Annotated in this window: 109 protein-coding genes and 1 tRNA gene (2 of these 110 cut by a window edge); 75 read left to right on the forward strand and 35 right to left on the reverse strand. The window is 59.1% G+C overall.

What is annotated here, in order from left to right; all coding sequences use genetic code 11:
- The 10 genes from murB to AC2FJ6_RS07070 form a co-directional block, all read left to right on the forward strand.
- On the forward strand, positions 1-901 hold the 3' portion of the coding sequence (murB, locus tag AC2FJ6_RS07025; protein WP_496668709.1) for a UDP-N-acetylmuramate dehydrogenase. Its footprint begins 26 nt before the window's first position; 901 of the gene's 927 nt are visible here — the last part of the coding sequence; the start codon falls outside the window, past its left edge; it ends in the stop codon at positions 899-901.
- A 102-nt stretch (positions 902-1,003) separates the two neighbouring features.
- The gene (locus AC2FJ6_RS07030) at positions 1,004-1,927 is read left to right on the forward strand and encodes a D-alanine--D-alanine ligase (protein WP_170769218.1); all 924 of its coding nucleotides are present in this window, start codon (positions 1,004-1,006) and stop codon (positions 1,925-1,927) included.
- Positions 1,915-2,916 (forward strand): cell division protein FtsQ/DivIB, encoded by a 1,002-nt coding sequence (locus AC2FJ6_RS07035; RefSeq protein ID WP_170769219.1) that lies wholly within the window; start codon positions 1,915-1,917, stop codon positions 2,914-2,916. The genes AC2FJ6_RS07030 and AC2FJ6_RS07035 overlap by 13 nt, the downstream gene beginning before the upstream one ends.
- Positions 2,917-2,924: 8 nt before the next feature.
- Positions 2,925-4,259 carry a cell division protein FtsA gene (gene ftsA / locus AC2FJ6_RS07040; RefSeq protein WP_170769828.1) on the forward strand — a complete coding sequence of 445 codons (1,335 nt, stop codon included), beginning with the start codon at positions 2,925-2,927 and terminating at the stop codon, positions 4,257-4,259.
- Positions 4,246-4,659, forward strand: a complete 414-nt coding sequence (locus AC2FJ6_RS07045; protein WP_331252066.1) for a hypothetical protein — start codon at positions 4,246-4,248, stop codon at positions 4,657-4,659. The genes ftsA and AC2FJ6_RS07045 overlap by 14 nt, the downstream gene beginning before the upstream one ends.
- A gap of 350 nt (positions 4,660-5,009) precedes the next feature.
- Positions 5,010-6,608 carry a cell division protein FtsZ gene (gene ftsZ, locus AC2FJ6_RS07050; RefSeq protein WP_170769221.1) on the forward strand — a complete coding sequence of 533 codons (1,599 nt, stop codon included), beginning with the start codon at positions 5,010-5,012 and terminating at the stop codon, positions 6,606-6,608.
- A 213-nt stretch (positions 6,609-6,821) separates the two neighbouring features.
- The gene (gene lpxC / locus AC2FJ6_RS07055; protein WP_170769222.1) at positions 6,822-7,742 is read left to right on the forward strand and encodes a UDP-3-O-acyl-N-acetylglucosamine deacetylase; all 921 of its coding nucleotides are present in this window, start codon (positions 6,822-6,824) and stop codon (positions 7,740-7,742) included.
- A 127-nt stretch (positions 7,743-7,869) separates the two neighbouring features.
- On the forward strand, positions 7,870-8,712 hold the full coding sequence (locus AC2FJ6_RS07060) for an outer membrane protein assembly factor BamD (RefSeq protein WP_170769223.1): 843 nt from the start codon (positions 7,870-7,872) through the stop codon (positions 8,710-8,712).
- 35 nt (positions 8,713-8,747) lie between these two features.
- On the forward strand, positions 8,748-10,397 hold the full coding sequence (recN, locus tag AC2FJ6_RS07065) for a DNA repair protein RecN (RefSeq protein WP_496668711.1): 1,650 nt from the start codon (positions 8,748-8,750) through the stop codon (positions 10,395-10,397).
- An 81-nt stretch (positions 10,398-10,478) separates the two neighbouring features.
- Positions 10,479-12,164, forward strand: a complete 1,686-nt coding sequence (locus tag AC2FJ6_RS07070; RefSeq protein WP_170769225.1) for a chloride channel protein — start codon at positions 10,479-10,481, stop codon at positions 12,162-12,164.
- Here the strand turns inward: AC2FJ6_RS07070 and AC2FJ6_RS07075 are convergent.
- A complete protein-coding gene (locus AC2FJ6_RS07075; protein WP_170769226.1) occupies positions 12,161-13,528 on the reverse strand; it encodes a DUF3179 domain-containing protein in 1,368 nt (455 codons plus the stop codon). The genes AC2FJ6_RS07070 and AC2FJ6_RS07075 overlap by 4 nt on opposite strands.
- A gap of 501 nt (positions 13,529-14,029) precedes the next feature.
- Here AC2FJ6_RS07075 and AC2FJ6_RS07080 point away from each other — a divergent pair.
- On the forward strand, positions 14,030-15,355 hold the full coding sequence (locus AC2FJ6_RS07080; protein WP_170769227.1) for a hypothetical protein: 1,326 nt from the start codon (positions 14,030-14,032) through the stop codon (positions 15,353-15,355).
- A 10-nt stretch (positions 15,356-15,365) separates the two neighbouring features.
- Here the strand turns inward: AC2FJ6_RS07080 and AC2FJ6_RS07085 are convergent, their stop codons facing one another.
- The 4 genes from AC2FJ6_RS07085 to cobS form a co-directional block, all read right to left on the reverse strand.
- Positions 15,366-15,707, reverse strand: a complete 342-nt coding sequence (locus tag AC2FJ6_RS07085) for a DUF427 domain-containing protein (RefSeq protein ID WP_170769228.1) — start codon at positions 15,705-15,707, stop codon at positions 15,366-15,368.
- Positions 15,708-15,772: 65 nt separating this feature from the next.
- Complete coding sequence (locus AC2FJ6_RS07090) at positions 15,773-17,554, reverse strand: aminopeptidase P family protein (protein ID WP_170769229.1); 1,782 nt, start codon at positions 17,552-17,554, stop codon at positions 15,773-15,775.
- Positions 17,555-17,618: 64 nt separating this feature from the next.
- A complete protein-coding gene (gene cobT / locus AC2FJ6_RS07095) occupies positions 17,619-19,496 on the reverse strand; it encodes a cobaltochelatase subunit CobT (protein WP_170769230.1) in 1,878 nt (625 codons plus the stop codon).
- Positions 19,497-19,616: 120 nt separating this feature from the next.
- Positions 19,617-20,600 carry a cobaltochelatase subunit CobS gene (gene cobS / locus AC2FJ6_RS07100; protein ID WP_170769231.1) on the reverse strand — a complete coding sequence of 328 codons (984 nt, stop codon included), beginning with the start codon at positions 20,598-20,600 and terminating at the stop codon, positions 19,617-19,619.
- Between the two features lie 478 nt (positions 20,601-21,078).
- On the opposite strand from cobS, the gene AC2FJ6_RS07105 reads away from it, so the two are divergent.
- On the forward strand, positions 21,079-21,849 hold the full coding sequence (locus AC2FJ6_RS07105) for a Hint domain-containing protein (RefSeq protein WP_170769232.1): 771 nt from the start codon (positions 21,079-21,081) through the stop codon (positions 21,847-21,849).
- A 5-nt stretch (positions 21,850-21,854) separates the two neighbouring features.
- On the opposite strand, the gene AC2FJ6_RS07110 is transcribed toward AC2FJ6_RS07105, so the two are convergent.
- Positions 21,855-22,481 (reverse strand): J domain-containing protein, encoded by a 627-nt coding sequence (locus AC2FJ6_RS07110; RefSeq protein WP_170769233.1) that lies wholly within the window; start codon positions 22,479-22,481, stop codon positions 21,855-21,857.
- A 108-nt stretch (positions 22,482-22,589) separates the two neighbouring features.
- On the opposite strand from AC2FJ6_RS07110, the gene AC2FJ6_RS07115 reads away from it, so the two are divergent.
- Both AC2FJ6_RS07115 and AC2FJ6_RS07120 read left to right on the forward strand, forming a co-directional pair.
- Positions 22,590-22,844: a BolA family protein gene (locus tag AC2FJ6_RS07115; RefSeq protein WP_170753030.1), complete on the forward strand. Its 255-nt coding sequence runs from the start codon at positions 22,590-22,592 to the stop codon at positions 22,842-22,844.
- Positions 22,845-22,875: 31 nt separating this feature from the next.
- On the forward strand, positions 22,876-23,100 hold the full coding sequence (locus AC2FJ6_RS07120) for a GDCCVxC domain-containing (seleno)protein (RefSeq protein ID WP_214646773.1): 225 nt from the start codon (positions 22,876-22,878) through the stop codon (positions 23,098-23,100).
- A gap of 7 nt (positions 23,101-23,107) precedes the next feature.
- Here the strand turns inward: AC2FJ6_RS07120 and AC2FJ6_RS07125 are convergent, their stop codons facing one another.
- From AC2FJ6_RS07125 to pepN, 5 genes are all read right to left on the reverse strand, one after another.
- Positions 23,108-23,518: a DUF4177 domain-containing protein gene (locus AC2FJ6_RS07125; RefSeq protein ID WP_170769234.1), complete on the reverse strand. Its 411-nt coding sequence runs from the start codon at positions 23,516-23,518 to the stop codon at positions 23,108-23,110.
- A 158-nt stretch (positions 23,519-23,676) separates the two neighbouring features.
- Entirely contained in the window at positions 23,677-25,188 is a 1,512-nt protein-coding gene (gene gatB / locus AC2FJ6_RS07130; protein WP_170769235.1) for an Asp-tRNA(Asn)/Glu-tRNA(Gln) amidotransferase subunit GatB, read from the reverse strand.
- A 71-nt stretch (positions 25,189-25,259) separates the two neighbouring features.
- Entirely contained in the window at positions 25,260-26,510 is a 1,251-nt protein-coding gene (locus tag AC2FJ6_RS07135; protein ID WP_496668713.1) for a hypothetical protein, read from the reverse strand.
- Between the two features lie 128 nt (positions 26,511-26,638).
- Positions 26,639-27,022: a hypothetical protein gene (locus AC2FJ6_RS07140; RefSeq protein ID WP_480503146.1), complete on the reverse strand. Its 384-nt coding sequence runs from the start codon at positions 27,020-27,022 to the stop codon at positions 26,639-26,641.
- 41 nt (positions 27,023-27,063) lie between these two features.
- Positions 27,064-29,616: an aminopeptidase N gene (gene pepN / locus AC2FJ6_RS07145; protein ID WP_496668715.1), complete on the reverse strand. Its 2,553-nt coding sequence runs from the start codon at positions 29,614-29,616 to the stop codon at positions 27,064-27,066.
- Between the two features lie 205 nt (positions 29,617-29,821).
- Here pepN and AC2FJ6_RS07150 point away from each other — a divergent pair, with 205 nt between their 5' ends.
- From AC2FJ6_RS07150 to AC2FJ6_RS07160, 3 genes are all read left to right on the forward strand, one after another.
- Positions 29,822-31,957, forward strand: coding sequence for a malate synthase G (locus tag AC2FJ6_RS07150; protein WP_170769238.1), 2,136 nt, complete (start codon positions 29,822-29,824; stop codon positions 31,955-31,957).
- Between the two features lie 82 nt (positions 31,958-32,039).
- Positions 32,040-32,465 carry a GlcG/HbpS family heme-binding protein gene (locus tag AC2FJ6_RS07155; protein WP_170410912.1) on the forward strand — a complete coding sequence of 142 codons (426 nt, stop codon included), beginning with the start codon at positions 32,040-32,042 and terminating at the stop codon, positions 32,463-32,465.
- A 199-nt stretch (positions 32,466-32,664) separates the two neighbouring features.
- Entirely contained in the window at positions 32,665-33,444 is a 780-nt protein-coding gene (locus AC2FJ6_RS07160; RefSeq protein WP_170769239.1) for a gamma-glutamyl-gamma-aminobutyrate hydrolase family protein, read from the forward strand.
- Between the two features lie 46 nt (positions 33,445-33,490).
- Here AC2FJ6_RS07160 and AC2FJ6_RS07165 read toward each other — a convergent pair whose 3' ends face one another.
- Together AC2FJ6_RS07165 and AC2FJ6_RS07170 are read right to left on the reverse strand one after the other, a co-directional pair.
- Positions 33,491-35,731, reverse strand: a complete 2,241-nt coding sequence (locus AC2FJ6_RS07165) for a xanthine dehydrogenase family protein molybdopterin-binding subunit (protein ID WP_170769240.1) — start codon at positions 35,729-35,731, stop codon at positions 33,491-33,493.
- Between the two features lie 3 nt (positions 35,732-35,734).
- On the reverse strand, positions 35,735-36,199 hold the full coding sequence (locus AC2FJ6_RS07170; RefSeq protein WP_170769241.1) for a (2Fe-2S)-binding protein: 465 nt from the start codon (positions 36,197-36,199) through the stop codon (positions 35,735-35,737).
- An 88-nt stretch (positions 36,200-36,287) separates the two neighbouring features.
- On the opposite strand from AC2FJ6_RS07170, the gene AC2FJ6_RS07175 reads away from it, so the two are divergent.
- The gene (locus AC2FJ6_RS07175; RefSeq protein WP_496668717.1) at positions 36,288-36,881 is read left to right on the forward strand and encodes a TetR/AcrR family transcriptional regulator; all 594 of its coding nucleotides are present in this window, start codon (positions 36,288-36,290) and stop codon (positions 36,879-36,881) included.
- On the opposite strand, the gene kynU is transcribed toward AC2FJ6_RS07175, so the two are convergent.
- Positions 36,874-38,067: a kynureninase gene (kynU, locus tag AC2FJ6_RS07180; protein ID WP_496668719.1), complete on the reverse strand. Its 1,194-nt coding sequence runs from the start codon at positions 38,065-38,067 to the stop codon at positions 36,874-36,876. The genes AC2FJ6_RS07175 and kynU overlap by 8 nt on opposite strands.
- 204 nt (positions 38,068-38,271) lie before the next feature.
- Between kynU and AC2FJ6_RS07185 the strand changes: the two genes are divergently transcribed.
- From AC2FJ6_RS07185 to AC2FJ6_RS07210, 6 genes are all read left to right on the forward strand, one after another.
- A complete protein-coding gene (locus AC2FJ6_RS07185; protein WP_170769244.1) occupies positions 38,272-38,721 on the forward strand; it encodes a methyltransferase family protein in 450 nt (149 codons plus the stop codon).
- Positions 38,722-38,853: 132 nt separating this feature from the next.
- Positions 38,854-40,425, forward strand: a complete 1,572-nt coding sequence (locus tag AC2FJ6_RS07190) for a Re/Si-specific NAD(P)(+) transhydrogenase subunit alpha (protein ID WP_170769245.1) — start codon at positions 38,854-38,856, stop codon at positions 40,423-40,425.
- Between the two features lie 13 nt (positions 40,426-40,438).
- Positions 40,439-41,890, forward strand: a complete 1,452-nt coding sequence (locus AC2FJ6_RS07195; protein ID WP_170769246.1) for an NAD(P)(+) transhydrogenase (Re/Si-specific) subunit beta — start codon at positions 40,439-40,441, stop codon at positions 41,888-41,890.
- Positions 41,891-42,173: 283 nt separating this feature from the next.
- Positions 42,174-43,451, forward strand: coding sequence for a DUF3422 family protein (locus tag AC2FJ6_RS07200; protein WP_170769247.1), 1,278 nt, complete (start codon positions 42,174-42,176; stop codon positions 43,449-43,451).
- A gap of 68 nt (positions 43,452-43,519) precedes the next feature.
- Positions 43,520-44,656 (forward strand): MFS transporter, encoded by a 1,137-nt coding sequence (locus AC2FJ6_RS07205; RefSeq protein ID WP_331252067.1) that lies wholly within the window; start codon positions 43,520-43,522, stop codon positions 44,654-44,656.
- 15 nt (positions 44,657-44,671) lie between these two features.
- The gene (locus AC2FJ6_RS07210; protein ID WP_170769248.1) at positions 44,672-45,835 is read left to right on the forward strand and encodes a M20 aminoacylase family protein; all 1,164 of its coding nucleotides are present in this window, start codon (positions 44,672-44,674) and stop codon (positions 45,833-45,835) included.
- A gap of 46 nt (positions 45,836-45,881) precedes the next feature.
- Here the strand turns inward: AC2FJ6_RS07210 and AC2FJ6_RS07215 are convergent, their stop codons facing one another.
- Together AC2FJ6_RS07215 and moaA are read right to left on the reverse strand one after the other, a co-directional pair.
- On the reverse strand, positions 45,882-47,204 hold the full coding sequence (locus tag AC2FJ6_RS07215) for a 3-deoxy-D-manno-octulosonic acid transferase (protein WP_170769249.1): 1,323 nt from the start codon (positions 47,202-47,204) through the stop codon (positions 45,882-45,884).
- Between the two features lies 1 nt (position 47,205).
- Complete coding sequence (gene moaA, locus AC2FJ6_RS07220) at positions 47,206-48,213, reverse strand: GTP 3',8-cyclase MoaA (protein WP_170769250.1); 1,008 nt, start codon at positions 48,211-48,213, stop codon at positions 47,206-47,208.
- A 90-nt stretch (positions 48,214-48,303) separates the two neighbouring features.
- Between moaA and AC2FJ6_RS07225 the strand changes: the two genes are divergently transcribed.
- Positions 48,304-48,726, forward strand: a complete 423-nt coding sequence (locus tag AC2FJ6_RS07225; RefSeq protein WP_170769251.1) for a hypothetical protein — start codon at positions 48,304-48,306, stop codon at positions 48,724-48,726.
- Here the strand turns inward: AC2FJ6_RS07225 and AC2FJ6_RS07230 are convergent.
- Genes AC2FJ6_RS07230 through glmU form a run of 3 tightly spaced genes read right to left on the reverse strand, consistent with a single transcriptional unit; the run spans position 48,714 to position 52,579 of the window.
- Positions 48,714-49,403 (reverse strand): DNA alkylation repair protein, encoded by a 690-nt coding sequence (locus AC2FJ6_RS07230; protein WP_170769830.1) that lies wholly within the window; start codon positions 49,401-49,403, stop codon positions 48,714-48,716. The two genes, AC2FJ6_RS07225 and AC2FJ6_RS07230, sit on opposite strands and share 13 nt — an antisense overlap.
- The gene (gene glmS / locus AC2FJ6_RS07235) at positions 49,403-51,223 is read right to left on the reverse strand and encodes a glutamine--fructose-6-phosphate transaminase (isomerizing) (protein ID WP_170769252.1); all 1,821 of its coding nucleotides are present in this window, start codon (positions 51,221-51,223) and stop codon (positions 49,403-49,405) included. The genes AC2FJ6_RS07230 and glmS overlap by 1 nt, the downstream gene beginning before the upstream one ends.
- 3 nt (positions 51,224-51,226) lie before the next feature.
- Positions 51,227-52,579, reverse strand: a complete 1,353-nt coding sequence (glmU, locus tag AC2FJ6_RS07240; RefSeq protein WP_170769253.1) for a bifunctional UDP-N-acetylglucosamine diphosphorylase/glucosamine-1-phosphate N-acetyltransferase GlmU — start codon at positions 52,577-52,579, stop codon at positions 51,227-51,229.
- Positions 52,580-52,713: 134 nt separating this feature from the next.
- Here glmU and AC2FJ6_RS07245 point away from each other — a divergent pair, with 134 nt between their 5' ends.
- Both AC2FJ6_RS07245 and AC2FJ6_RS07250 read left to right on the forward strand, forming a co-directional pair.
- Positions 52,714-53,385: an HAD-IA family hydrolase gene (locus AC2FJ6_RS07245; protein WP_170769254.1), complete on the forward strand. Its 672-nt coding sequence runs from the start codon at positions 52,714-52,716 to the stop codon at positions 53,383-53,385.
- Positions 53,386-53,424: 39 nt separating this feature from the next.
- On the forward strand, positions 53,425-54,615 hold the full coding sequence (locus AC2FJ6_RS07250) for a DegT/DnrJ/EryC1/StrS family aminotransferase (RefSeq protein WP_170788361.1): 1,191 nt from the start codon (positions 53,425-53,427) through the stop codon (positions 54,613-54,615).
- Positions 54,616-54,621: 6 nt separating this feature from the next.
- On the opposite strand, the gene AC2FJ6_RS07255 is transcribed toward AC2FJ6_RS07250, so the two are convergent.
- Entirely contained in the window at positions 54,622-55,689 is a 1,068-nt protein-coding gene (locus tag AC2FJ6_RS07255) for a Hint domain-containing protein (protein ID WP_496668721.1), read from the reverse strand.
- A gap of 207 nt (positions 55,690-55,896) precedes the next feature.
- Between AC2FJ6_RS07255 and AC2FJ6_RS07260 the strand changes: the two genes are divergently transcribed.
- Positions 55,897-57,060 carry an isovaleryl-CoA dehydrogenase gene (locus tag AC2FJ6_RS07260; RefSeq protein WP_486533291.1) on the forward strand — a complete coding sequence of 388 codons (1,164 nt, stop codon included), beginning with the start codon at positions 55,897-55,899 and terminating at the stop codon, positions 57,058-57,060.
- A gap of 44 nt (positions 57,061-57,104) precedes the next feature.
- Here AC2FJ6_RS07260 and AC2FJ6_RS07265 read toward each other — a convergent pair whose 3' ends face one another.
- Positions 57,105-57,710 carry an OmpW/AlkL family protein gene (locus tag AC2FJ6_RS07265; RefSeq protein ID WP_170769258.1) on the reverse strand — a complete coding sequence of 202 codons (606 nt, stop codon included), beginning with the start codon at positions 57,708-57,710 and terminating at the stop codon, positions 57,105-57,107.
- 136 nt (positions 57,711-57,846) lie between these two features.
- On the opposite strand from AC2FJ6_RS07265, the gene AC2FJ6_RS07270 reads away from it, so the two are divergent.
- From AC2FJ6_RS07270 to AC2FJ6_RS07435, 34 genes are all read left to right on the forward strand, one after another.
- Positions 57,847-59,373 carry an AMP-binding protein gene (locus tag AC2FJ6_RS07270; protein WP_496668723.1) on the forward strand — a complete coding sequence of 509 codons (1,527 nt, stop codon included), beginning with the start codon at positions 57,847-57,849 and terminating at the stop codon, positions 59,371-59,373.
- The gene (locus AC2FJ6_RS07275; RefSeq protein WP_170769260.1) at positions 59,370-59,876 is read left to right on the forward strand and encodes a hypothetical protein; all 507 of its coding nucleotides are present in this window, start codon (positions 59,370-59,372) and stop codon (positions 59,874-59,876) included. The genes AC2FJ6_RS07270 and AC2FJ6_RS07275 overlap by 4 nt, the downstream gene beginning before the upstream one ends.
- A gap of 14 nt (positions 59,877-59,890) precedes the next feature.
- The gene (locus tag AC2FJ6_RS07280) at positions 59,891-61,495 is read left to right on the forward strand and encodes a carboxyl transferase domain-containing protein (RefSeq protein WP_170769261.1); all 1,605 of its coding nucleotides are present in this window, start codon (positions 59,891-59,893) and stop codon (positions 61,493-61,495) included.
- A gap of 1 nt (position 61,496) precedes the next feature.
- Positions 61,497-61,919 (forward strand): ASCH domain-containing protein, encoded by a 423-nt coding sequence (locus AC2FJ6_RS07285; RefSeq protein WP_170769262.1) that lies wholly within the window; start codon positions 61,497-61,499, stop codon positions 61,917-61,919.
- A 3-nt stretch (positions 61,920-61,922) separates the two neighbouring features.
- Positions 61,923-63,851 carry an acetyl/propionyl/methylcrotonyl-CoA carboxylase subunit alpha gene (locus AC2FJ6_RS07290; protein WP_496668725.1) on the forward strand — a complete coding sequence of 643 codons (1,929 nt, stop codon included), beginning with the start codon at positions 61,923-61,925 and terminating at the stop codon, positions 63,849-63,851.
- 59 nt (positions 63,852-63,910) lie between these two features.
- Positions 63,911-64,765, forward strand: a complete 855-nt coding sequence (locus AC2FJ6_RS07295) for a hydroxymethylglutaryl-CoA lyase (protein ID WP_170769264.1) — start codon at positions 63,911-63,913, stop codon at positions 64,763-64,765.
- A 3-nt stretch (positions 64,766-64,768) separates the two neighbouring features.
- Positions 64,769-65,557 carry a crotonase/enoyl-CoA hydratase family protein gene (locus AC2FJ6_RS07300; protein WP_480875246.1) on the forward strand — a complete coding sequence of 263 codons (789 nt, stop codon included), beginning with the start codon at positions 64,769-64,771 and terminating at the stop codon, positions 65,555-65,557.
- 188 nt (positions 65,558-65,745) lie between these two features.
- Positions 65,746-66,111: an NADH-quinone oxidoreductase subunit A gene (locus AC2FJ6_RS07305; protein ID WP_050602775.1), complete on the forward strand. Its 366-nt coding sequence runs from the start codon at positions 65,746-65,748 to the stop codon at positions 66,109-66,111.
- A complete protein-coding gene (locus AC2FJ6_RS07310) occupies positions 66,102-66,635 on the forward strand; it encodes a NuoB/complex I 20 kDa subunit family protein (RefSeq protein WP_037307875.1) in 534 nt (177 codons plus the stop codon). The genes AC2FJ6_RS07305 and AC2FJ6_RS07310 overlap by 10 nt, the downstream gene beginning before the upstream one ends.
- Positions 66,632-66,958, forward strand: a complete 327-nt coding sequence (locus AC2FJ6_RS07315) for an antibiotic biosynthesis monooxygenase (RefSeq protein WP_496668727.1) — start codon at positions 66,632-66,634, stop codon at positions 66,956-66,958. The genes AC2FJ6_RS07310 and AC2FJ6_RS07315 overlap by 4 nt, the downstream gene beginning before the upstream one ends.
- Positions 66,951-67,550: an NADH-quinone oxidoreductase subunit C gene (locus AC2FJ6_RS07320; protein WP_170769267.1), complete on the forward strand. Its 600-nt coding sequence runs from the start codon at positions 66,951-66,953 to the stop codon at positions 67,548-67,550. The genes AC2FJ6_RS07315 and AC2FJ6_RS07320 overlap by 8 nt, the downstream gene beginning before the upstream one ends.
- 5 nt (positions 67,551-67,555) lie before the next feature.
- Positions 67,556-67,732: a hypothetical protein gene (locus AC2FJ6_RS07325; RefSeq protein ID WP_170769268.1), complete on the forward strand. Its 177-nt coding sequence runs from the start codon at positions 67,556-67,558 to the stop codon at positions 67,730-67,732.
- A 1-nt stretch (position 67,733) separates the two neighbouring features.
- Positions 67,734-67,856 carry a hypothetical protein gene (locus AC2FJ6_RS07330; protein WP_257599041.1) on the forward strand — a complete coding sequence of 41 codons (123 nt, stop codon included), beginning with the start codon at positions 67,734-67,736 and terminating at the stop codon, positions 67,854-67,856.
- Positions 67,856-69,079, forward strand: a complete 1,224-nt coding sequence (locus tag AC2FJ6_RS07335) for an NADH-quinone oxidoreductase subunit D (protein ID WP_170352614.1) — start codon at positions 67,856-67,858, stop codon at positions 69,077-69,079. Before AC2FJ6_RS07330 ends, AC2FJ6_RS07335 begins: the two co-directional genes overlap by 1 nt.
- Positions 69,079-70,185, forward strand: coding sequence for an NADH-quinone oxidoreductase subunit NuoE (gene nuoE / locus AC2FJ6_RS07340; protein WP_170769269.1), 1,107 nt, complete (start codon positions 69,079-69,081; stop codon positions 70,183-70,185). Before AC2FJ6_RS07335 ends, nuoE begins: the two co-directional genes overlap by 1 nt.
- A gap of 30 nt (positions 70,186-70,215) precedes the next feature.
- Entirely contained in the window at positions 70,216-70,434 is a 219-nt protein-coding gene (locus AC2FJ6_RS07345) for a DUF5337 domain-containing protein (protein WP_170769270.1), read from the forward strand.
- A gap of 12 nt (positions 70,435-70,446) precedes the next feature.
- On the forward strand, positions 70,447-71,745 hold the full coding sequence (gene nuoF, locus AC2FJ6_RS07350; protein WP_170769271.1) for an NADH-quinone oxidoreductase subunit NuoF: 1,299 nt from the start codon (positions 70,447-70,449) through the stop codon (positions 71,743-71,745).
- Positions 71,746-71,747: 2 nt separating this feature from the next.
- On the forward strand, positions 71,748-72,164 hold the full coding sequence (locus AC2FJ6_RS07355; protein ID WP_170769272.1) for an MAPEG family protein: 417 nt from the start codon (positions 71,748-71,750) through the stop codon (positions 72,162-72,164).
- Positions 72,164-72,547: a hypothetical protein gene (locus tag AC2FJ6_RS07360; RefSeq protein WP_170769273.1), complete on the forward strand. Its 384-nt coding sequence runs from the start codon at positions 72,164-72,166 to the stop codon at positions 72,545-72,547. The genes AC2FJ6_RS07355 and AC2FJ6_RS07360 overlap by 1 nt, the downstream gene beginning before the upstream one ends.
- A gap of 98 nt (positions 72,548-72,645) precedes the next feature.
- The gene (locus AC2FJ6_RS07365; RefSeq protein WP_170769274.1) at positions 72,646-73,050 is read left to right on the forward strand and encodes a DUF5333 domain-containing protein; all 405 of its coding nucleotides are present in this window, start codon (positions 72,646-72,648) and stop codon (positions 73,048-73,050) included.
- Between the two features lie 3 nt (positions 73,051-73,053).
- On the forward strand, positions 73,054-75,075 hold the full coding sequence (gene nuoG, locus AC2FJ6_RS07370; protein WP_170769275.1) for an NADH-quinone oxidoreductase subunit NuoG: 2,022 nt from the start codon (positions 73,054-73,056) through the stop codon (positions 75,073-75,075).
- The gene (locus tag AC2FJ6_RS07375) at positions 75,072-75,287 is read left to right on the forward strand and encodes a hypothetical protein (protein ID WP_170769276.1); all 216 of its coding nucleotides are present in this window, start codon (positions 75,072-75,074) and stop codon (positions 75,285-75,287) included. The genes nuoG and AC2FJ6_RS07375 overlap by 4 nt, the downstream gene beginning before the upstream one ends.
- Entirely contained in the window at positions 75,280-76,317 is a 1,038-nt protein-coding gene (gene nuoH, locus AC2FJ6_RS07380; protein WP_170769277.1) for an NADH-quinone oxidoreductase subunit NuoH, read from the forward strand. Before AC2FJ6_RS07375 ends, nuoH begins: the two co-directional genes overlap by 8 nt.
- A gap of 1 nt (position 76,318) precedes the next feature.
- On the forward strand, positions 76,319-76,813 hold the full coding sequence (gene nuoI / locus AC2FJ6_RS07385) for an NADH-quinone oxidoreductase subunit NuoI (RefSeq protein ID WP_170769278.1): 495 nt from the start codon (positions 76,319-76,321) through the stop codon (positions 76,811-76,813).
- Positions 76,810-77,220 (forward strand): carboxymuconolactone decarboxylase family protein, encoded by a 411-nt coding sequence (locus AC2FJ6_RS07390; RefSeq protein WP_170769279.1) that lies wholly within the window; start codon positions 76,810-76,812, stop codon positions 77,218-77,220. The genes nuoI and AC2FJ6_RS07390 overlap by 4 nt, the downstream gene beginning before the upstream one ends.
- Entirely contained in the window at positions 77,217-77,819 is a 603-nt protein-coding gene (locus AC2FJ6_RS07395; protein ID WP_170752153.1) for an NADH-quinone oxidoreductase subunit J, read from the forward strand. Before AC2FJ6_RS07390 ends, AC2FJ6_RS07395 begins: the two co-directional genes overlap by 4 nt.
- On the forward strand, positions 77,819-78,334 hold the full coding sequence (locus AC2FJ6_RS07400; protein ID WP_170769280.1) for a hypothetical protein: 516 nt from the start codon (positions 77,819-77,821) through the stop codon (positions 78,332-78,334). Before AC2FJ6_RS07395 ends, AC2FJ6_RS07400 begins: the two co-directional genes overlap by 1 nt.
- On the forward strand, positions 78,331-78,636 hold the full coding sequence (gene nuoK / locus AC2FJ6_RS07405; RefSeq protein ID WP_005984024.1) for an NADH-quinone oxidoreductase subunit NuoK: 306 nt from the start codon (positions 78,331-78,333) through the stop codon (positions 78,634-78,636). Before AC2FJ6_RS07400 ends, nuoK begins: the two co-directional genes overlap by 4 nt.
- 7 nt (positions 78,637-78,643) lie before the next feature.
- The gene (gene nuoL / locus AC2FJ6_RS07410) at positions 78,644-80,785 is read left to right on the forward strand and encodes an NADH-quinone oxidoreductase subunit L (protein WP_170769281.1); all 2,142 of its coding nucleotides are present in this window, start codon (positions 78,644-78,646) and stop codon (positions 80,783-80,785) included.
- Entirely contained in the window at positions 80,785-82,329 is a 1,545-nt protein-coding gene (locus tag AC2FJ6_RS07415; protein ID WP_170769282.1) for an NADH-quinone oxidoreductase subunit M, read from the forward strand. The genes nuoL and AC2FJ6_RS07415 overlap by 1 nt, the downstream gene beginning before the upstream one ends.
- 13 nt (positions 82,330-82,342) lie before the next feature.
- Positions 82,343-83,785 carry an NADH-quinone oxidoreductase subunit NuoN gene (gene nuoN, locus AC2FJ6_RS07420; RefSeq protein WP_170769283.1) on the forward strand — a complete coding sequence of 481 codons (1,443 nt, stop codon included), beginning with the start codon at positions 82,343-82,345 and terminating at the stop codon, positions 83,783-83,785.
- A gap of 54 nt (positions 83,786-83,839) precedes the next feature.
- Positions 83,840-84,589 (forward strand): biotin--[acetyl-CoA-carboxylase] ligase, encoded by a 750-nt coding sequence (locus AC2FJ6_RS07425; protein WP_496668729.1) that lies wholly within the window; start codon positions 83,840-83,842, stop codon positions 84,587-84,589.
- A gap of 11 nt (positions 84,590-84,600) precedes the next feature.
- On the forward strand, positions 84,601-85,380 hold the full coding sequence (locus AC2FJ6_RS07430) for a type III pantothenate kinase (RefSeq protein WP_170769285.1): 780 nt from the start codon (positions 84,601-84,603) through the stop codon (positions 85,378-85,380).
- On the forward strand, positions 85,377-87,044 hold the full coding sequence (locus AC2FJ6_RS07435) for a ribonuclease J (RefSeq protein ID WP_170769286.1): 1,668 nt from the start codon (positions 85,377-85,379) through the stop codon (positions 87,042-87,044). The genes AC2FJ6_RS07430 and AC2FJ6_RS07435 overlap by 4 nt, the downstream gene beginning before the upstream one ends.
- Positions 87,045-87,052: 8 nt before the next feature.
- On the opposite strand, the gene AC2FJ6_RS07440 is transcribed toward AC2FJ6_RS07435, so the two are convergent.
- Positions 87,053-87,754, reverse strand: a complete 702-nt coding sequence (locus AC2FJ6_RS07440) for an NUDIX hydrolase (protein WP_170769287.1) — start codon at positions 87,752-87,754, stop codon at positions 87,053-87,055.
- Between the two features lie 28 nt (positions 87,755-87,782).
- Positions 87,783-88,178 (reverse strand): DUF983 domain-containing protein, encoded by a 396-nt coding sequence (locus AC2FJ6_RS07445; RefSeq protein ID WP_170769288.1) that lies wholly within the window; start codon positions 88,176-88,178, stop codon positions 87,783-87,785.
- Positions 88,179-88,368: 190 nt separating this feature from the next.
- Here AC2FJ6_RS07445 and AC2FJ6_RS07450 point away from each other — a divergent pair, with 190 nt between their 5' ends.
- Genes AC2FJ6_RS07450 through AC2FJ6_RS07465 form a run of 4 tightly spaced genes read left to right on the forward strand, consistent with a single transcriptional unit; the run spans position 88,369 to position 90,267 of the window.
- A complete protein-coding gene (locus AC2FJ6_RS07450; protein ID WP_170769289.1) occupies positions 88,369-88,836 on the forward strand; it encodes an EF-hand domain-containing protein in 468 nt (155 codons plus the stop codon).
- A 6-nt stretch (positions 88,837-88,842) separates the two neighbouring features.
- Positions 88,843-89,457 carry an RNA polymerase sigma factor gene (locus tag AC2FJ6_RS07455; protein ID WP_170769290.1) on the forward strand — a complete coding sequence of 205 codons (615 nt, stop codon included), beginning with the start codon at positions 88,843-88,845 and terminating at the stop codon, positions 89,455-89,457.
- Positions 89,450-89,797: a hypothetical protein gene (locus tag AC2FJ6_RS07460; protein WP_170769291.1), complete on the forward strand. Its 348-nt coding sequence runs from the start codon at positions 89,450-89,452 to the stop codon at positions 89,795-89,797. The genes AC2FJ6_RS07455 and AC2FJ6_RS07460 overlap by 8 nt, the downstream gene beginning before the upstream one ends.
- A complete protein-coding gene (locus tag AC2FJ6_RS07465; RefSeq protein ID WP_170769292.1) occupies positions 89,794-90,267 on the forward strand; it encodes a periplasmic heavy metal sensor in 474 nt (157 codons plus the stop codon). Before AC2FJ6_RS07460 ends, AC2FJ6_RS07465 begins: the two co-directional genes overlap by 4 nt.
- Before the next feature lie 4 nt (positions 90,268-90,271).
- On the opposite strand, the gene AC2FJ6_RS07470 is transcribed toward AC2FJ6_RS07465, so the two are convergent.
- Positions 90,272-91,657, reverse strand: coding sequence for a diguanylate cyclase (locus tag AC2FJ6_RS07470; protein ID WP_170769293.1), 1,386 nt, complete (start codon positions 91,655-91,657; stop codon positions 90,272-90,274).
- A gap of 87 nt (positions 91,658-91,744) precedes the next feature.
- On the opposite strand from AC2FJ6_RS07470, the gene AC2FJ6_RS07475 reads away from it, so the two are divergent.
- From AC2FJ6_RS07475 to AC2FJ6_RS07495, 5 genes are all read left to right on the forward strand, one after another.
- The gene (locus AC2FJ6_RS07475) at positions 91,745-92,029 is read left to right on the forward strand and encodes a DUF3572 domain-containing protein (RefSeq protein ID WP_170769294.1); all 285 of its coding nucleotides are present in this window, start codon (positions 91,745-91,747) and stop codon (positions 92,027-92,029) included.
- An 18-nt stretch (positions 92,030-92,047) separates the two neighbouring features.
- Complete coding sequence (locus tag AC2FJ6_RS07480; RefSeq protein WP_170769295.1) at positions 92,048-92,740, forward strand: HAD family hydrolase; 693 nt, start codon at positions 92,048-92,050, stop codon at positions 92,738-92,740.
- Between the two features lie 123 nt (positions 92,741-92,863).
- Positions 92,864-94,423: a trimethylamine methyltransferase family protein gene (locus tag AC2FJ6_RS07485; protein WP_170769296.1), complete on the forward strand. Its 1,560-nt coding sequence runs from the start codon at positions 92,864-92,866 to the stop codon at positions 94,421-94,423.
- Between the two features lie 122 nt (positions 94,424-94,545).
- Complete coding sequence (locus AC2FJ6_RS07490) at positions 94,546-95,133, forward strand: heme NO-binding domain-containing protein (RefSeq protein WP_170769297.1); 588 nt, start codon at positions 94,546-94,548, stop codon at positions 95,131-95,133.
- Complete coding sequence (locus tag AC2FJ6_RS07495) at positions 95,130-96,131, forward strand: GGDEF domain-containing protein (protein WP_170769298.1); 1,002 nt, start codon at positions 95,130-95,132, stop codon at positions 96,129-96,131. Before AC2FJ6_RS07490 ends, AC2FJ6_RS07495 begins: the two co-directional genes overlap by 4 nt.
- 6 nt (positions 96,132-96,137) lie before the next feature.
- Here AC2FJ6_RS07495 and AC2FJ6_RS07500 read toward each other — a convergent pair whose 3' ends face one another.
- From AC2FJ6_RS07500 to AC2FJ6_RS07535, 8 genes are all read right to left on the reverse strand, one after another.
- Positions 96,138-96,836 carry a CbiX/SirB N-terminal domain-containing protein gene (locus AC2FJ6_RS07500; RefSeq protein ID WP_170769299.1) on the reverse strand — a complete coding sequence of 233 codons (699 nt, stop codon included), beginning with the start codon at positions 96,834-96,836 and terminating at the stop codon, positions 96,138-96,140.
- Between the two features lie 71 nt (positions 96,837-96,907).
- On the reverse strand, positions 96,908-97,840 hold the full coding sequence (locus tag AC2FJ6_RS07505) for an AEC family transporter (protein WP_496668731.1): 933 nt from the start codon (positions 97,838-97,840) through the stop codon (positions 96,908-96,910).
- A 42-nt stretch (positions 97,841-97,882) separates the two neighbouring features.
- The gene (locus tag AC2FJ6_RS07510; RefSeq protein WP_170769301.1) at positions 97,883-98,680 is read right to left on the reverse strand and encodes an MBL fold metallo-hydrolase; all 798 of its coding nucleotides are present in this window, start codon (positions 98,678-98,680) and stop codon (positions 97,883-97,885) included.
- The gene (locus AC2FJ6_RS07515; protein WP_170769302.1) at positions 98,677-99,483 is read right to left on the reverse strand and encodes a TatD family hydrolase; all 807 of its coding nucleotides are present in this window, start codon (positions 99,481-99,483) and stop codon (positions 98,677-98,679) included. The genes AC2FJ6_RS07510 and AC2FJ6_RS07515 overlap by 4 nt, the downstream gene beginning before the upstream one ends.
- Positions 99,480-100,601, reverse strand: coding sequence for a DNA polymerase III subunit delta' (locus tag AC2FJ6_RS07520; protein ID WP_170769303.1), 1,122 nt, complete (start codon positions 100,599-100,601; stop codon positions 99,480-99,482). Before AC2FJ6_RS07520 ends, AC2FJ6_RS07515 begins: the two co-directional genes overlap by 4 nt.
- Positions 100,602-100,611: 10 nt before the next feature.
- Entirely contained in the window at positions 100,612-101,220 is a 609-nt protein-coding gene (tmk, locus tag AC2FJ6_RS07525; RefSeq protein ID WP_170769304.1) for a dTMP kinase, read from the reverse strand.
- 12 nt (positions 101,221-101,232) lie between these two features.
- The gene (locus AC2FJ6_RS07530; protein ID WP_170769305.1) at positions 101,233-102,399 is read right to left on the reverse strand and encodes a D-alanyl-D-alanine carboxypeptidase family protein; all 1,167 of its coding nucleotides are present in this window, start codon (positions 102,397-102,399) and stop codon (positions 101,233-101,235) included.
- 20 nt (positions 102,400-102,419) lie between these two features.
- The gene (locus AC2FJ6_RS07535) at positions 102,420-103,592 is read right to left on the reverse strand and encodes an SPOR domain-containing protein (protein ID WP_170769306.1); all 1,173 of its coding nucleotides are present in this window, start codon (positions 103,590-103,592) and stop codon (positions 102,420-102,422) included.
- 204 nt (positions 103,593-103,796) lie between these two features.
- On the opposite strand from AC2FJ6_RS07535, the gene AC2FJ6_RS07540 reads away from it, so the two are divergent.
- Positions 103,797-103,886: transfer RNA gene (locus tag AC2FJ6_RS07540), tRNA-Ser, on the forward strand.
- Positions 103,887-103,982: 96 nt separating this feature from the next.
- Here AC2FJ6_RS07540 and AC2FJ6_RS07545 read toward each other — a convergent pair.
- A complete protein-coding gene (locus AC2FJ6_RS07545; RefSeq protein ID WP_170769307.1) occupies positions 103,983-104,924 on the reverse strand; it encodes a response regulator in 942 nt (313 codons plus the stop codon).
- Positions 104,925-105,483: 559 nt separating this feature from the next.
- Here AC2FJ6_RS07545 and AC2FJ6_RS07550 point away from each other — a divergent pair.
- Positions 105,484-106,233, forward strand: coding sequence for an acyl-homoserine-lactone synthase (locus tag AC2FJ6_RS07550; protein WP_170769308.1), 750 nt, complete (start codon positions 105,484-105,486; stop codon positions 106,231-106,233).
- Positions 106,234-106,442: 209 nt separating this feature from the next.
- Positions 106,443-107,576 carry a response regulator gene (locus AC2FJ6_RS07555; RefSeq protein WP_496668733.1) on the forward strand — a complete coding sequence of 378 codons (1,134 nt, stop codon included), beginning with the start codon at positions 106,443-106,445 and terminating at the stop codon, positions 107,574-107,576.
- 10 nt (positions 107,577-107,586) lie between these two features.
- Here the strand turns inward: AC2FJ6_RS07555 and AC2FJ6_RS07560 are convergent, their stop codons facing one another.
- Positions 107,587-108,945, reverse strand: a complete 1,359-nt coding sequence (locus AC2FJ6_RS07560; RefSeq protein ID WP_496668735.1) for a cytochrome P450 — start codon at positions 108,943-108,945, stop codon at positions 107,587-107,589.
- 271 nt (positions 108,946-109,216) lie between these two features.
- Here AC2FJ6_RS07560 and AC2FJ6_RS07565 point away from each other — a divergent pair, with 271 nt between their 5' ends.
- On the forward strand, positions 109,217-110,644 hold the full coding sequence (locus AC2FJ6_RS07565; RefSeq protein ID WP_170769311.1) for a sensor histidine kinase: 1,428 nt from the start codon (positions 109,217-109,219) through the stop codon (positions 110,642-110,644).
- Positions 110,645-110,680: 36 nt separating this feature from the next.
- Here the strand turns inward: AC2FJ6_RS07565 and AC2FJ6_RS07570 are convergent, their stop codons facing one another.
- On the reverse strand, positions 110,681-111,829 hold the end of the coding sequence (locus AC2FJ6_RS07570) for a cadherin repeat domain-containing protein (RefSeq protein WP_496668737.1). Its footprint extends 1,353 nt past the window's final position; 1,149 of the gene's 2,502 nt are visible here — the last part of the coding sequence; its start codon lies beyond the right edge, outside the window; it ends in the stop codon at positions 110,681-110,683.

Raw genomic sequence — 111,829 nt, forward strand, 5'->3', positions numbered from 1 at the left:
CAAGCTGACCCAGAACCGAGCGTTGAACGACCTGACATGGCTTCGTGTCGGCGGTCCAGCAGATTACTTGTTCCAACCTGCGGATATCGACGATCTGAAAGGGTTTCTGCGCGACCTGCCCGCAGATTTCGACGTGTTCCCCATGGGTGTTGGGTCAAACTTGATCGTCCGGGATGGCGGCTTGCGCGCCGTGGTGATCCGGCTAGGGCGCGGGTTCAACGGGATCGAGATCGCAGGTAACACCGTCACAGCTGGTGCCGCGGCGCTGGATGCGCATGTGGCGCGCAAAGCGGCAGATGCGGGGGTGGACCTCACGTTTTTGCGTACCATTCCGGGCTCGGTCGGTGGGGCGGTGCGGATGAACGCAGGCTGCTATGGCAGCTACACAGCGGACGTGTTGCGCAAGGCCACCATTGTCACGCGCCAGGGGGAGGTCGTGGACCTGACACCGAAGGACCTGAACTTCCGCTATCGGCAGTCGGATTTGCCCGATGGGGCGGTGCTGATTTCGGCCACGTTCGAGGGGCCCGCGGGTGATCCACAAGCGCTGCATGACCGGATGGCGGCGCAATTGCAAAAACGCGATGAGACCCAACCCACAAAAGACCGCAGCGCAGGTTCGACCTTCCGCAACCCGGCAGGGTTTTCCTCGACGGGCAGGGCGGATGACGTGCACGATCTGAAGGCGTGGAAAGTGATCGACGATGCCGGGATGCGCGGGGCCACCAAGGGTGGCGCGCAGATGAGCGAGAAGCACTCGAATTTCCTGATCAACACTGGCGGTGCCACTGCCGCTGACCTCGAAGGTCTGGGCGAAGAGGTGCGAAAAAAGGTTTACGAAACAAGCGGCATCACGCTAGAGTGGGAAATCATGCGGGTCGGAGATCCGTTGAAGGAATAAAGCCCCAACCGTCAGACCAAAACAGGCAAATTCAGGCGACGGATCAAAGGCATAAACGCAGTACGGACCACCGCATAAGGTCCGGGGACATTGAGGCGCTAAGTGGGTAAGTCGAGCAGGACACACCCCAAAGTGGCGGTATTGATGGGCGGCCCCTCGGCGGAACGCGAGGTGTCTCTCAGCAGCGGGCGCGAATGCGCAGCCGCCCTTAGGGGAGAAGGCTTTGAAGTGGTCGAACTGGACGCGGGTCCCGACCTTTCTGCGCGCCTGTCGGAAATCAAGCCAGATGTGGTTTTCAACGCGCTGCATGGGCGCTGGGGCGAAGACGGCTGTGTGCAGGGCTTGTTGGAATGGATGCGCCTTCCGTACACGCATTCCGGGGTGCTGGCCTCGGCCTTGGCGATGGACAAACAACGCAGCAAAGAGATCTACCAGACCGAAGGCTTGCCGATCGTTCCCAGCGTGATCCTACCCAAGCAACAGGTCGCGGCATCCCACGCGATGGAGCCGCCCTATGTGGCCAAACCGAACAACGAAGGTTCCAGCGTTGGGATCTATATTGTCTCGGAAGGTGCGAATTGCCCGCCTCGTCTGTCCGACGACATGCCAGATCATGTGATGGTCGAGAAATACATCGCAGGGCGCGAGTTGACTGTTACCGTGATGGGCGACCGCGCCTTGACCGTGACCGAGATCATGACCGATGGCGGCTGGTATGACTATGACGCCAAGTACAAGCCCGGCGGCTCGTGGCATGTGCTGCCTGCCGACATCCCGCAGGATATCTTTGACCGCTGCATGGACTATGCACTGAAGGCCCATAGTGCCTTGGGGTGTCGGGGTGTCAGCCGCACCGACTACCGCTGGGATGACAGTATGGGTGCGGACGGTCTGTTCCTGCTGGAAACCAACACCCAGCCGGGCATGACACCGACCTCGCTGGTGCCCGAACAGGCCGAGCATTGCGGCATGAGTTTCGGACAGCTTTGCGCCTGGATGGTGGAGGACGCCTCATGCGACCGCTAAGAGCCACCCGTGCCCCCGTCATTCGTCGGACCACGCAGCCGTCCGGCCCTGATGCTGATTTTGCATCGGGCGAACGGCACGATACGCAGCCCAAGCTGCGGCTGGGCGGGGTTAAGCTGTTTGGCCGTAAATCGCAGAGGTTCGATCCGGCGCCATCGCGGCTGAGCTACCGTATACAACGTTGGATGCTGACACCGAGTATTCGGCGCGGGTTGAAGTACGGCCTGCCTGTGTTTGCAGTCTGCGCGGCCACTACGCTCTATTTCAGTGCTGAAGATCGGCGTGAGGCCGTTGTGGCCTATGTCAACGACATCAAGACCTCGATCCAGCAGCGACCAGAATTCATGGTCAATCTTATGGCGATCGACGGGGCAGGCACCAACCTGTCCGAAGATATCCGTGAGGTCGTGCCGCTGGATTTTCCGATCAGTTCCTGGGACTTGGACGCCGAACAGATCCGCGACACGATTACCGGGCTTGATCCGGTTAAATCCGCCACCGTTCGGATCCGCCCCGGTGGTATCTTGCAGGTGGATGTCGTCGAGCGTCAGCCCGTCGTGGTTTGGCGCACCCGCAGCGGGACCGAGTTGCTGGACGAAACCGGCGCACATGTGGAACGGATCGCCTCGCGCAAGGATCATGCGCATCTGCCGCTCATTGCAGGTAAGGGCGCGGATGGGCATGTCGATGAGGCGCTGCAACTTCTGACAACCGCCCGCAGTCTTGGTGCGCGTGTGCGCGGGTTGGTACGCATAGGCGAGCGCCGCTGGGACCTGGTTCTAGATCGCGGCCAGCGCATCATGTTGCCCACCGAACGCCCCGTGCGCGCGCTGGAGCATGTGTTGGCGGTGAACGAAGTGCAGGACCTGTTGGAACGTGACGTGGCCGTTGTGGACATGCGCCTCGGCCAGCGTCCGACGATACGAATGACCAAAGCCGCCAGCGAAGACTGGTGGGGTACTAAAACCGATGTGAGTAGCAGGCAGTAACGACCATGATGACCGATCTTTATCAGTCCCAACGGGCCATGCGGCAGATGCGCAGGCAGGCAATGCAGCGCGGTGTCGTGGCCATTCTGGATGTTGGCAGCTCGAAGATTTCTTGCCTTGTGCTGCGGTTTGACGGTGCAGGTCGTCTGCATGAAGATAGTGGGATCGGATCACTGGCCGGCCAGACCGGGTTCCGGGTGATCGGCGCGGCGACGACTCGGTCGCGCGGGGTGCAATTCGGTGAAGTCACCGCGATGCAGGAAACAGAACGGGCCATTCGGACCGCCCTGCAAGCGGCGCAGAAAATGGCTGAAATTCGTGTCGATCATGTGATCGCCTGTTTCTCTGGCGCGAACCCTCGGTCCTACGGTCTGGATGCGCAGGTCGATCTGGAAGGGCAGGTGGTCAGCGAGGCCGAGGTCGGTCGGGTGCTGAACGCCTGCGATGTCCCCGACTATGGTGCCGGCCGCGAAGTGTTGCACGCGCAGCCTGTGAATTTTGCCTTGGACAACCGCTCGGGTTTGATTGATCCGCGTGGCCAGATGGGGCAGTCGCTGGCCGTCGATATGCATATGCTGACCGTGGATGCGGTTGCGATCCAGAACATCGTGCGCTGCATAAAGCGGTGTGACTTGGAACTGGCAGGGATCGCGAACTCGGCCTATGTGTCGGGGATTTCTGCGCTGGTCGAGGATGAGCAAGAGCTGGGCGCGGCCTGTATCGACATGGGCGGCGGCACGACCAGCGTGTCCATCTTCATGAAAAAGCACATGATTTTCGCCGATTGCGTGCGCATGGGTGGGGATCACGTGACCAGCGATATCTCGATGGGTCTTGGCGTACCTGCGAATGTGGCCGAACGGATCAAGACCTTCAACGGCGGCGTTCACGCGACCGGGGCAGATGACCGCGACCTGATCGACATCGGTGGCGATACCGGCGATTGGGAACATGACCGCCGCACCGTCAGCCGGGCCGAGTTGATCGGCATCATGCGTCCCCGAGTCGAAGAAATCCTCGAGGAAGTCCGCATTCGTCTAGACGCCGCTGGGTTCGACCATCTGCCCAGCCAACAGATCGTTCTGACCGGTGGCGGTAGTCAGATCATGGGGCTGGATGGGCTGGCAACTCGGATCCTGGGCCAGCGCGTGCGTTTGGGCCGCCCATTGCGCGTACATGGTTTGCCGCAATCGGCGACGGGGCCAGGATTCTCATCCGTGGTGGGGCTCAGCCTGTTTGCGGCGCATCCGCAGGATGAATGGTGGGATTTCGAGATTCCCGTCGATACCTATGCCGCACGCCCGTTCAAACGCGCCGTGCGCTGGTTCCGTGACAATTGGTAAACTCCTGATCGCGGCGCTGGTTGCCGCGATTCCGGCGTCTGTCCGCGCGCAGACCCTGATAACGCCCGAGGCGTTTCTGGATGCAGTGCAAGGCAAGACGGTCCGATTCCATCTTCTGCCCGGCGGTGGCCTGGTCGGCACCGAAGAGTTCCTGAGTCCGAGTCTCTCAGTCTGGCGGATGGAGGGTAGAGGTTGTGTCTACGGTCAGATTACCACCCCTGATGGTAAGGTTTGTTTCCTATATGACGACGATCCTGATGGCCTCCCCGTGTGTTGGTGGCCGTTTGTCTACAATGATCGTCTGATGGTGCGTTTGGCGGAAATTACGAACGGTGAAATTCAAGAGGTGCGTAGCATCTCGGACGACAGTCTGAATTGTCCAAGTACTCCTATTGGTTGAAGAATTCCCTTGCGGAGAGGCGTCGAATCCAGCAAGATATCCACAAGGCCCGTCAGAGGCCCTATGCGAGGACCCGAGCAGGTTTCCGCACCCTAAAAAAACGATTCAATCGCAGTCCGCGCAACCGCCTGCGGCCCTCGTGCAGGGGTATGTTTTGTGCTGGATTGAGTTCATTCCGCAACATCTGGCAAACAATACGAAATACCGGCGGGCAATGCCTTAATTCCTCCATATTTTGTGGAGTCTGACGATTTTTGGCGTGACCTTTGCGGTTTCGGTCGGTAGGATTGTTTAAGGATAGGTAAGAAAAACACCGCGTTGGCGGAGCATATAAACAGGCGGACAGAAGCATGACATTGAATCTTTCGATGCCCGGGCACGATGAACTGAAGCCTCGGATTACGGTATTTGGCGTAGGCGGCGCAGGTGGTAACGCCGTCAATAATATGATTGAAAAAGAGTTGGATGGCGTGGATTTCGTCGTCGCCAACACTGATGCGCAAGCATTGCAGCAAAGCCAATCCTCGGCGCGCGTGCAGCTTGGCGTGAAAGTCACCGAAGGTCTGGGAGCAGGGGCGCGCCCGACCGTTGGCGCAGCTGCCGCCGAAGAGAGCATCGAGCAGATCGTCGATCATCTGGCAGGCGCGCATATGTGCTTCATCACTGCCGGTATGGGAGGTGGCACCGGTACGGGTGCTGCTCCGATCATCGCGCAGGCCGCGCGTGAGCTGGGCGTTCTGACGGTGGGTGTTGTGACCAAACCCTTCCAGTTCGAAGGGGCCAAGCGGATGCGTCAGGCCGAAGACGGTGTTGAAGCGCTGCAAAAGGTTGTCGACACGCTGATCATTATCCCGAACCAGAACCTGTTCCGTCTGGCGAATGAAAAGACAACATTCACCGAGGCATTCTCGATGGCCGATGACGTTCTGTATCAGGGCGTTAAAGGCGTAACCGACCTGATGGTGCGTCCGGGCTTGATCAACCTCGATTTTGCCGATGTGCGCGCCGTGATGGACGAGATGGGCAAGGCGATGATGGGCACTGGCGAGGCCACCGGCGAAGATCGCGCGGTTCAAGCCGCCGAGAAGGCGATTGCCAACCCGCTGCTGGACGAGATCAGCCTCAGGGGTGCCAAAGGCGTGCTGATCAACATCACCGGCTCGCACGACCTGACCCTGTTCGAACTGGACGAAGCCGCCAACCGCATCCGCGAGGAAGTGGACCCCGAGGCCAACATCATCGTCGGCTCGACACTGGATACCGCGATGGAAGGTGGCATGCGCGTGTCGGTCGTGGCCACTGGCATCGACGCCACTGAGAAATCCGAGGACGTGCCGGTTGCGCGCCGTTCGATGTCGGCTCCGCTGACCCGCACGGTTTCAGCAGAAGAAGAAGCGGCTGAAGAAGAAGCGCCGGCAGCGGTTGCCGAACCGATTGAGGCCGAGCCCGTGCGTGAACCGTCGCTGTTCGAGGCGACAGAGGAGCCATCCGAGCCCCGTTTCCAACCTCAGGCTGAACAGGACGATGATGGCCTGCCGCCTCCGGCTTATCAGCCACGTGTCGCCGAATTCGAGCCGACGCCCGAGCCGGTTGAGCCTGCTCCGGAAAGCTATGCGCCGCAGCCTCAGCCTGCAGCAGGCACTCCGTCGCCCGAAGCATTGCAGCGTCTGCAAGCCGCTGTACAGAACGTCCCTACGGGGGATCGCAGCCATATGGCATCGCGTCCGCAGCCCGCTCCGGCGCCGCAATCCGAGGCGGATCGCCCGCGGTTTGGCTTCAACCGTCTGATCGACCGGATGACCGGCCATGCGGCGGATACACCGGCCCAACCGCAGCGTCAGCAGCCCGTGATGCGCCAGTCTGATGCCACGGCTCCGGCCCATGATCAGGCCGATCCCGAGCAGGAACGGATCGAAATTCCGGCCTTCTTGCGCCGTCAAGCCAACTGACCGCGGTAACAAAATGCGTAAAAAGGGTTGCCTAGTGGCGGCCCTTTTTCGTTTCAAAACAACAGCATGCCCCGATGTAAGCAGGGTTTTGCCGATCTGTTACATTCATGTTTCATTCGGTTACAAAGAGTGAGTTGAGCCTTTCGCCTGCGTTCCTTAACTGAATGCCCAACACGGCTAAAGCAGGCCGGACACCACTCACCGAGGCCCACATTGCAACATACGCTCAAATCTCCGATCACGTTTACCGGTGTCGGGCTGCACAGCGGCAAGCCTGCAAACATGGTTCTCAAACCGGCAGCCGCCGGTCATGGCATTTGGTTCAAACGGACGGATATTGATCTGGGCAATGCGCTGATCCCTGCGATTTACGACGTGGTGGAGCGGACCCCGCTGTGTACGCGTCTGGTGAACGAGGCGGGTGTGTCGGTATCGACGGTCGAACATATCATGGCAGCGCTGGCGGGTTGTGGTGTTCACAACGCACTGATCGAGATTGACGGTCCCGAAGTGCCGATCATGGATGGGTCTTCGATCGAATTTGTACGCGGGATCATGACCAAAGGTGTGCGCCGTCAGGCCAGCCCGGTGTTGGCCTATGAGGTGCTCAAGCCCGTTACTGCCTCGCGTGAGGGGGCCAGTGCGTCGATTGCGCCTGCGGACGGTCTGATCATTGACTTCCACATCGACTTTGAAGATGGCGCCATTGGCCGTCAGACTAAAACGCTGGACATGCGCAACGGATCATTTGCGCGGGAACTCAGCGATTGCCGCACCTTCTGCCGTCGCATAGATGTTGAAGCGATGCGCGAAAACGGTCTGGCCCTGGGTGGCACGCTAGAAAACGCCGTGGTGGTTCAGGGGAACGAGGTTCTGACGCCGGGCGGGTTCCGTCGCGCAGATGAGGCTGTGCGCCACAAGATGCTGGACGCGTTGGGGGATCTCTACCTCGCGGGCGGTCCGATTCTGGGTCGTTTCACCGGCGACAAGTCCGGCCACTCGTTGACCAACACATTGCTGCGCACCCTCTTCGAGACGCCAGGCGCAGTGCGACCGATCCTGTGCACGGCCGAACAAGCCGCGCGTTTGCCCGGTCAGGGCTTGATCTGGGACGAAATCCCGGCTGTCGCCTGATTGGATCAACTCTGCGTACAATTCCGGTGCTGGCTTTACTAAGGCGTTTTGCCCCGGAATTATATGTGCTAAACCAAGCCTAAATCCGGGGTTCGCTCCGACAAGTAATATAACAAGGATAGGCGGAATGGGTGGCACCAGGGCGGCGGTCAGATTCGCGGGCGCGATTCTTCTGACAGCAGTTTTGTCAGCATGTGGCGGCCAAGGGGCCGACCGCAGCCAGAACCTTGAGGGGTTTACCCCCGAGCAAATTTTCACACGCGGTGAGTTTGAGCTGTCGCAGAATCGCTCGGACGATGCGGCGTGGTATTTCTCGGAAGTCGAACGCCTTTATCCCTATTCGGATTGGGCCAAGCGCGCGCTGATCATGCAGGCGTTCTCGTATCACTCGGACAAGAACTACGAAGAAAGCCGCGCTGCTGCGCAGCGCTTCATCGACTTCTATCCGGCGGATGAAGATGCGGCCTATGCGCAGTACCTTCTGGCGCTTAGCTACTATGATCAGATTGACGAGGTCGGGCGCGATCAGGGTCTGACCTTTCAGGCATTGCAATCTCTGCGCACGGTGATCGAAGTCTATCCGGACAGCGAATACGCAACCTCTGCCGTTCTGAAATTCGATCTGGCCTTTGATCACCTGGCGGGCAAGGAGATGGAGATCGGGCGTTATTATCTGCGTCAGGATCACTATACGGCGGCAATCAACAGGTTCCGCGTTGTGGTCGAGGATTTCCAGACCACCTCTCATACCGCCGAGGCGCTTTATCGTCTGATCGAGTCCTACCTGTCCTTGGGGCTGGTGGATGAGGCGCAGTCGGCCGGTGCGATCCTTGGGTTCAACTACCGCTCGTCGGAATGGTATGATGCGGGCTACAAACTGCTGACATCGCGTGGGCTGAAACCCAGAAGCCTGGGCAACAATTGGCTGAGCCAGATCTACCGCCAGACCGTCAAAGGTGAGTGGTTGTAATCGTCATGACGAACGGCGTGGGACGCTAAGACCCGATGCTGCGCGCCCTTGATATCCGCGACATGCTAATCATCGACCGGTTGGAACTGACCTTCCAACCGGGCCTGAACGCGTTGACCGGTGAAACCGGTGCGGGCAAGTCAATTCTTCTGGATTCGCTGGGCTTTGTGCTGGGCTGGCGCGGTCGCGCCGAATTGGTCCGTCAGGGTGCTGCGCAGGGCGAGGTTGTGGCCGAGTTCGAGCTATCGGACGATCATCCCGCCCACGCCATTCTGGCCGAGGCCGGATTGCCCAGCGGCGAGGAATTGATCCTGCGCCGCGTGAACACCGCCGAGGGGCGCAAGACCGCGTGGGTCAATGACCGCCGCTGCTCGGGCGAGGTGTTACGGGCGTTGTCTGAGACATTGGTTGAGTTGCACGGTCAGCATGATGACCGAGGCCTGTTGAACCCGCGCGGGCATCGGGCGATGCTGGATGACTATGCCGGGGTCGCGGATGATCTGGCCTCGGTTCGTGCGGCCTGGAACGGGATGTCGCGCGCGCGGAAAGCGTTGGCCGAGACCGATGCTGCCTTGGCCGCTATGCGCGCGGAAGAGGAATTCTTGCGTCACGCCGTGGCAGAGTTAGACAAGCTGGACCCACAACCGGGCGAAGACGCCGAACTGGACGCCCGCCGCCGCATGATGCAGGGAGCCGAGCGCATACGAGACGACGTGGCGCGGGCCTTTGACCTGCTGGGCGGAGACGGGGCTGAAGGCGCCCTGTCCGACGCAGTCCGTTGGCTGGAAGGCGTATCCGACAACGCGGGCGGTCAGTTAGAGGAACCCATCGCCGCGCTTGGCCGCGCCCTGATCGAACTGGGCGAGGCGCAGGATGGCGTCAATGTCTGCCTACAAGCTTTGGACTTCAACCCCGCAGAATTGGAGCAGGCCGAGGAGCGTCTGTTCGCCATCCGCGCACTTGGCCGCAAACATGACGTGGCCCCCGATGATCTGGGCGCGTTTGCCGATACGCTACGTGAGCGTCTGCACAAACTGGACGCAGGTGATGCCGATCTGGCTGATCAGCGTGCTGCGGTTGAGGCTGCGCAGGCTGCCTATGACAGGGCTGCGACAGCGCTTAGTAATGCGCGCCGGCAGGCAGCGGGGCAGTTGGATGCGGCTGTGATGGCCGAGCTTGCGCCGCTCAAGATGGAACGAGCGGTGTTTCAGACCGAAATATCTTCCACTGATCCCGGCCCCGAGGGCGCCGACGCAGTGGCCTTTACCGTTGCCACCAACCCCGGCGCACCTTCGGGTCCGCTGAACAAGATCGCCTCGGGTGGAGAGCTCAGCCGCTTCCTGCTGGCGCTCAAGGTCTGTCTGACCGGCGAAGATAGCGCCCGCACGATGATCTTCGATGAAATCGACCGCGGTGTCGGCGGGGCAACTGCCGATGCGGTGGGCCGCCGTCTGGCCTCGCTTGCGCAGGGCGGGCAGGTTCTGGTCGTGACGCACTCGCCTCAAGTAGCTGCGCGTGCGGCACATCACTGGCGGGTTCAAAAACAAGTCACCGAGGGGCAAACTCTGTCGACCGTCATCCCGTTGGCCGACCCGGACCGGGTGGATGAGATCGCCCGCATGGTTGCAGGCGACACCATCACGGACGAGGCGCGCGCCGCCGCGCGTGCCCTGTTGGACGCATAGACCTTCTCACCTGCGCGATCCCGCTTTTATCCGTGCCGCCCGTAGCTTAGTAAGGGGTAGGTACTGATCCCCCGAGGGCACATGAGCCAATCAACCCGCACCGTTTTGCGCAACCAGCTGCATCAGGCTTTGGCCGCCATAAAGGATGCATGGCGGGTGATGCGGCGGCGCGGACCCAGCCAGTTTCAGTTCTGGCTTATCGCGCTTGTGATCGGGATCGCAGCCGGGTTCATGGCGCTTGGATTTCGCAAGGCGATCCGCGCCTTGCAAGCCTGGGTCTATGATACGGAAAACATCCTACTACTCCACAGCCACGCCGAGATGTTGCCTTGGTTCATGATCCTGATCACCCCCATTGTCGGGGGTCTAATCGTAGGGATCATCCTGCACAGGTTCACCGATGACGGGAGGGTGCGCTCGGTCGCGGACGTGATCGAAGGGGCGGCGCTGACCGATGGACGGGTCGAACGGAAGGCCGGGGTCGCTTCGTTCTTTGCCTCGCTGATCACGCTTAGCACTGGCGGTTCCTCAGGGCGAGAAGGGCCAGTTGTGCACATGGCCGGGGTGATCTCGACCTGGGTCAGTAATCGTATCCATGCCGACGGGATCACCGGTCGTGACCTGCTGGGCTGCGCAGTGGCGGCGGCGGTTTCAGCCAGCTTCAACTCACCCATCGCCGGCGCATTGTTTGCGCTCGAGGTCGTGCTGCGGCACTTTGCTGTGCATGCGTTTGCACCCATCGTGATTGCTTCGGTTGCGGGGACGGTGATCAACCGGTTGGAATATGGCGACGTGACCGAGTTTACTTTGGACACGCCCGGAACGCTGCAATTCTATGTGGAACTGCCCGCCTTTTTGATCCTGGGCCTTGTGTGCGGGCTGGTGGCGTTGCTGCTCATGCGATCGATCTTTTTCGCTGAGGATATCGGCAACCATATCCAAAACCGCCTATCCCTTCCGGGATGGCTGCGCCCTGCGGTGTCCGGGGCGATGCTGGGTCTGATTGCGATCTGGTTTCCCCATATCATTGGCGTTGGATATGAGACCACGATCCGCGCTTTGGCCGGGGATCTGACTCTGTCTGCCGCGATCCTGTTTGCCGTTATCAAAACTGTCGCCTTGGCGATCACGATGGGCGGACGCATGGGCGGAGGGGTCTTTTCGCCCTCATTGATGGTGGGAGCACTGACCGGGTTGGCCTTTGGCTGGATTGCTACGGGGGTGTTGCCGGATGTGTCAGGGACACCGTCGCTTTATGCTTTTGCCGGGATGGGCGCGGTGGCCGCTGCCGTGTTGGGCGCGCCGATCTCGACCACGTTGATTGTGTTTGAATTGACCGGTGAATGGCAGATCGGACTGGCGGTGATGGTCTCGGTCTCGATGTCGACCGCACTGGCCTCGCGCCTTGTGGACCGGTCATTCTTCCTGACACAGTTGGAACGCCGTGACGTGCATCTGGCCGCGGGGCCACAGGCCTATCTGCTGGCGATGCTGCGGGCGGGGGCGGTGATGCGCCCGATTGGCGCTCCGCGCTCGATCACCAGGGAAGAGGCGCAGGCGCTGATCCAACAAGGCCTTTGTGTCAAGGCCAGCGCCACGCTTGAGGCGGCGATGCCCTATTTCGACCGGGACGACATTCCCTGTATCCCGGTCGTGATCATTGACGAAGACGGCTGCGAAAACCCGGTCGGCGCGCTGTTCCACATTGATGCGCTGAAAGCCTATAACCGCGCGCTGGCTGCCACGGCGGCCGAGGAACATTCCTAGCCGCGATAGACCGTCGCTGTGTCACCCAGATAATTGTCCCACGCAAACCAGTACGAGATATGTCCGGCCACGCGCGGCAATTCTGTGCTGTCGGGCCCGACCAGCGCCTCTTCGGTCAGGCGCCACTTTCCGCCCTTCTGGTCGACCAGCCCACCATCTGACGCGGTAAAGCGGTTGGACTTGCGCTCATAGGCGCGAACGGCGCGTTTGTCGGGGTTGCCGATCAGCACCAAGGGCCGGTTGGCAATCGCGTCATTGATCACCCGCGTGTTGCTGAACGCATCCAGCGGCCATGCGCGCGCCGCACCGAACTGGCGGATGGCGAAGACATAGTCCTTCTGCCGGTGCAGCGACTGATCGACCAGCGCCGGAAACATCAACTCGGACGAGGCGAAATAGTCGCGATATACCACACCCGACCCATAGTTGCGCCGGTGGCCGGTGCTGAGCGACAGAACCTGGGTCTTGGGATGCGACGCCTTCCAGCTTTGCCATGTGGTGATGACCACAGGGCGCTGTTTCAACTCGATCCCGCTGTCGACCAGAGGGCCGACGACCGGTTTGCCGGTGTATTGGTTCCACAACGAATGGGTCTCGCGGTCAAACATCAGCTTGTTCGAACGGTACAGGAAGCCCGATGAACCAAAGACAAAGGGCTTCCGCCGCCCTTCAACCTGGGTTTCAAACAAGATACCCGACCCGCAGAGCGTACAATAGGCCAGCGCGACCGGGACGCCTCCGATCACTTCGTTGAACATTTCGTGCCAGCCCATGATGCGCAGCGGATAGGCGCGCTCATCCCCGTTGATCGAAACACCAAAAACCAGATCGCCGTCCTTCAGATAATCCGCATCCGAGGCAGAGATCAGCTTGGGATTGTCCAACGAAGGGATGCCGTCCTTTTGAACACCGCCCCATGTGATTTCTTCCAACCGGATCTTCATCTTGTCGCGTTGCAGATATTCGGGCCGCAGGAAATCGTCGAAATTCTGGTCGATGCCCAGCAACACTTCGCGCTTGAACGGGATAAGCGAGGGGTGAGGCACGACTTGCGGGTTCTTTTCCTGCCAGATCATCCAGTCGAACCAGTCGGTACCAATATCTTCGCCGGTGAGGGTGCGCATGACCTGGGTGATGTCATCGCTGCGGCGACGGCCATAGCGCACGGCGGTCAGCAGGGCGGGCACGACGTCAGGGCTGCCGCGCTCGACCAGAAATTTCATGCTTTTCTCGAAATCCGTGCGACTGCTGTAAAGCGTGGACCGAACCGCGTCCAGCACAGGGTCCGTTTGCGCAGACAGGGCACCGGGCATGGCTGTTGCGGCCCCAAGTAATCCTACAAAATTGCGGCGCGTTATTGACATTGCATCCTCCGGCTGATGATCGCGCGTATTCTGCCTTGCCGCGACCTAAAATGCATTCAACAGGCGCGTGAACCGGGCGTGAGCGGCCGCTTCCTTGATCGAAAACCGGTTTTGTCGGTAAGATTACGGAAAGCGACCCGGTTTCGATTTGAGAAATACAACCTGATTATTTCCGGGTTTTTGGTGAATTGACGACGCAGAAGTTTGCGCCACCTGATACGACTGATCTGATTTTGTGCCTAAACTCATATAGTTGGAGGCAATACGCGAATGAATTTGAAGAACCTCTCTTTGCGGGTCCCCATGGCCCCTAACGCACACGTGCGTTGGTTCCGCGATAGTGTGTGCAACCCCTGCTTGTTGTCCGGTCCCTTTGCTGGTGCGCGATGAGTAAGTCCACAGTGATCAGCCCTATCGGCAGAAATTTGCTTGTGATCTTGGGCGGTTGCCCGGTTTCTGTTCCGGGCTGTGATTGTGGTTTGCACCGCTGGGGGCAAGCAGATGCGCGTGTTTGATGTTGCCGTCATAGGGGCGGGACCCGCCGCCTACGCCGCGCTGACCGCAATGCGCGGGCAGGCTTTATCTATAGCGGTCATAACTGGAGCAACCAAACGCTCCAATGTCGAAGGTCCGCCCAAAATTGTTTCGGTCGCCTATGAGCGCCAGCAACCTGCGCACCTGACGGAACGCACCGTTGTGTCCGAGGGAGCACCACCACTGTTTTCTTCAGCCGAGATTGGGGGATTGGCCAATTATTGGGGCAAGCAGTTGCAGCTCTATGACAGCGGTGATCCCTGGGGCGACGGCCCTTTTCTTGAAAGCTGGAAGGATTACAGCGCCGCCTGCGATACGGTGCAGGCCGACCTCGAAATAACTGGCGGTGTCCGGCGAGAGCATTTGGATAACGGATTTGAAAAAAGCGCTCCACGGTTGTTGACCGGAACCGCGCAGGCACCGGGGTCCGGGCTTGATGCCATGGCTCTGGCATTCAAGGCGCGTCTGAATGAGCTTGAGCAAGTCGAACCTATTGATGGGCGGGTGCATCGGATTGAGGCCCGCGAGGGGCTGGTCTCAATAGAACTGGACGGAGGCGATGTGCTTCAGGCACGCTGTGTCTTTCTGGCGGCAGGTGTGTGGGGCACGGCCAGCTTGCTGATGCGCAGCGTATCGCAACTCAACCGACTAATGTTTCGCGACCACGCGCCCTATACGATCAACTGCTTTCGACTGAATCGCGCTTTGGGCTCGGCCCGCAGCTACGCGGATCGGGGGAATTTCAATGCGCTGACGTTGAAACACAAGGTGGATGGGCGCTGTGATATGTTCGCCTCAGTCTACGCGGTGTCACAGGCGCCGATCAGTTTGTTGACGGCCACTTTCGGACTGGGGCCGCATCTGAGGGGCAAGCGCATCGGTCGCCTGATCGACTTCGTCCAACCCGTTCGGATATGGACCCCCAGAACACAGGTTCAATTGCGCTATGATCTGCACCATACAACGGTCGAAGCTGTTCGACTACCTGACCCTGACGGTGACACGCAGCTGCAGCGCCTGTTGGAGTGGCTGTCAGCGCATAGGGTGCGCCACACGCTTGGGACAACTGCACCGGGTCAAGGGTTCCACTACCACGACCTGACTTTCGGCCCGAAAGAAGACCCAGTCGATGATGTGGTGCGATCGGCATTTAGCGGTTTAGTTCGGGTTGTCGACGCCTCATGTTTGCAAAGGATCGGATGCCCTCCGCATACATTGACGTCGATGGCACAAGCTTTTGCACGGGTACGGCACGACCTTCAGGCAAACCAAGCAATGCGGAGGGCGATTTAGCCCGGTCGTCCTAGATTTGTTCGACCTTGACCGACTCGAGGCGATAGAACGCGATGTGATCCTTGATCTCGGCCACGGCTTGGATTGGGTCCTCATAGCTCCAAGCCGCGTTTTCTGTAGTTGAGGACTTATTGACGATCGAGAAATGCGTGGCGTCGCCCTTATGCGGGCAATGGGTGCTTTTGTCCGTGCGGTCCAGAAAGGCCATGGCGATATCGCTGCGGGGGAAGTAGATGACCGGTTCCAAATCACCTTCCAGCAGTTCAAGCGCATTGGTGGTTTCGCCCAAAATGGCACCGCCCGAACGTACGCTCCACTTGCCTGACGCTTTGCGAATGGTGATCTCGGTCATAGATATTCCTTCCCCTTAAGTTGTTTCGGGCCTCTCCTCTGCCCTGTGAGTGTGACAGTCTTGTGTCAGATCGGCGCGGTTGCGGCATCCAACCACAGTTGCGCGGCTGGGCCCAGCCTGGGTCGGATTTTTTCCGTAACGTCGCGGTGATAGGCGTTCAGCCAGTCACGCTCAGCCGCGCTGAGCATTTCGACCACAATCAACCGACGGTCGATGGGCACAAATGTCAGCGTTCGCCAGTTCAACATCGCCCGCTCGTCGTCGCCACCGGGTAGGGCAGGGGCCTCTTGCACCACCACGAGGTTTTCGATGCGGATGCCAAAAGCCCCTTCGCGGTAATAGCCCGGCTCGTTTGACAGGATCATGCCCGGCTTCAACGGCACATGGCTGACGCGCGACAGGCGCTGAGGGCCCTCGTGCACGCTTAGATACGCGCCCACGCCGTGGCCGACGCCATGGTTGAAATCCTGCCCCGCCGCCCACAAGGGCGTTCGCGCCACGCATTCGATATCTCGTCCGGCCAAGCCCACGGGCCAGCGCAGCATCGACATGTCGATCATGCCTTTCAGAACGCGGGTAAAGCAGGCTTTCTCTTCGTTCCCAACCTCGCCAATGGCGATGGTCCGGGTGATATCGGTGGTGCCATCAAGATACTGACCGCCGCTGTCCAGAACCAGAATATGGCCGTTTTCCAGCAGGGTATCGGTTTCTTCGGTCACGCGGTAATGCATGATCGCCCCATTGGGACCGGTGCCCGCGATGGTGTCGAACGAGATATCCTGAAGCACATTGTCCTTGCGGCGGTTGTCCTCCAGTCGCGTCACCACCTGCGTTTCGGTCACACTGCCGGGGTGCTGCGCGTCCAGCCAGCACAATGTCTCGACTACTGCAACGGCATCGCGCAGATGCGCCTCGGCGCTGCCCGCGATCTCGGCTGGGTTCTTGCAGGCTTTGGGCAGGGCACAGGGGTCGCCACCATCGACGACCTTGTCCTGCACCGCATCAGCCACGATCTGCGGCAGCGTTCCCAAATCGACCTGAACCGGCCCCTCTAGCGCGGCAACAGCGTCAAGAAACGCCTCGGGCGTGTGTAGCCGAACCTGAGGCTCCAAGGGCGCAGACAGTTTCTCTGCCGCCATGAACAGATCGACACCTCCATCTGCATGCAAAATGGCAAACCCATGGGCCACGGGGTTATATCCGATATCCGAGCCACGTACGTTCAGCAGCCACATGATCGAATCCGGTAAAGTGATCACGGCTGCCCCACATCCCGCGTCACGCAGTGCGGCGGCCAACCGAGCGATCTTGCTGTCCGAGGTCTCGCCCGCAAATTCAAGCGGGTGCACCTTGACTGGGTTCATCGGCGGGGCAGGCTGATCGTCCCAAATGCTGTCAACCAGATTGGCAGAACGCACCAGCTCAATCCCGGTACCTGCCAGATCCTTTTGCGCGCCGGCGATCTGAGCCGCCGCGTGCAGCCAGGGATCGAACCCCACCTTGCCACCTTGGGGCAACTGATCCTTCAACCACGCGCTCAGGGTGGTTTCGGGCCAGTTGACCGGAGTATATTCCGGCGCGACCTGTGCCTTGACCTGCGTGCGATAGCGCCCATCGACGAACACCCCGGCGACATCGGTCAACGCAACACAAAACCCGGCCGATCCTGTGAAGCCTGTCAACCACGCCAAACGCTCATCCCGAGGGGCCACATATTCGCCCTGATGCGCATCCGAGCGAGGGACCAAAAACCCGTCCAATCCAGCCTGAGCCATCTCTGTGCGCAAAGCGGCCAACCGGGGTGGCCCTTGTTCGGGGCGCGCGGTTACGGCAAAGGATTGGAACATTTATTACCTCATCACTTCAGGGCCGCGCCCTTCGATTTATGACAACGACAGGCCAAAGCCGCGTTCAACCGACCTTGCGCATACCCATCACACGGGCGCGCGCCCTTGGGTCATTGTCGAAGAGGGCGGCAAGCTGTTCGGTCATTGCACCGGCAAGCTGTTCGACATCGGTAATCGTGACGGCACGGTCATAATACCGTGTAACGTCATGGCCGATCCCGATGGCCAGCAGTTCGACCATATTGCGCTTTTCCACCATGGCGATGACGTCGCGCAGATGCTTTTCCAGATAGTTCGCCGGGTTCACGCTGAGCGTTGAATCATCAACCGGCGCCCCGTCCGAGATCACCATCAGGATCTTGCGCTGTTCGCGCCGCATCATCATCCGGCGATGGGCCCATTCCAGCGCTTCGCCGTCGATGTTTTCCTTCAGCAGGCCTTCTTTCATCATTAGGCCCAGATTTGGGCGCGCTCGCCGCCAGGGCGCATCAGCCCCCTTGTAGATGATGTGGCGCAGATCGTTCAAACGCCCCGGCTGCTGCGGGCGACCGTCGTTCAACCACGCCTCACGTGCCTGCCCACCCTTCCATGCACGGGTGGTAAAGCCCAGAATCTCGACCTTGACGTTGCAGCGTTCCAGCGTCCGCGCCAGAACATCGGCACAGATCGCAGCGATTGAGATCGGACGCCCGCGCATCGAGCCGGAGTTATCCAGCAGCAACGTCACCACGGTGTCGCGGAACTCGGTGTCCTTTTCCATCTTGAAGCTCAGCGGCGTGGTCGGATTCGCCACCACCCGAGCCAAACGACTGGCGTCCAGAATGCCTTCTTCCAGATCGAATTCCCAACTGCGGTTCTGTTGCGCCTGAAGGCGGCGCTGCAACTTGTTGGCCAGCCGGCTCACTGCGCCCTTTAGCGGCTCTAGCTGTTGATCCAGATAAGCGCGCAACCGTTCCAACTCGGCCGGTTCGGCCAGATCTTCGGCCGCGATCTCCTCGTCATGGGTGTTCAGATAAACCTTATAATCCGGGTCCGCATCCGAAGCTGGCGGTGGCGCCGGGGGCTCCAGCGGAGCCTCCCCTTCGGGCATCTCAGCCTCGTCGCCCATCTCTTCATCAGCCATCTCATCCATCGAGACCTGGGCCTGCGACTGATCCTGCTGCTCTTCCTGGCTCTGTTCCGGCGTGGCGTCAGCGTCGAGCTCGTCTTGTTCATCCTGACCGGTGCTGTCGGGGTCAGGCTGCTCTTCAGCGTCCTCTTCGGCCTGATCTTCCTGCTCGTCATCCAACTCATCCGGGTCATCGCCCAGCTGGTCACCATAGCCCAAGTCTTTGATCACTTGACGCGCGAATTTGGCAAACTCGGCTTGATCCGAAAGAACCTCACCAATGTTCTCGAGAACGCCACCAGCCTGTTCCTCGATGAACCCGCGCCACAGGTTCATGATGTTTTCCGCCGCCGGAGGCAGATCGCGCCCCGTGGCCAGATGCCGGATCAGATACCCTGCCGCAACCGACAAGGGCGCATCGGCAGGTTGCTTGCATTGGTCATAGCCGCGCCGGATCGCCTCATGCGCGATCTTGACGTCGATATTGCTGGCGGTGCCGGGCATATCGCGCGCGCCCATTGCCTCGCACCGGGCGGTCTCCATTGCTTCGTACAGGTCCCGCGCCATATCCCCCGGAGGCGCATAGCGTGCGTGTGTCGCGTCGTCATGATACCGACGCTGCAAGGCCAAGGCATCCGCCGTGCCGCGTGCCAGCAAGACCTCTTCACGGGTCATGCGGCGGCTGACCTGCGGCAGGCGCATCGCTTCGCCCGACAAGCCCGAGGGGTCAACAGTGTAGGAAACGCTCAGCTCCGGATCGTCGGCCATGACCTTGGTGGCCTCGGCCAAGGCCTTCTTGAACGGATCAGCAGGATTGTCGTTCTTCTGCACCATGTTCGGACGCCCTCTATTCTATGCAAACCCAGAGGCAAAAAGCGCAACGGGATCCACCTTCATATGGCCAAAAATATCCCCGCCGGAGGCATTGCGCCCGATATGGGCGCAATTCTCAGCTTATCCGACACTGGCAGACGCTGCGCTTTCAGGCAATTCCTCGTCAAAACAACGCTGGTAGAACTCAGCAACGGTCTGACGTTCCAATTCGTCACACTTGTTCAGGAACGAAAGGCGGAACGCGTAGCCAACATTGCGGAAAATCTCGGCGTTTTGGGCCCAGTTAATCACTGTCCGCGGGCTCATGACCGTGGACAGATCGCCATTCATGAAAGCGGTCCGGGTCAGGTCAGCCACAGTCACCATCTGGCTGACGATCTTGCGGCCTTCGGCGGTGTTGTAATGCGGAGCCTTGGACAAGACGATCATCGTCTCGGCGTCGTGGCTCAAGTAGTTCAGCGTTGCGACCAAAGACCAGCGGTCCATCTGCGCTTGGTTGATCTGTTGGGTGCCGTGGTAAAGACCGGTGGTGTCGCCCAGGCCAACGGTGTTGGCGGTGGCGAACATGCGGAAATAGCGGTGCGGTGTCAGAATCTCGTTCTGGTCCAACAAGGTGAGGCTTCCGTTCGCCTCAAGCACACGCTGAAGTACGAACATGACGTCGGCTCGCCCGGCATCGTATTCGTCGAAGACGATCGCAACCGGGTTGCGCAAAGCCCAGGGCAGGATGCCCTCGCTGAATTCGGTGATCTGAACGCCATCGCGCAGTTTGATTGCGTCCTTGCCGATCAGGTCGATCCGGCTGATGTGACTGTCGAGGTTGACCCGCACTGCAGGCCAGTTCAGGCGTGCAGCGACCTGTTCAATATGGGTCGACTTACCTGTACCGTGATAGCCTTGGATCATCACCCGGCGGTTATGGGTAAAACCTGCCAAAATCGCGAGGGTCGTGTCGGGATCAAACTTGTAAGTCGAGTCAATCTCGGGAACCCGTTCGGTTGTTTCGTAAAAGCGTTTGACCTGCATATCGGTGTCGATGCCGAACACTTCGCGGACCGAAATCTCTTCTGAAGGATGTGCATTTGCGTCAATCGGCCAATCCATGCCTGTCGTCCTTATCTTGATACCTCAGCCTCGCGCGGGCTTTCGAACCTGTGTGTGGTGCAACATATTCCGTGGAAGGGCAAGGAAAAGCCGCTCGGTTCGTGTGTCCTGCTGGATTTTCCCCAAAAAACGTCGTGATACCCAAATGCACAGATTTCGATTCAAGCTCATGCACCAGGCTGAACGGCTGTTGGAATGCCGAAGATCGGGGCCTAACTCTCTAGTTTTTGTTTGCCTCAATTCGATACAGGATCACATTGCTATGTTGTGATATGATTGGCATACTAACCTTATGTTTGGGCAAAACTTGTGTCCGGTGTTGTGTTTAGCGGTAAAGGTCTAGATGGCGCTTTCGATAATCGGCCCTTCTTCGCTTTCGATTCCCAGTGGATCGTCCACTGTGATGCAGCAATATTTCGCGACGAAATCTGGAGCATCCTGGAGTGTGGTCGTTTCTGGGACCGGTGGATTAGACCCGATGGATTACACCGTTTCGATTTCATCAAGCGGAGTTTTGACTGTCGAGCTAACCGAAGGGGCCGTTATCCCACCGAACACGTCACTCACTCTTGAAATATTCGCTTCGACAGGACCCGGAAATGGAAACAACGACTCGCTCATTGTCACAGTTGCGCTGCCGGCAGGTACAGTTCCCTGTTTCGTAAAAGGCACTTTGATTGAGACCGAACATGGTCCTTGTCTCGTCGAAGACCTTGTTGTTGGGGACAAAGTCCGAACATCAAGCGGTGAACTATTGCCCATAGTATGGATTGGCCAAAAAACCCTTGGCGCAGAAGTATTGAAACGAACCCCCCATATGCGCCCGGTTTGCATTCAAGAAGGAGCATTCGGAAACGGCTTACCGAACCGCGACTTGTACGTCTCACCGCAGCATCGCATTGTTTTGGAGGGATGGCGTGCTGAACTGCTTTACGGAGAACCTCAGGTATTCGCAGCGGCCATTCATCTGGTCAACGACAAGACCATACGTCAGGTGCAATTGGATGAGCCTGTTACGTATTTTCACGTCGCATGTAGTCGCCACACGATCCTGACATCGAACGGTTTGCCAACAGAAAGCCTGTTTCTGGGCGAAATTGCTTTGATGTCATTCGATCGTGAAGACGTGCTGGAACTGCTGTCGCTGTTCCCCGAACTCCGTAGTGATACTTCCGGATGGAAGCAAACGCGCATACGCTGCTTGAAACGTCAGGAAGCACAAGCGTTAAAGGCGTCTCTAAGTGCATAGAGGCGTTACTTGAAGTTCCGGCTGTCTTTGATCTGATCCCAGGCCCAGACGACTTCTTGCAACTGTTCTTCCTGGCTACGGTCACCACCATTCATGTCGGGGTGCAGCACCTTGATCAGTTTCTTGTAGGCTTTACGCACCTCGGCCTTGGACCAGCTGTCATTGGCTTCAAGGATTTCAATCGCGCGGCGCTCGGTCGGGGGCAGGCGGCGGCCACCTGTGCCCGCCGTGCGGCCCTTGTTCTGCGTGCCATTGGCGCCCAGAACCTGATGCGGGTCTTCGATGCCCAGACGAGCCCAGGCGCGCGCCTCGGGGTCGCCCATGGGTTTGGTTTCACGCTCCCAAACCTTGTCCTTCGAGCGTTGCGCATTCATCTCGGCTTCAGTCGTGCCGTCGAAGAAATTCCATTTCTGGTTATATTCGCGCACGTGCTGCTGGCAGAACCAGAAGAAATCGTCCAGCACATCCGGCGCTTTGGGTGCGCGAAACTTGCCCGCCTCTTCACAGCCTTCATGATCGCAGATTCGGACTGAGGTCTCAGACGCGCCCGACATCCCCCGACGCCCGCGCGGGTTCTTTTTCTTGGCGCTGGAGACGGACATATCGAATCCGAAAGGGTCTGATTTCGTCATGCTGTGATCCTTAAGAACGCATCTTCTCGACTCGGAGGCAGCAGTTTAGTCTAAGCAGCCGAAAGTAGAAGAGGGGAGGCGGTAAAATTTTTGCCGCTGAGCATAAAAATGACCGTGACCGACGAAATCCGCACCGCCTTGCAATCCGCCTTTGACCCGCATGAGCTGGAGGTGGTGGATGACAGCGAAAGCCACCGGGGCCATGCGGGCTTTCAGGAAGGCGGCGAGAGCCATTTCAACGTCCGCATCCGCGCCGCCGCGTTCGAAGGCCAATCCCGCGTCGCCCGCCACCGCGCCGTTCACAAGGCGCTGGGGGACATCGTGCCGCGTATCCATGCGCTGGCGCTGGATATCGGGGTGTGAAAGCGCCAAGATGGCGGAAACCGAGGTGAACATGGACGGATCGCAAACAAAAGTGACACTCGAATCCACTCTGACCTGCCCGTCTTGCGGGCATGTCGAAACGGAAACCATGCCCACAGATGCGTGCCAGTGGTTCTATGAATGCAAGTCCTGTCAAGCCGTGCTGAAACCGTTGGACGGCGACTGCTGCGTCTTTTGTTCTTACGCGACAGTGCCCTGCCCACCGATCCAAGAGGGCAATTCCTGCTGCGCGTAAGTGTGTCTCAGGGTTTTTCCTGCGGTTCTGGGGCGGCTTCCGAGCCTTTCAACGACAGCGGCGGCTCTTTCACCTCTTCCGCAATCGGGGCCGGGGCCACGACCATTTCGGGGCCCGGAACAGGCTGGGCCAAAGGTACGCCTTCGGGTGTTTCCGTCGGGCCGCGGGTAGAGACGAAACTTAGTTCGATTTCGCGCCGGAACACCAGAACATTGCGCCAGTTCACGGTTGAGCCAGTCAGACCCGTTCGTTCCTCGCTGGGCAGTAACTCCGCACGCTGATATTCCCAGCCGTCCTGCCCCATCTGGTTGAGCACCTGTTCGACCGAGGCCGCAAACCGGTCCTCGGCGGTTTTGGCCCCTTTGGCCTTGCCGCTTTTCTGCGGGGCGGGGACGACTTTGTATTCGTAGCGCGGCATCGGATCTTCCTACCTGTTCGTTCCCGGCAATCTAGCATTTTGAGGCCATTGGGAAAGTCTCCTTCGCGTGGTGCCCGGCTTGTGTTGCCCGGACACAGCGCAAAAGAAAGGCGGCAGTGGGTATGCCCTCTGCCGCCCTTTCATCAATTTCTGTAGATTTAACCGCCCAGCTTCTTGGCAACCAGTTCGTTCACGGCCTTGGGGTTGGCTTTGCCGCCGGTGGCTTTCATCACCTGACCAACGAACCAGCCCGCCAGTTTCGGGTTCACCTTGGCTTTTTCCACCTGCGCGGGGTTGGCTGCGATGATCTCGTCCAAAGCGGCCTCAATCGCACCAGTGTCGGTGACTTGCTTCATACCGCGTTCTTCCACGATCTGCGCGGGGTCGCCGCCTTCGGTATAAACGATCTCGAAAAGATCCTTGGCGATCTTGCCCGAGATAGCATCCGAGGAAATCAGGTCGATGATCCCACCCAGCTGCGTGGGCGATACCGGGCTGTCGGTGATGTCGTGGTCTTCTTTCTTTAACCGGCCGAACAGTTCGTTGATCACCCAGTTCGCGGCCAGCTTGCCGTTGCGGCCCTGTGCGACCTCTTCGAAATAGGCTGCCGATTCCACCTCGGCAGTCAGGACCGAGGCGTCATAGTCGGTCAGGCCGAATGCCTCAATGAACCGCGCCTTTTTGGCGTCGGGCAGTTCGGGCAATTTGGCGGCAATGTCGTCGACCCAGCCTTGTTCAATTTCTAATGGCAGCAGGTCGGGATCGGGGAAATAGCGGTAATCATGCGCCTCTTCCTTGGACCGCATCGAGCGTGTCTCACCCTTGTCCGGGTCATAGAGGCGGGTCTCCTGCTCTACTTCCCCACCAGCTTCAACGATGGCGATCTGACGACGGGCTTCGACCTCAATCGCTTGCTGGATGAACCGCATCGAGTTCATGTTCTTGATCTCGCAGCGCGTTCCCAGATGCGAGAAATCCTGCGTTTCCTGATACTTCTCATACGCGCCCGGCAAACAGATCGAGACGTTCACGTCTGCCCGCAGGTTGCCGTTCTGCATGTTGCCATCACAGGTGCCCAGGTAACGCATGATCTGGCGCAGCTTTGCGATATAGGCGGCGGCCTCTTCGGGGCCACGGATGTCGGGGCGCGACACGATCTCCATCAGGCAGACGCCCGTCCGGTTCAGGTCGACGAAGGACATATGCGGGTCCATGTCGTGGATCGACTTGCCCGCGTCCTGCTCCATATGGATGCGTTCAATACGGACCATGCGCGCGGTGCCGTCGCCCATCTCGACCAGCACTTCGCCTTCGCCCACGATGGGGTGGTAGAGCTGGGAAATCTGATATCCCTGCGGCAGGTCAGGGTAGAAATAATTCTTACGGTCAAAGGCTGATTTCAAGTTGATATCCGCCTTCAAACCCAGCCCGGTGCGCACCGCCTGTTCAACGCAGTATTCGTTGATGACCGGCAGCATCCCCGGCATCGCCGCGTCCACGAAGGCCACGTTTGAATTGGGTTCGGCTCCGAATTGTGTCGATGCGCCCGAGAAAAGCTTGGCGTTGGATGAGACCTGAGCGTGCACCTCCATCCCGATGACCAGTTCCCAATCGTGCTTGGCACCGGCAATGGTTTTGATTTTGGGCATTTCATATGTCAGGTCGAGCATGGCGCGCCTCTATTTCCGCAGAAGTCTAAGCCTGCGTATTAGGCGTGCCACGCCAAAGGGGCAAGGGGGAATCAGTGGCTGGACAGGCGCGGGCCCGAGGGGGTGAAGGTCACATCCATGCCCTTGCGCAGTTCTTCGCTGAACAGGTTGCCAATCGCACGCAGCGCGTCGCGGTGGCCGCGTGCGGCAAACCGCTCGGTCGAGTTGATGCGCACAGCGTTGTTGAACCCGTTTGCGGCATGGGCCCAGACCAGCGGGTGCAGCTCGGTCAGGTGGTCACGGATCAGCCAGTTCGCAGCCTCGTGGATTTGCGCCCGTACGGCGTCGGCTTGGGCGTTCTGACCCTGACCCTTTTTGATCGTGATGGCGCAATAGGCGGCCAGCATGTTGACCATTTCCTGATCGGGGCGATGGCGCAGAATGTCGCGCAGACCTTGCAGGAAATATTCGACATCCAACCGTGCACAGGCTTCGTCATCCAGGACAATGGCGTCGAATTGGGCCCAGGTATACCCGCCTGCGCCCCAGATATCATGGGTGCGGGCGGCATTGCGCAGGGCTTGCACCTCAAGCTCTTCGTAGCTGCCGAACCAGCGCGGCAGCAGATGCGTGCCCATAGCGCGCATGTGGCGCTGGTTATGCGGGTCCAGCGTGATCAGACGTTCGTATTTGTCGGCCACGCGGACGCGCGTCTTGCGCTGTCCCGCCAGCAGAGCGCAATCGGCAGCTGCCACCAGAGGGCTGTCCGGCGCCGTTTCGCGACAAGCAGGCAAGATAGCCGCAGCCCGGTCGAAATGCGCGGTACAGCGCGATTGATGCAGCGGCGGCAGATTGGCCTCGGTGGCCGTGCCACGCCACGCCCATGCGATGTCGATATGCGCCAGCGCAACCACCAGCGCGATCATCGGATCACCGGCGTTTTCGCGCATTTCGTCTTCCAACTCTGAGATACCGCCCAGCAGGTCATAGTCCCGCACTTCTTTCAAGTCGGACAGGGCATGTTCGACGGCCAGAACCACATCTGCCCGGGCCCCGAAGGCCAGCAGATCGGCAATCGGCATCCCGTCCGGGGCAGACGTGCGCGCCTCATCCGCTGCTTTCATTTCCTGCGACAAAACCGTCCACAGGCCCTGACGCGCCAAATGGCGGCCCCGCTCGATCGCATCGCGACCAGCGATGTCGTCCTCGCGGGCATCGGCCAGCGGTATGTTCACTTGCCCCCGATTCGGGAACACGGATGCGACATCTGCTGACAGATGCAAATCTGCTGGCATTTCGGGGACAAGGGCGCTGGGCGCAGTGGATCGGAAAAACCGCAACATGGTGAAACTCGGTAACTGTAAAAACTGGCAACTGCTGAACTGTCGCCGCGAATTGATTCAAATTCAAGATTTTGGGCCTGTTTTGCACACAATTTGGGAACAATGAGGTCTTGAGATGGGGATTATGCCTAGAAAACCGTAAAGTGATGACGCTTTACCCGAAGCCCCGCTTGCTGCAAAAGCCGCTCGAATTCCCGGTGCGGAGGGGTCGATTCATCGGGCAGGCGAATCTTTTTCTCGGACCTAAGCACAAGTGAAACGCGCACGCTGAAGTCCCAGCGGGTGTCCATGCGCACGTGGTCGATATCGGCCAGATTGACCTCGGCCTGACGCGCGCCGGTGAACCAGCTGATCCGGTCCGGACCCAAGGTCAGACCGGCGCTGGTGCCGCGCGCAAAATCCCACAGCGCGGGCAGGGTGGTCAGCGCCAACAGCGCCATCAGCCACCACGCCGCATCAAACAGGATCACCAGGGCAATCAGTGCCCCATACACGCAGAGCAGGATCGCCAAAACGCTTGGCGTCCTGTTCTGACGTGTGAACGTGTAAGGCGTCATGCGCCCAGAATGCGCGAGACCATCTCGGTCGTGTCCCGCGACAGATCGGGTGTTTCTGCGATGCGGGTTAACTGCGCGCGGATCAGAGCCTGACGGTCGGTGTCATAGCGTTTCCACGTTTGGAAGGCCGAGCACATCCGTGCCGTCGTCTGCGGGTTCACCGGGTCCAGTTTGATCAACCAGTCCGCCAGCAAGGCATAACCCGCCCCATCTGCTCGGTGGAATCCGGCATGGTTCATCGCCAACGCTCCCATGACGGCGCGGAAGCGGTTGGGGTTTTTCCAGTTGAAATCCGGATGCTCTGTCAGGTTGCGCGCCACATCCGCCGTCGCCTCTGGTGCCGCCATCGAGACTTGCAGTCCAAACCACTTGTCCATCACCAGCCGGTCATGTTGCCACTGGTCATAGAATGCGGCCAGCTCAGCCTGTCCCTTGCCTGCGCGCAGAAGGCAGGACAGGGCCGTCAGTTGCAGGGTCATATTGTCGGCGGCTTTGTATTCCTCGGCGGCCTTGGCACCTCCGTCCAGTCGTGAGGTCAACGCCAAAGCGGCCCCGCCCAAGGCGCGCTTGCCCGATTGATCGGCATCCGGGCTGTAGGGGGCGTCAATCACGGTCTCGCTGTGAAGCCGTGGCAATAGGTCTTGCACGTGTTGAGCGGTGACTTGCCGCAGCGTTTCAACGGCGGTCCAGATTGCCATTGGATCGGGCGTTAAGCCTTTCTCGTGCAATGCGGCCGCTAATTCCGATTGCGTCGGCAGGCCCAGCATCAGTGCGCGGTAGGCCGGGTCCAGATCACCATCGCGCAGCACAGCCAGTAGGCCATCCAAATAGTCTGCATCGGGTGCTGCGTCCGACCGGATCATGTTCAGCAACGTATCTTCAGCCAGAGACCTTCCGGCCTGCCAGCGGTTAAACGCGTCAGTGTCGTGGGCCAGCATGAAGGCGCGCTCTGCGTTGCTTTGATCCTGCTCCAGAATAACCGGGGCCGAGAAATCCCTCAGCACCGAGGCCGTCGGTTTGGTCGCCAACCCGGTGAAGGTAAAGCTCTGGCTGGCTTCGGTCAGTTCCAGCACCTCAGTCGCACGGACCTCATCGCCATTCGGGCCCAGAAGGCCAACGGCTACCGGGATCACCTGCGGTAGCTTTTCGTCCTGACCTGGCGTGGGTTCGGTGCGCTGCGACAGGGTCAGGGTGTAGGTGCCGTCTGCCCATTCTTCGGCCACCGACACGCGCGGAGTGCCGGATTGACTGTACCAGCGCTTGAATTGGCTCAGATCGCGGCTGGTCGCATCCTCGAATACCTTGATCCAGTCTTCTATCGTGCAGGCTTGCCCGTCATGCCGATCGAAATACAAGTCCAGCGCCTTGGCATAGGCTTCATCACCCACCAGCCGCTTCAGCATACCGATGATTTCGGCACCTTTTTCATAAACGGTGGCGGTGTAGAAATTGTTGATCTCTTGAAAGCTCTCGGGCCGTACGGGATGCGAGAGCGGACCGTTATCTTCGGGGAATTGCCGCGCGCGCAGGTCGATGGCGTCGTGGATGCGTTTCACCGGGGCCGAGCGCATGTCGGATGTGAATTGCGCATCGCGGAAGACCGTAAGACCTTCTTTCAGACAAAGCTGGAACCAGTCGCGGCATGTGATGCGGTTGCCGGTCCAGTTGTGGAAATACTCATGCGCGATGATCGCTTCTATCCGCTCAAAATTCATATCGGTCGAGGTCTCGGGGCTGGCCAGCACCGCGGAGGAGTTGAAGATGTTCAGCCCCTTATTCTCCATCGCGCCCATGTTGAAATCATCCACGGCCACGATGTTGAACACGTCCAGATCGTATTCGCGGCCATAGACGTCCTCGTCCCATTTCATCGACTTTTTCAGCGCCTCCATGCCAAAGGCGCATTTGCCCTCGTCACCGGGGCGGACCCAGAGGTTCAGCTCGACATCGCGCCCGGACATGGTGGTGAACTGGCCCGGATGCGCGATCAATTCGCCCGCGACCAGAGCGAACAGGTAGGCAGGCTTGGGCCAAGGGTCGGTCCATTCCGCCCAGCCTTCGCCTTTGCCGCTTGGGTTGCCGTTGGACAGCAGCACGGGCAGATCGCCGTTGATGCGCACGGTGAAGGTGGACATCACATCGGGGCGGTCGGGGTAATAGGTGATCTTGCGGAACCCTTCCGCCTCGCACTGGGTGCAATACATGCCGTTCGACATATACAGCCCCTCAAGCGCGGTGTTGTTGCCGGGGTCAATCTCGACCTCGGCCTCCCAGACGAAAGGCGCGTCGGGGGCGGGGGCGGTCAGGCCCTTATCGGTCACCTCGGGCGTGATCTGCACCCCGTCAATGGAGGCGCGGATCAAGGTCAGCTCTTCGCCGTGCAGAAAGAAGGTGCGGTCTGTTGCATCAGGGTTGGGGCGGAAGGCGATGCGCGATGTAACGCGGGTGCAGTGGGCGGCAAGGTCAAAGGTTAGATGCACGCTGTCCACAAGATAGCCAAAGGGCGTGTAGTCTTTGAGATAGATCGTCGTAGGGGCAGCGTCGCGCATCGGGGCCTCGCATCGGTTGGAGTTTGAGGCGACGTTATGGTCTGTGGCAATGGGCTGCAAGCCGTGTCGCGGCAGAGGCTTATCCCAGGTAACGCGATTTTGGTAAGATTTTTTTACCAGAACGCAACGGCAGACGTTGCCTATCGGAAACTTACGCTCTAAATGCTGGCGGTATGCAGTGGCGTACATTGGCAGGAGGAACAACATGACCAGCAGACAGACACGCAGCGGGCTTCAAGTCGACCCAGTTCTGGCCGACTTCATCGAAGGTAGGGCTCTGCCGGGAACCGGTGTCACCGCTCAGACATTCTGGGATGGTCTGTCGCGGATGGTGTCCGAACTTGGGCCCAAGAACCGCGCGTTTCTTGCCAAGCGCGAACAGATTCAGGGCCAACTGGACGCATGGCATGTTGACCGTAAAGGTCAGGACCATGACGCCGAAGCCTATCAGGGGTTTCTGCGCGAGATCGGCTATTTGGTCGAAGAAGGTGATGACTTTCAAATCGAAACCGCCAATGTCGATCCTGAGATTGCTTCGATCCCCGGCCCACAACTGGTCGTGCCGATAACCAATGCCCGGTTTGCGCTGAACGCCGCCAACGCGCGTTGGGGTAGTCTGTATGATGCTCTGTACGGCACGGACGCAATGGGCGATCTGCCCGCCGCGGGAGGGTATGACGACGCACGCGGTGCGCGTGTGATTGCATGGGCCAAAAGCTTTTTGGATGACGCAGTGCCGCTGGCTGCAGGCTCGTGGGCCGATGTGTCCAATCTGCACGTCGAAGACGGTGCGCTGGTACCCGCGCTGGCCGACGCTTCGGCATTTGTTGGCTTTGGCGGTGAGGCCGGGAAGCCCGATTTCGTTCTGCTTAAGAATAGCGGGCTGCATGTAAAAATCGTCGTCGATGCCTCTAGTAATATTGGCGCGACCGACCCGGCGGGGATTGCGGATGTACATCTGGAATCGGCGCTGTCCACGATTATGGACTGCGAGGACTCGGTCGCCTGTGTGGATGGAGAAGACAAGGTCGTGGCCTATAGCAACTGGCTGGGCCTGATGAAAGGCGATCTGGCTGAGGAGGTGACCAAAGGCGGCACCACCTTTACCCGGAAACTGGCCGATGATCTGACCTATACCACCGCAGAAGGCGAACAGGACGTGCTGAAAGGCCGTTCGCTGATGCTGATCCGCAATGTGGGCCATCTGATGACCAACCCCGCCGTTCTGGATGGTGATGGAAATGAGATCGGTGAGGGCCTGATGGATGCGCTCTGCACCACGATGATCGCGATGCATGACCTGCAGCGCGAGGGCGGGAATTCGGTCAAGGGCTCGGTCTATGTGGTCAAGCCCAAGATGCACGGGCCAGCCGAAGTCGCGTTCGCGGTTGAGATTTTCGACATGGTCGAAGACATCCTCGGCCTGCCGCGCAACACCGTCAAGCTGGGTATCATGGATGAGGAACGCCGTACCTCGGTCAACCTCAAGGAATGCATCCGTGCTGCGAGATCGCGTGTGGCCTTTATCAACACTGGTTTCCTGGACCGTACGGGCGATGAGATCCATACCTCGATCGAGGCGGGACCGATGCTGCCCAAGGGTGACATGAAGGTGACACCGTGGATTGCGTCTTATGAGGACCGCAATGTCGATATCGGTCTGGCCTGCGGTCTGAAAGGCAAGGCGCAGATCGGTAAGGGCATGTGGGCGATGCCTGACCGGATGGGGGATATGCTGGATCAGAAGATCGGACACCCGAAATCGGGCGCGACCTGCGCCTGGGTGCCGTCCCCAACCGCGGCGACGCTTCATGCAACGCATTACCACAAGGTCGATGTTCTGGCCCGTCAGGACGAACTGGCCGCAGGCGGTGCACGCGGTACACTGGATGATCTGCTGACCGTGCCGCTGCTGGGCGGCCGCAACCTGAGCGAGGACGAGATCTCCGTCGAGATCGAGAACAACGCGCAGGGTATTCTGGGCTATGTCGTGCGTTGGGTCGATCAGGGCGTAGGCTGTTCGAAAGTGCCGGATATCAACGATATCGGGTTGATGGAGGATCGGGCAACTTGCCGGATTTCATCTCAGGCGCTGGCCAACTGGCTGCATCATGATGTCGTCAGTGAAGAACAGGTGATGGCTGCGATGCAGAAAATGGCGGCCGTGGTGGATCGTCAAAATGAAGGCGACCCCAGCTACCGCCCGATGGCACCCGGCTTCGATGGTGTGGCGTTCCAAGCAGCTTGCGATCTGGTTTTCAAAGGTCGGGTTCAGCCTTCGGGTTACACCGAGCCGGTTCTGCACGCCCGCCGTTTGGAGTTGAAAGCGAGCTTGGGTTGAACGGATAGGGTCGGAACGAGGGGGCTGTCTGTCCCCTCCCGCTCCCCCGAGGATATTGTTAGCCAGATGAAAGGGATCAGGCATGGCTGTTACATTGCGCAAGGCGCGTACGATTGTGCGCAAGGCTTTGGAAAAGGGCCGCGAATTGGAACTGAAACCTCTGTCGGTTGTTGTTCTGGACGCCGGTGGTCATGTGATCGCGTTTGAACGCGAAGATGGTGCCGCGCCCGGTCGTTTTGCGATTGCACAGGGTAAGGCCTATGGCTCGGTCATGCTGGGCATGGCCGGCACCGCGCAGATGGCGCGGGCCGAGGCGCAGGCCTATTTCATGGCTGCTGTTAACGGTGTCTATGGGGGTCAGGTTGTGCCGGTTCCGGGCGGCGTGTTGCTGCGCGACAAGAAAGGCGCCGTGATCGGTGCTGTTGGCGTGACCGGTGACACCTCGGACAATGATGCGATCGCGGCGATGGCCGGGATCGAGGCTGCTGGTCTGACCGGCGAGATCTGATGCATTGGTCAGAGAGTCTGCGGGCTCTCTGACCCTTTGGCGTGTGTGAAGCGCCTGACAAATGGGCATTTGTCCCCATCACAACACCCATGTGCATAGCTGAACAAGTGCCTGCGCTGATACACAGGGGTTGTGCCATTGCGCGCGGCGGGCGTGGCGGCTAGCTTTCCCTGAACACGGCACAAATCAGGAAAGCAGAATGTCTCGACCCATCGTCGGTATCATCGGCAACTCATATTTGATGAACGACCAATACCCGACCCATACGGGTGGGACGATGAATTCGGACGCAGTGGCCAATGTCTCGGACTGTCTGCCGATGCTAATCCCGGCGGACCCGCGCTATGTGTCGGTCGAGGAATTGCTGGAGGTGTGTGACGGGTTTCTGTTGACCGGCGCGCGTCCCAATGTTCACCCCGAAGAATACGGCGAAGCCGCGACGGATGCGCACGGAGAATTTGACCGGGCACGGGATGCAATTGCGCTGCCATTGGTGCGGGCCTGCGTAGAGCGGGGCCAACCGTTCTTTGGCATTTGCCGCGGCTTTCAGGAGGTCAATGTGGCGATGGGCGGGACGCTCTATCCAGAAATCCGCGATCTTCCGGGGCGTATGAATCACCGGATGCCGCCCGATGGCACGTTGGAAGAGAAGTTTGCCCTGCGCCACATCGTGACCCTGTCTGAAGGTGGCGTATTTCACCGCCTGATGGGTGCACATGAAGTGATGACGAACTCGCTTCACGGGCAGGGGATCAAAACCGTAGGCCATCGCATCGTTGTTGATGGGTATGCGCCCGATGGTACGCCCGAAGCGATCTATGTGCAGGACGCGCCGGGGTTCACGCTGTCGGTGCAGTGGCATCCGGAGTGGGACGCTGAAAACGACCCGGTCTCGCGCCCGCTGTTCGAGGCGTTCGGGGCAGCCGTGCATGCATGGTCGGAAGGATCAGGTGCGCGGTTGGTTCAACAAAGCGCATAAAATGTACGCCGGTCCGGGAGAGAAGGACCAGACCGGCGCATCGTGATCAAACCAGCAGATTGAACTGATTGATCAGCGGTAGTGCGCGCGCACGCTCGCCCGTCAGGTCGAATAGGGCGTTGCCGAGCGCAGGCATTGAAGGGGGCGTTCCGGGCTCACCCACGCCGCCAAGGTGACGGTTGGTTTCCAGAATGCGCACCTCGGTCGCGGGCGCGTTGTGCATCCGCAGGGCGTCGTAGTCGGGGAAGTTGTATTGCTCGACCTCGCCCTCGGCAAAGGTGATCTCACCCATAACGGCGGCCGACAGACCATAGATCATGCCGCCAAACATCTGGGCCTCTACCGTGCCGGGGTCCAGCGCAAGGCCGACGTCACAGGCGATCCAGGCTTTGGCGATGCGGATGGTGCCGTCTTCGTCAACCACTTCGATCACCTGCGCGACTGGCGTGCCAAAGCTGTAAGTCATCGCGACACCACGCCCGACACCGTCGGGAGTTTTGCCGGTCCAACCCGACATCTCTTTGACCGCTTGTAGTACACCGGCCGAGGGGGCGTGCTCGTCATTCGCCAGTTCCAGCCTGAAATCCAGTGGGTCGCGACCGGCAGCGTGGGCCATTTCGTCCATGAATGTCTCGTGGAAAAACCCGTTATGGCTGTTGCCGACCGAGCGCCAGAACCCTACTGGCACGCTGAGATCCGCAATATGGCCACTGATGCGGTAATTGGGGACGGCGTAGGGCTGGTTGAACAGGCCTTCGACCAGCACCTTGTCGGGTCCGGCACCGGGCAGGCCGGTATAACGCTCAACCGCCTGCTGGGTGCAGGACTGCGCGGCGACCTTGCCGTCGATCAGAACGGCCTGACCGTCCTTGACCGCGCCGCGCATTCGGGCAATCGCGCCGGGACGGTAGTAGTCATGGCGCATGTCTTCTTCGCGGCTCCAAGTGGTCTGGACCGGGACGCCGGGCATGGCCATCGCAACCTTGGTCGCGATTTCAGCAAAGTCCAGCTCTCCGCGCCGGCCAAAGCCGCCGCCCAAATAGGAGGTGTGGATCTCGACCGCGTCCTTGTCCAGGTTGGCGGTGTTTGCTGCACGCGCCAGCAGTAGGGTGGGAGCTTGATTGCCACACCACAGATCCAGCTTGGTGCCGGTGAACAGCGCAGTGGCGTTCATCGGTTCCATCGTGGAATGCGCCAGGTAGGGCACCGTGTATTCGGCGCTGATTTCCGTCGCACCTTCGGGCAGGACATCCACATCGCCATCATCGCGCATTGTCGAGTTCGGAGCGTCGTCGAACGCCTCGGCGATCTTGGCGAACAAACCGTCAGTTTCAGGCGGATAGGGCGCGTCGCCCCAATCCACATCAATGGCCTCGACTGCTTGAATGGCCAACCAGGTGTTGTTGGCGATGACGGCGACACCATTGCCCAGATCGACCACCTGTTCTACACCGGGCATGGTTTTGGCGGCGCTTTCATCAAAGCCGTTCATCACGCCGCCCAGTTTCGGGTTCATCCGGACCGAGGCGAATTTCAAACCCTCAGGGCGCACGTCGATGCCGAACTCGGCGGTGCCGGTGGACTTGCCCAGCACATCAACGCGCGGCAGGTTTCGTCCTAGCAGACGCCAATCCGACGGGTCGCGCAGACCGACATTGGGTGGCTCAATCTGCCCGGCAGCTTCGGCCAGTTCCGTATACGGCAGGCGCGTGCCGTCAGGCGCGATCACCGCACCACCTTCGGTCTTCAGCTGAGTGCGATCAACGCCCAACCGATCCGCCGCCGCCTGTTTCAGCGTTTCGCGCGCGGTGGCCCCGGCTTCGCGCATCCGCTCGAATCCGTCCTTCATCGAGGTCGATCCGCCCGTGACCTGCAGACTGAGGCTGCGGCCAATCACGCCCAAGGCCTCGCCCAGATTGTGCTGGAAATCGGAGATGTCATAGCCCTTGTTCGGCAGCCCTTCGCCCAGCAGAGCGTTGTTGTAATAGGCTGCTGCAGCCGGGCCGTGCAGAACGCGGATATCGTCCAGCTCCACATCCAGCTCTTCTGCGATCAAGGCGGCCCAAGTGGTCATCACGCCCTGTCCCATCTCGGCGCGCGGCGCGAACAGTGTCACACCTTGCTGGTCGATCAGGACAAACGGGCTGAGCGCCGTTTCACCATCGCCGGGTTTCAGCGGGTTGGCGGCGGGGCGACTCACGTAATAGGCACCAAAGGCCACGCCGCCAACAATAGCGGCTGATCCGATCAGGAAGGTGCGGCGCAGGATTTTACCAACAGATGCCATGGCTTACGCCTCCTTCAGTTTGGATGCAGCGTCGTGGATCGCGGCCCGAATGCGAGGATAGGTGCCGCACCGGCACAAATTGCCCTGCATCGCGTCGTCGATATCCGCATCGGTGGGCGAGGGGTTCTCGGCCAGCAGCGCCGCGGCTTGCATGATCTGGCCCGACTGGCAAAAACCGCATTGAGCGACCTGATGATCCACCCAGGATTGCTGTATGGTGGCCATCGCTTCGGGCGTTCCCAGGCCTTCGATTGTTGTGACGTCGCCCCAGACATCGGACAGGGCAACCTGGCAGGAGCGAACCGCCTCGCCGTCGATATGGACGGTGCATGCGCCACAGGCTGCCACGCCACATCCGTATTTGGTGCCGGTCATGCCCAATTCGTCGCGCAAAACCCACAAAAGGGGCACATCATCGGGCTGGTCCACCTGATGGGAAGTTCCGTTGATCGTCAGATTGGTCGCCATTGCGCTTCCTCTCGGCTTGTCGCTGCGTTGTTCTTCTGACATAAATAGGTGAAACTGTCAGATCGTCAACTGACAAAATGAGTTAAAAATGTCAGAAGCTGAATTGAAAGATATTGTTGCAGGAGAAAAGAGCCAGTCCATTCTGGAATCGGCCCTTCAGGCGTTTTCGGCCTATGGGTTCCGAAAAACCTCGATGGATGACATTGCCAAGGGTGCGGGAATGTCACGCCCTGCCGTGTACCAGTATTTCCCGAACAAAGAGACGATTCTGCGCAAGCTGACCCAGCGGTATTATGACCGCAAGATTGCCGCCGTCGCCGAGGCTTTGACAGCCGGGGGGGCAGTGCAACAGATCATCAGCGGCGCGATCGAGGCGCAGACCGATGGGATGGCCGAAATATTGGCGACACCGCACGGACTGGAGTTGCTGGATGTCAGCGTCTCGACCGCTGCCGATCTGGTGACCGAGGGCGAGGCGCAGCTTGTCGCGCTTTACGCGAATTGGCTCGGGCTAGAGGCGGAAAACGGGCGTGTGCATTTGTTCGATGAGCCGTCGGAAACGGCCAAAATGATCACGTCGGCCTTGCGTGGGATCAAGGTCTCGGCCGCAGATTCGCAGGAATTCACCCGTTCCAACGCCAATCTGGCAACCCTTCTTGGCACCGCGCTTGCGATCACGTAACGCGCTGGCGTTGCTTGTATTCCGGGGTATCCCACAGACGGTTGGTCATGATGTCGGCCAGAATTTCCACGGCACGCGCGACATCCTGTTCGTCGATGTAAAGCGGCGTGAAGCCAAATCGCATGATGTCAGGCGCGCGGAAATCACCGATCACGCCACGGGCAATCAGTGCCTGCATAGCCGCATAGCCTTCGGTGAACCGGAACGAGACCTGGCTACCGCGTTGGTTCGGGTCACGTGGGCTGGCCAGCACCAGTTCGGGGCAGGTGGCCTCGACCCGCGCAATGAACAATTCCGTCAGCTCCACCGATTTTGCGCGTACATCGGCCATGTCCGCCATGTCCCAGATGTCCATCGCTGCCGACAACGCCGTCATCTGGATGATCGGAGGGGTGCCGACCCGCATCCGCTCGATCCCACCGCCGGGGCGGTAATCCAGATCAAAGGCAAAGGGTGCTTCATGACCGAGCCAGCCCGACAGGGCTGGGCGCACTCGGTCGGCCAGCCGCGGGGCGACATAGATAAAGGCGGGCGCTCCGGGGCCGCCATTGAGATATTTATAGGTGCAGCCTACCGCGAAATCGGCATTGCAGCCCGACAGGTCTACGGGAATTGCCCCGGCGGAATGGGCCAGATCCCAAACCGTGATCGCGCCGTTGGCATGAGCCAGTTCGGTCAGCGCCTTCATGTCATGCATCCGCCCCGAGCGGTAGTCGACCTCGGTCAGCATCAAGACGGCGACGTCTTCGGTGATGTTGTCGGCCACGTCCTCGGGTGCCACGACGCGCAATTCATAGTCCGGTCCTAACGAGCGTAGAAGACCATCCACCATATACAGATCCGATGGGAAATTGCCGCTATCGGACAGAACCACCTTGCGGTCCGGGCGCAGTTCCAACGCTGAAGCCACGGCTTGGTACACTTTGATGGACAGCGTGTCGCCTGTTACCACCGCGCCGGGTTCTGCGCCGATCAACCGTCCGATACGATCCCCAAGCGCCACGGGCAGCCCCATCCATCCAGCCTTGTTCCAGCCTGTGATCAGCATCTGACCCCATTCCTTGACCAGCATGTCGTTCACCCGGTCACCAGCGGCGCGCGGCAGCGGTCCCAGAGAGTTGCCGTCCAGATAGACAACGCCCTTGGGCAGATCGAACATGGCTTTGGTCGCTTTGAAATCGGTCATGGATGCTCCGGGCTGATGAAAATTCCGTTTCCTGAAGATGGCTAGCGGATGCGCACAGTGCTGTCCATCGGAAGAGGTTGTGAGTCAGGCGGCGTATTACACTGCTGCGACTATCTGGTATTTTGATATTCAGGTCAGAAAGCGATAGACCGTCGGTCGAAAACGACACTCCGGACCTGAGTGACAGCTGGAAAGACGCCGCGAATGCAGAAAATTGATATCCCTCCGATCTGGTTGCTAGCAGCTGCCGGTCTAGCGTGGCTGCAAGCGCAGTTCTTGCCCATGGGATTGTCCTTCAGCGGTTGGTTTACCGATCTTCTCAGTGGCCTGCTGATTGGCGGGGGTGTTATTCTGGCAGTGCTGGCTGTTGTCGAGTTTCGAAGGCATAAAACAACCGTTCTTCCGCATCAGGTGCCGACCCAAATGGTGCAGACTGGCGTTTTCAAGCGCAGTCGGAACCCAATCTATCTGGGGGATGTTTTGATCCTGACAGGATTGGTCCTGCGGTTCGATGCGGTGCTGTCCCTGGTGCTGATCCCGATTTTCACGTGGCTGTTGGAGCGCCGCTTTATCGTACCGGAAGAAGACCGGTTACGCCGAAAATTTCGTGCGGAATTCGCCCGTTACGAACAGCAGACCCGCCGCTGGGTCTGAGGATCGACGCGTTGTGACACAGCGTAAATTATGCTGCGCTTGCGAAATAATATTGCGCAGGATAGATCAATGTTTGATGAACCATACCGACCACCCGCTCGGGTCTGAGTGAAAATTAGGGGGATACAGCCGGTGAAGATAGGTACACCAAAGGAAATACTGGACGGTGAAAACCGGGTCGCCATGACTCCGGATTCTGCCGTGCAGTTGCAGAAACTGGGCTATGACTGCGCGATTGAGACCGGGGCGGGTGCCGCTGCCGGGTTCTCGGACGCGGTCTATGAGGCCGCAGGCGTTGAGATCGTCAAGACCGCAGCTGCGTTGTGGAAAGGGGTCGATATCGTCGCTAAGGTCCGCCAGCCCACTGAAACCGAGCTGAAGCGCCTGACCAAAGGCAAAACGCTGATTTCGTTCTTCAACCCTGCGGGCAACGAAGACGGGATGGAGCTGGCCAAATCCAAAGGCGCGAACGTGATCGCCATGGAAATGGTGCCGCGTATTTCCCGCGCGCAAAAGATGGACGCGCTGTCCTCGATGGCGAACATCGCGGGCTACCGTGCCGTGATTGAGGCGGGTAACAACTTCGGTCGTTTCTTCACCGGTCAGGTGACGGCTGCGGGTAAAGTACCTCCTGCGAAAGTTCTGATCGTGGGCGCTGGTGTGGCCGGTCTGGCCGCGATCGGTACGTCCACGTCGCTGGGCGCAATCACCTATGCGTTCGACGTGCGCCCCGAAGTGGCCGAACAGGTCGAGAGCATGGGGGCTGAGTTCGTTTATCTGGACTTTGAAGAGCAGCAGCAGGATGGCGCGGCCACCGGCGGGTATGCCTCTGTCCAGTCCGAGGAATTCCGCAACGCGCAGCTGGCCAAGTTCCGTGAACTTGCCCCCGAGATGGACATCGTGATCACCACCGCGCTGATCCCGAACCGCGAGGCTCCTGAGCTTTGGACCAAGGATATGGTCGAAAGCATGAAACCGGGCTCGGTCATCGTCGATCTCGCGGCGGAAAAGGGTGGTAACTGCAAGCTGACTGTCGCGGATGAGAAGATCGTGACCGACAATGGCGTGACCATCATCGGCTATACCGACTTCCCCAGTCGGATGGCGGCGCAGTCCTCGTCTCTGTACGCCACCAACATCCGTCACATGATGGCTGACCTGACGCCTGAAAAGGACGGTCAAATCAACCACGACATGGAAGATGACGTGATCCGCGGCTCGACCGTGACCTTTGAGGGTGAGATCACCTTCCCACCGCCGCCGCCGAAAGTGCAGGCCATCGCAGCGCAGAAGAAGCCTGAGGTCAAGGAACTGACCCCGGAAGAGAAAAAGGCGCAGGAGATTGCGGCATTCAAGGCGCAGACCAAGCAGCAGTTCACCCTGCTGGGTGTGGGCGGCGCGCTGATGCTGTTGGTGGGTCTGGTCGCTCCGGCCAGCTTCATGCAGCACTTCATCGTGTTCGTGCTGGCCGTGTTCGTGGGCTTCCAGGTGATCTGGGGTGTGGCGCACAGCCTACACACCCCGCTGATGGCGATCACCAACGCGATCTCGTCGATCATCATTGTTGGGGCGCTTATGCAGATCGGATCGGGCTCGTTCCTGGTGATCCTGCTGGCGGCGCTGTCGGTCTTTATGGCCGGGATCAACATCTTCGGCGGCTTTCTTGTCACCCGGCGCATGCTCGCCATGTTCCAGAAATCTTAAGGAGGCCGGGTAGATGATTGGCTTCACCACTGCCGCTTATGTTGTTGCGGCTGTTCTGTTCATCCTGTCTCTGGGCGGGTTGTCGAACCAGGAAAGCGCCAAGCGCGCCGTCTGGTATGGCATTGTTGGTATGGCGCTGGCGGTGTTCGCCACGCTTGTGGGTCCCGGTTCGGGCCTGTGGCTGCTGTCGCTGCTGCTGATTGCAGGCGGCGGTCTGATTGGCTCTTACGTCGCCAAGCGCGTGCAGATGACCGAGATGCCGCAGCTTGTGGCCGCGATGCACAGCCTCGTGGGTCTGGCGGCTGTGTTTGTGGGCTTCAACGCGCATTTTGAGATCGGCAACGTCGCGCAGGTCATGGCGATTGCGGATGCGGCGAACCAAGCGGACCTGTCGGATCTGGGCGCCTTTGCCAAGCTGATTGCCAAGAAGACAGCTGCGGAACTGACCATCCTGCACGTGGAACTGTTCCTGGGCATCTTCATCGGTGCGATCACCTTTACCGGTTCTGTCGTGGCATATGGCAAGCTGGCGGGCAAAGTGACTTCGGCCGCTACCAAGCTGCCCGGCGGTCATGCGCTGAACGCGGCTGCGGCAGGTCTCTCGCTGATCTGCCTGATCTGGTACACCGCCTCGGGTGGTCTGTTCCCGCTGATCCTGATGACACTAGCGGCGCTTTTCATCGGCTATCACCTGATCATGGGTATCGGTGGCGCGGACATGCCGGTGGTTGTATCGATGCTGAACTCGTATTCGGGTTGGGCCGCAGCGGCCATTGGCTTCAGCCTCGGCAACGACCTGCTGATCGTGGTTGGTGCGCTGGTTGGCTCGTCCGGTGCGATCCTCTCCTACATCATGTGTAAGGCGATGAACCGTCACTTTGTCAGCGTGATCCTGGGCGGCTTTGGCGGCACCTCGGGCCCGCAGATGGAAGTTGAGGGCGAGCAGGTGGCCATCGACGCCGATGGCGTTTCCGCAGCTCTGAACGACGCTGACAGCGTGATCATCATTCCTGGCTACGGTATGGCGGTTGCGCAGGCACAGCAGTCTGTTTCCGAACTGGTCCGCAAGCTGCGCGCCAAGGGCAAAGAGGTGCGCTTCGCGATCCACCCCGTTGCCGGCCGTCTGCCGGGTCATATGAACGTGCTGCTGGCTGAAGCCAAAGTGCCGTATGACATCGTGCTGGAGATGGACGAGATCAACGAGGACTTCCCGGAAACGGATGTTGCCATCGTGATCGGGTCGAACGACATCGTGAACCCTGCGGCGCAGGAAGATCCCAACAGCCCCATCGCCGGGATGCCGGTTCTGGAATGCTGGAAGGCCAAGCAGGTGTTTGTGTCCAAGCGCGGTCAGGGTACCGGCTATTCGGGCATCGAAAACCCGCTTTTCTTCAAAGAGAACACCCGCATGTTCTATGGCGACGCCAAGCAGTCGCTGGACAAGCTGCTGCCGATGATCGACTGAGCATCCGGTTCAGAGAAATTGCAAAGGGCGCCTACCGGCGCCCTTTTCTTTTTTTGATGTTGGGGGGCTTTGCCCCCAAAGCCCCCCAGGATATTTTTTGGCCAGATGAAGCATGCGGGGTTTGCTTTTTTGGTGTTTGAGGCTGCTAGGTTTCAGGTTGGCAGTTATTTCAACAAGATAGCAGGAATGTATGCGAAGGTATTCTTGTAACTATAAGAAATAAAAAGAGAATTGATGAGAGGCCTGAACATCGTATAGTGCGACGGTGACTTCGGAGCCCGTTATGACCCCCATAGATGATCATCCTTTGCGCTATGCTCTGGCCAATGAATTGCATGCGCGCCCTTTTCCGGTGGCGTCCTCTCCTTGCACGGTAGTGTTTCTGGCGATCAAAAAATCCGAAGCAGCGGTGGCGCGGGATCGGGATGAAGATATCGCGCATCTGATCAATCTGCTGGACCGCCATGGCGCACAGCATCCGCAGCCTGACGCCACGCATTATGCCGGACAGATCGGGCGCCATTGGTTGAAATGGGAGCAACATACGGAATTTGTCACTTACACAGCGATTACGCAAAATGTCAGTGATCGTGCCTTCAATCCAGCCGATTTCGAGGTGTTCCCCCCCGATTGGTTGATGGCCAGCCCCGGTCAGCGTGTGACCTCGGCCATGATCCGTGTGGTGCCTCGGGAAGGAGATGATGTGGTGCAGTCTGCGCTGGTGGATTGGTTTGAACCTGAAAGCTTGGCTGTGGCGCGGGTGCTGGACGATTCGGCCATATGCGCCAGTGACTTTCGCATCGACCCGGCTGGACACATGCGCTTTGCGCTGTTTGTCGACGAACAGACAGGGCGGCGCAGGACCGGGCGGATTATTCAACGCCTGTGCGAGATCGAAACCTACAAGGCCATGTCCATGTTAGGCTTTGCAAGGGTGAAGCAGCTGACGCCACGGATCAGTGAGTTGGACGCACAGCTGACCCGGTTGATGGGGCAGATGACTGACAATTCGGCGCACCCCGATGAGCTATTGCCAGATTTGTTGTCGACTTCGATCGAACTGGAGACACTGTCTGCCCGCTGTTCGTTCCGCTTCGGGGCCACGGGGGCATATGAAGCGATTGTCAATCAGCGGATCGAAGTGTTGCGCGAAGAACGGTTCGCGGGGCGGCAGAGTTTCGCGGACTTCATGATGCGCCGCTATGATCCGGCCATTCGGACTGTGAAATCCACCGAACGTCGGTTGCAAGCCTTGTCCGACCGGGCGATCCGCGCCGGAGAGTTGCTGCGAACGCGGGTGGATGTGGAGCGCAGCGCACAAAACCAGGCGTTGCTGGAGAGTATGGATCGCCGGTCCGATCTGGCGCTGCGGTTGCAGCATACGGTCGAAGGGCTGTCGGTGGTTGCGATCAGTTATTATGCAGTCTCGCTAGTCAGTTATTTGCTGTACCCCTTGACCAAGGCTGGGATCAGCAAAGGTATGCTGACCGCTATTGTTACGCTGCCGGTCGTGTTTTTGGTCTGGTACGGGATTCGTCAGATACGCAAGCGGTTGGAATAATCCGCATTTGCTAATCCAGGGAGCGTCTATAGAACGGAAACAGGCAGGGACGTGCGAAGGATTAGAGCGTGATCGGAATATTGGCCGCATGGCGGGCCGTGGCGGCCATGTTCATCTTAAATGGTGCGCTTTTCGGTATCTGGGCCTCGCGCATTCCGGCGGTCCGCGACCGGCTGGATTTGACGCATGAGGCCTTGGGATATGGTCTGCTGTTTATGGCGGCAGGTGCGGTGTGTTCTTTTCCGGTCACGGGGCGTTTGACCGACAGGTTTGGTGCTGTTGCGATTACGCGGATCATTGCCGTCCTCTATACGTTTTCCCTGATCCTGCTGGCCTTTGCGGGCGGGTTCTGGGCGCTGGCGGCGTTTCTGTTTGTATTCGGGGCCTTTCATGGCTCGATGGATGTGGCGATGAACGCCTGGGCGGCCGAGGTCGAGCAGGCCTATGACAAGCCAGTTATGTCCTCGTTTCACGCGATGTGGAGCCTTGGGGCAGGGCTGGGCGCGCTCAGCGGTTATGGCGCTGTGCAGTTGGGTTTGTCTGTCTTACAGCACTTCTTGCTGGCGGGCGGTGTTGTGGTCGCGCTGGCGTTGGCTTTTTCCTGGGTGCGATGGTCGTCGCGGCGGGTTGAGACGTCAGGTGGGGCGGTTTTCGCGTTGCCATCGGGGGCCTTGGTACTGGTGGGGTTCATCGCATTGTGCGGCGCTTTGGGCGAGGGCGCGGTCGCAGATTGGAGCGCGATTTTCCTGCGTGATGTCACCGGAGCAGCAGAAAGCGTCGCTGCGTTGGGATATGCGGTGTTCTCCGTTACGATGGTGGCGTTCCGGCTGGCAGGCGGGTTTGTCATCGCTCGGTTTGGCGCGGTGCCTACGGCACGGTTCGGTGGGGTTTGTGCGGCTTTGGGCGTGATCGGGGTTGTTGCGGCCAACGCGCCGGGACCAGCGCTGGCTGGGTTTGCGTTGATGGGTGTCGGCTATGCGGTGATTATGCCGCTTGCGTTCAGCCGGGCTGCCAATGATGCGACGATCCCGCCGGGGCAAGCCATCGCCAGCGTGGCGACGCTGGGCTATGGCGGGTTGTTGATCGGGCCTCCGCTTATTGGGTTTTTGGCCGAAATGCTTACATTGCGTTTGGCGTTCATGGCGCTGTTGCCGCTGGCCGTATTCATTGTGCTGCTATCTGGTGCATTGAAGACCGACAGATAGATTTGGGAGAGAGACATGCCGATCAAGAACCGCTTTGCGGAGTTGCAGACTGAAATTACGGAATGGCGGCGTGACATTCACGAACATCCTGAAATTCTGTTTGAAACGCACCGGACCAGCGCTCTGGTCGCGGAAAAGTTGAAGGCGTTTGGGTGTGATGAGGTGGTGACGGGCATTGGCCGAACCGGAGTTGTTGGGGTGATCAAAGGCAAGGCTGACACCAGCGGCAAGGTCATAGGGTTGCGGGCGGATATGGATGCGCTGCCGATCCTTGAGGCGACAGGACTGGACTATGCCTCGAAAACTGGAGGGGCGATGCATGCGTGTGGCCATGACGGGCATACGGCAATGTTGCTGGGTGCGGCCAAATACCTGTCCGAGACGCGGAACTTCGATGGCACTGTTGTGGTGATCTTTCAACCGGCCGAAGAAGGCGGTGGCGGCGGCCGCGAGATGTGTGAAGACGGGATGATGGACCGATGGGGTATTCAAGAGGTCTATGGAATGCACAACTGGCCGGGTCATCCCGTTGGCAGTTTCGCCATCCGGCCCGGTGCGTTTTTCGCGGCCACCGATCAGTTTGATATCGTGTTTGAAGGCAAGGGCGGTCACGCGGCCAAGCCACATGAGACGGTGGATACGACAGTGATGGCCGCACAGGCTGTGTTGGCCTTGCAGACCATCGCCGCGCGGAATGCCGACCCGGTGGATCAGGTGGTGGTGTCAGTCACTTCGTTCGAGACCTCTTCCACTGCGTTCAACGTGATCCCTCAGACGGTCAAGATGCGCGGCACTGTGCGGACTATGAGCACCGCCATGCGCGACTTGGCCGAGAAGCGAATTGGCGAAATCTGCAACGGTGTTGCTGCGACCTTTGGCGGGCGCGTCGATGTCACCTATTACCGGGGCTATCCCGTGATGGTGAACAGCGAGGCGCAAACCGAGTTTGCAGCTGATGTGGCGCGGTCGGTGTCCGGTGCATGCGAAGAGGCACCTTTGGTCATGGGGGGTGAAGATTTTGCGTTTATGCTGGAGGAGCGGCCGGGCGCGTATATTTTGGTGGGCAACGGCGACACGGCAGCGGTGCATCACCCAGAGTATAATTTCAACGATGAAGCGATACCGGCCGGGTGTAGCTGGTGGGCTGAGATTGTTGAACAGAGGATGCCGGCGGCTTGAACGTGCGGGCCGGTGGGGGCTCTGCCCCCACGCCCCCGGGATATTTTTAGCCAGATGAAGTGGGATCCTGACGTTTCAGGTTAAGCTGGGCGCAAAGTGTTTCGACGATGTCGTCCAGTGCGTTTTTTTGAGAGTTTACGCAGGTTTTCGCAGCTTCGCGGGCTGCGTTCAGTTTGGTTGGATCAGACAGCCATTTGGTGACTGCCTTCGTTAGCTCTGGTGTTGTTCGGACCTCGGTTGCGCCACCTGTTTCGATCAGGGGGGCGAAGGTCTCGGCGAAGTTGAAATAGCCGGGGCCGGTGATCACGGCTGCGCCTGCTTGGGCAGGTTCGAACGGATTGTGGCCGCCGATTTCCTTAAGGGACCCGCCGAGGAACACGATCGGGCAGAGCGCATACCAGGTGCCGGTTTCGCCCAGCGTGTCGGCGACATAGATTTGTGTATCCTGCGCAATGGGTCGCGACGCAGAGCGGAAGGCTGCCGTTAGGTGAGACTGTTCGATCAGCGCGGCAACGTCGCCTCGACGCTCGGGGTGGCGTGGAATCAAGAGGAGCAGCAGGTCGGGCCATTGTTTCAGCAGTTCGGCATGGGCCGAAAGTACGGTTTCCTCTTCTCCGGCGTGGGTTGAGCTGGCGATCCAGATGGGGCGGTCGCTGATTTGGGTTTGAATCTCCTCAAGTGTGGTGCGGTCCACCGGTAGCGGGTCGGACATCGCTTTGAGGTTCGTGCCCGGTTTCACGCGGGTTTCTGGGGCACCCATGGCAATCAGGTTGCGGGCGGTTTTGTCGTTTTGGGTCAGGAAAAGGGTGAATTGGTCCAGAAGGAAACGCGCTGTTTGGGGCCGTTTTTTCCACCCCTCAACAGAGCGATCTGAAAGTCGTGCATTCAGCAGTGCCAGAGGTATGTCGCGATTGTGGGTTTCGGTGATAAGCCGCGGCCAGATTTCGCTTTCGACAAAGATGGCAGCATCGGGTCGCCAGTGGTTCAGAAAGCGCCGGACAGGGCCAGCTGCGTCCAAGGGCGGGTATTGATGGCGCGTCCGGGGCGGCATCCGCTTTTCGATGAGCGCCGCCGATGTGGGTGTTCCTGAGGTGATCAGGAAGCTGGCATCTGGCAGCCTTTCGCCCAGACGTTTGATCAGAGTGATGACCGACAGAGTCTCGCCCACACTGGCGGCGTGAAACCAGATGAGTTGGTCTTTGGGGCGCGGTTGGCTGGCGTGACCCAGTCGCTCATGTTGGCGCAGGGTTGGGACTTCTGCCGCCAGAAGTTTCTTGCGCACCGCGCGCCATACGAAAGGGACCGCCACAGCAGTCAGGCCGCAATACAAATGGTAAAGCAGCGTCGGTCGGCCAGAAGGGGCGGCCATGTCAGCCGCCTGTGTGGCTCATGTGGCGGCTCATTTTGCCATCCACCGACTGGCGGGAATAGTCGAAATCATGCCCCTTGGGCTTGAGGTCGATTGCGGCTCGGATCGCCTCTTCCAGCGGTTGCTCGGTGTCGGGATGGTCGCGCAGCGCACCGCGCAGGTCTGCCATATCCTCTTGCCCGAGGCACATATACAGCTCACCGGTGCAGGTCAGGCGCACGCGATTGCAGCTTTCGCAGAAATTGTGCGACAGTGGCGTGATGAAGCCGATCTTTTGGCCTGTCTCTTCCAGACGGACATAGCGCGCGGGTCCACCGGTGCGTTCGGCCAGGTCGGACACTGTGTAGTGGTTTTCGTATTCCTTGCGCACATCTTTCAGTGACCAGTATTGGTCCAACCGGTCTTCGTTGCCGATATCCCCCATGGGCATCACCTCGATCCAGGTCAGGTCCATGTCGCGTTCGGCACACCATTTTGTGATCGTGGGGAGCTCTTCTTCGTTGAAGCCTTTCAACGCAACCGCATTGATTTTGATCCGCAACCCGGCCTTTTGCGCCGCATCAATTCCGTTCAGAACTTGCTTGAGACGTCCCCAGCGGGTGATCTGAGCGAATTTGTCCTCGTCCAGCGTATCCAGCGAGATATTCACCCGCCGTACGCCAGCGGCGTAGAGGTCATCGGCAAAGCGATGCAGCTGCGATCCATTGGTGGTCAGCGTCAGCTCTTTCAGCGCGCCGCTGTCCAGATGTCGGGTCATGGCGTTGAAAAACGTCATAATATTTCGGCGTACCAGTGGCTCACCCCCGGTGATGCGCAGCTTTTCGACGCCCATGTTCACAAAGGTCGAACACATGCGGTCCAGCTCTTCCAGCGTCAGCAGGTCCTTTTTGGGCAGGAACTTCATGTCCTCGGACATGCAGTAGACACAGCGGAAATCGCAGCGGTCCGTGACGGAGACGCGGAGATAGGTGATGGCGCGGGCAAACGGGTCGATAAGTGGAGCAGTCATGCGACATAGGTAAAGCGCCACCCGCGCTGCGACAAGGGCGAACTGTGCTTTGCGCTGGTACAGATGCGCGCACGGCAGTAGGGTTTGGGCATGAGATATGCGCTTTTGCTATGCTGTATTCTGGTCGCGGGGTGCGATGCAGTCCGATCGACCACGGATCGAGTGTTCAACCGGGGTGAACCGGCTGCCGCGCCCGAGCCCGAAGAGGCTGTGGTTGAAGAGGTTGCCGAACCCGAACCGTCCCCAGCAACCGCTGCCGGTTGGATCGGGGCCAAGACCACGATTGCCAGCTTGGGCGATCCGACGACACCGGGGCGCTGGATGCAGACACCTCTGGTCGAGACGGAATTTACCGGGCGGGTGCTTGTACCACGTACTGGCGCGCAGGCTTATATCACGCTGGTTCCCGCACCGGGGCCCGAAGGCGGGGGGAGCCGCCTGTCGCTGGACGCGATGCGAGAGCTGTTGTTGCCCTTTGATGAACTGGTCGAGCTAGAAGTCTACTCCAACTGATCTTTCAGGTACTTGCCTGCTTCGCGGCGGGCAAAGGGTTTCATCGCCAGGCCATGCGTTTGCAAAAAGGCGATGACGCGCGGTGCGTCGTGCTTGGACAATTCGCGCAGCCACCACGCGATAGATTTCTGGATGAACCAATCACGGTCAGGTACATAGCCCGCAGCCCAGCCCAGGATCCGATCCCGGTGTTTCAGGTCGTCTGGTTTGGGATGGTTCTGTTTGGTCCAAGGCAGGGTAGCGACCAAAGCCGCGCGACGGGTCCACATGTGCTCGGATGTCGTCCAGCGTTCGACCTGATCCAACCGCGCAGGATCGGCGGACAGGCGTTTCTGCATTGCCATACAGGCGTGGTCGGCAACGGCCCAGGCGTCGAAATCGGGCAGCCAGCTTTGCAGCAGATCCCATGCCGCTTCATCTGGCCGGATGCGTGCCTGCGTCAGTAGCTTGGCAGCGGCGATGCGGGCTTCGTGAATATTCGTCTGCCAAAGCGCATCTGCCAGAGCGACGCGATCCGGCACATCCAGCTCTTGCCGCCAGCTTTTGGTCAGATCATTCAGAACCGGATTGGGCACGCCCAGATAGGGACGGTCCACCTTGTGATAGGCGGCGGCCTGCTGCGCGCGCTCAGTGTCCTCAAACGTGTTGATCTGGTCCAGATATGCGGCGGCTTGCATCATTCGACGGTGACGGATTTCGCCAGATTGCGCGGCTGGTCCACATCCGTCCCCTTTGCCACGGCTGTGTGATAGGCCAGCAGTTGTGCCGGAACCGAATAGAGGATGGGCGCAAGGCTCGGGTGGATGTGCGGCATGCGAATGGTGCTTTGAACCCCGTCCTTGGCCTCGGCGATGCCGTCGTCGTCGGAAACGAGGATCACCTTGCCTTTGCGTGCCATGACCTCTTGCATGTTCGACACCGTCTTGTCGAAAACCGCATCGCGCGGGGCCATTACCACCACGGGCATATGCTTGTCGATCAAGGCGATGGGCCCATGTTTCAGCTCACCCGATGCGTAACCTTCGGCGTGTATATAGCTGATTTCTTTTAGTTTAAGCGCGCCTTCCATTGCCAATGGGAACATGAGGCCGCGACCCAGAAACAGAACGTCGCGCGCCTCGGACAGACGTTGGGCAGCGGCGCGAATGGCATCGTTTTGCTCCAGCGCGATGTTCAGCACTGATGGCAGGCCACGCAAGGCGGCGGCGTGATCAGCCAGTTGCTTGGGCGTCAGAGTGCCGCGATCTGCGGCCGCTTTCAGCGCCAGCATCAGCAGCACGCTGAGCTGACAGGTGAAGGCTTTGGTCGATGCCACGCCGATCTCGACCCCCGCATGGATGGGCAGCGCGATGTCGCTTTCCCGCGCGATTGAACTTTCGGGAACATTGACCACCGAGACGATCTTGTCGGCTTTGCCCTCGCAATAGCGCAGCGCGGCCAGCGTGTCGGCTGTCTCGCCCGACTGGCTGACGAACAAGGCTGCTGTGCGACCGGGAATGGGCGGTTCGCGATAACGGAACTCGCTGGCGATATCGACCTCGACGGGGATCTTGGCCAGTTGCTCGAACCAGTATTTCGCGGTCAGACAGGCGTAGAAAGCGGTGCCGCAGGCGACCATGGTCAGACGGTCCAGCTTGGTGAAGTCCAGATCGCCGGGCAGGGTGATCTCGTCCCCGCCCGTGCGCAGATAGGACCGGATCGCCTCGGCCACGACAACGGGCTGTTCGGCGATTTCCTTGGCCATGAAATGCTTATGGCCGCCCTTGTCGGCGCGGGACTGGTCGATCTTGATCTGGCGGACTTCCCGATTGACCAACTCACCGGTTTCGTTGCGGATCTCCAGCGAGGTGCGGGTCAGCACGGCGCGGTCACCCTCTTCAAGATAGGTGATGCGGTCGGTGAGCGGGGCCAGTGCGATGGCATCTGAGCCTACGTACATCTCGCCATCCCCGTGACCGACGGCCAGCGGAGAGCCCTTGCGCGCCGCCACGATCAAATCGTCCTGACCGTCGAAAAGGAACGCTAGCGCAAAAGCACCCTCAAGCCGGTCGATGGTTTTGAATGCGGCGTCAACCGGTGAGAGGCCAGACTTTAGGTAATGCTCAGCCATCAGAGCCACGGTTTCGGTGTCGGTTTCGGTTACGAAACCCACTCCATGCTCGGCCAGCTCAGCCCGTAGCTCGCGGTAGTTCTCGACGATCCCGTTATGCACCACGGCCACGGGGCCCGCCTGATGCGGGTGCGCATTGGTCACCGAGGGCACGCCGTGTGTGGCCCAGCGGGTATGGCCGATACCCGATTTACCGGGCAGGGGGTCATGTACCAGCAAATCGCTGAGGTTCACCAGCTTGCCTACGGCCCGTCTGCGTCCTAACGCTCCGTTGTTCACGGTCGCAATCCCGGCGCTGTCATAGCCGCGATATTCAAGACGCTTCAGCGCCTCGACCAGAATGGGGGCAACCTCGTGTTCGCCCAAAACGCCTACGATACCACACATGGGTCAGGCTCCTTTATCGCGGCGAGCCTTTTTCGCCTTGAGCATTTCAAAAAGTTTGCGCGCATAGCCGGGTTTGTTGTCCTGCTTGGCCCGTGCTACGGCCAGAGCGTCGGGCTCGACGTCGCGCGTGACCACCGTGCCGGTCGCCGTCATCGCGCCGTCACCCACGGTCACGGGGGCAACCAGCATGGTGTTTGATCCGATGAACACATTCTCACCAATCGTGGTCTTGTGCTTCATCACCCCGTCATAGTTGCAGGTGATCGTACCCGCTCCGATATTTGTTGCCGCACCAACAGAGGCATCCCCGATATAGCTGAGGTGGTTAACCTTAGCCCCTTCGGCGACCTCGGCATTCTTGATTTCGACGAAATTCCCGATGCGCGTGTTCTCGGCCAGTTCAGTGCCGGGGCGCAGGCGGGCATAGGGCCCGACGATAGCTCCGCGGCTGACATGGCAGCCTTCCAGATGCGAAAACGCCCGGATCGTCGCGCCACTTTCGACGGTGACACCGGGGCCAAAGACCACGTTGGGCTCGATCACCGTGTCCCGTCCGATGATCGTATCAGCGGCCAAGTAGACGGTTTCCGGAGCCATCAAGGTTACGCCCAGATCCAGCAGGTCTGCGCGGGCGCGAGCCTGGAATACCGCATCAGCAGCGGCCAGATCAGCGCGCGAGTTGACGCCTAGCGTCTGCGCCTCGTCACAGGCAACGGCGGTGACTTTCAGATCACGGCTGCGGGCGATCTCGACCACGTCGGTCAGGTAGTATTCCTCGGACGCGTTGTCATTGCCCACCGCATCGATCAACGAGAACAAGGTTTGCGCGTCACAAGCCAAAAGTCCAGAATTGCAGAAGCTTAACGCGCGTTCCTCATCCGAGGCATCCTTGTATTCAACGATCCGCTCCAGCGTATCGCCCTGCATGACCAGACGGCCATAGCGAGCGGGATCGGCGGCCTCGAACCCCAAAATAACCAGATCATTCTGGGTGCGCGCCTCGATCATCCGTTCCAGCGTTTCGGGTTGTAGAAACGGAGTGTCACCGTACAAAACGACCACGTCGCCCTCGAACCCTTCCAGCGCGGCGCGGGCTTGGGCGACGGCATGAGCGGTGCCCAACTGCTCGTCCTGCACGGCGATCTGCGCGGCCTCATCCTCGGCTGTGGCGACCTTGGCAACGGCCTCGGACCCATGGCCGGTGACGATCACGGTGCGTTCGGGCGACAGCACGGCCCCGGCACGCATGGCGTGGACCAGCATCGGGGTTTGCGCGATGGGATGCAGAACTTTGGGGATATCCGAATTCATCCGGGTGCCTTTTCCGGCGGCAAGGATGACAAGGGCGGTGCTCATGAATTCGTTTTCTCTTTGTGTTTTGTTGGCGACCGTTTTATCCGCTGGGGGCAAAGGCGCAAGCGGTTCGGGCATCAAACTAAATTGCCGTTTGCAACACGACGTGGCGAAAACCCGCCGAGGCAGGAGGCTCTATGCGTACCGTAATCTTCGATCTGGACGGAACTTTGGCGGATACATCCGGCGATCTACTAGAGGCCGCGAACCATTGTTTCCGTCATATGGGCCATGGTGATGTGCTGATCCACGGGCAGGACGCGGGCGTGGCACTTCGGGGTGGTCGGATGATGCTGAGCCACGGGTTGAAGCGTGTTGGCGCTTTCGAAGAAGAGACCATTTCGGACTATTACCCGATGTTGTTGGAGGCCTATGCGCGGGCCATCGACACCCATACCACCTTCTATCCCGGCGCGTTGGACGCGGTTGAGGCGCTGAAAGCGGCCGGTTACGGCGTGGGCATCTGCACCAACAAGCCCGAGGCGCTGGCGCATCAGTTGCTGTCACAGATGGGAGTGCGGGATCAGTTCGCCGCTCTGGTCGGGGCGGATACGTTGCCCGTGCGCAAACCCGACCCCGAACCGCTGCGCGAGGCTGCGCGGCGGGCAGGTGGTCATCCCGACCTGTGTGTTCTGATCGGCGACTCCGATACCGACCGGAACACGGCAAAGGCGGCGGGCGTGCCTTCGGTTCTGGTTACATTCGGCCCTTCTGGTGACGATATGGCCGCGCTGGAGCCCGAGGCGTTGCTGCATCATTTCGATGATCTGCCCCGCGTGGTCGAGGGGTTGATTGGTGCGGCGGCTTAGTCTCTTGACCCAAGCGGGCGTCAGGACCAGAACTGAGCTATGACCGAGATATTCACTGGCAGCTTCACTCAGCAGGAACCCATCCCCGAAGAGGCGGTCGAGGCCGCGCTCGCTGTACTGCGCCATGGGCGGTTGCACCGATATAACGTGGTGCCCGGAGAACTGGGCGAAACCGCGCTGCTGGAGCAGGAATTCGCGGCGCAGATGGGGGCGAAATACTGTCTGGCGGTATCCTCGGGCGGATATGCGCTGGCCACGGCCCTGCGCGCCGTTGGGGTGCAGCCGGGTGATCCGGTGCTGACCAATGCTTTCACGCTGGCGCCGGTGCCGGGGTCAATCGCCTCGGTCGGGGCGAGGCCTGTGTTCGTGGGCGTGACCGAAGGGTTGGTGGTTGATCTGGACGATCTTGAAGCCAAGCTGGATCAGGCGCGAGTGCTGATGCTCAGCCATATGCGCGGGCATCTGTGCGACATGGACCGGCTGATGCAGATGTGCGACGCCGCAGGAGTGATCGTGATCGAGGACTGCGCCCATACGATGGGGGCAGCGTGGCGCGGGCAATTGTCGGGGCGGCAGGGGGCCATTGGGTGTTATTCCTGCCAGACCTACAAGCATGTGAACTCGGGTGAGGGCGGCTTGCTGGTCACCGATGATGAGGAACTTGCAGCGAAGGCGACGATGTTGTCGGGCTCGTATATGCTGTACGAACGTCATCTGGCCGCACCGGGGCCAGAGGTGTTTGAGCGGATCAAATATAACACCCCCAATGTCTCGGGCAGGATGGATAACCTGCGGGCGGCGATCCTGCGGCCTCAACTGCGGGATCTGGACCAGCAGGTTTCGCGCTGGAACGAACGCTATGCTGAGATCGAAGATGGTCTGCGCGACACGCCCGGCCTAACTATTGTCGAACGGCCCGAAGGTGAGACCTATGTGGGCTCATCCATTCAATTCCTGTTGCTGGATTGGTCGCCCGAGCGTATCGCCGAGGTGATCCACCGCTGCGCTGCGCGTGGGGTCGAGTTGAAGTGGTTCGGTGGGGCCGAGCCCACTGGTTTTACCTCGCGATACGACAGTTGGCGCTATGCGGATAGTGCGCCTTTGCCTGCCAGTGACCGGGTGCTGGCGGGGATCATGGATATGCGGGTGCCGCTGACGTTCTCGCTGGAAGATTGCCGCCTTATTGCGCGGATCATCCGGGCCGAGGTTGGCGCGGTCTATCAATCCTGACCAGCGCTAATGCGCGCGCTGGTCCAGCGGGTGTTTGTTGTTTTTACCCAGACGCTCGACAAACCGTTTTTGCTGTTTGATCTGCGGGATGGTCTGCTGCGAGGTTGACGGGGTGACGGCTGTCAGGCCCGGGAACAGCAGGTGGAGCTCCTCCAACGCCTCGGCAGATAGGGCTGACAGAGACATCGGCGACAGCAACATGCTTTCACTGGGGGCGCCGTTCGCAAATACAATTTCATGGTCATCGAAAAGCAGATGGAAATAAGTCGTCGCACACGCCTGCGCCTCGACTTCTACCTCTGGCAGGGCGGTCAGCCGAATGGCTGAGATCAGAACCTCGCGCGCGCCAAACATACGTTCTGCCACGGGCGACGAGGCCTGCATCCGGTGCTGTCGTGACACCAACAAATCCGTATGCGGCATCCCTTGTCCAAGCGCACCTTTGGCAATGCGGATCGGAAGCAGCTTGGGTTCAGCCGTCATCTCGGCCTTGGAAACATGTCGCCGCCCGACCCATTTCAAAGCTTTGGCCCCCGATTGCGTCATCACCAGATCGCCGGCCTTCAACTGTTCGACGGGGATTTCACCATGTTCTGTGTCGATCAGCGTTCCCTGACAGAAACAGATCAGAAGCGAGATGTTGTCGACAATCGCGCCAAGGCTGTCATCTACGCCGATTTCGGTGAATCGCAGCGTGTAGTCACCCGCCTCGGGGAAATCGACGTCTATGATGATTGTTGTGAAGCTGGCCTCAGTTGGCAGAACGGTCATGGTTGAAATCACGATGCCGTCGCTGTCCACGATTTCGACCGTGAACCCATCGGTGCCCGCGTTACCCAACGAGGCTGTGCGCAATGCTGTATCGAATTCCAAAATACCCGAATGCGCATCGTCCAGCGTAAACGTCTGTTCCAAAACGGTGGTGAAACCCGAGCGGCCATCCAATTCTGAAACCAGGTTCCTTGAACCATTTCCAAGGAAGGCAAGCTCGGGGTTGATTTCCACGTCGGTGCCCGACCAGTTCGAGCGGCCGCTGCTGAAATCTCCGTTAATAATCACATTCGTTGGGGCCATGGGATCTGCTTTCTAAATGATTTTCGACTCAACGCATGTCGGCGAGACCCTATTGGCTCAGCGTCGGGACGACAATGTGTTGAAATCGTGAAGATACTCTGAATCCGAGGTTTTTTTGAGTGATTGCGCCAGGTTCTTGACGTCCGCGCTTGTCCGTGTCAAATTATTTGAACAAGTGTTCATTAATCCAGTTGGAGGAAGTCGGAAATGTTCACGGCCACAATGCAGTTCGATCTGGGTGAAGATGTGAATGCCCTGCGGGAGATGGTTCATCGCTGGGCGCAGGAGCGGGTCAAACCGATGGCTGCCGAGGTCGACAAATCCAACGCCTTTCCCAATGACTTATGGCGCGAGATGGGTGATCTGGGGATGTTGGGTATTACCGTACCCGAGGAATATGGCGGAGCGGGGATGTCCTATCTGGCCCATACCGTCGCAGTTGAAGAGGTGGCGCGGGCTTCGGCCTCGGTTTCGTTGTCATATGGGGCGCATTCAAATCTATGCGTCAACCAGATCAAGCTGAATGGGACGGACGAACAGAAAGCAAAATACCTGCCGCGACTTGTCTCGGGTGAACATGTTGGCGCGCTGGCCATGTCCGAGGCCGGAGCCGGATCGGATGTGGTGTCAATGAAGCTGCGCGCCGAAAAACGCAACGACCATTACCGGCTGAATGGCAGCAAATACTGGATCACCAATGGGCCGGACGCGGATACTCTGGTCGTCTATGCCAAAACCGACCCGGAGGCGGGATCGCGCGGAATCACCGCTTTTTTGATCGAGAAAGAGATGACCGGGTTTTCGACATCCCCGCATTTCGACAAGCTAGGGATGCGTGGGTCAAACACGGCCGAGCTGATCTTTGAAGATGTCGAGGTTCCGTTCGAAAACGTGTTGGGCGAGGAGGGCAAGGGCGTCGCGGTTTTGATGTCCGGTCTGGATTATGAACGCGTGGTGCTGGCCGGGATCGGCACCGGTATCATGGCTGCCTGTCTTGATGAGATCATGCCCTATCTGGCCGAGCGCAAGCAATTCGGCAAACCTATCGGGTCGTTCCAGCTGATGCAGGGCAAGATCGCCGATATGTATACAGCGATGAACTCGGCGCGGGCCTATGTCTATGAGGTCGCCAAAGCCTGTGATCGGGGGGATGTGACACGGCAGGATGCGGCGGCATGTTGCCTCTATGCGTCCGAGGCGGCGATGACGCAGGCGCATCAGGCGGTGCAGGCGATGGGCGGGGCCGGGTTCCTGTCGGATTCTGCCGTCAGCCGGATTTTCCGCGATGCGAAGCTGATGGAGATCGGTGCAGGCACCAGCGAAATCCGCAGGATGCTGATTGGCCGTGAGTTGATGAGTGAGATGTCGTGACGAAAAACGCCCCGCAACAGGATGCGGGGCGCAGAAGTGTTGGATCAGAAACGATGGACGTAGGAAACGCCAATCAGCCAGGGGTCGATCTCGGCTTCGCCGATATCGGCACCATCAAGCGACACGTCCGAGTCGATGTCGAACCAGCGCACGTTCAGACGTACGGCACCTTGTTCGGTGATGGCGTAGTCCAGACCGGCTTGCAACGCGAGGCCGACCGAGTTGTCCAGCTCAAGATCGCCCAAGGCAGAGCTTTCATCAAAGAAGATCGTGTAGTTGATGCCGGCACCGACATAGGGTTTCCAGGCGGTGCCTGTGTCGAAGTGGTAGTTCAACGACAGGGTGGGCGGCAGATGCTTGAGGCTGCCTGCGTCGACGCTGCCCCCCAGCGTGACTTCATGGCTGAACGGGGTTGCAGCCAGCAGCTCGATGCCCAGATTGTCGCGGACAAAGTATTCAACGGTGAAGATTGCGCTGACGTCGGAATCGACTTCGGCGTCCAGCCCGGCCAGCGTACCGTTATCGGATTTGGGCTCCAGATACCCCGCACCGATACCAACGGTCCAGTCACCCTGGTTCTGAGCAAGAACAGGAGAAGCAAGCGCCACAAGCGCAGTGGAAAGTGTCAAAGCGGCGAGTTTTTTGGTCATTTCATGGCCTCTGAATGTTTTGATGCTTCGGTTTTGCATCAACCGACCCCTGCCAACTCTGATCTGTGTCAAGTTTCTGTGACAGTTGGGGTGTGCGCGAAAAGGAAAAATCTCTTTGAATCAGGAGGTTCAAGCCATGTGTCCCGCTAGAAACATACCAGGTATGCTGGGTGTGGGTGGCAGGGATGTGCCAGACCGACTCAATATGGCGGCGCAATGTCTGGCGCAGCCGCATGATCAGGTTGCAGTCGTTGATCTGACACGCGATGCGCGAAAGGACATAACGTTCCGGTATCTTGCGCGGATGACGGATGGCATTGGGCAGGTGTTGCAACAACGGATCAGGCCCGGTGATCGGGTCGGTGTATTGCTTAGTCAGTCGCCTTGGTGTGCGGCGGCGCATCTGGCGATCTGGAAACTGGGCGCGATCTCGGTGCCTTTGTTCAAGCTGTTCCAACGCGATGCGCTGGCGTCACGCGCGGGCGACGCCGGGGTGCAGGTTGTGCTGACGGATGCCGAGGGGCAGACGCTGCTGAGTGGGTTGGCGGATCCGCTGCGTGTCGACCAAATCGCGCCGTCGGATCAGACGCTACCCTTTGCCGATACCGGCCCCGAGGATCCGGCGGTGCTGATCTATACCTCGGGCACCACGGGCAGCCCCAAGGGCGCGCTGCACGGGCACCGGGTGCTGACGGGCCATTTGCCGGGTGTCTCGATCAGCCACAACCACCTGCGCGACGGCGATTGCCTGTGGACCCCCGCCGACTGGGCGTGGATCGGTGGGCTGTTTGACGTGCTGATGCCAGGTCTGGCGCTGGGCATTCCGGTGGTCGCTGCGCGGCTTGAGAAGTTCACGCCCGAGGCCTGCGCCGATGTGGTCGCGCGCGGCGGGGTGCGCAACGTTTTCTTTCCGCCCACCGCGCTGCGGATGTTGAAAGCGGCGGATCAGGCCATTCCCGGTCTGCGTTCGGTCGCCTCGGGCGGCGAGCCGCTGGGGGCCGAGATGTTGTCTTGGGGGCAGCAGGCGTTCGGTTTGACGATCAACGAATTCTATGGGCAGACCGAATGCAACATGGTCGTGTCCTCCTGCGCCGAGGATTTCCCGGTGCGTCCCGGCTGTATCGGCAAACCTGTTCCGGGGCATGAGGTTGCGGTGATCGACGAGGCTGGCAATCCGACCAGCGACGAGGGCGACGTGGCCATCCGGCGCGGCTCGGCCTCGATGCTCTTGGAATACTGGAACCGGCCTGAGGCAACAGCTGAGAAGTATCGTGGCGACTGGCTGATCACCGGCGACCGTGGCGTGTGGGTGGGTGACTATCTGCGCTTCGTGGGGCGCGATGATGACGTGATTACGTCGGCCGGATACCGGATCGGCCCCGCCGAAATCGAGGATTGCCTGCTGACCCACCCGGCAGTGGCGACCGTGGGCGTGGTCGGCAAGCCCGACAAGCTGCGGACCGAGATCGTCAAGGCCTACGTGGTTTTGAAGCCGGGGGGCGAAGCGTCTGGCGCAGAGTTGCAGGATTGGGTCAAGGATCGTCTGGCGCAATACTCCTATCCGCGCGAGGTGGCGTTTCTGGATGAACTGCCGATGACGGTGACGGGGAAGGTTATTCGTAAGGAATTAAAGGCGCGGGCGGCGAATGAGTGTGCCAAATGAAGTTTAGCATTAAGGTGTCACTTTGGGTTAATGCTTTGACGACCGTATTCGGAATGCAGTCGTGGGCAGATACAGTCGGACCTTCGAAATTTGAGGCCGGCGCCTTTTTGACAGCTTGCACGGAACTTGTTCCCGATGTTCCTCTGGCCATTCCGATGGATGCTCAATGCATATCTCAGGGCCGCAAAATGTGTGAGTTAGCTGCCTTCGACGCACCTCCTGAAACATGTTTGTTAGAGGTGACACGTTGGATGCAAAACGAAGTGGCGTTGAAATGGTCGCTCATCCCCGATGACATACGTCTCGACCACGCTGAGCCTCCTACTGCAGAAGAAATGGTGAATGACGGAATGCTGGCTTCTCTCAGCAGCATGATGCCAAGTTGTGAAACGGTCCAGATCGATGGAGTTTCTAAAGGAGCTTTGTGTGAATACACGAATGCCTTGGCCGGATGGCACGCACTACGAGTTCTTCAACGCTCGGCGAGCGAAACCAATCAATAGTGGAGTGCACAGAGATGAAACTCACATCCAAAGCGATGCCCATGTCCGAAGCCTTCAAGGCCAACCGAACCGCTCATCTCGACGCGCTGGCGCAAATCTCAACCGCTGCAGAGGCCGCCCGAATGGGCGGCGGTGAGAAATCCCGCGCGCGGCATGAAGCCCGTGGCAAGATGCTCCCCAGACGCCGGGTGGCGAACCTGCTGGACGCGGGGTCTCCGTTTCTGGAAATCGGCGCGACGGCTGCGCATGGGATGTATGGCGATGCCGCGCCCTGTGCCGGGGTGATCGCGGGTATTGGCCGGGTGCAGGGGCGCGAGGTCATGGTGGTGTGCAACGACGCCACCGTGAAGGGCGGCACCTACTATCCAATGAGCGTCAAGAAACACCTGCGGGCACAGGAGATTGCCGAGGAAAACCATCTGCCCTGCATCTATCTGGTCGATAGTGGCGGTGCGAACCTGCCCAATCAGGATGAGGTTTTCCCGGACCGCGACCACTTTGGCCGCATCTTCTACAATCAGGCGCGGATGAGCGCCAAGGGGATTACTCAGATCGCGGTGGTGATGGGGTCGTGCACGGCAGGTGGGGCTTATGTGCCCGCGATGTCGGATGTGACGATCATCGTCAAGGAACAGGGCACGATCTTTCTGGCCGGTCCGCCTCTGGTCAAGGCCGCAACGGGCGAGGTGGTCAGCGCCGAGGATCTGGGCGGTGGTGACGTACATACGCGTCTGTCCGGCGTGGCGGACTATCTGGCCGAGGATGATGCGCATGCACTGGCTTTGGCGCGCCGCGCCGTAGGCTCGCTGAACCTGCGCAAAGCGCAGACGGTGGATTGGGCCAGCCCCGAGGACCCGGCCTATGACCCCGAGGAAATCCTTGGTGTTGTCCCCGCCGATCTGCGCACGCCCTATGATATCCGCGAGGTGATTGCGCGGCTGGTCGATGGCTCGCGCTTCGATGAGTTCAAGCCGCGCTTCGGGGAAACGCTGGTAACCGGCTTTGCTCATGTTAAAGGCTGCCCGGTTGGGATCATCGCCAATAACGGCGTGCTGTTTTCCGAGGCGGCGCAAAAGGGCGCGCATTTTGTCGAACTGTGTTCTCAGCGTCGCATCCCGCTGGTGTTCCTGCAGAACATCACCGGGTTTATGGTCGGCCGCAAATACGAGAACGAGGGCATCGCGCGGCACGGGGCCAAGATGGTGACGGCGGTGGCGACGACCTCGGTGCCGAAGGTCACGATGCTGGTGGGCGGGTCATTTGGCGCGGGGAACTATGGCATGGCAGGACGGGCATATCAGCCCCGGTTCTTGTGGACCTGGCCGAACTCGCGCATCTCTGTCATGGGCGGTGAACAGGCCGCAGGCGTTTTGGCCACCGTCAAACGCGACGGGATCGAGCGGCAGGGTGGTACGTGGTCGACCGAGGAAGAGGCCGAATTCAAACGCCCGACCTTGGACATGTTCGAGGAGCAGTCGCACCCACTCTATGCCTCGGCGCGGCTCTGGGATGACGGCATCATCGACCCGCGCAAAACGCGCGATGTGTTGGCCTTGTCGCTGAGTGCGGCGTTGAATGCTCCGATCGAGGAGACACGCTTTGGCGTGTTCAGGATGTAAAATGGTCGATCTGGAAAAACTGAAATCACGCTACCCCGGTGCGCAGACCTTCAAGTTCGGAGACAATGCAAAGCTAAGCGCCGAGTTGTTGGCGTTGGTGCGCGCAGGAAAGAAAACCGCGACCTGCGGTGCGTTGCGAGACTATCCTGAGGGCAGCGCGGACACTCCGGTTGTGGGGCGGCGCGATATCGCTCTGGATTGGGATGATCGCCCAGCTTTGGTCATCGAAACGGTCGAAGTTTCGATCTGCCGCTATTGCGATGTGACCGAGGAGTTTGCGTTGGCCGAAGGCGAGAATGAGACGCTTGAGGGGTGGCGCGAAGATCACCGCCGGTACTTTGAACGAAATGGCGGGTTCGAGCCCGAGATGGAGCTGCTCTGCGAACGGTTCCGGTTGGTCGAAGATCTGACGGTTGAGGGGTAAGTCATGTTCACCAAAATCCTGATTGCCAACCGGGGTGAGATTGCTTGTCGGGTGATCGAGACCGCCCAAAAGATGGGTGTGGCCTGCGTTGCGGTCTATTCTGATGTGGACGCCTCGGCCAAGCATGTGCAGATGGCGGACGAAGCAGTGCATATCGGTGGTGCGGCCCCGGCGGAGAGTTATCTGAAGGGCGACACGATCATTCAGGCGGCGCTCGACACCGGAGCGCAGGCGATCCATCCGGGATACGGGTTTCTGTCCGAGAACCCCGATTTCGTCGATGCGGTCGAGGCGGCAGGCCTTACCTTCATCGGGCCTTCGGCGGATGCGATCCGCAAGATGGGCCTCAAGGATGCTGCCAAAGTCTTGATGGAACAGGCGGGCGTGCCTGTGGTGCCGGGCTATCATGGCGACAATCAGGACCCCGAGCATTTGGCCGGTGCCGCGGACACAATCGGCTACCCTGTTCTCATCAAAGCTGTTGCAGGTGGCGGCGGAAAAGGTATGCGGCTGGTTGAACGTGCCGAAGATTTCGCAGACGCGCTGCACAGCGCGCGAGGCGAGGCGCGCACCGCTTTTGGCAACGACGCCGTTCTGGTCGAGAAATTCGTCTCCAAACCGCGCCATATCGAGGTGCAGGTTTTCGGCGACGGCACCCATGCGGTGCATTTGTTCGAACGCGATTGCTCGTTGCAGCGGCGGCACCAGAAGGTGATCGAAGAGGCTCCGGCACCCGGTATGACGGCTGAAATGCGCGAAGCGATGGGGCAGGCCGGTGTACGCGCCGCCGAGGCGATTGGCTATAAGGGCGCGGGTACGGTTGAATTCATCGTTGATGCCTCGGACGGGCTGCGGCCGGATCGGTTCTGGTTCATGGAGATGAACACGCGCCTGCAGGTGGAACATCCTGTGACCGAGGCGATTACCGGGGTTGATCTGGTGGAATGGCAGTTGCGCGTGGCGGCGGGCGAGACGCTGCCGAAACAGCAGGGTGACCTTTCTATATCGGGTCACGCGTTCGAGGCGCGGCTGTATGCCGAGGACGTGCCCAAAGGCTTCCTGCCTGCCACGGGGACGTTGACGCATCTGCACTTCCCGGCGCTCTGCCGGGCCGACAGCGGTGTGCGGGCAGGGGATACGATCAGTCCGTGGTATGACCCTATGATTGCCAAGGTCATCGTCCACGGCCCTACGCGCGACATTGCGCTGGAACAGTTACACCGTGCGTTGCGTCAGACTGAGGTCGCGGGCACTGTAACCAACCTTGCCTTTCTGGGCGCGCTGACGCGCCATCAGGGGTTCGCGTCGGGTGATGTGGATACCGGGCTGATCGGGCGTGATCTGGATGGGTTGGTTCAGACCTCGGCAACCTCAACGCGTGCTGCAGTTGCGGCGGCCATGACCGCTGCGGGTTTGGTGGACACATGCGAGGAGACTGGGTTCTCGCTGTGGGCGCCTCTGCATCGTGCTGTTCAGCTTGTGGCGGATGACGTGATTGATCTGGATGTGCAGGTCGAAGGTCCGAACCGGCAGGTCTGGCACATCGGCAACGAGACGATTCTGGCCGAACGTAGCGCGGGGAACTGGACTATCGGTGGTGCAGCTATGCCGCGCGTTTCAGTCGCTGGTTCCAAGATCACGGTATTCGAGGGTTATGGCCAGGTGTTCGAGATGATCGACCCGCTGGACCGCGATACCAGCGCCATTGGCAATACCAATGTGATCGAGGCCCCGATGCCCGGTCTGGTCAAGGCGGTCTTTGCGCAGTCTGGGCAGGCTGTGGCCGAGGGCGACCGGTTGGCCATCCTTGAGGCTATGAAGATGGAGCATTCGTTGCTGGCAGCCCGCGATGGCGTCGTGGCCGAAGTGCTGGTCGAGGCGGGCGCTCAGGTCGAGGCCGGGGCCGCACTGGTCCGGCTGGAGGAGGAATGACCTGTTCCTGCCGCCTTAGCCGTGGCACAGTTGGATCAACAGCTTAGCGGAGGAGTAAGATGGGCGATCGGGTCGAGATATTCGAAGTGGGGCCGCGCGACGGGCTGCAGAATGAACAGCGGGAAATCCCGGTAGCGGAAAAGATCGCTCTGGTGGATTGCCTCAGCCGCGCCGGGTTCAACCGGATCGAGGTGGCCAGCTTTGTCTCGCCCAAATGGGTGCCGCAGATGGCAGGTAGTGCCGAGGTGCTGGCCGGGATCAGCCGGGCCGATGGAATCCGCTATGCTGCGCTGACACCGAATATGCGTGGATATGAGGACGCGTTGGCCGCTAAAGCGGATGAGATTGCAGTGTTTGCCTCGGCGTCCGAGGGGTTCTCGAAGGCCAATATCAACGCGACGATTGCAGAATCTATCGAACGCTTTACCCCGATCCTTGAGGCCGCGCGCCATATCGATCTGCCGGTGCGGGGCTATGTGTCTTGCGTGACCGACTGCCCTTATGACGGTCCGACCGCACCTGAAAAAGTGGCCGAGGTGGCGGACAAGCTGTTTGCGCTGGGCTGCTATGAGGTCTCGCTGGGCGATACCATCGGAAAGGGGACGCCGGATACCATCGCTCATATGCTGCTGGCGGTGCGTGACAGGGTGCCGGTCACGCGGTTGGCGGGGCATTTCCATGACACCAATGGGCGCGCCATCGACAATATCGACGCTGCACTTGCGCTGGGTGTTCGCAGTTTCGATACGGCAGTTGGCGGATTGGGCGGATGCCCTTATGCGCCTGGCGCGGCTGGCAATGTCGCGACCGAAGCGGTTGTCGCTCATCTGGAACGATTGGGGTATGAGACGGGCATAGACATGGCCACAGTAGAAGAGGCCGCGCAGATGGCGCGCGCCATGCGGGCGGAGTAAGGGATGTTCGAAACGATCTCGGTTACGTCGGATGCGCGTTGTGTTGCCACTCTGACGCTGAACCGCCCAGAAAAACACAATGCCATGTCGGCGCAAATGATTTCCGAACTGACGCAGGCGGCTGCGCAGTTGGGGGCCGACGACGCAGTTCGGGTGGTCGTTCTGACCGGCGCGGGCAAAAGCTTCTGCGCCGGAGGTGATCTGGGCTGGATGCAGGCGCAGATGGCGGCTGACCCCGCAACCCGTTTCGTTGAAGCACGCAAACTGGCCGAGATGTTGCAGGCCTTGAACACGATGCCCAAACCGTTGATCGGCTTGGTGCAGGGAAACGCATTCGGAGGCGGGGTGGGGCTGGCCTCGGTCTGCGATATCGCCATTGGGGTTGATACGCTGAAGATGGGGCTGACCGAAACCCGGTTGGGTTTGATCCCGGCGACCATTGGCCCCTATGTGATCTCCCGTATGGGCGCGGCGCGTGCACGGCGCGTCTTCATGTCGGCGCGCCTCTTCGATGCCGCCGAAGCCGTTCAGCTTGGGCTGTTGGCCAAGACAGTCCCGGTAGATGATCTGGCTGATGCGGTTGAGGCCGAAGTTGCTCCCTATCTGTCCTGTGCGCCTGGCGCGGTCGCCTCGGCCAAGGCGCTGGTGCGTGATCTGGGACCGCGGATTGACGACACCGTGATCGACCAGACCATCCGCGCCTTGGTGGACCGGTGGGAAACCGATGAAGCGCAGGAGGGAATCGCCGCTTTTTTCGAGAAACGAAAAGCTGCATGGATTGAAAAGGTTTAGCTGATAGTCCCAATCCAGCGGGGCGGGGAATCGCCGTGGTGAACCAACCCGTATTGGCAAGCGGATATTTCACGCCCTGCGCGTTTGTGTTCGGTTGACCCTCTGACCCCGCAGGGATAGAGAATGTCCAGTCAACACGCCAATTGACGGCGCACCCTTTGGGGGTATGCGCAGGAAAGGAGCTATTCGTGGAAGACCTGCTGCGGGAGTACCTCCCGATTCTGGTGTTTCTGGCCGTTGCCGTAGGCCTTGGGATCGTCCTGATTCTGGCCGCTGTGGTTTTGGCTGTCCGTAATCCCGACCCTGAAAAGGTCAGCGCATATGAATGTGGCTTCAACGCCTTTGACGATGCGCGGATGAAGTTCGATGTCCGGTTCTACCTAGTCTCGATCCTATTCATCATCTTCGATCTAGAAATCGCCTTCCTGTTCCCCTGGGCCGTTGGCTTCAAAGACATCAGCGATGTGGGATTCTGGTCCATGATGGTGTTCCTTGGCGTTCTGACCATCGGCTTTGCCTATGAATGGAAGAAAGGGGCCCTGGAATGGGAGTGATGACGGGTGCAAACACCGCTGGCGTCGACAAGGAAGTCGCCACCCAGGCCCTGAATGCGGAACTGCAGGACAAAGGGTTTCTGCTGACCTCGACCGAGGACATCATTAACTGGGCGCGTACCGGATCTTTGCACTGGATGACCTTCGGTCTGGCCTGCTGCGCGGTTGAGATGATGCACACCTCGATGCCACGCTATGATGCGGAACGGTTTGGCATCGCACCGCGTGCCTCCCCGCGTCAGTCCGACGTGATGATCGTGGCCGGGACGCTGACCAACAAGATGGCCCCTGCGCTGCGCAAGGTCTATGACCAGATGCCCGAGCCGCGTTATGTCATCTCGATGGGGTCCTGCGCCAATGGGGGCGGGTACTACCACTATTCCTATTCTGTCGTGCGCGGCTGTGACCGGATCGTGCCCGTGGATATCTACGTGCCCGGTTGCCCCCCGACCGCCGAGGCGCTGCTGTACGGCCTGATGCAGCTGCAACGCAAAATTCGCCGCACGGGGACGATTGTCCGATGAGTGCTGCTGTCGTCAGGCGCTGGGAAGCCGTTGTCGCTCGGGAGGATGTTCCGGGCTGGGTTGAGACATTTCGTACTCGTGCTTTGCCCGGAATGCGCACCCTGAACGGGTTCCTGTCAGTTTCCTTCTTGGTCAGACGCGAGCAGGACCCTTGCCACATCGTCGTGCCGACAAAATGGCGCGATATGGCGGCTATTGTGGCCTACGCTGGCCAAAACGCCGAAAAGACGGTCATGCCTGATTTTATGGCGAAGTTTTTCAAGTCATACGATGCCGAAGCAACGTTTTATGACGAAGTTCTTCAGGAGGGACGCGATGAGTGAAGCGCTCAAAGAACTCGGCGCGCAGCTTGAGCTGAAGCGGGCCGATTGTGTTCTGTCCTGGGATGTGACCCATGGCGAACTGAACGTGGATGTGGCCCCATCGAACCTTGTGGAATTCGTGGAATTCCTGCGGACGGACCAGAACTGCAAGTTCTCGTCTCTGGTTGATATCACCGGCGTCGATTACCCCGAACGGGCCAAGCGGTTCGATGTGGTTTATCACTTCTTGTCGATGTACCAGAACCAGCGCATTCGCCTGCGGGTTTCGGTGCGCGAAGAGGATATGGTGCCTTCGATCGTGGATGTTCACCCCTCGGCCAACTGGTTCGAACGTGAGGTGTTCGACATGTTCGGCATCCTGTTCTCGGGTCACCCCGACCTGCGGCGGATCCTGACTGACTATGGCTTCCGCGGCTATCCGCTGCGCAAGGATTTCCCGACGACGGGCTATACCGAGGTTCGCTATGACGAGGCTGAAAAGCGCGTCGTATACGAACCGGTCAGTCTGGTGCAGGAATACCGGCAGTTCGATTTCATGTCCCCATGGGAAGGTGCGAATTACATCCTACCAGGGGATGAAAAACAGGAGTAGCCATCATGTTTGAGTTCCTGATCTGGATAGTTCTGGTGGTCGTAACGATCGTACCGATGATCAAGCTACTGCCGCATTTCGGGATCAACAAGAACTGGGCGTTTGCCTGCGTCATCTCTCCGGCTGTGATTGTCCTTTTGTGGATGATGGCCATGAAGCTGCAAGAGATGGAGCGACACTGACATGATGGGCGAACTGATCATTTTGGGCGCTTTGGGCGTCTTGCTTGCAGGGGCCGCAGCCAAGGCGGCTGAGGCCGAAAAGGTCCGGGTTCGGGCCGAGGCAAAGAAGAAACGAGGGCGTTGATGGACGGCTCAAGATACGATGACGGCAGCACGGACGCGCTGAGCGGAGAACAGAAGATCCGCAACTTCAACATTAACTTCGGCCCGCAACACCCAGCGGCTCACGGGGTTCTGCGTCTGGTTCTTGAGCTGGACGGCGAGATCGTCGAACGCTGCGACCCGCATATCGGTCTGCTGCACCGTGGCACCGAAAAGCTGATGGAAAGCCGGACGTATCTGCAAAATCTGCCGTATTTCGACCGTCTGGACTACGTGGCGCCGATGAACCAGGAACATGCCTGGTGTTTGGCCATTGAGAAACTGACCGGCGTGGAAGTGCCGCGCCGGGGTTCGCTGATCCGGGTTTTGTATTCCGAGATCGGGCGCATCCTGAACCACCTGCTGAACGTGACCACGCAGGCGATGGACGTGGGCGCTCTAACGCCGCCGCTCTGGGGATTTGAAGAACGCGAAAAGCTGATGGTGTTCTATGAGCGTGCCTGTGGTGCCCGCCTGCATGCCGCTTATTTCCGCCCCGGTGGTGTGCATCAGGACCTGCCGCCAGAACTGCTGGATGATATCGAAGCGTGGAGCCACGAATTCCCCGCCGTTCTGGACGACATTGACGGGCTGCTGACCGAAAACCGCATCTTCAAACAGCGCAACGCCGATATTGGCGTCGTGACCGAGGATGACATTCAGAAATACGGTTTCTCGGGCGTGATGGTGCGCGGCTCGGGTCTGGCATGGGATTTGCGTCGTGCGCAGCCCTATGAATGCTATGACGAGTTCGAGTTCCAGATCCCTGTCGGCAAGAACGGCGACTGCTATGACCGTTACCTCGTCCGCATGGAGGAAATGCGTCAGTCGCTGTTGATCATCCGCCAAGCCATCGCCAAAATCCGCGAATGCCCCGGTGACGTGCTGGCACGCGGAAAGATCACCCCGCCGAAACGCTCAGACATGAAGACCTCGATGGAGAGCCTGATCCATCACTTCAAGCTTTATACCGAGGGCTTCCACGTCCCTGCAGGCGAGGTCTATGCCGCCGTCGAAGCCCCTAAAGGTGAGTTCGGCGTCTATCTGGTGGCCGACGGCACCAACAAACCCTACCGCGCCAAACTGCGCGCGCCGGGCTTCCTGCACCTGCAAGCCATGGACCACGTCGCCGGAGGGCACCAACTGGCCGACGTCGCCGCCATCATCGGCACCATGGATGTCGTATTTGGAGAGATTGACCGCTAATGCTCCGCCGTCTTCACCCCGAACAACCCGATGCTTTCGCCTTCACTGCTGCCAACCAGCAATGGGCCGAAGCACAGATCACCAAATACCCCGAGGGTCGCCAGGCCAGCGCGGTGATCCCGCTGCTGTGGCGCGCGCAAGAGCAGGAGGGGTGGCTGTCCCGTCCGGCAATCGAATCCGTCGCCGAGATGCTGGGCATGGCCTATATCCGCGTGCTTGAGGTCGCCTCGTTCTATTTCATGTTCCAACTGCAACCGGTTGGATCGGTGGCGCATATTCAGGTGTGCGGCACGACGTCCTGCATGATCTGCGGGGCCGAGGACTTGATCACGGTCTGCAAGGAAAAGATCGCGGCCAAGCCGCACGCGCTGTCCGCCGATGGCAAGCTGAGCTGGGAAGAGGTCGAATGCCTCGGCTCTTGCACTAACGCGCCGATGGCGCAGATCGGCAAGGATTACTACGAAGACCTGACCGCAGAGAGCTTTGGCAAGATCATCGATGATCTGGTGGCGGGCAAGGTTCCGACTCCGGGTCCGCAGAATGGGCGCTATGCAGCGGAACCGCTCAGCGGACTCAGCAGCCTGGCGGAGTACGAGGCGGGCAAGCCTGAATACAATGCCAGTGTTGAGCTGGCGACCGATTTGGGTGACACCGTCAAGCGCATCGACGGGACCGAGGTTCCGATCCTGACCCCGTGGTTGGGCAAGGATGGCAAGACGGCGGCAAGCAAATCGGCCCCGAAACCTCCGAAGGAAGGCGCGACGCCGAAACCTGCTGTGAAGCAGGCTGAAGAGGCGAAGGCCAAAGCGGCGGATGAGGACCAGCCCGAAACGCTAACCGCAGCGCGCGGTGGCAAGGCCGATGATCTGAAGATGCTGAAAGGTGTAGGGCCGAAGCTGGAAGAAAAGCTGAACGATCTGGGCGTCTACCACTATGACCAGATCGCGAATTGGACGGCCGGGAATATCGCTTGGGTGGACGCTCGGTTGAAGTTCAGGGGGCGGATTGAACGCGATGGCTGGGTTGCGCAGGCAACCAGTCTGGCTGCGGGGGAAGAGACCGATTTTGCCAAACGTGCCAAGGAAGACGGCACTTACGAGGATTAAGCGGGTGCCCATCCGGGGCATCGGGATGAGATGGACAAAGACAAGGAACAGGCCATAGCCCGAAAGGGCCGTCACATCGGCATCGTCATCGCTGCGACGATGGTGCTGTGGCTTGTCATGTCTTTTGTTGGTCCGCAGTTGGGGCTGCCGGGCCGATATGCGCTGCTGTTTGATTTTGCCGCACTGGCGGGATTCTTCTATGCGGGCGTCAACATTTTTCAACTCTGGCGTATGCGTCAGGACAGCTGAAGGTAACACGCGATGCTGAAGGATCAGGACCGGATCTTTACCAACATCTACGGGATGCATGAGCGCACATTGCGGGGCGCGCAGGTGCGCGGGCATTGGGACGGCACGGCTGGCCTGATCGAAAAGGGCCGCGACTGGATTATCCAGACGATGAAGGACTCGGGCCTGCGCGGTCGTGGCGGTGCGGGCTTTCCGACCGGTTTGAAATGGTCGTTCATGCCCAAGGAAAGCGACGGTCGTCCGGCCTATCTCGTTGTGAATGCGGATGAATCCGAGCCCGGCACCTGCAAAGACCGAGAGATCATGCGCCATGATCCGCACACGCTGATCGAGGGCTGTCTGATCGCCTCTTTCGCGATGAATGCACATACTTGCTACATCTATCTACGCGGCGAATACATTCGCGAGCGTGAGGCGCTGCAGGCGGCGATTGATGAAGCCTACGACGCTGGTCTGCTGGGCAAGAACGCTGCCGGTTCGGGCTGGGATTTCGACCTGTTCCTGCATCACGGGGCCGGGGCCTATATCTGTGGTGAGGAAACCGCCCTGATCGAAAGCCTTGAGGGCAAGAAGGGCATGCCGCGGATGAAACCTCCGTTCCCGGCGGGCGCAGGCCTCTATGGCTGCCCAACGACCGTGAACAATGTGGAATCGATTGCCGTTGTGCCGACGATCCTGCGCCGAGGCGCGGATTGGTTTGCGGGCTTTGGCCGTCAGAACAACGCGGGCACCAAGCTTTTTGCGATCTCGGGCCATGTGAACAATCCCTGCGTGGTCGAAGAAGCGATGTCGATCTCGTTTGAGGAACTGATTGAGACCCATTGCGGCGGTATTCGCGGCGGCTGGGACAATTTGCTGGCTGTGATTCCGGGCGGCTCGTCTGTTCCTTGCGTGCGCGGTGAAAACATGCGCGACGCGATCATGGATTTCGATTACCTGCGCAACGACCTGGGCTCGGGCCTGGGAACGGCGGCGGTGATCGTGATGGACAAATCCACCGATATCATCAAGGCAATCTGGCGGCTGTCGAAGTTCTACAAGCACGAAAGCTGTGGCCAGTGTACGCCGTGCCGCGAAGGCACCGGCTGGATGATGCGCGTGATGGATCGTCTGGTGCGCGGTGAGGCTGAGCTGGAAGAGATCGACATGCTGTTCGATGTGACCAAACAGGTCGAAGGTCACACAATCTGCGCCTTGGGCGACGCGGCTGCTTGGCCGATCCAGGGTCTGATCCGCAATTTCCGCGAAGAGATCGAGGATCGCATCAAGGCACAAAAATCCGGTCGCAGCGGCGCGATGGCGGCGGAGTAAACATGGACGTCTTCGCAGAATACGGCCACGCAATTGCCTCGGTGATGGTTTTCACCCTGGTGGTGCTTTTCATGGCTCCGTTCACGGCACTGGCAAAGACGGCCAAGGGGCTGGCACCGGGGGCTACACCGTCGCAAGACTATGCAGATAAGGCCTATCGACTGAACCGAGCCTATTTGAACGGGACGGAAACCCTGCCTGCTTTTGCAGCAGTGGTCGTGGCGGCGGTTCTGATGGGGGTCAGCCCGTTCTGGGTGAACCTACTGGCGTCGATCGCACTGGTTGCGCGACTTGTGATGCTGGTAGTGCATATTCGTGGAATCGGAAAGCCAAACAGTGGGTTGCGTTCGGTTCTTTATGTGTTGGGGTGGGTCTGCATGTTCGTGATAGGCCTGATGGCACTGGTGGCGGCGTTCTGATGCAGCAGGTAGATTTTTCATCTGTAAGAAAACGCGCGCGCCACCCCTTGGGTTTTGCGATCATCGCTTTGATGCTGGTGTCGGCCTGCGGCGTCATAACACCGTCCTCACAGCGTGTGGCCTTTGACGGTCACTTCTTCAAAACCAAGGTCAAGCAGGTGGACAAAAAGGCCTCGCCTACGGATTTTACCGTCCTGGTAAACGACGTCTCGACCTCGCTGGACGGCGCGCGCGCGGCAGCACAGCATGAGGCTATCAAGTTCTGCATTGCCAATTTTGGCTCGTCCCGTATCGACTGGGCCGTGGGGCCGTTTACAGAGACGGAAAAACTGCGCATCAGCGATGACAAGATCACCTTTATCGGGCGGTGCCGTCGTCCATGACGCGATTTTCCGCATATCACGCAGGGTTGCGCGACGTGTTATTGCATAGCGCAGCGCACACCGGTCGTCTTGGGTTTCCCAAGACGAAAGGATCTGTGATGTCTGGAATGAAGATGCTGACCTTGGCCGCCGTGCTGACCCTGCCGGTCTCAGCGGATGCCAAACCGCCTTTGCGCGAGGTCAAAGAGATTGACGATCAGCTTTACTATATCGCCATCGCAAATGAGATTTCCGAGATTTGCCCCACCGTCAGTGGGCGACGGCTCAAGGCGATTGGCGTGTTGTGGGATCTTCGGTCGAAAGCGAACAAACTGGGGTACTCGGACAAGGAAATCCGGGCGTATATCGAATCCGATGCTGAAAAAGACCGGATGCGCGCCAAGGGCGAGGCGTATCTGGCGCAGCAGGGGGTGACGTATGACTCTCCTGAAACATTCTGCTCGTTGGGGCAGAAGGAAATCGAAAGAAACAGCGCCATTGGCGTTTATTTGAGGGCGAACTAGACCATGTCTGACCTCCGCAAGATCAATATCGACGGGCAGGAAATCGAAGTCGATGGTGCGATGACCCTGATTCAGGCGTGTGAAGAGGCCGGGGTCGAGGTGCCGCGTTTCTGCTACCACGAACGTCTGTCGATTGCCGGGAACTGCCGGATGTGTCTGGTTGAGGTTGTGGGCGGCCCGCCGAAACCCGCCGCGTCCTGCGCGATGCAGGTGCGCGACTTGCGGCCGGGGCCGGAAGGCCAGCCGCCAGTGGTCAAGACGAACTCGCCCATGGTCAAGAAGGCCCGCGAAGGCGTGATGGAGTTCCTGCTGATCAACCACCCTCTGGACTGCCCGATCTGCGATCAGGGCGGCGAGTGTGATCTGCAGGATCAAGCGATGGCCTATGGTTTGTCCGGCACGCGCTTCAAGGAAGCTAAGCGCGCAGTCGATGATCTGGATCTGGGGCCGTTGGTTGGAACGGCGATGACCCGTTGCATCAGCTGTACGCGTTGCGTGCGCTTCACGACCGAGGTCGCCGGGATTACTCAGATGGGCCAGACGGGGCGTGGCGAGGATGCCGAGATCACCTCGTACTTGAACCAGACGTTGGATTCGAACCTGCAGGGCAACATTATCGACCTTTGTCCGGTTGGGGCGCTGACCTCGAAGCCGTATGCGTTTACCGCCCGCCCTTGGGAATTGACCAAGACGGAAAGCATCGACGTGATGGATGCGTTGGGTTCGAATATCCGCGTGGACACCAAGGGCCGCGAAGTGATGCGGTTCCTTCCGCGCAACCATGACGGCGTGAACGAGGAATGGATCAGCGACAAGACGCGGTTTGTCTGGGATGGGCTGCGTCGCCAGCGTCTTGACAAGCCTTACGTGCGCGAAAACGGCAAACTGCGCCCGGCCTCGTGGCCCGAGGCGCTGACCAAGGCCGCGGAGGCGCTTAAAGGCGCCGAGAAGCTGGCCGGGATCGTGGGTGATCTTGTTCCGGTTGAGGGCGCCTTTGCATTGAAACAGATGATCGAGGGGCAGGGCGGTGTTGTCGAATGCCGCACGGACGGGGCTAAGCTGCCGGCGGGCAACCGTGCGGCCTATGCTGGCTCTGCTGCGATCGAGGATATCGACAGCGCCGAACGTATCCTGTTGATCGGCACCAACCCGCGCGACGAAGCTCCGGTTCTGAACGCCCGCATCCGCAAGGCGTGGGCGCATGGCGCTGAGGTTGCTCTGGTCGGGTCCGCCGTTGATCTGACCTATGAATATCACCATATGGGCGACGACCGCGCGGCGCTGCAAGCTGCGCTGGATATGGGCGGGGATGATGAGATCAAGGCCAAGCCGTCGCTGGTCATCGTGGGTCAGGGTGCCTTGCAAGAGGCTGACGGGGCCGCTGTTCTGGCCGCAGCGCAAACCATCGCTGCAAATACCGAAAGCGGCCTGATTGTTCTGCACACTGCTGCGTCTCGTGTAGGTGCGATGGATGTGGATGCTACCAACGAAGGCGGCATGGAAGCGGTCAGTGCCGCTGACGTGATCTACAACCTCGGCGCGGATGAGGTCGAGATTGGCGAGGGTGCCTTTGTGATCTATCAGGGTAGCCATGGCGACCGGGGCGCGCACCGTGCCGACGTGATCTTGCCTGGCGCGGCCTATACCGAGGAAAATGGCCTGTTCGTGAACACCGAAGGCCGTCCGCAACTGGCCATGCGCGCCGGGTTTGCACCGGGTGACGCCAAGGAAAACTGGGCAATCCTGCGGGCCTTGTCGGCCGAGTTGGGCGCGACACTGCCCTACGACTCGCTGGCACAACTGCGCACTGCATTGATCGAGGCGGTCCCGCATCTGGCGCAGATCGACGAAGTCGTCGAGAACGAAGTTCAAGCGCTGGAATCGGGAAAACTAGGTGATGCCAGCTTCCGATATGCGATCAAGGATTTCTATCTGACCAACCCTATCGCACGTGCCTCGCAGCTAATGGCCGAGCTTTCGGCGCAGGCACAGGCCCGCAAATCCGAAAAGATTGCGGCGGAATGAACCAGACAGTTTTCATATCGCAGGCAGGGGCGAGTGCCGGGTGGCAGATCGCCGCGCCCGAATTGCGTGTGAAATTCAACAATAAGGGTGGCGCAATGGCGGCAGATGCTGTTTACACCAACGCGCCGACCCAACCGCAAAATGCGCAGGCATATGGCCTTCGTATCGCACGCGGAAAACGGAATACCCACGGTGTGAGGACCAATGGCTGAATTCTTTAACACCCCAGGCGGAATTGCCATTATCATTCTGGCGCAAGTGCTTGCAGTCGTTGCCTTTGTGATGATCTCGCTCTTGTTCCTCGTTTATGGCGACCGCAAGATCTGGGCCGCAGTCCAGATGCGTCGGGGCCCCAACGTGGTGGGCGTCTATGGCCTGCTGCAATCGGTAGCGGATGCGCTGAAATACGTGGTGAAAGAGGTTGTCATTCCGGCAGGTGCCGACCGCACAGTATTCATGCTGGCACCGCTGACCTCCTTCGTGCTGGCGATGATCGCCTGGGCGGTGATCCCCTTCAACGATGGCTGGGTGTTGTCTGACCTGAACGTGGCGATCCTGTATGTCTTTGCCGTATCGTCGTTGGAAGTTTATGGCGTGATTATGGGCGGTTGGGCGTCGAACTCAAAGTATCCGTTCCTTGGGTCGCTGCGGTCTGCGGCGCAGATGATTTCGTACGAGGTCTCGCTGGGCCTGATCATTATCGGAGTGATCATCTCGACCGGGTCGATGAATTTTGGACACATCGTAGAGGCGCAGGACGGTCGGTTCGGCTTCTTCAGCTGGTATTGGCTGCCGCATTTCCCGATGGTTTTCCTGTTCTTTATCTCGGCACTGGCCGAAACCAATCGTCCACCGTTTGACCTGCCGGAGGCAGAATCGGAGCTGGTGGCAGGCTATCAGGTCGAATACTCGGCCACTCCTTTCCTGCTGTTCATGGCAGGTGAATACATCGCCATCTTCCTGATGTGCGCGCTGATCTCGCTGCTGTTTTTTGGTGGCTGGCTGTCGCCGATCCCGGGCCTGCCGGATGGCGTTCTGTGGATGGTCGCGAAGATGGCGTTCTTCTTCTTCCTCTTCGCGATGGTCAAGGCAATCACACCCCGCTACCGCTATGACCAGCTGATGCGGTTGGGCTGGAAAGTGTTCCTGCCATTCTCGCTGGTATGGGTGGTTTTCGTGGCCTTCGCGGCGAAATTCGACTGGTTCTGGGGCGCGTTCGCCCGTTGGAGCGTTGGAGGCTGATATGACCCAAATCGACTATACCCGCGCCGCCAAATACTTCCTTCTGCAGGACTTCTGGGTCGGCATGAAGCTGGGGTTGAAGTACTTCTTCGCCCCCAAGGCCACCGTGAACTACCCGCATGAAAAGGGCCCTCTTTCCCCGCGCTTTCGCGGTGAACACGCCCTGCGCCGCTATCCCAATGGCGAGGAGCGCTGCATTGCCTGTAAACTGTGCGAGGCGATCTGCCCGGCCCAAGCCATAACCATCGACGCCGAACCGCGCGAGGACGGCAGCCGCCGCACCACACGCTACGATATCGACATGACCAAGTGCATCTATTGCGGCTTCTGCCAAGAGGCCTGCCCGGTCGATGCCATCGTAGAAGGTCCGAATTTCGAATTCGCCACGGAAACCCGCGAAGAGCTTTTCTATGACAAGGAAAAACTCCTGTCGAATGGCGAGCGCTGGGAGGCTGAAATCGCCCGTAATCTGGAAATGGACGCGCCGTACCGATGAACGACAAAAGCTCGAACCCGTTTGAACTGATGATGAAACAGGCGCAGGACATGGCGAAGGCGATGAATCCGGCGATGGAGAACTTTTCGCCCAAAGGGTTCGAAGCGCTTTGGCCGACGATGCCGAAAGAGGTCATGGAAATGATGTTCGGCAACACCGTCAACAAGGACGGGCTGGACGCCAAGACCCGCCTGTTGCTGACGTTGGCCGGGCTGACCATGCAGGGCGCGCAAGCGGATTCAGCGGTACGTCAGACCGTGCGCCACGCGTTGGAGGCCGGTGCCAAGAAACAAGAGATCGTCGAAACGATCGGGCAGATGTCGGTCTTTGCCGGCATCCCGGCCATGACCCGTGCGCTGGAACTGGCGCAAGAGGTTCTGGGCGACAACGAGGATAAGGATCAATGACCGTCTTTGCCTTCTATCTGTTTGCCATCAGCGCCATCACCGGCGGCCTGTTCACGGTGATCAGCCGCCAGCCCGTGCACTCAGTGTTGTGGCTGATCCTGTCCTTCCTGTCCTCAGCGGGTCTGTTCGTGCTGCTGGGTGCCGAGTTCGTGGCGATGCTGTTGATCATCGTCTATGTCGGTGCGGTCGCGGTTCTGTTCCTGTTCGTGGTGATGATGCTCGACGTGGATTTTGCCGAGCTCAAGGCCGAGATGGCGCGCTATATGCCGCTGGCCCTGCTGATCGGTCTGGTAATCCTGATGCAGTTCGTCATGGCCTTTGGGGCCTGGGACAGCGCGCAGGGTGTTGAGGCCAATCTGGCGCAACCGGTTCCGACCGACCGCCACAATACCGAGGCTCTGGGCGTCATCCTGTACGATCAATACTTCCTTCTGTTCCAACTGGCGGGCTTGATCCTGCTGGTGGCAATGATCGGTGCCATCGTGCTGACCCTACGCCACCGTCAGGACATCAAGCGTCAGGACATCATCGGCCAGATGATGCGCGACCCGGCCAAGGCGATGGAGTTGAAGGACGTGAAACCGGGGCAGGGGTTGTGATGAACGTGCATTTCAAGTCGATTGCCGCTGCTGTTTTGTTAAGTGCTGTTTGTGTAGAAGCGTCAGCGTGTTCGATTGTATTCTTGAAGCCTTGGCAAAATGCCCGTGTTGTTCAAAAGGATGATTGCAGTTTCATAAATGGTGGTGATCAAGACTGGATCCAAGGCGGTGCGACCTTGGATTTAGGGAATGGCTTCGTTGGCCAGAAGATCGACAGAAGTGTGAATGTAATCGACTGCAATAATCGAACCGGGATCAACATTAGCGGACCAGTTGTCGGTTTGACATCGTGTGGCCCATCGATTGATGTCGATGAGATTTGGCCCTTGCCAACTGGATTGGTGCCGACCGCAGAAGGGCGACTGTCCGACTTAGCTGAACGGGCCTCTCGCCGCGACCTTGCTGTTCAATATGACGTCAACGAACGTTTCAAAACCGAGAAACGTAAAGACCGTTTCGATCAATTGTGCGGCTGCAAACTCTACTACCCCGACTCGCCAGGAGCGAAGCTATGATCGGACTTGAACACTATCTTACGGTCGCGGCGACGCTGTTCGTCATCGGCATCTTCGGTCTCTTCCTGAACCGCAAGAACGTCATCATCCTGCTGATGAGCATCGAATTGATGCTGCTGGCGGTGAATATCAACCTTGTGGCGTTTTCCAGTTTCCTGGGCGATCTGGTCGGGCAGGTGTTTACGTTGTTCGTGCTGACCGTCGCGGCGGCAGAGGCGGCGATTGGTCTGGCCATTCTGGTCTGCTTCTTCCGCAACCGCGGCACCATCGCGGTTGAAGACGTCAATATGATGAAGGGCTAAGAGAACTATGGAAACCACCATCCTCTTTGCCCCTCTGGTGGGCGCGTTGATCTGCGGTTTCGGCTGGCGGTTCATTGGTGAGAAAGCTGCCATGTGGACGGCCACGGGCCTGCTGTTTCTGGCCTGTCTGCTGTCGTGGATCGTGTTCTTTGCCTTCGACGGGGTGACGCAGCAGATCGAGATCATGCGCTGGATCGAGAGCGGATCGTTGTCGACAAGCTGGGCCATCCGTCTGGACCGTCTGACCGCGATCATGCTGATCGTGGTGACGACCGTCTCAGCGCTCGTGCACCTCTATTCCTTTGGTTATATGGATCACGACCCGCAGTGGCGTGAAGGCGAAAGCTATAAGCCGCGGTTCTTCGCCTATCTGTCCTTCTTTACCTTCGCGATGCTGATGCTGGTGACGGCGGACAATCTGGTGCAGATGTTCTTTGGCTGGGAAGGCGTGGGCGTAGCCTCTTACCTGCTGATCGGGTTCTATTACCGCAAGCCATCGGCCAATGCGGCGGCGATGAAAGCGTTTATCGTCAACCGTGTGGGTGACTTTGGCTTTGCGCTGGGGATTTTCGCGCTGTTCCTGTTGACCGACAGCATCAACTTCTCGGACATTTTCGCGTCGGCCCCGGCTTTGGCCGAAGAGAAGTTGCACTTCCTGTGGGGTGAGTGGACGGCAGTTGAGGTGATCTGCGTGCTGCTGTTCATCGGTGCGATGGGGAAATCGGCGCAGCTGATCCTGCACACATGGTTGCCCGACGCGATGGAAGGCCCGACGCCTGTGTCGGCCCTGATCCACGCCGCGACCATGGTGACGGCGGGTGTGTTCCTTGTATGCCGTATGTCGCCGCTGATGGAGTTCGCGCCGGGTGCAACCGGATTCATCACCGTGCTGGGAGCTTCGACCGCGTTTTTTGCGGCGACCGTGGGTCTGGTTCAGACCGACATCAAGCGCGTCATCGCCTATTCGACCTGTTCGCAGCTGGGCTACATGTTTGTGGCCGCAGGTGTCGGCATGTATTCGGCGGCGATGTTCCACCTGTTCACACACGCGTTCTTCAAGGCGCTGTTGTTCCTTGGCGCGGGGTCCGTGATCCACGCCATGCACCACGAACAAGAGATGACTGAATATGGCGGGCTGCGCAAAAAGATCCCCTATACGTTCTGGGCGATGATGATTGGCACACTGGCCATCACAGGTGTGGGCATTCCGCTGACGACCTTCGGTTTCGCTGGCTTCCTGTCGAAGGATGCGATCATCGAGAGCGCCTATGCCGGTGGGTCTTCCTATGGCTTCTGGCTGTTGGTCGTAGCGGCGGCGTTTACGTCCTTCTACAGCTGGCGTCTGATCTTCCTGACCTTCTACGGCACGCCGCGCGGCGACAAGCATACGCACGACCATGCGCATGAAAGCCCGATGGTCATGCTGGTGCCGCTGGGCGTTCTGTCTCTTGGTGCGGTCTTTGCGGGCATGATTTGGTACGGCAATTTCTTCGGCCACGCGGACAAGGTCGGCAAGTTCTATGGCATCCCGGTGGCTGAGGCATCGGAACATGCCGAGGCCGGTGATCACAGCAAAGCGGACGCGCATGGCGATGATAGCCACGCTGATGAAAGCCACGGCGATGACCACGCGGATGACGGTCATGGTGAAAAGGATGCTCATGGCGAACATCACTATGTTTTCGCAGGTGAGCCGGGCGAGGGCGCGCTGTACATGGCGCCGGACAACCATGTGCTGGACGATGCGCATGCGGCGCCTAAGTGGGTCAAGGTTTCGCCCTTTGTTGCGATGCTGCTGGGCTTTGCGATGGCCTATTGGTTCTACATCGTGAATCCATCGCTGCCGGGACGTCTGGCACAGAACCAGCGTCCGCTGTACCTGTTCCTGCTGAACAAATGGTACTTTGACGAGATCTACAACGTGATCTTCGTCAAACCCACCGTGGCGCTTGGCCGGTTCCTGTGGAAACGCGGTGATGGCAACACCATTGACGGCTTCCTAAACGGGATTGCCATGGGCGTTGTTCCCTTCTTCACCCGCCTCGCAGGCAAGGCGCAGACGGGCTACATCTTTACTTATGCCTTCTGGATGGTCTTGGGGATAGCAGCCCTTGTCACCTGGATGTCGATCGGCGGAGGCGCACACTAATGGATAATATCCTCTCGATCGTTACTTTCATCCCCGCTGTGGCAGCGGCCATTCTGGCCCTGTTCCTGCACGGAGATGACGACGCCGCGCAGCGCAACGCGAAATGGGTCGCGCTGGTGGCGACCACGGTGACGTTCCTTGTCTCGATTGGCATCTATACGGGCTTTGATCCATCCAACACCGGCTTTCAGATGGTGGAAGAGGGTGAGTGGCTGCTGGGCCTGAAATACAAGATGGGCGTGGACGGCATCAGCGTGCTGTTCGTGCTGCTGACCACCTTCATCATGCCGCTGACCATACTGGCCAGCTGGAACGTGACCGAGCGGGTCAAGGAATACATGATCGCCTTCCTGCTGCTGGAAACGCTGATGCTGGGCGTGTTCATGGCGCTGGATCTGGTGCTGTTCTACCTTTTCTTCGAGGCCGGTCTGATCCCGATGTTCCTGATCATCGGCATTTGGGGCGGCGCGAACCGCATCTATGCCAGCTTCAAGTTCTTCCTCTACACATTTCTCGGCTCGGTGCTGATGCTGGTGGCGATGGTGGCGATGTATGCGGATGCGGGCACGACGGATATTGAGGCGCTGATGAGCCATCACTTCTCATCCGAGAGCTTCAGCGTGATGGGCATTTATGTGGTCGGCGGGATGCAGACGCTGATGTTCCTGGCGTTCTTTGCCTCATTTGCCGTGAAAATGCCGATGTGGCCGGTTCATACCTGGCTGCCGGACGCGCACGTTCAGGCGCCGACGGCGGGTTCGGTCGTGCTGGCGGCGATCCTGTTGAAGATGGGGGGCTATGGTTTCCTGCGGTTCAGCCTGCCAATGTTCCCTGTGGGCTCGGCGGTGATGACCGATCTGGTGCTGTGGATGTCGGCCATCGCCGTTGTCTACACCTCGCTGGTGGCGCTGGTGCAGGAGGATATGAAAAAGCTAATCGCTTACTCTTCGGTCGCGCATATGGGCTTTGTGACCATGGGCATCTTTGCGGCGAACCAGCAAGGGATTGATGGCGCGATTTTCCAGATGCTGAGCCACGGGTTTATCTCGGCGGCACTGTTTCTGTGTGTGGGCGTGATTTATGACCGGATGCACACCCGGGATATCGACGCTTATGGCGGTCTGGTCATCCGGATGCCGGCTTACGCGCTGGTTTTCATGCTGTTCACCATGGCGAATGTCGGCCTGCCGGGCACGTCCGGGTTTATCGGCGAATTCCTGACCCTGATGGGGGCCTTCCAGGTTAACACATGGGTAACGGCGGTGGCTGCAACCGGCGTGATCTTCTCTGCCGGGTATGCGCTGTGGCTGTACCGTCGCGTGGTCTTTGGCGATCTGATCAAGGAAAGCCTCAAGGCCATGACTGACATGAGCTCGCGCGAGCGGCTGATCTTTGCACCGCTGATCATCATGACGATCCTGCTGGGCGTCTACCCATCGCTGGTGACCGATGTGATCGGCGACTCGACCGCCGCGCTGATTTCGAACTATGACACGGCTCTGGCCGCGGCTGAGGCCGTGATCCAGACAGCCGCTTCGCATTAAGGGAGCTTCGGAGATGATCCAAGCTGATCTGACAATCATCCTGCCAGAGATCGTTCTGGCCGTATATGCGATGGCGGCGCTGATCGGGGCTGTCTACACCACAAAAGACGGGCTGGCCCCGGTTCTGGTCTGGGCGACCTCGGGCCTGATGGCGCTGCTGGCGATTTGGATCGCCACCAATGGCGACGGCACCAACGTGGCCTTCAATGGCATGTTCGTCGATGACGGTTTCTCGCGCTTTGCCAAGGTTGCGATCCTGCTATCTGCGGCAGCCGTTCTGTTGATGAGCCAGGATTACATGTCGCGTCGCGGGCTGTTGCGGTTCGAATACCCCTTGCTGGTGGCACTTGCCGCCGTGGGTATGATGATGATGGTCAGCGCGGGCGATCTGATGTCTCTCTATATGGGGTTGGAACTGCAATCGCTGGCGCTCTACGTCGTGGCCGCCCTGCGCCGTGACAGTGCGAAATCCACCGAGGCTGGTCTGAAGTATTTCGTTCTGGGCGCGCTCAGCTCGGGCTTGCTGCTGTATGGTGCATCATTGGTTTACGGCTTCACGGGCACCACGCTGTTCTCGGGCATCATCCAGACGGTGCACCACGGCGACATCTCGGTTGGCCTGCTGTTCGGTTTGATCTTCCTGATCTCGGGACTGGCGTTCAAGGTCTCGGCGGTGCCGTTCCATATGTGGACGCCGGACGTGTACGAAGGCTCACCCACGCCGATCACCGCTTTCTTTGCCACTGCGCCCAAAGTGGCCGCGATGGCATTGTTTGCGCGATTGCTGCATGACGCGTTCGGCGGAGTTATCAAGGATTGGCAGCAGGTGATCGTTCTGCTCTCAGTCCTGTCGATGCTGTTGGGGGCTGTGGCTGCGATTGGTCAGCGCGACATCAAGCGACTGATGGCGTTTTCGTCGATTGCCCATATGGGCTATGCGCTGATCGGTCTGGCGGCGGGTACTGAAATGGGCGTCAAGGCGATGCTGATGTATCTGGCGATCTACGTGACCATGAATATCGGCACCTTTGCCTTCATCCTGATGATGGAGCGCGACGGCAAACCCGTCACCGATATTGATGCGCTGCGGCAATATTCTAAACGTGATCCGGGTAAGGCGCTGGCGGTTCTGATCCTGATGTTCAGCCTTGCGGGCGTCCCGCCAATGCTGGGCTTCTTCGCCAAGTTCGGCGTTTGGCAGGCCGGTGTCAGCGCGGGCCTGACCGGTCTGGTGATCGTGTCGGCCATCGCCTCGGTCATTGGTGCGTTCTACTACCTGCGGATCGTGTTCTACATGTATTTTGGCGAGGAGAACGAGGACCCGATCGAGACGCATTCCACGCCCGTTCTGTGGGTTGCGTTGATGGGGTCGGCTGCTCTGATGTTGGTAGGTATATTCTATCAGTTCGGTGTTGAGGGCGCAGCGGCAGCTGCGGCAGCGACGCTTGTTAACTGATCTCCAGCTCACTCAATTCAGGAGGGCTCGGTCGCTGGACCGGGCCTTTTTGCGATGACGCAGTGGCCGCAAGGATATGGGTTGCATGTGCTGCAAACGGTCGACAGCACGTTGAACGAAGCTGCGCGTATCGCCCCAACGGCGGCAGGGCCGGTCTGGATCATGGCATATAATCAAACCTCGGCGCGCGGGCGGCGGGGCAGGGCATGGGCAAATCCGGTTGGAAACCTCGCGGCTACGTTATTAATGCGTCCGCGGGGTGAGCCGGAACAGGCCGCATTGCGCAGCTTCGTCGCAGCGATTGCACTGTACGATGCCTGTGTCGCTGTGACGGGGCGGTCTGACGGATTGTCACTGAAATGGCCCAACGACGTGCTGCTGAACGGCGGCAAGCTGGCTGGCATTCTTCTTGAAAGCACGGGCATGGGGCGCGAGCTGGGCCATTTGGCGATTGGCATAGGGGTCAACCTGTCGCAAGCCCCGCAGCCTGACGCGCTTGAGGAAGGAGCGGTACGCCCGGTTTCGCTTTTGTCCGAGACTGGGGCCGACGTCATGCCCGAGGATTTTCTGACCGAGCTGGCCGCCAACTATGCGCGCTACGAAAGCCAGTTCGTGACCTACGGGTTCGAACCGATCCGCACGGCATGGTTGGACCGGGCCGCGCGACTGGGGGAAGTGATCACGGCGCGGACCACAACGTCGGAAACGGTGGGCACGTTTGAAACGGTGGACGGGAATGGCAACCTTGTCTTAAACACCGCCAAAGGCCGCGCGGCCATACCTGCCGCGTTTGTTTATTTCTAAAGGGGGCTGAGATGCTTCTTGCAATCGACTGCGGCAACACAAATACCGTGTTCTCGATCTGGGACGGCGCGCAATTTTTGTGCACCTTGCGCACCTCGACCCATCACTCCCGTACGGCGGATGCCTATTTCACATGGTATTCTACTCTGGTGAAACATTACGGGATCGAGGCGGATATCACTGATGTCGTGATCGCGTCGACCGTGCCACGCGTGGTGTTCAATCTACGCATCTTTGCAGACCGTTTCTTTGGCTGCCGTCCGCTGGTTGTGGGCAAGCCGGAATGCCTGTTGCCAGTCGCCCCACGCATCGACGAAGGCACCATTCCCGGACCGGACAGGCTGGCCAATGCGGTTGGAGCGTTTGATCGTCATGGTGGCGATGTGGTTGTGGTTGATTTCGGAACCGCCACGAATTTCGATGTTGTTGCTTCGGACGGGGCTTACGTGGGCGGCATTATTGCACCGGGTGTGAACCTCAGCCTTGAAGCGCTGCACCAAGGCGCGGCAGCGTTGCCTCATATCGACATCACGCGCCCGGAAAAAGTGATTGGGACAAATACGGTTGGCTGTATCCAATCGGGCGTGTATTGGGGCTATTCCGGTTTGATCGAGGGGCTGATTGCGCGGATCAAAGCGGAATATGGAATGCCGATGAAAGTCGTTGGAACCGGGGGGCTTGCACCTCTGTTCGATCAGGCGGATGTGGGCTTTGACGTGATCGAGGATGATCTGACGATGCACGGGCTGACCGTGATCCATCGCTATAACAAGGAAAATGGCTCAACATGAGCAGTGAACGACTGATCTATCTGCCGCTGGGCGGTGCAGGCGAAATCGGCATGAACGCCTATGTCTATGGCTATGGCAAGCCGGGGCAGGAACGTCTGATCCTCGTCGATCTGGGGGTGACGTTCCCGGATATGGACACCACGCCGGGCGTCGATCTGATCCACGCGGATATCTCGTGGCTGCAGGAACGCGCTGATCGTCTTGACGCCATCTTCGTCACACACGCCCACGAAGACCACGTGGGGGCCGTAGCGCATTGCCATGAGGCGTTAGGCGCGCCGGTCTATGCCCGTGCCTTCACCGCCAATATCGCGCGCCGCAAGATGGATGAACATGGCCATCCCGAGGACGCCGTTCAAACCGTGTCGCCATGGCCCGAGCAGGTTCAGGTGGGGCCGTTCTCGGTCGGTTTCCTGCCGGTCTCGCATTCGATCCCGGAAAGTGCAGCCTTGGTCATCGACTCGCCTGCGGGCCGGGTCGTGCATTCGGGTGACTTCAAGCTGGACACCAACCCTGTGGTAGGTGAGCCTTTTGACGCCGATTTGTGGGCCGAGATTGCCAAACCGGGCGTCAAGGCTCTGGTTTGTGACAGCACCAATGTATTCTCGCCCCATGACGGGCGATCGGAATCCGAGGTCGGCCCCGAGATCACCAAACTGGTCGAAAGCGCCGAAGGGATGGTTGTCGCGACCACTTTCGCGTCCAACGTGGCACGGGTGAAAACCCTGGCCGAGGCGGGGCAGCGGGCCGGACGCTCGGTCGTGTTGTTGGGCCGCGCGATGCGCCGCATGATCGAAGCCGCCACCGAAACCGGCATCCTGTCGGATTTCCCCAAAGTCATCAGCGCCGAAGAGGCGGTGGACGTTCCACGCCAGAACCTGATGTTGATCGTGACTGGCAGCCAAGGCGAACGCCGTGCCGCCAGCGCGCAACTGGCCCGTGGCAAGTATCGCGGTCTGGAGTTGAAAGAGGGCGATCTGTTTCTGTTTTCGTCGAAAACCATTCCGGGCAATGAGCGGGGCGTGATCTTCATCATCAACCAGCTTAGTGAAAAAGGGGTGGACGTGGTCGATGACAGCTCGGGGCTATATCACGTGTCGGGCCATGCCAACCGCCCTGATCTTGAGAGGGTACATGCGCTGATCGACCCTCAGGTCGTGATCCCGATGCATGGTGAACATCGCCATCTGCGCGAGCACGCCAAGCTGGCCGAAGCTGGGGGACGCACAGGAATTCTGGCCGTGAACGGCACGATGCTGGATCTGACCGGCAACGCACCGAAAGTGGTGGACTATGTCGAGACGGGTCGGACTTATCTGGACGGCACTGTCAAGGTCGGGGCGCTGGACGGCGTTGTACGGGATCGTATCCGCATGGCTCTGAACGGTCATGTGACCGTCACGGTCATTCTGGACGAAGAGGATGAACCGTTGGGTGAGCCGTGGTGCGATACGATGGGCCTGCCCGAGATTGGGTCCTCTCGCGCGGCATTGGCCGAGGTTTTGGAAGAGGATCTGAACCAATTCCTGATGCGCGCCGACGCCAAAACGCTGCGCGACGACGACAAGCTGGAAGAGGCCATGCGCCGTATCGTGCGCCAGACCGCCAAGGCCGAGATCGGCAAAAAGCCCGAGGTCACGACGGTGATCAGCCGAATGAAATAGGCGCAACCTCAGTCTGTCAGAGGCATCGGATAGCCTTTGAGTTTCAGAAACAAGCTCTCCTCTTCCTGATTCAGCAGGAAGGGGACCGATGTTGGCGGCGCGGGGTCTGATACGCGCGCTGCAATCTCGGCCAGCACGACCTCGGTGATAAAGGGCAGGTCAAACTCGCGCGCGCGATCCAGCGGCACCCATTGCAGGTGAGACAGTTCATCCGAGGCGCGCGAGAAATCGTCCAGGTCGCCCTGAACCGCCGAAGCATCGACAAGGAAAAACCGCGCATCGAACCGTCGGGGACGACCCGGAGGCGTTACCGCGCGAAATACGAATTGCAGCGCTTGGGCCGTTGGGCGATAACCTAGCTGGGCGAACTCGGCCCAATCTTCCGGTGGCTGTCCGGGCCATGTTCCGGGTTGACCCAGAACCAGGCCGGTTTCCTCCCACAACTCGCGGATGGCTGCGGCGGCAAGCGCATTTTGCAGACCCGCCTCTGCCCGCTCGGACAGGCGGTCATGGCACAAGTCGGGCAGGGCCGTGGCCAATTCAACGTTGGCGTCTTCGGCGTCAACCGCGCCGCCCGGAAAGACAAACTTGTTGGGCATGAAAGCGGCTTTCGCGCCCCGTTGCCCCATCAGGATCGACGGGTCTGACAAACGGTCACGTAGAACAATGACCGTTGCCGCGTTGCGGATGGCGGTCTTGTCCTGTGTCATGTGCGGATCAATCCAGTCGGAAATCGCATTACGCGTTCTCGAATCCGTGCATGCGACGTGCCCATTGATAGGCCACAACAGCCCCTTTCAGGCGCGGCAGCAAGAACAACGACAACGCCGTACAACCGATCGCAAAAATCAGGAACATGGTCAGTGGTTCAGGCCGGAACTCGACATAAGTCACGTGCAGCGCAGGGGCCAGCAGGTGGCCGACCAGCAGGATCGTCAGATAGGCAGGGCCATCGTCGGCGCGGTGATGAAACAGCTCTTGCCCGCAATTCGAGCAGCTATCATTGACCTTGAGATAGCCGCTCAGCAGCTTGCCCTCACCACATTTCGGGCAGCGGCCGCGAAAGCCCTTCAGCAGTGCTGGCTTGGTGGCGCGATCCGCATCGGGCTGGGTGTCTATTGTTTGATCTGTCATTGCGAGACTCACGGGTTTCAATGGGCGGATATTGCGCATCTTTTGTGCAACTTAAAAGGGGGGTGCGTCGCTTTGCGCCCTGAAAGGTGACGGAAAAAAATTTCAATTTTTGCGACGGAACCCCGGTGAATCTGCGTTTGAACCTATGTAGGCAGCGACAAAAGCGCTGTGCAAACAAAGGGAAACCGACATGAAAAGCGCAAAAATCATACCTGCGATTATCCTTGGGGCCGTTGCGATCACGGCGACCTCCGCTCTGGCCGCAGGGCCACGCAATCACGAACCTGTGACGTTTCAGGAACTGGATGCCAATGGCGACGGGCAGGTGACGAAGGATGAAATGCAGGCCCACCGCGCCAAGCGCTTTACGGATGCAGATGCCAATGGCGACGGGCAACTGACCGTCGAAGAGATGCAGGCGGCGGGGCAGCAGAAGGTGAACGACCGTGTCGCCAAAATGTTCGAAAAGCACGATGCCAATCAGGACGGATTTCTGAGCGAGGATGAGTTGCCCAAACCGCGCCGGGCTGACAAGATGTTTGATCGTATCGACGCTGATAGCAACGGTTCGATCTCGGAACAGGAATTTGCCGATGCAAAGGACAGTATGGGCAAGCGTCACAAGAAACGCGCCAAATCGGATACCGACGATAGCTGATTTGGAATGCGGGACTTGAGGCCCTCAGGTCAGATCGTCCGCGGCGCTGACAGTGCCGCGGATGCGCCAGCGGATGACGTCCTGCTGGCCATGTTCGCTGCAGGTGATGTGGCGGCTGCGCGTGTGCTGACCGACAGGCTGGGCCCGCGAAGCTATTCGGTGGCGCTGCGGATGCTGGGCAACCGGGCCGAGGCCGAGGATATGACCCAGGAGGCGATGATGCGGCTGTGGAAGGTCGCGCCGGACTGGGTGGCGGGGCAGGCCAAGATCTCGACCTGGCTGTACCGTGTGACGATGAACCTGTGTCTGGACCGGCTGCGCAAACAGACGCCTGACCGTTTGTCGGATGTGCCAGAACCTGTGGATGGGTGTGCCAGTGCAGTACAGAAGATGCAGGACGAGGCCCGCCGGGACGCGTTGCAGGCGGCCTTGTCGAAACTTCCGGACCGGCAGCGACAGGCCGTGATACTGCGCCATATCGAGGAATTGCCCAATCCCGAGATTGCCGGGATCATGGAGCTTTCGGTCGAAGCGGTGGAAAGTTTGACGGCGCGGGGCAAGCGGGCTCTGACAGCGATATTGGCGGGGCGACGGGACGAATTGGGGTATGACGATGACTGATGATGACACGCAACTGGATCAGCTTTTTGCACAGGCCCGTCAGGATCGGCCGGCGCTGCCTGACGATTTGGCCGTTCGCATCCTGACCGATGCCGAAGCGGTGCGGCTGGACCTTGCCAAACCCAAGCGGTCTGCACCCCGATCCGTTTTTCGCCGCATGGTCGAAGGGATCGGTGGCTGGCAGGGCCTGAGCGGTCTGGCCGCCGCCAGTGTCGCCGGCCTGTGGATCGGGTTCGCGGCGCCGGATTTCCTGCCTGACGCGGCCACTTACCTCTACGGATCGGAGGCCACATTTGCACTTGCCGATCTGGACACATCATTCCTGGAGGACGCCGAATGAGCGACAATCCCAAGCCCAAACGCCGTTGGATGCCCATTTTGTTGGTGGTTTCCCTTGCCGTGAACTTGCTTATTGTAGGCGTAGCAGTAGGAACGGTTCTACGGGTCAAAGGCAGTGACCATGCAAAGGCGCCACCCGGTTTTGGCTCGGCTCTTTATCGCGCGTTGCCGAAAGAGGACCGCAAGGCGCTACGCGGGGATTTATCGAAACAGCACCGCAAAGGCTCAAAGCTGCGGGCAGAGGATTTCGCCATGCTCAGCGCAGCCCTGCGCGCCGATCCGTTCGACCCCGAATCCGTTCGGGCGATACTGGCTAATCAGAGCGCGTCGCTGGTGTCGTTGCAGATGTCCTTGCAGAATGAATGGCTGACGCGCGTCTCTGCAATGAGCGACGAGGAACGTATGGACTATGCCGCGCGTTTGGATGAGGTCGTACGCCGCGGCCCTCATAAACGGGGCAAAAAGAACTGATCTGTCAGGCAGCGCATTGCCGAAAACTGACCTGATTGCGGCCCGCGCGCTTCGCGGCATAGAGCGCGGTGTCGGCTGATTGAATCAACGTCTCGACCGGAGCACCACTTGAGCGGGCCGGTTGCGTCGAAATCACGCCGATGCTGATCGTTACCGGTACTGGCGCGAAGGTGCCCGGCAGCTTGAAGGGTGTTTTGCAGATACAATCGCACAACGTGCGCGCCAGTTTCAGCGCATTGTCCTGAGTGGTATCGGGTACGCCAATCATGAATTCCTCTCCTCCGATCCGGGCCACGAACCCAGCTGCGCCGATAGCGCGCTGCATCCGGGTTGCGGTTTCGGTCAAGACACGGTCACCACACACATGGCCAAAGCGGTCATTGATGGATTTGAAATGATCCAGATCCGCCAACATTACCGCAAAGCCGCGCTGGGTTTGGTTGGACTGAGCGACGATGCGGTCGATTGCGTGCATTGCATAACGCCTGTTGTGCAGCCCAGTCAGCGGATCAACCCAGGATTCCGCAATCCCGCGGCGCAGCGATGCACGCATCTGGTCCAAGCGGGTCTTGCGCGCGATCAGGTTCTCCAAACGCAGCACGGTTTCGTCGGCACAGAACCCGTTCATGCAGACTGCATCTCCCCCCCGGTCCAGAATTTCTGCTGCAATACCGGGGTCATTTTGCGTCAGAATGCCTATAACCGCCGTGTGGCGGGTGGCGCCGCGCGATTTAAGATCGTTCAAAACGGACAGACCAGACCGGTCGGCTCCGATCTCGATCACGATGGCGTCGGGGGTGGGGCCGGATAACAGACACTGCAAGTTGGAGGACGTATGGGCCGTCAACCTGTGCTTCAACCGGTTAGCCAAAGCGTTTCGCCACTTCGCACCAATGCTTGATGTTTGGGTCAGCAAGGCAACATGGCCAGATTTCGGCGGAATGATCAACACGGGCGCGGGTTCGGCAAATCCGATGGGTTGCGAGCCACCCAGACGCAAGTCCTGCGATTCGGCTCGGACGCGCATCAGGTTGCGGACCCGCGCCAAAAGCAGCGTGTCGTTGAAAGGATGCGCCAGAACATCATCCAGCCCATCCGATAAGGCCTGAAGACGCGCGGCCTTGTCGTTCTGCGGTGCGATTGCGACAACTGGCACATCTGCCAGTTCGGGGTCGGCCATTACAAGCTTTTTTACATCGGCCGCGGTGCCATCTGGCAAGGTTTGCGCGGTCAGCACAAGATCGGGCCGCGCCCGTCGCAACAGCCCGGCCAGCCCCTGAACCTTTTCGCCCTGAACAACGTGATACCATGCTGCCGTAAGCTGAACTTTCAGCATGATCCGATTGGTCGAAGTCCCGTCAAGGACAAGGATGGTACCGTGAACGGACATATCTGCCACCGTTGATTGCATGTATGGCCAAAGTGTTTATGAGTCTGGTTAACAAACCCTTTCCAAGAGCAGATTCAGGGACTCTTTATGTCGATAACCGCGCAATCCGCTGAAACGCTGGCGTTGAATGTGCTTGGCTGGCTGGTCGGAAATGACGAGCTCTTGCCGGTGTTTTTGGGCTCCACAGGAGCATCCCAAGGTGATCTGCGCGAAAGGGCGTCCGAACCCGAGTTTCTGGGCTCGGTGCTGGAATTTCTGATGTTGGACGATTCGTGGGTTGTGGCATTTTGCGACGCCAATTCCGTGCCTTACGATCTGCCTGCGCAAGCCAAGGCCGCGCTTTCCGGCGGCGCTAACATTCACTGGACCTGACCCTTACAGGAGAACACCATGCCAATCGACGCTATTCTGTTCGACAAGGACGGTACTCTGTTCGATTTCGCCGATACCTGGGGTGCCTTCGGACGCAATATGCTGTTGCATCTGACAGAGGGGGATCACGCCCGCGCTGCCACGCTGGGCAAGGTGATCGGCTTTGATCTTGAGACGCTGACTTATTCACCTGACAGCATCGTGATTGCGGGAACGGTCGAGGAAGTGGCCGAGGTTCTGGCACCGCATTTTCCTGATCTGTCAAGGGCGGGGCTGATCGACGTTCTGAACACCGAATCCGCAAACGCCCCACAAGCCCCCGCAGTGCCACTTGCGCCGTTCCTAGATGGGCTGCGGCAGTCTGGTCTGAGGCTGGGCGTGGCGACGAATGATAGCGAGATGCCCGCACTCGAGCATCTGAGCTCGGCCGGGATACGGGATCACTTTGACTTTGTGGCTGGCTATGACAGCGGGCACGGGTTCAAACCGGGTCCGGGTCAGCTTTTGGCTTTTGCTAAACATGTGGGCGTCACCCCGGATCGCGTGGCGATGGTGGGGGACAGCCTGCATGACCTTCAAGCCGGGCGCGCGGCAGGGATGACAACGATCGGTGTTCTGACCGGTATGGCCGAGGCCAAAGCGCTTGCGCATATGGCGGATGTGGTCTTGCCGGATATCGGGCACATCCCCGGCTGGCTGGCGGATCGCTAACCGAATCCTGCTCGATTTCGGCGGATCAGGTTCTAAATCCGACATAGCCTGTCGCAGACAGAGCGGCCAGTCTTTCCTGTTCGGGGCTTGCTTGAGGCAACGCGAACACAAGGGGACGGTCCGATGGCAGACACGACAAAGCGCAGACGCCGCAGTGGAGGGCGCGCAGGGGCCGCTGAACGCCGAGGCTCGGCCGTAATCGACCAGATGCCGTGGAACCCTCCGGTCAATACGGATGCACCGACCGAGCCGCTTGGTCCTGAGGGGATTGAAGCGATCCACGAGGGGGCGATGCGCATTCTCGAAGAGATCGGTATTGAATTCTACAACGAGGAAGCCATCGGCATACTGCGTCAGGCAGGCTGCACCATTGACGGCGACAATGTCCGCATGGGGCGCGATTTTGTGATGGAGATGGTGGGCAAGGCTCCGTCATCCTTTACCATCACGCCGCGTAATCCGGCACGCCAGATTGAAATCGGTGGGCGCAATCTGCTGTTCGGCAATGTCTCGTCCCCGCCCAACTATTGGGATATGGAGATCGGCACGAAAGTGCCCGGCAATCGCGAAATGTGCCGGAACCTTTTGAAGCTGACGCAATATTTCAACTGCATTCACTTTGCAGGCGGTTATCCGGTGGAACCGGTCGACATCCACGCCAGCGTGCGCCATCTGGATGTGCTCTATGACAAGCTGACCCTGACCGACAAGGCGATGCACGCCTATTCACTGGGCAAGGAACGGGTCGAGGACGTGATGGAGATGGTGAGGATCGCAGGCGGTCTAAGCCATGAGGAATTCGAGGCGACGCCCCGGATGTATACCAACATCAACTCGACCTCGCCGTTGAAACACGACCACCCGATGATTGACGGCTGCCTACGTCTGGCACGGCGGGGGCAGGCGATTGTGGTGACGCCCTTTACGCTGGCTGGCGCGATGGCCCCGGTTACAATGGCGGGCGCGGTCGCGCAATCTCTGGCCGAGGCGCTCTGCGCGATTGCGCTGTTCCAATATGTCCGGCCTGGCATTCCCTGCGTGATCGGAACCTTTACCTCGAACGTGGATATGAAATCTGGCGCGCCGGCGTTCGGAACACCGGAATATATGCGCTCGACCCAGATGACCGGCCAGATGGCACGGTTTTACGGCCTGCCCTTGCGGTCCTCGGGCGTGTGTGCGGCAAACGTGCCAGATGGGCAATCGGTTTGGGAAACGTCGAACTCACTGTGGGCGGCGGTGCAGTCTGGGACCAATATAGTCTACCACGCCGCAGGTTGGCTTGAGGGAGGGCTGATCGCCAGCCCGGAAAAGTTCATTATGGACTGCGAAGTTTTGCAGCAAATCCAAAGGTATATGCAGCCCGAGATCACGGCGACCGGGCCGGATGAGATTGCGTTGGATGCGATCCGTGCGGTCGGCAATGACGGGCATTTCTTTGGCATCCAGCACACGCAGGACCGTTACACTACGGCATTCTACCAACCTTTCCTCAGCGACTGGAAGAATTTCGAAGGGTGGAACGTAGCGGGTGGTATCTGGACTGCAGAACGCGCCCATCATATGTTCAAAGAGATCATCACCAGCTTTGAACCCCCACCGATGGACGAAGGTATCCGACAGGAATTGGCGGAATTCGTTGAACGCCGAAAGGCCGAGGGCGGAGCACCGACCGATTTCTAGCAGTTTAGAAAGAGATTCCAGTTTGATACTCGATTGGATTGTCCATATCCGAAGCTGCGTTTTGGCGATTTGTTAAGGATTCGTCGGTCAGACTACGTGTGAAACCAAGCTGGGGCTTTGTCATGCATGGTCTGATCAATCGAGCGGTCCAATCCTTCGTTTGCGCGACATACGGGCAATCCTGCTGGCTGCACGTGACCGAAGTCGCAGAACTTGGCTTTTCCGAGTTTGAGGCGATGTTGGTCTATGACGATGACGTCAGCGCGCGCATGCTGGAGGTATTGTGCGCTAAACTCGATCGCCCGCGCGCCGAACTGCTGGAGGATTTGGGGACCTATCTAGTCTCTCACCCCAACATGGAAGATCTGCGACGCCTGCTGCGGTTTGGCGGAGTGACGTATGTCGAATTTCTGCATTCGCTTGATGACCTTTCTGATCGGGTTCGCCTTGCGGTCTCGGACCTGCGTTTGCCCGAACTGGAACTACGCGAGATGTCGCCAACCGAATTCCAGCTTCTGTGTCATCCGGGTTTGCCCGGATATTCCAGCGTGATGGTGGGCGTGCTCCGCGCGGTTGCGGATGACTATGGTGCATTGGCCATTCTTACCCATGAGGGGCAAAGGGGGGACGCCGAAGTCATTTCGATCATCCTGGTTGAAAGCGCCTTTGCTCAAGGCCGACAGTTTGAGTTGGGGGCGCGAAAAGCATGATGAGCAACGTCGAATTGGCCGGGTTGCTGGACACGCTTTGCCCGATGTTCGTTCTCGTCGATCGAGACGGACGCATTCAGCGTGTGGGGCCGACCGTTCAAAAACTTCGGCCGGATACACCGATGCGTGGGAAGGCTTTCCTGGACGTTTTCGAACTGGTTCGACCCCGAAAGGTGACAACCTTGTCGGCCTTGCTTTCTCTGGCCGGGGCAAAACTGCACCTCAAGCTGCATGACAGGCAGCGTACGGCCCTTAAAGGCTTGGTCGCGCCCTTGCCGAACGATATGGGGGCGGTCGTGAACCTGTCCTTCGGAATTTCGATCCTGGATGCGGTACGGGACTATGCGCTGACCAGTGCCGATTTTTCCGGCACAGATCTTGCGATTGAACTGCTCTATCTGGTCGAAGCCAAATCCGCCGCGATGGAGGCGTCCCGTTCACTAAACCTGCGCCTGCAGGGCGCGATGCTTGCGGCCGAGGAGCAGGCCTATACCGATATGTTGACCGGCCTCAAGAACCGCCGTGCGATGGATGTGGTGTTGGGGCATCTGGTCTCGGGCAATGGACCATTTGCGCTAATGCATCTGGATCTGGACTATTTCAAATCAGTCAATGACCGGTTTGGCCATGCCGCTGGGGATTATGTTCTGAAACAGGCCGCGCGCATCATGATGGAAGAGACGCGTGCAGATGACACCGTCGCGCGCGTCGGAGGGGATGAATTCGTAATCATGTTCAAAGGCTTGGTCGATGAGGCTGTACTGTCCGCGATCGCGATCCGACTGATCGAGCGGTTGCAACATCCCATAAGTTTTGAAGGGTCAACCTGCTGCATATCGGCCAGTATCGGAACCGCGCTTTCCACGCAATTTCACTCCCCCAAACCTGCCGAGATTTTGAACGCCGCCGATCAGGCCTTGTACGAGGCCAAGCGAAAAGGCAGGTCTCGTCACTGCTTGTTCTCATCACTGGCGCACAAGGCGATGCCTCCGCAATAGCAGGCGTCAGGTAGAAAGAAACGCCTTGCTGAGGGTCGCGGCGATATGGCGTTGAATGCCGGGAAGCTCTCCGACGACGGGTAGGGTGTCGCCCTGAAAGGCAGCCTTTTCCAATTCTTGCGGGATGTCCTCTAGAACGTGTCCGCCAGTGCAGGCAAAAAACGGCAAACAAATTGCTTGCGCACCCGCTTTTGATGCGGCGTCAGAGATGGACGGGGGTTCCTCGACAAAGCCGACGCGAAGAGACTTGAACGGTAAAGTTTGACCCAAAGCCTCGGCGAAGTGCAAAGCCACGGCAGAGGGGTTGCGGCTGCGGCCGGACCCGTGGGCGGCGAGAACAAAATCGGTCTCTGTGGCCTGCCACTGACGCTGCGCAAGAGCCTCGGTCAGAGCCTGTGCCACAAGGTTGGGCATTTCGGGGTCTACTCCCAGCGGGTCCAGAATACGAAGGGGGCGTTCGTCCAACCGCTTGGGCAACGCGCTGGTCACGAACCACCCCTTGGCCATGAAGAGCGGAAAGAGAACGGTATCGTCCGGTAGCTTTTGCAGGCAGGATTCGAACTGTCCCGGTGCGGCCAGCGTGGCGGAAACCACCGTGATATCCGGGCACAGCGCATCGACGCTACGGGCATAGTCTGCCAATGCGGCCTCGGCCGGTTCCGGGTCAGAGGGTTGGCCATGGGCGACGATGACGGCATGCGGCATAAGTGGGATCCTTGTTGCGTGACCGGATAGGTGTGTTTGTACAACCCAAAGTCAACCGGAAACCAAATGCTCTATCCCAGCAGAGCAAGCCACAGCCATACCGTCAGGATCGACGACGCAGTACCGATAAGCACCGATGAGGCCGCGACCCGTCGCGCGCGCCCATACATATTGGCAAAGATATAGGCGTTGAACCCCGGTGCCATGGCCGCGTTCAGCACGCCCGAGCGGAACAGATCCTGCGGCAGCCCGACGCTTGATCCGAATAGCCAGACCAGACTTGGATGCAGCAGCAGCGACACACCGCAAACATAGGCGATGGTGCGCAGATCGCCCTCGGGCCGATATTTGACAAGAACGCCGCCCAAGGCAAACAAGGCTCCGGGCAAGGCGGCGCGGGTGATCAGGCCAAGGGCGTCATCGACCACTCCGGGCACGCCAACCCCGGACAGGTTGATTATGAATCCCGATGCAATCCCCAGGATCAGCGCATTTCGGAACATCGCTGACAAGATCGAACGGAACATATGCGTGCCACCATTGCCGCGACTGCGAATAACCTCCATCACTGTGATGCCGATGCCATAGCAAAACGGCGCATGGAAGGCGATGATAGCAAAGTTCCCGGCCAGGTTTTCAGGGCCATAAGCGCGCTCGGTAATCGGCAGGCCCAGCAGGACCGAGTTCGAGAACAAGCAGCAGAAGCCGATCGCGACGCAATCCTCCCACTCGCGCCGGAAGATCAGGCGCGCGCCGAACAGGCCGGCGCAGAAACATAGGCCCGCAGCGGTGTAGAAACTGAACAGCAGGCGCGGGTCGAAACTGGCGCTGAGGTCCAGATTGGCGATGGCCAGAAACAGCAAGCAGGGAATGGCGAAGCCCTGGGTGAACTTCATCAGCCCGTCGATATGGACCTCTTTGAAATACCCCAACCGGGTCGAGGCATATCCCGCGCCGATCACCAGAAATACTGGCAGGATAACGTCGATCAGGCTTTGCAGCATGGTGCCATCCGGTGAGATATTGCGGCAGGCACCACCGACATTTTACAGCGCCTGATGGATCACCATGCCATCATAGGCCGGGGTGATGTGGTCGGCGGTTTCGGCCTTGACCGTGGCATAGTCCATGTCGATATGCATATTGGTCAGCACCGCGCGCTTCGGCTCGAGCTGTTCGATCCAACCAAGCGTCTTTTCCAGATGCGCATGAGTGGGATGCGGCGTGCGGCGCAGCGCGTCGATGACCAAACAGTCCAGCCCTTGCAGTGCAGGCCATGCGTCGTCATAGATCTCGGCCACGTCTGGCAAATAGACCAGTCCGCCAATCCGAAAGCCCAACGCGTCGATCGAGCCGTGATTAACCTTGAACGGCTGCAACGGGATCGGGCCGCCGGGGCCGTCGATCTCAAACGGGCCACTGATGGTTTTCAGATCAAGGATCGGCGGGTAGGGCGAGCTGTCAGGCTGGATGAACGCATATCCGAACCGTCCCAGTAGGTCGTTTTGCGTGTCACCGTCCGCCCAGACAGGTACGCGGGTGCGCATGTTGAACACGATCATGCGCAGGTCATCTATGCCGTGGACGTGGTCGGCATGGCTGTGGGTGTAGACCACCCCATCCAGACGCCCGGTGCCGGTATCCAGCAACTGGCTGCGCATATCCGGCGTGGTGTCGATCAGGACCGAAGTTGTGCCTTCGGGCCCATCGCGCTCTACCAGCATGGAACAGCGACGGCGGATGTTCTTGGGGTTTTCGGGGTCGCAATCGCCCCAATGCCCGCCCAGTCGAGGTACGCCACCGGAGGAACCGCAGCCCAGAATGGTGCAGCGCAGCTGGGTCATGCAGCCGCCTTGTAGGTTGCGGCTTTGGTGAACAGCCGCTCGAAATTCAGCTGGGTCTGAGCGGCGAACTCGGCATAGTCCATACCGAACACCTCGGCCCCTTTGCGGGCGGTATGGGCGGTATAGGCGGGCTCGTTGCGTTTGCCGCGGAACGGGGGCGGGGCCAGATAGGGCGCGTCGGTTTCGACCAGAACGCGATCGACTGGGGCGGTGGCAAAGATATCGCGCAGCTCCTGGCTTTTGGGGAAGGCGGCGATGCCGGACAAGGACAGGTAAAAACCCAGATCCAGCGCGGCTTTGGCCAGTTCCGCCGATGAGGAAAAGCAGTGCATCACGCAGGAATAGGGCGCGTTGCGATGTTCCTCGGCCAGAATGCGGGCCATGTCCTCGTCCGCCGCACGGGCGTGAATAATCAGGGGTAGGCCGGTGCGCTGGGCCGCCTCGATATGGACACGCAGAGATTGTTTTTGCACTTCGGCGCTGTCGGCGGTGTAATGGTAATCCAGCCCGGTCTCACCAATACCGACGAATTTCGGGTGCTGGGACAGTGCGACCAGTTCGTCTACGGTTGCCATCTGCTCATCCGCAGCGCTCATGGGGTGGGTGCCGGCGGCGTAGAAGACGGGGGCGTGGGCCTCAGCTATCGCGCGGACGCTGGGTTCATTGCGCAGCTTTGTGCAGATCGTGACCATTCGGGTTACACCCGCGTCAATCGCATTGGCGACGATCTGGTCCAACTGGCCTTCGAAATCGGGGAAGTCCAGATGGCAATGGCTGTCGGTGATCTGGGGGGTGTCGCTCATCTGCTCTGACCGGCGGTTTCCTGTATCTTGAACACCGTATCTAGGACCAGAGCCGCAGGGTCAAGGTTCACCGCCTGACCATGGCGTGCGCGGGCTGTGATTGTCGCAGCCACCTCAGCCCATTTGCGGGCCTGATGGGGGGATTGGGATAGGCGCGACAGGATTTCGACCTCATGCGGGGCGGCTTCGGGCAGGGGGGCTGCGCCGGTCGCTCCGGTCAGGGCAAGGCGCGACAGGGCCACGTCGATCAGGGTTAAAAGCAGCTCGAACCTCTCAGCCGCGCCGCGCTGGGCGGCGGCCTCGGCCAGTTTCAGAGCGCGTTGACGGTCCATGCGGGGCAGGGTGCCTAGGATGGCGATGAACTCGGCGTAAATCTCTAGCCCGCCCAGGTTAATCAGGCGCACCGCGTCCCCGACAGAGCCAGCGGCGAGGGCGGCCAGATGATCTGGTTGCGTAGGCATTTCGGCTCCGGTTTGGGCCAGTGCGGACTGCATATCGTCAGCCCCTAACGGGGATAGGCGCAGGGTTCGACAGCGCGACCGGATTGTTGGCAACAGGCGCGAGGGCTGGTGCGAGATCAACAGCAGCGTCGTACGCGCGGGCGGTTCTTCCAGCATTTTCAACAGGGCGTTGGCGGCGCTGACATTCATCTCATCAGCCGCGTCTACGATGACCACGCGCCGCCCGCCATCGGCCGAAGACAGGCCGAAGAACTTGCCTAGCTTGCGGATGTCATCCACCACGATCTCATTCCGCAGCCGCCCCTGATCGTTCAGCGTTCGGGTAATGGCGGCCAGGCCGGGTTCGGCCCCGGCCTGAATGCGGTGGGCGACGGGGTGGTCGGGGTCGATCGCGAGCGTCTCAGGGGGCGGGGGCGCGCCGAACAGCCCGTCATCCTCAGCCGGAGGGGTCGCCAGCAGGAACCGCGCGATCTGCCACGCAAGCGTTGCTTTGCCCACCCCGCGCGGGCCGGTCAGCAGCCAGCCGTGGTGCAGACGGTCCGAGGTGTAGGCGTTCAGAAAGGCCTGTTCGGCCTCGGCCTGCCCGAATAAGGTCGCGGTTTCGCGCGGATGCGGGGCACCGGGGGCCTGATCCGGGGTCGGGGTGTCGTCGCTCATGGGTCGTCCGTCACAAGGATTGCAGGACGATATCTGTCACATCGCGGGCCACACTGTCCATGTCCCGGTTGCCATCGATCACGCGAAAACGGTCCGGGAACTCATCGGCCAGCGCCAGAAACCCGGCGCGCATCTTTTGCTGCAACTCCAGGCCGAAATCCTCGAACCGTTCCTCGGTGCCTTGCCGCCCCTTGGCGCGAGACAGGCCGATTTCGGGGTCCATGTCGATCAGCAGGGTCAGGTCGGGTTCGCGCCCGATCATCAGCTTGTGCAACTGATCCACCACAGGGCGCAGATTGCCACGTGACATGCCCTGATACATGCGCGTGCTGTCGGCGAACCGGTCGCAGATCACGACTTTTCCAGCCGCCAGCGCGGGTTCAATGGTGCGTTCCAGATGGTCGCGGCGGGCGGCAGTGAACAGCAGCAGCTCTGTCTCGGCTGACCAGCGGTCGGGATCACCTTCCAATACCAGCCTGCGGATTTCCTCGGCCCCGGCTGAACCGCCGGGTTCGCGGGTCAGAACAACGTCGCGGCCCAATCCGCGCAAGTAATCGGCCAGCATACGCGCCTGCGAGGACTTGCCTGACCCATCAATGCCTTCAAATGTCAGAAACACGCGGTGCCCTTGTCAAAATGCGTCCAGAGGGTTGCCGATCACATCGGTCAGAACGATCCCTCCGACGGTCATCATCCGAACCAGAAAACCACCCGCGGCCACATCCTGTACCGCGACCAGAGGACGCCGGATTTCGGGCAGACCTTCAGGCTTGATGACCAGTTCGGCCAGTTTCTGACCCTTGGCAATCGGAGCGTTGATCGGGCCGTCATAGACGACCTCGGCAGCCACGTTTTCGTCGCCCAGAACCGGCAGTAGGATGTTCAGATCGTCTTCGGGTACAAGGCCAACCGTCCTTTGCGCCCCCATCCAAACCTCGGCCTCGGCTATCGGCGCGTCTTTGTTGGCAATTGTCCTCTCGACAAAATTTCGAAACGACCAGTTAACCACGGACTCAGCCTCCTCTGCGCGCGTGGCGGTGCTGTCCAGACCGGTGAGCACGAAGATCACCCGGCGATCGCCCTGTTTGGCCGAGCCGACTAGGCCATAGCCTGCCTCTTGCGTGTGGCCGGTTTTCAGACCATCCGCGCCGATCCCCAATTTCAACAACGGGTTGCGGTTGCGCTTGTTCGAGGGGGCCCGACCGTCGAATTCAAACTCTTCCTCGGCAAACAGAGGATAGTATTCAGGAAAATCACTGATCAGGCGATCTGCCAGAACGGCCAGATCGTGGACTGACATCATGTGACCGGCAGCGGGCCAGCCGTTGGAATTGGCAAAGGTAGAATTGTCCATGCCCAGCTGTTTCGCGCGCTGCGTCATGTAGCGGGCAAACCCGGCCTCGGTCCCGTCGGGGCTGAGCGCCTCGGCGATCACCACGCAGGCATCGTTGCCCGACAGCACGATGATACCGCGCAGCAAATCCTCGACTGTGACGCGATCCAATGTGTTCAGGAACATGGTCGAGCCACCATAGCTCATGGCGTGTTCGGAAACGGGTAGGGTCTCATCCAATGTCAGACGTCCGTCGCGCAGTGCCTCGAAGGCCACATACAGTGTCATGAGTTTGGACATCGACGCCGGGGGCAGGGGCTGATCGGCGTCTTTGGATAGAAGGACCGTGCCGGTCGTCTGATCCATCACATAGGCCGCTCGGGCCGTCGTATCGAAAGCCTGGGCGGGCAGGGCAAACACTGCCAGTCCAAGGGTCAGAACAGTTGAGCGTAGTGAGGACAGCACAGCGGCACCTCCTTTCGGGTTCAGTTTTTGACGGTGAAGGCGTCTGAAAAGCCCAGATCCTTGACATCGCGATGAATGGCATTGCGCTCGGCCCGCGTGGATGCGGGGCCAACCACCACGCGCCAGACTGTTTTGTCATCGGTCTTTAATTCGCGCACCTCGGCGCTCAGACCGTTCCTGCGGATCTTGTCGGCGGCGCTTTTGGCATTGGCTTCGACCCCGAACGTACCCACCTGCACATATGGTTTTGACAGCGGGCCGGAAGCTGGGGCTTCGGCCGCCACAGGGGTCGGGTCCGAGGCTTCAATCGCCGCTGCGGCGCCCTCAATCGGATCCAAGGGCGTTTCGGTGATTTCATCGACCTCTTTCTTCTGCCACCACTTCCGTTTTGGCGCGGCATCGGCGGGAGGTGTCACTTCGGGGTCAGTCAGAGACGGCGCAGCCGCAGCGGCTGCAGCGACCTCGGCTGTGTCGGCGGCCGTTTCGGTCGTTGTATCAACCGCCGTATCTGCGGCATCGGCGGTTGCCGCGCCAGCAGCAGTGGCAGCCCCTGCGACGGCTGCGGTTTCCTTCTTTTGCCACCATTTGCGCTTGGGTTTGTCTTCAACCGCCGCCTCGCCATCGGCTGCGACGTCAACCGCCGCGCTTTCAACCACTTCCTGCTCGGGCTCGGCGGCGGGTTCTTCCGCAGCTTCGGGTTCAGGTTCGGCCGCGACAGGCTCTACCGGTTTGCGACGCAGGGCGACAACGTCCACTCGTGTGGGCGCGCCGGCCAAAATACCCAGCTTCTCGGCGGCAGCGGAAGAAAGCTGCAACGCGGGACCAGGAAGGTTGCGTTCGCGGCGGAACAGGGCGCCTGTGGTGGACTTGTTATTTGCGGTGTTTGTTATGCGTACACGTTCGGGCTGGGTAACATCCGGGTGCGCGACCCAGATACCGCCCAATGACGGGCGTCCATCCCACAACCCGGCTTCGGTGACGTTGAAAACCTCGGGGGCTTCGACATCCTCGCGTGTGTTTCCGGTCGCATCGGGAAACAGCTCTACCGAGTCACTGCCGCGCGGACTGCTGTCCGCGTCCGATGAAGCCTCATCCGAAGACAGCGTTTCGTCGCAACCTACAAGAACTGTAAGCGCCACAGCAAAAACCACCAACGCCCGCGGTTTTGCGCGTGTCACAATCGCTCGATCCATTATCTCATCCCTTGCCTGAAAGGGCTTGGTTCACAATGCCCCACTGCCGTTTGCCGGTTCTCAAAGGCCAGCGTGTTTCGGTCTTTTCACCGTTGATCATAACCCGAGCAAAGGAGCATGGAAAGTCTGCTGGACAGGCTTGAGCAAGTTTTCCCTATTTGCACTTGCCACCGGTTTCGCTTGGCCTTAGACCCAGCTCCACGCGGGGAGGTGGCAGAGTGGTCGAATGCGGCGGTCTTGAAAACCGTTGGGCGTGAGAGCGTCCCCAGGGTTCGAATCCCTGTCTCCCCGCCACTCATGATACATCTTGGACGAATTGAACGACGAAAAGCCGGGCAAACCTGTGGTCAGCCCGGACTTGCGAGATTTTTCAGTTTCAGAAGAAGGGGTTCAGCCGAACCTGACCAAAGGGCCATCCTGAATTTCTGAAAGTTCAACAGCTTTGTCGATCAGGAACAGAGCTTCCATCTTCGACGAAGCATTCAGCGAGACGTCCTCACCGACGTGGTATGATATACCGGCATTAGCCAGAAGCTCTCCGGCGTCGGTGCCGGGCAGGCGTGACAGGCGCAAGCTCAGTTCTTGCGCGTTCAGGCCCTTTTTGCGGTCGTGAATCAGAAGAAACACACCATTGCCCCAATAGGTCGCGAAGTTGCGGCCATCCTTGGAGGATGTCAGTAGCGCCTCGCCTGCAACCGCCATGATCTCGCGGAATTCGGTTGATGTGCTGAGGCCGAAGATCTCTTCGACTTCGTTGACCTTGATGGCCAGCATTTTGGACGTTCTGGCGTGCATGGTTGCCAGTTGAACCACGTAATTTTCGAACTCGGCCAGACCGATGCAGCCAGGCAGATCGCCAAAATAGAGCGGATCGCTCAGGCGGAAATTCGGATTCACCTCGGAATCGTTTTGCGCGTAGACATCCGCCTCGAGCACTTCGATCGCGGCACGCCGTTCGGCAGCCAGTCGATACGCATCCGAAAGACGCTGTTTTAGGTCGGCAAACTCGAAAGGTTTGGTGACATAGTCTGTGGCGCCAACCTCGAACGCTTCGTCGATATACTGTTTCTGCACCATGGCGGTGACCATGATAATTGGGGTAAAGCGATAATCCGGCAGTTTGCGCGCTTCTTCGCACAAAGTAATACCGTTCATCTCGGGCATTTGCACATCAAGCAGCAGACAGTCGAATACCTGATCCGTTTCGGACAGGACTTTAATCGCCTCTTGACCGCTGCGCGCGGTTACCACGTCTTCATAACCGAAGGCGCCCAATACACAGATCAACAGCTCAAGAATGCTTGGGTCGTCGTCTACGGCAAGTATACGCATAACAAATCACCAGGTTTTGCCACCGAACCATCCTTTTGCTTTGCAGACTTCCGGCAAAGGACGGCAGGCGAGTGGATTTTCAGGTGCGTTCAGGCTGTCCGAGAAAAACGGCAAAAGATTGACGGGTCAGAGGCACCTATGTGTCCGATTAATCATTTTTTCATTAAGCGCGGATTTAATGAACATTAGGATCAACATGGAATTTGCCAATCATTTCGACCGCTCGGGTAAGAGCTTTTTCACCCTGTTGCAAAGGAGTTGACGTGTCGTGATCGCGAAAAATTCATGTTTGCCGCTCCAAGTTCCACCCAGTTGGTCGGAAAACCCAGAAAATTCTCTTGTGTTCAAAGAGTTGTGAGCGGCTAACTGTCTGCATCTGGCGCAGGAAATCCACAAAAAAATCAAACAAAATGGCGAATAAACTAAAATTTAGCAGCCAAAAATGAAGGGTGGAGGTGATTTGGCCACACATGGGCTTCAATCATAAGGCGAACAGCACTAAGTTGTAGACTTGGTGTTCGGCATCTTGGCATAAGTGTGTCAAAAATAAGAGCAAAATATGGATCGACCACTCCAGTACGAGCAGGCCTACCCGGCGTCCAAAGTTTTTCCGGACCTTGAGCCTGCCAATGACGCTGCGGCTGCGCCCAAGCCTGCGCCGCGGCGACGGTTGTTTTCGCTCAAGCGAAGCCAGCCGTCCCGTCAGGAAAAGCTGGGTGAGATTCGTGCGACGACGATGAGTTTTCGCAACATGCATGAATATGGCACGCTGCTGTCCAAGTATCTGGAAACCCGCAAGTCGATTTTCATCGACCGCCTGAACTGGCAGATCGGGCAGGTAGATGGCATGGAGTTCGATCAATACGACACACCCGCCTGTCGCTGGGTCGTTCTGCATGAATTCGGCGAGGTTCTGGGCGGCGTGCGCCTTTTGCCGACAACCGCGCGCTGCGGGATTTACTCCTATATGTTGCGGGATGCGCAGCAGGGGAATTTGCCGGGTATGCCAACGGATGTCCTTTTTTTCGAGGCTCCAGTTGCCCCCAATGTCTGGGAGGCATCGCGGTTTTTCATCACCGACAGCGTGCCGTCCTCACGTCGTATGGCCGTGCAACAAGAGTTGTTCTATCAAATGACTGTGACAGCCGCCGAGGGTGGAGCGACGCGCATTCTTGGAATTGTACCGTCAGTCTGGGCGCGCTGGTCGCGGCGGCTTGGGGTAGGGGCCGCGCCGGTTGGGGCGAAGTTCTCGATCGAAGGGACCTATAGCCAGTCGGTCTTGTTCAATATCAATCGGCAATCGCCATAGAGCGCGGTTAAGGTGCTGGAAAGCATGTTAAACACGGGGTTGGCCTGCGTGTTCCTTGTCTCTTGATGCGAGGCCCGTGGCCGGTTTTGACAAAATAAGGCCCAGAAATGAACACGTTTCGCGGCGTTTTTTACCGTTTTCGCCGCGGTTTTGTCCTAGTCGTTCAATAGGTTGGGACCGTTAAATAAGTTGAAAACGGTTTACCAGTCATGAAACACTCCAACCCGGACAGTGAACAGTTCCAGCGGAAACTGGAAATCCGCGCGTTGCAAAAGACCAAGCTGCGCGTCTTGGTGGTTGATGATGAACCCAGCATTCTGGAGCTGTTGCAGGCCGCGCTGGCCGAGTTTGAGAATTGCGATATTTCAGCTGCCTCCTCGGCCACTGAAGCCCTGGCGCTGATCGAAGCCACCGGAACGCCGTTTGACTGTTTCCTGCTGGATATTCAAATGCCCGGTATTAACGGAATCGAATTGCTGCGGCGTATTCGACAAATGCCCGATCATGCCGATGCGCCGGCGATCATGCTGACCGCGATGAGCGATAGAAAACATGTGGAAGAAGCGTTTCTAGAAGGCGCGTTCGACTATGTTACCAAACCGTTTGATTTCTTCGAGCTGCGCAGCCGGATGAACGCGGCGCATCTCTTGATGCAAGAACGTATCAAGGCGCGCCGCAGCTCGGCCTCGGTGCAGAGCCTTCGGGCTGAACTTGACAGCACACAGCAGTTCAGCTTTGATGATCCATTATCAATCGACGGGCTCGAACGGTGCCTGCGATATGTTGAGTTCGACAATTACATCGAACAACTTTCGCGGGGATGTCTGTACGATTCATGGGTCGTTGCCGTCAAACTTCAGGACGCTGACTTCCGGTTCGATCTTAACGATTTCAGTGCGTTCCGCCGTGCGATTTCCGATTTGGGACGCTCCATCGAAAAGACGACCAAGCTATCGCAAGCAGTGTTCTCGTACCGGGGTAGCGGCGTGTTTCTCGTCGTCGTGCATGGCCGCGAGGCCGCATCCGACCTGCCTGCCGAAGAAGAATTGAACCAGCTTTTTGGCGCGATGCTGGCTGACCGAGGTGTCTCGGGGTCGGTTCGGGCTGTCAAAGGAGCCGCAATTGCCATGCGGTCTATTTCCAAGTCAGGGGCATTCTCAGCAATGAATAACGCGATCGAAAAGGTGCAGGAACGGGAAGTGGCCCTTCGCAAGGTCGAAGCGCCCGAGGCAAAGCTGCCCAGCAAGTCTAACGTGGTGAAGATGGACAAGCCACGTACCAGCCTGTTCGAGACCGTTTTGCAGGAGATGTACGGCAGCCAGACCTATCTGGCCCGCAAGTAAGGCTTGGGCCTCAGGCGCGGGCCGCGTTCAACATCATGGGACCGCTGGTGCGCATGGTGAACGTCAGGACCGGCTCGGGCATCGGAGCCGATGACATCGAGAAATGGATGTCTCGCAGAACCGACGCCATCAGAACCATAATCTCGGTCTCGGCATATAGCGCGCCAATACAGATGCGAGGGCCATCACCGAAGGGGATATATTGCCCACGCGGAGGCGGAGCGCCCAAAAAGCGTTGGGGTCTGTACTGATCAGGCTCTTCCCACAGCTTTTCATTGCGGTGCAGTGAATAGACCGGGAAAAACAACGCGTCACCTGGTTCGATCTTGATCCCTTTGATCTCCACCGCTTCCTCAGCATCGCGCGCAAAAAACGCAGCCGAAGGGTACAGGCGCAACGTCTCTTTGATATGCGCGCGCAACAGCGGCATGTGTTCGAGATGCGAGAATTCGATTTTGTCTTCAGGGCAGGCTGTTCGAATCTCATCCCGGATTCTGTGCTGCATCTCGGGGTAGAGCGCCAGCAGGTAGTATCCCCAAGCCATCGCATTGGCCGAGGTCTCATGCCCCGCGACAACAAAGGTCAGCAGGTTGTCGACCGTGGTTTCCAGATCTTCGAAGTCTTCCTTAAGCGCGTCGATCATCAGGTCTAGGAAATCTTGTGGCTCCTTCCGGCCTTCAGCGCGGCGCTGCTCGATCACAGTGCGTGCCAAATCGCGCATCGTAGTGACGGGGGCGGTGCTGCGCAGCCATTTGCGGCGGGGCAGCCATTTGGGCAGGCCCATCAGGTCGAACAGAGAGATATCGGAAATATAGTTAAAATAGGCGATCAAGCCCACGCGGATCTGTTCGGCGCTGACCTCTTCATTGCCGGAAAAGATCACACGAGAGATATTCGTTAGCGTCGAAGCCGGTGCGACCTGCGCTATGTCCACGGGGCCCTCGTTCTCAGCCAACGACGCTGCGATCTCGGAACCCGTTTCGGCAAAGTGGCGCGACAAGACAGGCAAATTCCGAGCCGCGAAAAGCGGTGAGTAGCGCTGCCGTTGTTTGCGCCATTTTTCACCCTCGGACAGGATCAGACCATTGCCAACGGCTGAGCCGATGATGTCTTTGGTGAACTTGGCCTTTGGAAAACGGCGGCCTTTGCCAACAAGCAATTCGGTCACCATTTCGGGGTCGCATATATAATGGATGTTCAACGGACCGCGTACATAGGTCTGCTGAATCGTCTCAATCGGGATAACCTCAAGCATGTTGCGCCCGGCTGATCGGGCGAATTGCAACAACGATACGGGCTTTTCTGCCAGTCGGGCCGAAACCGGTGTCACGTCGGCCTGCCTCATTTCCTGCATACCAATTGCGGTCATGCTGCTCATCCTTCAGGTTCATTGGCCCCTGGGCAGAAACATTTAGTGTCAAAACACGCAAAGAATCAATGAAATCGTTAACTTACCGCCATGTGTTTCCGGACTGTGTCATATTAGACTCCGTCACTGATGCTGATATGAGAACAGTGACTATTAACAAACCACATCGCGTTTTGAGATTATTGCCAAACTGTGAACCAATTTCGGACCAACTGCGTCCTCATTGTGCCTGTAGTTCAAGGAGAACAGTGCCACAATTGAAGACGACGTGATGACGATCACAGAAACGACACCGCCGATCGAGCTCTCGGAAGAGCCTGTCGATCAGCTGCTACAGAACATCAAAGACTACACCGCCATGAGCTTTGCGCTGCTTTGGCAGCGGCAAGCGATTTTTCTGGCGACGACCATTCTGACGGGCTTCTTCTTCGACTCACTCAACGCGATCCTGTTCTATGGCACGATCCTGATATGCGAAGCGCAAGACCTGTATCTTGCTAAACGTGTGGCGCGCCTGCGGCGCGATGAACGGCGCGCGATTGCGATGATGGTCGCGTGGATATTGCTGAACACGATCCTAAGCGCCGCTGCCATTTGCCTCTATGCGGTGTCAGTTGCGTTCAAACAGCCGTCGGGGGGGCACTTCACCCCCTTGTTCTTCCTGTTTGCGGCCGCGCTTTTTGCGGCGATGAACAACCATCAGTTCGTCTGGGCCATGATCGTGCGGCTGGCCATGTATGGCGTGTCGTTCATGGTGATCGTCGTTACCGATATCTGGATTGAACAACCCGACCTGTCGTCGGAACTCTGGCTGCATTTCTTCACGGTCGTCTTCGTGATGTACTTTTTGATCGACTGTTCACTGGTCTTTCTTAAGCTTTATCGAAAAAATCTAGAGCAGCTTGAAAAACTAAGGGAAGAGCACGAACGTACCAAGGCGGCCTATATCGCCAAGACACAGTTCATTTCTACGGTTAGTCACGAATTGCGCACGCCGCTGACCTCTATCAAGGGATCGCTGGACCTGATCAACACAGGCGCGATGGGCGAGGTGCCTGAAAAGATGCAAAAACTTGTTGATCTGGCTGCGCGCAACAGTGAGCGGCTGGCGTCGCTGATCAATGACGTACTCGATATTCAGAAGATGGAAGCGGGTGAGATGGTCTTTCGGCAAACTGCGATTGATGTTCGTCCTCTTGTGCAAGAAGCCATTGCGGCCAATCTGGGTTATGCCAGTGCCCATAACGTAGTGATTGAAGAGAATGTCGACGGCCAAGCCGATCTGCAAATACGCGGGGATACATCGCGCCTGATTCAGGTGCTGACCAATATGATTTCGAATGCTGCCAAGTTCTCTTTCGATGGTGGCTCGATCACCGTCGGCTACAAGCAGGTTGGCGGTCGCGTGCGGATTTTTGTCAAGGATCAGGGGATCGGTATTCCCGCGGGAAGCCGAGACAAAGTTTTCGACCGCTTTTCGCAGATTGATTCATCTGATGAACGCCATGCCGGAGGTACAGGTCTTGGAATGAACATTTCCAAGGAAATCGTGGAACAGTTTGGTGGCACGATCGACTACTACAGCACATTAGGCGTCGGAACCGAATTTTTCGTAGAGTTTCCCATCCTGGAACCGCGTAATAGGCCTGCAAAAGGACATGGACTTACTGATCTGCCGAAAATCATACGATCCAACTAGGCCGTCCATTTGGATCAGCCTTTGCCCAAAATTACTTCACCAGTCGAAACGCTCATAGACTTGTGTATCTAGTGCCGAAACTTGCGGGCTGTCAGGTAGTGTCACTGTCTCGGACAGGACATCTGCTTCTTGGGCTATATCCTGAGCCTCCGGTGCCATGTCCCAAGGTTGAGAGGCCATATCAGTTTCCGTCGCGTCGGCGAGGACAGATGCATCCATTCTTTCGGACTCCGCGCCCGCTGGTTCTGATCCTCCGACAGTGAGTTGAACCGGGATTTCTATTCTGTCCACTAAGTCGGGATCGTTGCGATCAGAGATTGCGAGTTCGAGGTTGATACTACCTTCGAATCCAGCGGGCGGGGAAATTTCCAAACTCGAAAGGTCCCAGCCATCCAAATTGACCACTTCTCCATCCGATAACAATGAGGCTTCGCCACTAACGAAGAGAGTGTTTTCGGGTGCGCCGTCCAACAAAATCGTCGCGCGCTCACTGGCTTCCGCTATGTCGATTTTTAGAGTTATAGTTCCACCTTCTTCGGCTGAGAGAATTCCGCTGACCTGAATTTCGGGCGCGTTTGAGCTTTCTCCTTCCGGCCGGTTGTCTGGACCTGTTTCCAAAGCGGTGGTCGGCGCGCTTTCATCGAAAGAGCGTTGGACTTCCTGATCACGGTATTTGGCTTTTGAGTAGCTTTGACTTGCGGAATTGTTTTTTGACGCCAGACCGCTGGCGATTGCATTCTCGGGCATGTCGGCAACAGTGATCGAGATTGTCTCGGTTCGGCTTAAACCACCTGCGTCGATCACTGATACATCGATGTCAATCGAGGCTGCTACTTCATAGTCCAAGGCGACACCAGGCTTCAGTCGCAACTGGTTGCCGACCACTTCGAACCGATCATCCGAAACTTCGAACCGGTGTATGTCATTTGCATCGGGATCAGCGAAGCTCAGATACCCAACGATGGCGCCTTCGGTATTTTCTGCGACCGAAAGCTGAGCCTCTGTCAAGGTGATGTTGTCGACCAGGGCGCCGTAGCTGTCATTTTGACTTTCTGGTTCACGGAGTTCCAGCGTGTCCTGGCCAGAGCCGATCACCTGAAGCTGGAACGTTTCCCAATCGGACGATTGTGGATCCAGTTCGCCGACCAACTGTCCGTTCCAATATACTTCGACCGTGTCGGTGCC

The organism is Ruegeria sp. CDSA089 (assembly GCF_059612205.1).

What these genes read in the sequence shown, in the direction of transcription:
- AC2FJ6_RS07415 (WP_170769282.1), top strand. Translation starts at nt 80,785, where the DNA reads ATGGATAATATCCTCTCGATCGTTACTTTCATCCCCGCTGTGGCAGCG.
- AC2FJ6_RS07560 (WP_496668735.1), bottom strand. Translation starts at nt 108,945, where the DNA reads ATGACCGCAATTGGTATGCAGGAAATGAGGCAGGCCGACGTGACACCG.
- AC2FJ6_RS07275 (WP_170769260.1), top strand. Translation starts at nt 59,370, where the DNA reads ATGAAGTTTAGCATTAAGGTGTCACTTTGGGTTAATGCTTTGACGACC.
- AC2FJ6_RS07295 (WP_170769264.1), top strand. Translation starts at nt 63,911, where the DNA reads ATGGGCGATCGGGTCGAGATATTCGAAGTGGGGCCGCGCGACGGGCTG.
- AC2FJ6_RS07115 (WP_170753030.1), top strand. Translation starts at nt 22,590, where the DNA reads ATGACCGTGACCGACGAAATCCGCACCGCCTTGCAATCCGCCTTTGAC.
- kynU (WP_496668719.1), bottom strand. Translation starts at nt 38,067, where the DNA reads ATGACCGATTTCAAAGCGACCAAAGCCATGTTCGATCTGCCCAAGGGC.
- AC2FJ6_RS07185 (WP_170769244.1), top strand. Translation starts at nt 38,272, where the DNA reads ATGCAGAAAATTGATATCCCTCCGATCTGGTTGCTAGCAGCTGCCGGT.
- AC2FJ6_RS07475 (WP_170769294.1), top strand. Translation starts at nt 91,745, where the DNA reads ATGTCGATAACCGCGCAATCCGCTGAAACGCTGGCGTTGAATGTGCTT.
- AC2FJ6_RS07075 (WP_170769226.1), bottom strand. Translation starts at nt 13,528, where the DNA reads ATGTCAATAACGCGCCGCAATTTTGTAGGATTACTTGGGGCCGCAACA.
- moaA (WP_170769250.1), bottom strand. Translation starts at nt 48,213, where the DNA reads ATGACTGCTCCACTTATCGACCCGTTTGCCCGCGCCATCACCTATCTC.
- AC2FJ6_RS07515 (WP_170769302.1), bottom strand. Translation starts at nt 99,483, where the DNA reads ATGAGCGACACCCCCCAGATCACCGACAGCCATTGCCATCTGGACTTC.
- AC2FJ6_RS07320 (WP_170769267.1), top strand. Translation starts at nt 66,951, where the DNA reads ATGAGTGAAGCGCTCAAAGAACTCGGCGCGCAGCTTGAGCTGAAGCGG.
- AC2FJ6_RS07195 (WP_170769246.1), top strand. Translation starts at nt 40,439, where the DNA reads ATGATTGGCTTCACCACTGCCGCTTATGTTGTTGCGGCTGTTCTGTTC.
- AC2FJ6_RS07485 (WP_170769296.1), top strand. Translation starts at nt 92,864, where the DNA reads ATGGCAGACACGACAAAGCGCAGACGCCGCAGTGGAGGGCGCGCAGGG.
- gatB (WP_170769235.1), bottom strand. Translation starts at nt 25,188, where the DNA reads ATGCTCGACCTGACATATGAAATGCCCAAAATCAAAACCATTGCCGGT.
- AC2FJ6_RS07125 (WP_170769234.1), bottom strand. Translation starts at nt 23,518, where the DNA reads ATGCCGCGCTACGAATACAAAGTCGTCCCCGCCCCGCAGAAAAGCGGC.
- AC2FJ6_RS07160 (WP_170769239.1), top strand. Translation starts at nt 32,665, where the DNA reads ATGTCTCGACCCATCGTCGGTATCATCGGCAACTCATATTTGATGAAC.
- nuoG (WP_170769275.1), top strand. Translation starts at nt 73,054, where the DNA reads ATGTCTGACCTCCGCAAGATCAATATCGACGGGCAGGAAATCGAAGTC.
- AC2FJ6_RS07135 (WP_496668713.1), bottom strand. Translation starts at nt 26,510, where the DNA reads ATGTTGCGGTTTTTCCGATCCACTGCGCCCAGCGCCCTTGTCCCCGAA.
- ftsZ (WP_170769221.1), top strand. Translation starts at nt 5,010, where the DNA reads ATGACATTGAATCTTTCGATGCCCGGGCACGATGAACTGAAGCCTCGG.
- cobS (WP_170769231.1), bottom strand. Translation starts at nt 20,600, where the DNA reads ATGGATTGGCCGATTGACGCAAATGCACATCCTTCAGAAGAGATTTCG.
- AC2FJ6_RS07325 (WP_170769268.1), top strand. Translation starts at nt 67,556, where the DNA reads ATGTTTGAGTTCCTGATCTGGATAGTTCTGGTGGTCGTAACGATCGTA.
- AC2FJ6_RS07535 (WP_170769306.1), bottom strand. Translation starts at nt 103,592, where the DNA reads ATGGATCGAGCGATTGTGACACGCGCAAAACCGCGGGCGTTGGTGGTT.
- nuoE (WP_170769269.1), top strand. Translation starts at nt 69,079, where the DNA reads ATGCTCCGCCGTCTTCACCCCGAACAACCCGATGCTTTCGCCTTCACT.
- AC2FJ6_RS07245 (WP_170769254.1), top strand. Translation starts at nt 52,714, where the DNA reads ATGCGTACCGTAATCTTCGATCTGGACGGAACTTTGGCGGATACATCC.
- nuoN (WP_170769283.1), top strand. Translation starts at nt 82,343, where the DNA reads ATGATCCAAGCTGATCTGACAATCATCCTGCCAGAGATCGTTCTGGCC.
- AC2FJ6_RS07310 (WP_037307875.1), top strand. Translation starts at nt 66,102, where the DNA reads ATGGGAGTGATGACGGGTGCAAACACCGCTGGCGTCGACAAGGAAGTC.
- AC2FJ6_RS07335 (WP_170352614.1), top strand. Translation starts at nt 67,856, where the DNA reads ATGGACGGCTCAAGATACGATGACGGCAGCACGGACGCGCTGAGCGGA.
- AC2FJ6_RS07490 (WP_170769297.1), top strand. Translation starts at nt 94,546, where the DNA reads ATGCATGGTCTGATCAATCGAGCGGTCCAATCCTTCGTTTGCGCGACA.
- AC2FJ6_RS07255 (WP_496668721.1), bottom strand. Translation starts at nt 55,689, where the DNA reads ATGGCCCCAACGAATGTGATTATTAACGGAGATTTCAGCAGCGGCCGC.
- AC2FJ6_RS07165 (WP_170769240.1), bottom strand. Translation starts at nt 35,731, where the DNA reads ATGGCATCTGTTGGTAAAATCCTGCGCCGCACCTTCCTGATCGGATCA.
- AC2FJ6_RS07175 (WP_496668717.1), top strand. Translation starts at nt 36,288, where the DNA reads ATGTCAGAAGCTGAATTGAAAGATATTGTTGCAGGAGAAAAGAGCCAG.
- AC2FJ6_RS07170 (WP_170769241.1), bottom strand. Translation starts at nt 36,199, where the DNA reads ATGGCGACCAATCTGACGATCAACGGAACTTCCCATCAGGTGGACCAG.
- AC2FJ6_RS07455 (WP_170769290.1), top strand. Translation starts at nt 88,843, where the DNA reads ATGCGGGACTTGAGGCCCTCAGGTCAGATCGTCCGCGGCGCTGACAGT.
- AC2FJ6_RS07565 (WP_170769311.1), top strand. Translation starts at nt 109,217, where the DNA reads ATGACGATCACAGAAACGACACCGCCGATCGAGCTCTCGGAAGAGCCT.
- AC2FJ6_RS07450 (WP_170769289.1), top strand. Translation starts at nt 88,369, where the DNA reads ATGAAAAGCGCAAAAATCATACCTGCGATTATCCTTGGGGCCGTTGCG.
- AC2FJ6_RS07265 (WP_170769258.1), bottom strand. Translation starts at nt 57,710, where the DNA reads ATGACCAAAAAACTCGCCGCTTTGACACTTTCCACTGCGCTTGTGGCG.
- AC2FJ6_RS07360 (WP_170769273.1), top strand. Translation starts at nt 72,164, where the DNA reads ATGCAGCAGGTAGATTTTTCATCTGTAAGAAAACGCGCGCGCCACCCC.
- AC2FJ6_RS07105 (WP_170769232.1), top strand. Translation starts at nt 21,079, where the DNA reads ATGGATTACACCGTTTCGATTTCATCAAGCGGAGTTTTGACTGTCGAG.
- AC2FJ6_RS07400 (WP_170769280.1), top strand. Translation starts at nt 77,819, where the DNA reads ATGAACGTGCATTTCAAGTCGATTGCCGCTGCTGTTTTGTTAAGTGCT.
- AC2FJ6_RS07230 (WP_170769830.1), bottom strand. Translation starts at nt 49,403, where the DNA reads ATGCAAGCCGCCGCATATCTGGACCAGATCAACACGTTTGAGGACACT.
- AC2FJ6_RS07425 (WP_496668729.1), top strand. Translation starts at nt 83,840, where the DNA reads ATGACGCAGTGGCCGCAAGGATATGGGTTGCATGTGCTGCAAACGGTC.
- AC2FJ6_RS07345 (WP_170769270.1), top strand. Translation starts at nt 70,216, where the DNA reads ATGGACAAAGACAAGGAACAGGCCATAGCCCGAAAGGGCCGTCACATC.
- AC2FJ6_RS07035 (WP_170769219.1), top strand. Translation starts at nt 1,915, where the DNA reads ATGCGACCGCTAAGAGCCACCCGTGCCCCCGTCATTCGTCGGACCACG.
- AC2FJ6_RS07315 (WP_496668727.1), top strand. Translation starts at nt 66,632, where the DNA reads ATGAGTGCTGCTGTCGTCAGGCGCTGGGAAGCCGTTGTCGCTCGGGAG.
- AC2FJ6_RS07470 (WP_170769293.1), bottom strand. Translation starts at nt 91,657, where the DNA reads ATGTCCGTTCACGGTACCATCCTTGTCCTTGACGGGACTTCGACCAAT.
- nuoF (WP_170769271.1), top strand. Translation starts at nt 70,447, where the DNA reads ATGCTGAAGGATCAGGACCGGATCTTTACCAACATCTACGGGATGCAT.
- AC2FJ6_RS07395 (WP_170752153.1), top strand. Translation starts at nt 77,217, where the DNA reads ATGACCGTCTTTGCCTTCTATCTGTTTGCCATCAGCGCCATCACCGGC.
- AC2FJ6_RS07465 (WP_170769292.1), top strand. Translation starts at nt 89,794, where the DNA reads ATGAGCGACAATCCCAAGCCCAAACGCCGTTGGATGCCCATTTTGTTG.
- AC2FJ6_RS07390 (WP_170769279.1), top strand. Translation starts at nt 76,810, where the DNA reads ATGAACGACAAAAGCTCGAACCCGTTTGAACTGATGATGAAACAGGCG.
- AC2FJ6_RS07120 (WP_214646773.1), top strand. Translation starts at nt 22,876, where the DNA reads ATGGACGGATCGCAAACAAAAGTGACACTCGAATCCACTCTGACCTGC.
- nuoL (WP_170769281.1), top strand. Translation starts at nt 78,644, where the DNA reads ATGGAAACCACCATCCTCTTTGCCCCTCTGGTGGGCGCGTTGATCTGC.
- ftsA (WP_170769828.1), top strand. Translation starts at nt 2,925, where the DNA reads ATGACCGATCTTTATCAGTCCCAACGGGCCATGCGGCAGATGCGCAGG.
- AC2FJ6_RS07365 (WP_170769274.1), top strand. Translation starts at nt 72,646, where the DNA reads ATGTCTGGAATGAAGATGCTGACCTTGGCCGCCGTGCTGACCCTGCCG.
- AC2FJ6_RS07070 (WP_170769225.1), top strand. Translation starts at nt 10,479, where the DNA reads ATGAGCCAATCAACCCGCACCGTTTTGCGCAACCAGCTGCATCAGGCT.
- pepN (WP_496668715.1), bottom strand. Translation starts at nt 29,616, where the DNA reads ATGCGCGACGCTGCCCCTACGACGATCTATCTCAAAGACTACACGCCC.
- AC2FJ6_RS07270 (WP_496668723.1), top strand. Translation starts at nt 57,847, where the DNA reads ATGTGTCCCGCTAGAAACATACCAGGTATGCTGGGTGTGGGTGGCAGG.
- AC2FJ6_RS07225 (WP_170769251.1), top strand. Translation starts at nt 48,304, where the DNA reads ATGAGATATGCGCTTTTGCTATGCTGTATTCTGGTCGCGGGGTGCGAT.
- AC2FJ6_RS07555 (WP_496668733.1), top strand. Translation starts at nt 106,443, where the DNA reads ATGAAACACTCCAACCCGGACAGTGAACAGTTCCAGCGGAAACTGGAA.
- AC2FJ6_RS07545 (WP_170769307.1), bottom strand. Translation starts at nt 104,924, where the DNA reads ATGCGTATACTTGCCGTAGACGACGACCCAAGCATTCTTGAGCTGTTG.
- AC2FJ6_RS07210 (WP_170769248.1), top strand. Translation starts at nt 44,672, where the DNA reads ATGCCGATCAAGAACCGCTTTGCGGAGTTGCAGACTGAAATTACGGAA.
- AC2FJ6_RS07080 (WP_170769227.1), top strand. Translation starts at nt 14,030, where the DNA reads ATGCGCGTGTTTGATGTTGCCGTCATAGGGGCGGGACCCGCCGCCTAC.
- AC2FJ6_RS07250 (WP_170788361.1), top strand. Translation starts at nt 53,425, where the DNA reads ATGACCGAGATATTCACTGGCAGCTTCACTCAGCAGGAACCCATCCCC.
- AC2FJ6_RS07520 (WP_170769303.1), bottom strand. Translation starts at nt 100,601, where the DNA reads ATGAGCGACGACACCCCGACCCCGGATCAGGCCCCCGGTGCCCCGCAT.
- nuoI (WP_170769278.1), top strand. Translation starts at nt 76,319, where the DNA reads ATGACCCAAATCGACTATACCCGCGCCGCCAAATACTTCCTTCTGCAG.
- AC2FJ6_RS07280 (WP_170769261.1), top strand. Translation starts at nt 59,891, where the DNA reads ATGAAACTCACATCCAAAGCGATGCCCATGTCCGAAGCCTTCAAGGCC.
- nuoK (WP_005984024.1), top strand. Translation starts at nt 78,331, where the DNA reads ATGATCGGACTTGAACACTATCTTACGGTCGCGGCGACGCTGTTCGTC.
- AC2FJ6_RS07290 (WP_496668725.1), top strand. Translation starts at nt 61,923, where the DNA reads ATGTTCACCAAAATCCTGATTGCCAACCGGGGTGAGATTGCTTGTCGG.
- nuoH (WP_170769277.1), top strand. Translation starts at nt 75,280, where the DNA reads ATGGCTGAATTCTTTAACACCCCAGGCGGAATTGCCATTATCATTCTG.
- AC2FJ6_RS07215 (WP_170769249.1), bottom strand. Translation starts at nt 47,204, where the DNA reads ATGGCCGCCCCTTCTGGCCGACCGACGCTGCTTTACCATTTGTATTGC.
- AC2FJ6_RS07150 (WP_170769238.1), top strand. Translation starts at nt 29,822, where the DNA reads ATGACCAGCAGACAGACACGCAGCGGGCTTCAAGTCGACCCAGTTCTG.
- AC2FJ6_RS07505 (WP_496668731.1), bottom strand. Translation starts at nt 97,840, where the DNA reads ATGCTGCAAAGCCTGATCGACGTTATCCTGCCAGTATTTCTGGTGATC.
- glmU (WP_170769253.1), bottom strand. Translation starts at nt 52,579, where the DNA reads ATGAGCACCGCCCTTGTCATCCTTGCCGCCGGAAAAGGCACCCGGATG.
- AC2FJ6_RS07440 (WP_170769287.1), bottom strand. Translation starts at nt 87,754, where the DNA reads ATGACACAGGACAAGACCGCCATCCGCAACGCGGCAACGGTCATTGTT.
- AC2FJ6_RS07510 (WP_170769301.1), bottom strand. Translation starts at nt 98,680, where the DNA reads ATGACCCAGCTGCGCTGCACCATTCTGGGCTGCGGTTCCTCCGGTGGC.
- AC2FJ6_RS07445 (WP_170769288.1), bottom strand. Translation starts at nt 88,178, where the DNA reads ATGACAGATCAAACAATAGACACCCAGCCCGATGCGGATCGCGCCACC.
- cobT (WP_170769230.1), bottom strand. Translation starts at nt 19,496, where the DNA reads ATGGTGCAGAAGAACGACAATCCTGCTGATCCGTTCAAGAAGGCCTTG.
- AC2FJ6_RS07550 (WP_170769308.1), top strand. Translation starts at nt 105,484, where the DNA reads ATGGATCGACCACTCCAGTACGAGCAGGCCTACCCGGCGTCCAAAGTT.
- AC2FJ6_RS07355 (WP_170769272.1), top strand. Translation starts at nt 71,748, where the DNA reads ATGGACGTCTTCGCAGAATACGGCCACGCAATTGCCTCGGTGATGGTT.
- AC2FJ6_RS07285 (WP_170769262.1), top strand. Translation starts at nt 61,497, where the DNA reads ATGGTCGATCTGGAAAAACTGAAATCACGCTACCCCGGTGCGCAGACC.
- AC2FJ6_RS07430 (WP_170769285.1), top strand. Translation starts at nt 84,601, where the DNA reads ATGCTTCTTGCAATCGACTGCGGCAACACAAATACCGTGTTCTCGATC.
- AC2FJ6_RS07460 (WP_170769291.1), top strand. Translation starts at nt 89,450, where the DNA reads ATGACTGATGATGACACGCAACTGGATCAGCTTTTTGCACAGGCCCGT.
- AC2FJ6_RS07300 (WP_480875246.1), top strand. Translation starts at nt 64,769, where the DNA reads ATGTTCGAAACGATCTCGGTTACGTCGGATGCGCGTTGTGTTGCCACT.
- AC2FJ6_RS07480 (WP_170769295.1), top strand. Translation starts at nt 92,048, where the DNA reads ATGCCAATCGACGCTATTCTGTTCGACAAGGACGGTACTCTGTTCGAT.
- AC2FJ6_RS07155 (WP_170410912.1), top strand. Translation starts at nt 32,040, where the DNA reads ATGGCTGTTACATTGCGCAAGGCGCGTACGATTGTGCGCAAGGCTTTG.
- glmS (WP_170769252.1), bottom strand. Translation starts at nt 51,223, where the DNA reads ATGTGTGGTATCGTAGGCGTTTTGGGCGAACACGAGGTTGCCCCCATT.
- AC2FJ6_RS07495 (WP_170769298.1), top strand. Translation starts at nt 95,130, where the DNA reads ATGATGAGCAACGTCGAATTGGCCGGGTTGCTGGACACGCTTTGCCCG.
- recN (WP_496668711.1), top strand. Translation starts at nt 8,748, where the DNA reads ATGCTGCGCGCCCTTGATATCCGCGACATGCTAATCATCGACCGGTTG.
- AC2FJ6_RS07060 (WP_170769223.1), top strand. Translation starts at nt 7,870, where the DNA reads ATGGGTGGCACCAGGGCGGCGGTCAGATTCGCGGGCGCGATTCTTCTG.
- AC2FJ6_RS07110 (WP_170769233.1), bottom strand. Translation starts at nt 22,481, where the DNA reads ATGACGAAATCAGACCCTTTCGGATTCGATATGTCCGTCTCCAGCGCC.
- AC2FJ6_RS07090 (WP_170769229.1), bottom strand. Translation starts at nt 17,554, where the DNA reads ATGTTCCAATCCTTTGCCGTAACCGCGCGCCCCGAACAAGGGCCACCC.
- AC2FJ6_RS07085 (WP_170769228.1), bottom strand. Translation starts at nt 15,707, where the DNA reads ATGACCGAGATCACCATTCGCAAAGCGTCAGGCAAGTGGAGCGTACGT.
- AC2FJ6_RS07200 (WP_170769247.1), top strand. Translation starts at nt 42,174, where the DNA reads ATGACCCCCATAGATGATCATCCTTTGCGCTATGCTCTGGCCAATGAA.
- AC2FJ6_RS07375 (WP_170769276.1), top strand. Translation starts at nt 75,072, where the DNA reads ATGAACCAGACAGTTTTCATATCGCAGGCAGGGGCGAGTGCCGGGTGG.
- AC2FJ6_RS07330 (WP_257599041.1), top strand. Translation starts at nt 67,734, where the DNA reads ATGATGGGCGAACTGATCATTTTGGGCGCTTTGGGCGTCTTGCTTGCA.
- AC2FJ6_RS07500 (WP_170769299.1), bottom strand. Translation starts at nt 96,836, where the DNA reads ATGCCGCATGCCGTCATCGTCGCCCATGGCCAACCCTCTGACCCGGAA.
- AC2FJ6_RS07435 (WP_170769286.1), top strand. Translation starts at nt 85,377, where the DNA reads ATGAGCAGTGAACGACTGATCTATCTGCCGCTGGGCGGTGCAGGCGAA.
- AC2FJ6_RS07260 (WP_486533291.1), top strand. Translation starts at nt 55,897, where the DNA reads ATGTTCACGGCCACAATGCAGTTCGATCTGGGTGAAGATGTGAATGCC.